The sequence below is a fragment of the Bacillus sp. bc15 genome (genome assembly GCF_900142585.1).
Classification (GTDB): domain Bacteria; phylum Bacillota; class Bacilli; order Bacillales; family Bacillaceae_G; genus Bacillus_A; species Bacillus_A cereus.
Window position 1 is genome coordinate 1,480,612 of the sequence record NZ_FRBJ01000001.1, and the last position, 110,851, is coordinate 1,591,462.

Genomic DNA, 110,851 nt, shown 5'->3' on the forward strand with positions numbered 1-110,851 from the left:
CATATAACAAATATCCAATCATAATACCTGGAAGAATGAAAATCGTATAGCTTATTAAACAATATCCTAAGTAAGAAAATTTAGTGATAATTTTATCTAACCCCCATATCATAAAAATCATGGGAACAAGGAACATTTTAGATAAATTAATTGGTCTTTCTTGAGAAATAGCAATACCCCTTTTTATTAAAATGAATAATAATATCCATACCCATAATGGAGTTCTTATAAATACTTCTTTAATCATAGTATACATTGTATATCCTCCTTTGTTTTTATTAATATTTACATCAAAGGAGATATAAAGAAATGCTTTTAAACATAAGTGGTAAAAATCAATACATAAGTGGTTATCGGGAATGGTTTTTTAGCTGTTTTTTTAATGAAGAAACATATTTTCTTGATACAATTACTTTTTCTCTGTTTGAAAGCAGTGCTTCCAAATTTCCGTTTGCTTTAGCGGAGAATTTGTTTAAAAAATGAATATTGATAATTATAGTTTTTGAAATTCTAGTGAAATTATCTGGAAGTTCAGATTGTAATTTATATAAAGGACTTTTTATCTCAAATATATTTTCTTTTGTATAAACAAAAATTTTCCTTTCAAGATATTCCAAATAAATAACAGTTGAGCAAGAAATTTTTTCTTGTTCACCTTTGTGAGTAGAATTAACTATTAAATAGTTATCAGAACTATTCTCTAGTGTTGATACCATATCTAGAATAAAAGATGTTACTTTGTGAATGTAGAAGGTACAAGATTCTTCTTTAAGCTTTTCAATAATTTTAATATTTGCTTTCATTTTCTACCATATTTCCCTTTCTTTAAAATAAATTTTAATGTTTGTTTGAAACAAAGTTTAATCTAAGTCAAAATAGTATTTTATATGAATATTATTAAAAAATCTATTAACATATTTCTTCGCATATTTTTTATAAACATCGTAACATTATTTTTACCCCTCCATAATTGCCATCAATTTGAGAAATGTATTCTTCTCAAAAATGAAAATCACCCTAAGATCCTATGGACAACTATGAAAGGATGAAATTTTCGTTTTGGGGATATTTCAGAAGTTTAGCTTGATAGCGATGTGGCGGTACCCCATTGCCATCAACCTAAGCTTTTGTGATCCCCCTCATAACGAAATTTTCACCTTTTTACAATTATTTATGAGAATTCAGCTCATTTTTTCGTTTTGGGGAACAATCAATTTCTTAAGTTGATGGGTATGTGATAATGCTTCCATTTGAACAAATTTTCCTTTTCCATACCGATCACACATCTTTTGTAGAGTAATAGTATCAGCATATCCCAGTTTAAGAGGTTACTTACAAAATATTTAAAATTTTTCCGCGAGAATCCTCCGAAATGTAATACGGACTTTAAATATTTTCATTTATAATTCTTTATTTGTCTATACTTTTCATACCGCTGTTGTATAAGCTCTTCTGAGGATAATAGTATCAATTTTTTTAGAGATAATTCGATTACAGATTCAATCATTTTTGCCTGTGATTTTATATCATTTTGTGCTCCACCTTTAATTTCAGGAATGATTTCATCAATAATTCCTAAATGTTTTAAATCTTTTGCTGAAATTTTCATATGTTCAGCAGCTTCTGGAGCATACTTAGCGTCCTTCCATAGGATAGATGCTGCTCCTTCTGGCGAAATCACCGAGTACCATGAATACTCTAACATATGGATATGGTTACCGACACTAATGCCAAGAGCTCCACCACTTGATGCCTCTCCAATTACAATACAAACAATTGGCACTTTAAGTGTAGTCATTTCAAATAGATTTCGAGCTATCGCTTCAGAAATTCCACGTTCTTCAGACCCTATCCCTGGATAGGCGCCTATTGTATCAATAAATGTAATAATAGGGCGATTAAATTTATCAGCTTGTTTCATAAGTCTTAGCGCTTTTCTATAACCTTCTGGATGTGCCATTCCAAAATTTCTTTCTATACTTTCCTTTGTATTTCTACCTCTTTGATGACCAATAACCGTAACGGGCATTCCTTTAAATTTTGCAATACCACCTATCATTGCTTTATCATCACCATATAATCGATCACCATGAAGTTCGAGAAAGTTTGTAAACAATAAAGGTATATAGTCCAATGTCGTGGGTCGGTTACGTAGCCTTGCAATTTGAACTCGTTGAAAAGGTGTAATATTAGAATAAATTTTATCTTGCATTTTATTTAAACGTTTTTCTAATTCATGAATTTCTGACGATAAATCTACATTATTTTCTTTCATAATTTTCTTTAATTCATCAAATTTCTCTTTTAATTCAATAATAGGACGTTCAAAATGCAAACTCATTTTATCCTCCAAATGTTATGACTTACCTCACTCTAATCAAAAGACTTAGAAATAGAATCAATAAATAATTCAAAACCATCCACAACTATTTTTTGTTCTGATTCTGATAAATTATTGAGAATACTTTGATAAAATGTAATGGATTGCTCTCTTAAGCAATTAACAGTTATGTGACCTTTTTCTGTGAGGTGCAGAAAAAGTTCTCTTCTATTTTTTTCATTTACTTCACGATAAACAAGCCCCTTTTTTACTAACTTATCTACCAATCTACTTACAGTTGAAGTCTCTAATCTAAGTTTATTGGATAGTTGCCAAACAGTTAATTTTTCCACCTCTAGTTCCTCTAACGCCATCATTTGAGAAGTTGGTAAAGGTTTTTCAAATGGTCCATTGGGCAAATTTTGAGATTCAAAAACCCCAGTTATTATAATCATTTTCTTAATATCCGTTCTTAGTTTTAAGGCATCTTCTCTTTTCAAATAGGTCACCCTCCTACAACTAATGCATCATACATCAATTGTATTATACATGAATATGTTTTTTTCACAAGCTTAACGTAAGCCAATATTACAACATGGACGAGATATTTCTTCTTGTTAAAATGGTATAAGTGGATTGTTTTCTACAAATGGCAGAACATCAATTATGTATCAGGGGCCTTTATGGGGTACCGCTCATCGCCATCAAGCTAAGAAAATAAAACTACCCAAAAACGAAATTTTGTGATAACTTGTAACAAAAAACTCATAATTTTTTTGGGGAGTTCTACATTCTTAAGTTGATGGGCATGGGGTAGCACCACATGCCCATCAACTTAAGGTATATTTTTATACAAAATGCGGTCTTTCCATATAGCTTTTTATTATCTTTTATAGATTTTATAAAAGTGGGCATATCAAATAAACCCTGACAGGCTTCAATTTTTTACTATGCTACATGATGAGTAGAAGTGGTATAATCATACACAACACCCAAAATATCAAAGACTGTCTTTTTCTCATATCGATGAGATTTTCGTCCGTTGTGCTGTAGGAGGTTAAACAGACGAAGGAGAACCTTTGATAATTCTTGGGTGTTTTTGTGTAATGCTTGGTAAAAAAGTGAAAAATAATCCTTAATTATGTACATCGCTTTATATTCACTTAGCTCTTTCTGTTTCTTCCGTAACAGGAGTTCTCGCATTTTAAACATGGTAGAAGAACATAATAGAATACTAATGAGTTGCCCATAAAGGTGACATTCTAATCGTTCTTGTTTAATAGATTTACAACGATGAATTTGAAACCAAGATTTCCATATTTTAAATAACAGTTCAATTTGCCAACGTAGTGAATATAAATCATAGATTTTCTCTTTTGGTACCCATTCCGTAGGAATGTTTGTCATATATACCGTAATACCTTGTAAAAGCTTCGTACGCTCTGTATAAGTAATTCCTTTTTTCTTTTCGCGAATAGCTCGGTCACGTAGGCGTTTCTGTTTTTGCTCCTCGGTACATCTATAAACCACAATGCGAGTAGGTAGTTTGTCTTTACTCCCTACATAAACATCATGTAATTCATACACTTGGCCAGGTTGTAATTGTGTCATGATGTCTTCCAAATGAATTTGTATATATACCGGTCTCAATTGAGTGGGCTTTGTTTTAAATACAACTGTTTCGAACTTTTTTCTGTATATTTTAGTTGGTAACTTAAGACGTGATAAATAATATCCTTGCTTGTCTTGAATAGACTTAAAGTCTTGTAAACGAAAATATCCTAAGTCACGAATATATAGTTCATTCTTTTGTGCCATACCTGTTCGAGTCGCACTATATGCCTGATCACTTCGTTTTCCTGGTTCAATTTCCACATCAGAAAATTCCCCACTCAACAAGTCATACTCTAGTTGAATTTTCACACCAGCTTTATGACTGCATCCTCCGGCACCAGGATAAGTAGCTGCGAATCGATCTGGAACTTGGAAGGTTGTAGAATCAAGGATGCGAATGCGCTCAAAGTAAGCTGAAAGAGAATGAGAAATCTTAGATAAACCTCCAATTTTAGCTTGTAGAAGTGTAGTAAATGCAGTTCGAAAGAAAGCTACAGAGGCTGAGTTAAAGCGTCGATTAAGTCCCTCCGGACTTAATAAAATTCCTGTTGAGGTTTCTAACTGACTACAAAGTTGAGTAAGAGAGGTAGTAGCGACTTGTTGATTTAACCATACACACAAAGATAAGAAATGGTGCCCATGGCACTTACGTTTTCGTTTCATCCCGCCTGCTTCTATAGCTAATTGATTAAGTGTAGCGGGAGACATATATCGATATAACTCTTCGGCAAATAAAGATAACTCTTGTTTTTGGTGGATATTCATAAAAAGTACGTCACCCTTTCTCATTAATATAAGAGAATAGTAACGTGCTTTTAACTCCAAAAATAGTCTATATACGGATTTGGAATAAAGTCACGAAGTTTAAAAAAGACGTGTTGTTTTAATAAGGTGCAACGCTTTTGCTCGAGATTACTTATCTAGAGCTTGTTTTATTGAACTAACAGGGCAGGTTACTTCAATAAAAAGAGGGGTTTTAGTGACAAAAGCTAATTCTTATTGCTATAAACAATTATATAGGGGAGTATTTACATTGATAAATTTTTTTAAATATAACTGGCAAGTAAGAGACGAATGGTTTGAATGGTGTAATCAACTATCAAATGAAGAGTTGATAAAAGAGCGAACTGGAGGAGTAGGAAGTATTTTATATACCCTTTTTCACATTATTGATGTTGAATATAGTTGGGTTCGTGGTATTCAAGGCAAAGAAGACATAGTAGTTGAATTTGCTGATTATGATACACTTGAAAGGGTTAAATCTCTTTCAGATAGATTCCGGAATGAAATAGCTGAATTTCTCAAAAAAAATTTAGATGAATTAAAAGAGAAAGCTGTATGTGTTGCTTGGGATGAAGATAAATATACTGTTGAGGAAATATTACATCATATAATTGCTCATGAGATTCACCACATTGGTCAACTCTCTGTTTGGTCAAGAGAAATAGAACTCAACCCTGTACCTGCTAACTTTATTGGAAGAAAGTTTAAATCCATTCATTCTTATTAAACTAAATGGTGCGTTAGTGGTATAAGGAAAATTAAATTAATCAGACTTTTTTATGAAAAACAGTTCTGGAAAATAAAAGAGAGCCATCGTTTTGTTCAATTACTGTTTAAAACAATGGCTTTTTATATGCATTGAAATTATGGGTTTAGAATGATTTTTTAACCAAACTTTATTTTAAACCAGCACAAAATCCTTAAGTTGATGGATGTGGGGTAGCACCACATCGCCATCAAGCTAAAATTTTATAGCATCCCCAGAACGAAATTTTGTACTATCTTGTAATAAAATGCTCATTTTTTCGTTTTGAGGTATTTGCGTTTCTTAGTCTGATAGTGATGGGGTGGGCCCCCACACAGTACGATTTTATTTCAAAAACACAACGATTTTACTACACACTTTTTATTTATCCCAAACTCTCATCTGCTAGTATTACTATTTTTCATTACTAATGTTGCCGTTTCACTCGGATGGCTAAGAGGAAAATGATGGCCATATGGAACAAAATCAACCTTACCAAGATGCGATGGAGCAGAATAACCTCTGTCATAATCCCCCCAAATAATGTGAAGATTATACTTTGTTACTTCATTGAAATCACCTTGATCGTTTTTCAGTAGTAAACTGTTAAGCTGAACCGTAGTATTTAAAATTCTAGGAGAAGTAAAACTGCTCCTTATTTTTTCAATATAATGTTCAGGGATACTCTCTATACTTTCAAACAAACCATTACTTAATAAATATCGCTCTATGAAATTAGTAGTTGCCAGTTTTAATGTCCATTTGTTCATAAATTGAGGAACATTTAGCGATTTAGCATTTTTTTTAACAACAGGTGGCTGAAGTAAAGTGATTGAATACTTCTTATCTATGTACTCTTGTACCAATGCTTCCAGAAGAATAAATGCACCGAATGAATGACCAATTAGATGTGCACCATTCGTAGCTTTCTCCAATAACTTTTTCACTACATTCAAATAGATATCTAGAAGATTTTTCTCTCGTTTAAAAGGAGAACGTCCCAAACCTGGAAGATCCAAGATCCATACAGGTTGACCAGTTTTTTCATGAAGCTCTTGTGCTAAAGGAAATAAATCCTCTCCATCACTCAATAAACCATGTAATAAAATAAACGGTTTACCCTCTCCTTGTAATTGGTAAAGGGTAGTGTTATCGCATAATGTTCGTTTAAATAAATGATTATGCTGGCCATTTTGATCTATCATTCGATAATCCAGATCAGCTACTACGGCAGGGAGAAATTTCATTACACTCGTCTTCTTAAACCAATCCCCTCCCATAATTTTTTTCGCTGAAACATTTGAAAATTTTCGTTTTGTAATAAAATTCAGTCCATCAGAAGGAATTTTTGTTATTTTACTTACTCCACTATTCATAATTGCTTTCATAAGTGGCATTGGGACAGAGATTTTTGGTGCCCTCATATTCATACTTTCTGACATAATACTTAATAACTCAGCAATGTTCTGATCGTGCTGTTTGTCTTCAACAAGTGTATATGTTTGAATAGTCGGTTGCTCTAATCTGAAAACCTGCACAATAAACTTCGCAAGCTCATCGTTTGAAATAAGTGGTAACCTATATCCCTTACCTCCAGGAATCATTGGCATGAGCCCTCTTCGCATACTCATCACAAGCAAACCTAATCCTGCTATCTGCTCTGTACTCCCTGTTTTACTACTACCGACTACAGTTGGCGGATTAATTACAGAAAGCGGATAACCTACTGCTGATGCCTGCTGACGGATATAAAGATCTGCTAAAAATTTTGTTCTCTCATATGGATTTTTTATTTTCAAATAATTATTTCCTTCTTGAAACACATCAATTGCAATCTTGCTATTTTTATCATTAAAGGGACTCATATAACCTACAACATGAATAAATTGTTGCAAGCCCTTCAATTGATGAATACTTTTAGCTAAGTCACTAATATGTTTGGCACCATGTAAAAATACGGAAGCTGCCTCTTTACTTGTCGCTTGTATATCCATGGGGCCTCCTGCGTGAATAATCACATCCGTTTTCAATACCCTCTCCTTATCTTCAGCACTTAGATCTAAATCTATTTTCGTCAAATCACCTTCAATAAAGTGCATAACTTCCTTTTTTAAGTTTCCTCTTTCTTGAAAAAGGCGTATTGCTTTACTTTTCGACCTTACTAAAAGAAGAATTTTAACATCCTCTTTGGCTAATTCTTTCACTAATTGCTGTCCAATAAAGCCTGTTCCACCAGTTAAAAATACTGTTCTCATATAAAATCCCCCTTTTAGTACTAATCAGTACTAATTTGATTTAAAAAAAATGCTTCTTTTATCGAAGCAATTTTAAAAAATGATCTGCTGTTTTCGTGATTACAGTTGCATCCTTCAATGTTTCTGAAATAAATAACGCTCCTTCAAGATTTGTAATAAAAAGTGATGCAACCTCATCAATATGAATCGTATTTCTAAATTCTCCATTCTCTACCCCTTGTTTAAGTAATAGAGAAACTTTCTTTTGTAATCCTGTAAAAAAAAGACCTATTTTTTCTTTTATTTGCGTGGCCTGTTTAGGACTTTGAATATAAAGAGTAATAAATGGACAGCTCCCCTTATACTCTCTCGACTGAACTCCTTGTGATAATTGCTTTAAAAACAGTTGGATACGATCTTCAACTAAAAATTGGTTCTGAGAAAGTACGTCATCAATTGCAGATTGATACATTTCAATCCAATAATCAACGACCGCTTCTAATAATACTTCCTTATTAGAAAAGTGATAATACACATTAGACTTTGAAACTTTGCTTACACGTACTAATTCATCCATACTTGTATAAGCAAACCCTTTTTCTAAAAATAATGTTGCAGCTACTTCAATCACACGTTTTTGATTCATTAATTTTACCTTTGTCATAACTAGAACTATATAGTACTAATTTAAATATTACAAGTATTTATGTTAATTTAGAAAAAAGTTTGTTTAAAAAAGTTCCACTAACATTGATTTTACTGCAAAAAAAATCTTATTTTGAATAAAGTTGAACTGAACCCCGAAATTGTTAATTCACTATCGTCTAATAGAGGTCACCATACATACCCATCAACTTAAGAAAAAGAAATGCCCCCTTATTCAAGTTGCCTAGCCAAAAAATCACGTTTTAATAGACTTCTTTAGCATGCCTATCTTTCTATAAATTACCAGATATGAAACAAGGATCGTTTCATATCTAGTAATTTACTTGATTAGCTTGATGGGTATGGAGCAGTGCCCCTATAAACAAAACCCTCCAGAAACATCTAAAATCTGCCCTGTTATCCAGCGGCTATCAGCAGAAGCAAGGAATGCTACTGCATCTGCAATATCTTCAACTTGCCCTATTCGTTCGAACACAGATGAATTCGTAGCAAAACTTCGTATTTCCGGATCATCTAGCAATTTTGCATTAATATCTGTCTTCGTATATCCAGGCATAATTGTATTCACTGTTATACCTCTTTCTCCGAGATGTTTAGCTAGAGGAAGTGTCATCGTATTTAATGCACCTTTACTTAAGCCGTATGCAATTGAGCCTGTAAAACCAAGTCGTACTTCAGCTGATGAAATGTTAATAATACGCCCCTCTGCTCGTAGTAACGGCAATGTTTGCTGAATTAAGAAGAACGGTGCCTTAATATTTACAGACATAATTTCATCAAAAACTTCTTCTGTCGTATTTTCAATCGTTCCTTGTGTACCTATCCCTGCATTGTTTACTAAAATATCAATCTCTGATGTACCAACCCTTACTTGTAATTCATTCTTCAATTGTTCTACTAGCTTCTTGACACCATCAATTGAATTGAGTTCTGCTTCAATTAAGAATGCTTTTCCTCCATTAGATTCAATCTCACTAATTGTTTCATCTGCAGCTGCCTTATTTCGTCCGTAGTGAATCACAACTAATGCACCGTCGTTTGCCAATCTCATCGCAATCGCACGACCAATACCGCGACTCGCCCCTGTTACTAACGCTACTTTCCCATCAAGATTCTTCATTTTTTCCATCCTTTCTAAATTTCCGTTTAAAAAATCCAACACTTATATTTTCATGCAAACACCGATAATTTTAAATATAGATTTATAAGTAATTCAATTCGTTTACTTATGATATTATAGTTATAACTTACGTTTTACTTTAGAAAATAAAATAAGGAGGCTACACAATGCAAAACACAGTAAAACTGGATGAAATCGATCATAAGATTATGAACTTGTTGTATGAAAATGCGAGAATTTCTGTTTCAGAAATAGGACGAATTATATCCATGACGCAACCTGCTGTAAAAGAGCGTATTAATAAACTTGAAGATCAAGGAGTTATAGCGGCTTACCGAACGAAATTTGAGCCTTCCAAAATTAATAAAAGCATTCAAGCATTCATCATGTTTAAAACGAGCCAATGCTCTGATTTCATCCAATATTGTAATGCCGCTCCTGAAGTAACTGATTTATATCGAATTAGCGGGGAATTTAATTATATGATGAAGGTCATGAGCGATTCGATGGATTCCCTCGCTGCGTTTTTAGACTCGTTAATGCAATTCGGATTATCATCTCCTTTAATTGTTTTAAAGAGTGAGTTCGAGGAGAAATTGTCATTCTAATAAAGGGATACGTATTATTATCCTCACTAACAGTAAAATTTTCTCTTTCTTGAGAAAAACCAACAAAATCAATGACTAGCAAACAAAAAAGAACATTGATTTTTCAATGTTCTTTTTATATCTCTACTTATTAATTCGATTGCTATTCGAAAAAAGCACCTTAATCCCTTACCCTTGATTCCTCTGTGTCTCCCTAAACTCCTCCTTCACCTTCTCTAACAACCCTTCTTCTGTAATTAATCGATACGCTGTATTCGCTAATGCTTTTGCCGATGTAATTAATGCTTTATCTCCTAGTTCTGAACGTGCTGCTTCTCTAAATTCATTCGTATGCGCAATTAAGTCATCTGGACCAATTTTAATGTACGGATGAATTGTCGGCACAACTTGGCTGACGTTTCCTGCGTCGGTTGAACCAATCCCTACTCTTTCTTTACGATTTACATCTTCACCTAATAGTTCTAGTTCTTCCGCTACGATATCGTTATATGTTTTTGTTACGAGTAATTCATCGATTTCATTTTGGAATTGATGGATTTTTACTTTTGCACCTGTTGCTAACGCTGCTCCCTCAGCAATGTTTCTTACTTTTTCTGTTACTTCCGCGCATCTTTTTCGCGTTGCTGCACGGATGAAGAACCTAGCCGCGGCATAGTCAGGAATAATGTTAGGTGCTTTTCCGCCTTCTGTAATGACGCCATGAATTCTCACGTCTGCCGGAAGTTGTTGGCGAAGTGCGTTTATACCGTTATAGAGCTGAATAACCGCATCTAATGCATTAATCCCTTCTTCCGGCGAAGCTGCAGCGTGAGCTGTTTTTCCGTAAAAATGAAAATCAAGTGGATCGACTGCTAGTGAAGGACTCGTTGTTGCTGTTTTTCCGCTCGGATGAATCATAAGCGCCGCATCAATGTCTTTAAATAAACCTGCCTTTACATAACTTGATTTCGCGCTACCATTTGGCCCACCTTCTTCTGCTGGTGTACCAAACACGACAACTTCCCCGCCAATTTCTTCAAGTGTTTCTGATAATGCAATTGCTGCTGCAACGCTAATTGTGCCAATTAAATTGTGACCACACGCATGACCGAGTCCTGGTAAAGCGTCGTACTCCGCTAAAAATGCAATTGCCGGTCCTTGCTTTCCAGAACTTTTTCGCGCAATAAACCCCGTTTCATGTCCAGCTATATTGTGCTGCAACTGAAATCCTGCACTGCCTAGCAATAAACTTAACGTCCTAGATGCGTAAAACTCTTGGTTACCAATCTCTGGATTCGCATGAATATCATGACTTGTTTCTATGTACTTTTCCTTATTTCTTTCGATACTCTCTTCAATTGTTTTTCTTTGTGACGTTACTCCTGTCGCTCCCATTGTTCTTCCTCCTTTTATTTTCACGTAAAAAAGCCTCTTTCTAAAAGATAGAAAGAGGCTTCTGTATATACAGTCAAAATGAGCTTCTTTCTTATCTTTCAAGTTACCTTGCTGGAATTGGCACAGTATTCATAACGAATCCGCTGCCGAGGTATCATAGGGCCAGTCCCTCCACCTCTCGTGATAAGAATTTTCATAAAATTATATTAAATTATTTTTTATTCTAAGTTCATTCCAAGTAAAAGTCAAGGAATTCCTATCCGAATTTACCGAATATCTAAAAATCCTTTTAATACACCAATTGTCTCAGGTGCTTGCAGTCTTGCACATACGTACGGAAATTCCGTACTACCTTCAAATATCATTTGAGATGTAAGCGGTGCGCCTGCCCAGAAGATTTCATCATCAATTACTAAGAATGGGAATGCTTTATTTTGTCTTTGTAACTTTACATTTTTCAGCGGAACTGGTCCATCACTATAAACTGTTATTTGTGCATTTGTACGCATTAACGCTTGCCATACTCGTTTATCTACTTGTTTCGTACTTGGCAGTGAAATAATAATTTTTCGTTTTGCGGCTAAAATATCTTTTAATAGCCCTTTCGGCTCTTCAAGATTCATTTCCATAAACCAGCGTAAACGTTTCGAAATTTTCCGTTCCCACAATTGTCTTGATGTCGTGCGATCATACACATCTCCGTGACGTTCTATATGAGCTGTTAATTGTGATAACGCTTGTTTTCTAGAAAGATTTTTACGCATATAATGGCAATCTGATAATTGAATGAACTTCCCTCTCGCCCTTGTCACTGCTACATTGACGAGGCGATGATTTTTATGGTCAAAGAATAACACGCCAGGTCGTTCTTGCGGATAACTGTCAACCGTATCAAAGATCATCATATCTCTTTCAGAACCTTGAAACTTATGAACTGTCGCCGCTAAAACTGGTATGTTTTGATATTTCGTTCTCTGCAACATTTCTCTAATATACGTCGATAAAAAGCGTGACTGCGCCCTGTAAGGTGTCACAACACCAATCGACTGAACACCGTCTAACAATCCGATTAACATCATTTGCATCGCTACTAAACCAGACATAATGTTAAAACGGGAACCAGAAGCAGCATCTTTTAACGAAAAAGCTCCCATTTGGCTCGTATCAAATAAAACACTCGCTTCATTTGCGAACGGCTGCAATTGCGCAAGTTCTTTACGCTCTGAAACAGACGGATGATCGTATACTCTATTTTTATAAATAAACGAATTCGTAAACTTCGATATATCCGCATGCATACGTCTTTGTTCCTGCAACATAAATAGGTTTGGGTGTGCTTCTGATTTATTAACAGACTCAACAATCCCAGCATGGTAAAACATATCTTCCCCAAGCCATTTGCGAACGAGTTCATGGTTCGCCATCGCAATTGGAGGTAACTGTAAAAAGTCACCGCAAACGACGATACGTTTCCCAAGTGAAGCAGCTAATGCGATTTGCGGAACGAACGCCATACTCACTTCATCTACGACAACTAAATCGAATGTACGCTCATAAATAAGTGAATCAATGGCACATTTCGATAAAGTTGCACCAATTACTTTCGCATTTTCAATATATTCTTTTTCTACTTCTTTAATTTTCGCCTTTTGCTTTCGAAGCTCACTTTCAATCTCTTGTATACGCTTCTTATCAGCAGATGTTGCTTTATACGATAAGATTTTTTCACGAAGATCTTGGCGTGTCTCTTCTAAGTAGAGTCTTTCCTCACCCCATGATCCGTTCGTCGTTTCAACTAATTTCGATGCAAGTAACGTTTCATGATTTCGTATATGTTCATGCTGACTATAACCGTAACGAACAATTTCGCCAGGCGTCCATTTCTTTTTCTTTTCAATTTGCTTCGTTACTTCACTCATTAATACGTCTACTGCCGCGTTACTATGAGCTAACACAAGTACCGATTTTCCTTTTTGATAATGAGCCGAAATAATACGTGATAAATTGTAAGACTTCCCTGTTCCAGGTGGTCCCCATACGTACGTTGTCGGATTGTAAAATGCGCGATATGCCAGTTCATTTTTCGGATTTTTCATCTTCTCAATATGTTTCGGACTGCTCGTCCCATCAACGAGACGCTTTATACGATTACGTTTTAGCTTATCTTTACGTGCTTCTTTCAATCGCTCTTGCAGTTGCTCTAAAAGTTGCCACGGTTCACTGTATAAAACCGCTTCTCTTATTTCACCTTGTATATAATCATTTAATTTCAGTTCTATTTCTAATCCATGTACAGATAATACTTCTCCTGTCGCTTCCTCACCATCGAACTCAATTCGAATTGGTGAACCTTCAGGTAAGCTTACTTCCGAAATAAGCTGAAATACATACACTGTATTCTCATAATCTGTATATAAAAAACGACCGTTCATGATAGAAATTTTACTACCACCTATCGTTTTCCAATGTTTAATTTCATATGCTAATGCATAATGCCACTCTTTCATCGTTTCTGATAATGAAGGAGTTTGAGTAGGTGTATTCATCGTATAATCTCCTTCCTTCTCCCCAAACATACTTTCTCACTATACCATACAACACGCTAAAATTTGTAAGGTTTTTATCTTGCTTATTTTCTTAATTTTCAATAATATATTGTATATAATTTTCAGAAAGAAGGAATCTACATGCCAGTTAGAAGAATTGAACACGTAGGACTTATGGTTGCAAACTTAGAAGCATCTATCTCATTTTATGAAGAAGTAGTCGGCTTACAGCTCCTTCAACGTATGGGGCACCCGAATCCAGACTTAAAACTCGCTTTTTTAGGTGTGGAAGAATCGAAAGAAACGATACTCGAATTAATTGAAGGCTACAATTCTTCCTTGCCAGCAGAAGGAAAAGTACATCACATTTGCTTTAAGGTAGATTCATTAGAAGATGAAATCGAGAGACTAAAGAAACACGCAGTAACCTTTTTACTAGGAGAAGAAATCGAAACATTACCAGATGGAACACGTTACATATTCTTCGCTGGTCCTGATGGGGAGTGGATTGAGTTTTTTGAAACGGAGAGATAATCTGAAGAGACTTTTTACTTCAATAAAGTATAATAAAAGCCGTAGGAGTTTAATGCCTACAACTTTGTAAAAGGATCTTGATTCACTATAAAATATCCTCTATAGGTTTATTCTTAAAATTTACTTTTAACTTGATATTGATGTGACGTAACCTTAAATATGTAGAAATTTAAAAAGCCCCCTAATATTGTTAAAGGGGCTTTACTCATACGAATGATAATTTTTATAAATAATTGCTAAATAGTGAATTTACATAAATGCTTTTAGAAGCTCTTGAACTAATGGGATTGCTCCACCTATAAATTTTAAAACTGCCATTGCGATTTCCATATTATTTCCTCCTCTTTTGTTAGTACTGGGATGTGATTAAACTTTATACACTTATTATAGTAAACGCTTACATTTGTAACAATACATTTCTGTATGCAATATTGCATATTTATACGTTTTGACAATATTTGACCTCTATTAGCCATTCTTTAATGGTACCATAACGAAGTGAGAGTCTTTAAGGGTTCGCCTTAATAGGAGGAAATATGGAAAAAGTTCAAGATATTTACAGTAATATAAAATTTAAGAGTTGGTTTAAACAAGTATTAGCTGTAGGAGGAATATTAGGATTCTGCTACTTGGTGTTATATGGTTTCTGTTTTTTAGTTGATATGTAAATATTATACAGCTACACTAGTGGAGTCTTGCCTACAGAGGTAAGACTCTTTTATTGTACTTGAGATGAACAAACTACATACAATAGTTTTCAGGTTCTTCAGATTTCTCTATATGTTTCCTTGTTCCTCTATGTTCTAGCCCCACTATTTCCTATCATTGAAAATAAATAAACTTCCGTTTATATTGAAAATACAATTTTATTGATGAAAAATGTCTTTTTACTAGATACATATTAAAAAGAAAAGTATAAGTTTTATTCCATTTCGGTACAATCTTTTTATCTTTGAAAAGGACTTAAATCTTATTAATAAATTTGAGTCTTTTTGTATACGTCCATTTCTATATAACCATATAAATATAATATATTAAAAATAATTTAAATGCAAGAATACTTGTAGAGGAACCGCCAGCACTTCGAAAAAAAACAAGCTAAACCAAAAAATACAATAAGCTGCCCATATGGACAGCTTATTTACATAATTTTCTTTATGGGAAATATACTTAAGGCCATTTTTAACTTAATAGGAGTCTAATATCTCAAGTTTCTTAGCTAATACCCAGCTATTTAGACCTAAATATGCATAAATATTGTAATAAAAATAATTCCGGTTTCTCAGTGTTTCCTATAATCTTTTAATATCTTCATAGAATATAGGCCAACCTTGCATTAAGATATTATATATATATTTCTTACTACAAATATGGACGGTATTATCCTTGTTGCAGTTTTAATTTTAATCAAGTCTATTGTAATTACACAGATTGAAATATCTATTCAATTTCAAAAATAGCAAAGGAAATGTATATAAAAAGATCACTTGTCTTAGAAACAAGTGATCTTTTCATTAGATATACTGCAACTTGCTAACAGCAGGTAATTGTTATCCTATTCATATGTTCAATAGATATTATAATACATTTTTTAGTTATATAGACGGAATTGTTTCTAATGAAATGAGACCAAAAATATTTCAAAAGGTAGCATTAATTATTTAGTGCTTTAAAAATGCAATTTTGAACCTCTCGAAGCACTAAATCAGGTAAATTTTAATAAACTTCAAACTTTGTCTGCATCTGGATCTCACAATTGAGCCTGAGTAATTAATCCTGTCAACATAACAAAAAGAGTCCTGATTGAAACAAACTCTTTTATGAGTTTTTACAAGAGTAAACTTTTAAGCACATAATTACATTTCTATTATTTATTTTACCACTTGTACAGATGCTGGTTTCCACCCCTGATTCTCTACCCAATCAATATTAACCTTATATTTTTTATTACTTTGTTTATCTCGTACATTACCGTAGGCTTTATTATTACCATTATTTCCAATAAAATCGAAAATCAATTGGCTCTCTGGAACATCAACAGCATAAGAGATTGCTTTTTTCATCTCACTCCAATCTACTGTTCCTTCTTTAAATTTCATATCAGGTTTTGCTCCTTGCTCTGTACCAATTGGCTTCCATGAAGGATTAGTTTGAGAATCCTTTTCTTGAGATACCGTTTTTTCTTCCTCTTTATTTTCATTTCCGCTCGTTTTTACCGATTTTTCTACTTTTTGTTTCCCTTCTAACTGTGCTGCTTCTTTATCTTCAGTTTTCTTCTCTTCTATCTTTGCTGTTTCTTTATCTTCAGTTTTCTTCTCTTCTATCTTTGCCATTTCTTTATCTTCAGTTTTCTTCTCTTCTATCTTTGCTGTTTCTTTATCTTCAGTTTTCTTCTCTTCTATCTTTGTTACTTTCTTTTCTTGAGCAATTGCTTTCTTTGATGTATTAGAAGGGGTAAACAACTGGTATGTCACTATACCAACTGTCACTAATACCAAAGTAAATGCAATATTAAAAATTGCCTTTTGACGACGATTCTGTTGTTTTTCTTGAAATCTGCTTACTTGTCCCATTCTTCAAACCTCCGTTTTTACTTTCTCCTCTACTCTTTATGTATTATCCCTAAAATTCTTAATATTTTTATTAAACAATAGAAATAAACTACACTTTCCATACAGGATTTCATATCATAATATAATTTGTGTTTTTTCAAGTATCTGACATATGTTATTCAAAATAGTTTAATACATTAAAAATTGATAAGCTTCTGCACTTAAGAAACCTTCAATTTTATTCAAAGGTGATTCCAATTACGTCCACATTAGATCTCCTGTAGAAAGCTTTTTAACAATTAAGCCTCTTCTTCCCTTATTTATAATTTTTAAATTAAATTTCCCTCTATAGTATAATAAAGATGTTTCGTTTTCTAATGGGGTATGTCGTAAAATCAAAAGAGATTTTATCTCTTTTACCTTCTTTTCAGAGTAAATTTCACCACTAGGAAATTCTATTATTCCTAATGTAATCTTTAATTCGCTCTCATCAAAAGTCCACTCTTTATTAAGTTCTCTTATCTTTTGTATAAAGCTTCTTTTGGTTTGTCCTATATAGAGCAATGTTACATTCTTAGCATATACTCTAGAGATTGCAAATATCCCCTTCTTAGAAGCTTCTTCCCTATTATAAAAGTCATTTATACTATACATGCCATACCACTTAATATGTACTGTTTCTATGAATCTCACCTCGTTTTTAGACAATATTATAATTTCTGAATGTTCAAATTATTATAGGTACATATGCTTGATTACTTGAATTATAAATTGTGCTTTTCAATAATACATTTTATTATTACTAATTTCAATAATGAAGAAAAAATATAATACTATAGTTTAATTACAAAGCTATATAAAAAACAAAGTGATGTCGTGCCACATATTTTCTTTTTTTACAATATCAAACTATCGTGAACAAAATTTTAAAAGTTATGGAATGAAAATACAATGTGTATGTACATACATTTCTATTAATTGAAGAAACCTTCTTAATTGAGGTCGTACCCCAATTAAGAAGAAAAAGAGTAGAAATTTAATCTCTCTACGCTGTTAAAATTATTCAACTCCCAAAAAACTGTACATCTTCTAGAGATACTAATTTTCTAGTTTTGATGTTTTTATAGTGCTTGAGAGTGATATTATTCAAGTTTTTTCATTGAGAATGCATAAATACAAACAAAACCAGTAATACATCTTTTCTGTACCGTACTGGTTTTGTTTAAGATCATCTTAAATTATAGCTAGTTCACCGAGATTGCAAATTCCGATTTCGGTGCCCCAGCGAATACGATTGTTCCGTTCTTCGGAAGTTCCACCTTGTTATTGCCACTCACAATGGTGAAGTTGACGCAAACTCCCTTCTCATCATACACCGCAAATGAACCATTTGATGGCAGCGTTACGGTCATCCTTTTGTCTGTTGCCGCTTGTGGAATTGTAAACCATTTCGCATGTCCATTTGCATCCAACGTAACTTTGGATGATTGGCCTACATCAATTGGTTTTACATTAGATTCACTTACGTATAACAATCCAGCCATCTCCATATATTCATTGCCGCCTTCTGTATAGAAATGCGTTTCCGTCGTATCACGACCATTCATCACGGGTACTTGGATCTGATGCACCGCGGTGTTCGAACCTGTAATTTTTCTGCCATCCCAATAGCCTGCTGGGCCTTCCTTGCGAGTAATTTGAGTACTAAGAAGTTTCGGTTGAACGAGATATTGAATAGAACTAAATTTCTCGTTCACAAGATAAAACTTGACACCTTCCCTCTTTGCCCATGCAGCAGCGGTTTTCTTCGAAAGCACGTTGTCTTCTAGTTTCTCAGCTAAATAGTGGGTCATCACACTTTGCCCTAAACCTGGATGCGATTTATATGCGCTCTCCTTCAAATAAGTTCTTCCATTCTTCTCGGTTACGAAGTTGAGCTTGGAAGTACCCCCCTCATTAATAAAGCTTCCATCAGCAGTATATACATATTTTTCTTGTGGATTAGATGGTAAGAATAGTTCACCGTTCTTCGTAATTTCAATCTTAAAATGAGTTTCGCTATTACCATAAAATCCAGCTTTCTTTGCTACGCCTTGAGGCATTTTGACTTTGACCGGCTTGCCAAAGGATTTGTTCGGCTTGATGTCCTTAATAGTACCTTTTTCTTTAAGCGTGGCGAGTAGCAATTCAGTTGCCATTAGTTGATTTGTAGAGCTCCGTCCACCAGATGACAATACAGCCGCTGCTATTTTCTGTTCCGGAAGCACGACTAATATAGCATGTTGCAGTGCCGTATCGCCGCCCTTAGTCAAAGCTTTGATCCCATATTCACTGAATGGGTATAGTTTCACACTATCCCAGCCAAGACCATAGTTAAAAATATTATCACCATCCCCCGGCCACATTCCTTTTTTATATTCATCTTGCTCCATCGCCTTGACTACCTTATCAGAGAGGATTCCTTTTCCCTGTCCCATAAATAGTTGTGAGAATCGCACCATATCTTCTGCCGTAGAAGATATGCCTCCCGTACCAATAACATTCACCGATTCAATTGGAAGTTGTCCTTGGTACGCCGGGAAATATAGTCCAGCCCGATTTTCATCCCTCCATTTGTCCTGCGGCGTTTTCGTATAATTCATCTTTAAGGGTCCTGTAAAGCTTTGATGTAGATATTCGGTAAAGCCCATACCACTAACTCTTTCCACCAAAATTTCGGCCAGCGTAAAGCCATCGTTACAGTATACCGAGAAAGCACCAGGGTCCGCCTTCAAGTTTTGATTTGACAATTGTTGTAACAAGGTATCATGGGCATAGGTATCATTATCGTTAAATAAAAATGCATTACCTAACGTAGAACCTTGCAATCCAGAGGAGTGGTTCAATAACATACGTGGTGTAATACGTTTATATCGACCGTCTTTCATCTTAAAATCAGGAACATAGCGGACAACAGGAGCATCTAAATCGACTTTTCCTTCATCGACCAATTTCATTACAGCCGCTGTTGCATACATTTTACTGACTGAACCAATCCCATATTGAGTATCTTTGGTTAGCGGCTTTTCCCCTTCCAAATCATTCTTGCCAGCCTGACCCGACAAAATAAGTTTTCCATTATCAATTAGCGCATACTGCACGCTATTCGCTTCATAAGACTTTGTAAGTAGCTCCGCCTTCTCTGCTGCAATCTTCTTCAGTTCCTGACTAGCTACTTCTTCACCAGTTACAACTGTAGTCTCACTTTCAGAAAATGCTTTCACTCCTGTTGGTAGAATCATAGTTACCGCTAATGCAGTGGCTAACACACCAGTTAGCTTATTTTTCATCACGGAATTACCTCCTTAGATAAGTGACCGTTTTCATCATTTGTTTGTTCCACTATGAAAATATGATAAAATTTATCCGTTCTCCTCTTTGACCTACTTGCTAAATTCAGCAAGTAAAATATTTTTAAAAGGATCAGGACTATCAGCTTTAATACTGTTTAAATTGACGGCCAATGTATGCTTGCCTCCAAGTGTGCCCCCAGCAAAAGTTAAAAAGCCAGGAATGGTTCCTCCATGCCCCCATATCGATTCACCGTTTGAAAGCTTCATTTTGAAAATTCCAAGCCCGGAATCGCCAAGCTCATCTACTCCTGTAGGGACTGTTGTAAGCATTTGCTTTAGTTGCTGTTCTTTCAATAATTTGCCCCCAAGTAAATAAGAAAAGAATTTGTTTAAATCATCAGCTGTAGAAATCATATCTCCGGCCGAGCTCCCCATACTTGGGTTATAATAAGTAACATCTTTCGGCTCACTTGCTCCGTCTAATTGGATATATCCACGGGCATGCTTGGTTCCTGGAATGACGCTTGAATTTCCAGGTAAGAATGTATTCGCTAATTCAAGTGGTTCAATAATTCGATTTTCAATCTCTTCCGCATAGCTGTTCCCAGTTACTTTTTCAATAAGAATTCCTAGTAATACATATCCTGTATTTGAATACGACCAGCTCTTTCCTGGAGCAAAATCTGGAGGCATGGATATTCCCATCTTTACTAATCCTTCAGCAGTATAGGATTTTTTTGTATCCATCATATTAAAATCCTTTGACCTTGTGTAATTAGCGATACCACTTGTGTGATTCAATAATTGCCGGATAGTAATTTGTTTATCATCATATCCATTCCCTTGAATGACACCAGGCAACCATTTTTCAATAGAATCGTCTAGATTTAGGCGGTTTTCTCCTGCTAATTGAAGCACAACTGTTGCAGTGAACGTCTTTGTCACGCTGCCAATCCGAAAACGAAAATCTGTTTTCATTGCTTTCTTGTTACTCAGATCAGCTACACCAGCCGCATAACTCCATGTTTTTCCACCCTCAGAAGTTTTAGCAAGTATCCCTGGATATCCAAGTTTCAATGTATCCCGCATGGCCTCTTTGACGGAATTTCGATTTCTTTGGTTGCTTGTTTGTAACGAACTAGATACATTTTGAATGGACTCCGCTTTTACACTTGAGGTTGGAGTTGTATAAAACAGGGAACCTCCAGTTATTAAAAGGGCTAAACCTGTACATGTAATTTGACGATGCTTTTTCATCAAAATAATCCTCTCCCCTATTCATATTGTATAAATGGTTATTTGCTGTTTGGAACTAATCACACAGCTTTCTTCTTAACCCACTGCAAAAGGACGACATTGAATCTGTAATGTCTCTTTTCCTCCAAACAAGTCTTATTAATTGATTTGTTTTTTATAGAAATATATAGTATTTTTCTCCTCTCACTCTTCTTTCCATTTTCATCTTACACAAGGAAAATCTCTTTTTTCTTACCTCTTCCTTACAAATTCCTTACGTTCAAAATCACTTTTATAATTGATTATTTTTTATGTGAGCCCCCTTACCATCAATTTAAGAATTAAAAAAAGAGGGGATTATCCCCCTCCTTTTTACGCTTGCTCCAACTGTCGAAATTATTTAATATACCCACGATTCAGTTCCGTTAATTTTTCATTGATGTTAAAAATTCTTACTCTAATATCTTTAACACCAGCTGCTTCAAGTCTGCTCTTGTGCATTTCCGCGTATTTTTCAGCATCTTGTTTTTCTTCAAATATATAAATGCCTCCAGCTTCTTTTGTTTCTTCATTCTCAGTCCATATTTTCCAGTGGAATCCTTCTTCTTCGTTAATACTATTTGCTAAATCCCAAAATCCTTTTTCCATTTCTTCACCAAAAGGACCTTCAAACGGAAAATCAACTTGTAATAAATATGCCATTTTCACTCACTCCTATTTTTAATATAAAATTCATCGGGAATTCCTTTGTATAAAAATTCTTCCCATTCTTTTACTGATTATGATCCGAATGATCGTAATGTCTAAATTCGTATTGCTATTATTATTCAAGCACTAATTGGAGAATCCCCCTATTTGTAACATAATCACAAAACGATAGTAACTTGAACGCATAAAGTGAAAGTTTAATAGTTTTCAGTTATGTTTAAAAAATGTGATACAAACTTATCCCTAAACTAAGGACAAACAAAACAAGTGCAGGTATTGCTTTCTTAAAGGGATCTCTCGCTAATACAATTAGAGTTAATGCGGCTGCAAGCATCGTACCGCCTAATAACAATCCTGCTAATAAAGCTACTGTTGGAATCCAAATTCCTATCAACATTCCAATCGCTCCTACAATCTCAAAAGCTCCAGTTAAGAAATTAAAAAACGAAGGTAAACCAAATCGTTTGAATTCATCTGCCATTTTCCCGGATATAATTTTCGTTCCTGTCATTAAAAAGAACAGAAACAACACTACTTTTACAATATTGATGAAAATTAAAATAGTAATCACACCTTTCTTATTATTTGATAAAAACTCAGTATTGTTCAGGTAGTAGTCACTACCTTTACCCTATTTCCTGAGATTACCCGTATGGAAGTCGCTTCAATTTACATTACCCTTCTCAATATTAAAGGGCCGAAAATTATATGCTATAGCATATATAATACAAAAATTTGACTGGTACTAGGCAAAAAAGTGACCCTGAATCAGATATCATACAAAATAAAGTTATCTTCCCATTCGTCCAAACAAAAATTATATGCTATAGCATATGTAATACCTAAAACAAAGTTTGTTCCTTATGAATAGCGTAGCATCAATAAGGAACAAATATTAATAGTGTGTATCATACAATTTGTTTAATAACGATTGTAATACTTTAATTTCTTCCTCGCTCAAATTACTCGTAACGAAATGGTGAGCGTCTTTCACTACAGGCAAGATTGTTTTCTTTAACTCGTCACCTTTTTCAGTTAAAAATAGGTTATGTGAACGCCTATCTTGGTCATTCAAAGCCTTCTTTACAATCCCTTTTCTCTCCATTGACTGTATCATTCTAACAACAGTAGTTTGATCTTTATCAATAGCTTCCGCCAACTCTTTTTGAGTAGTGCTCCTTTGGCTACAAAGAACACTAATAATCCCCCACTGCTCTGGCGTAACTCCATAAGGCTTTAATTTCTTCGTAAAATAGTTGGTCATTTTCACATCAGTACGATGAACAAGATAGCCTATTAAATCATGTAAGTTCATATATCACCTCTATAAATTAAGATATAAAAGGATATAGCATACCAGTCAATCATTCACAATGAATGTATTTGTTTCACCATATATATGCTATGGCATATATATTAAAGTAGATTATTTTAATTGTCAAATGATTTACCTATTATTTTTCGAAAACAAAAACGTCCCCTTAGATTATAGAAGGAATGACTAATTTGACGTATTTCTCTGGCGATTTCTCCCCTGTCGTTTTATGATATGCTAATAACATTTGATAAAATATGGTATATACGGACAGTCAAAAACTTTTAAAGATACCTCGTCCAGTTTTTGCTGTTGCAAGATAAACAGCATATAATCCGTTAACCACCCACATTAGTAACGAAAACATAAAGAAAAGGCATTCCAAATATGAAACACCTTCTTTCGTTTTATAAAACCATCCAACACGCTGAACTTTTCAATTTAATATAATCACTCGTTTAACTAAAGAAATTGATTACGTGCATAACGCTCTTCTCACTTTTCTTGCAAAATTTAGTGGATCATCAACGTCTTCGATATTAACGTAAATCAAATTTGGATCATCACATAACCACTCATTGTGTATAGACGAAACGATTATTCCTTGTTTAATAATTGTCGCCACAAATTCAGTGACTTCTTTTTGTAAGAGTGCTACTCGGCCTAGGCATAATGCCCGTCCAGTTTTATTGTCTCGTGATTCGAATGAAAAGGAAGTTGTTACTCTAAAACGTTTTCCTAAGATTGTTGCTCGTATTTCATCCCTGTTTATTGTTGCCACGCATTTCCCACCGGCGAATCCTTCTTGCCCGCCGATAATTCTTGCAAACTGTTGACAAATTAATTCATCATTAAACGCCATACCTTTAATCATCCCCCCTTTTACTGTTAAGTTATGAATGAATACATAGGTCTGAAACGGTAATGAATCTAATCTATTAAAAAAATGATGGCAATCTACCGAGAGCTATTAGCTCAATTATTCTTGATTATTTAAATTAACTCGGCTATATATGTTAAGACATTTTTAAAGAGCGTAAAAAAAGACACCCTAAGGTGCCATCCTCCGACTTGAGAATCGTATCTATGTATGGAGAAATTTAGAAAAGACAAATACAAAAGGGAAGATTCTAACTATAATTTATAGAGCTCTTATGCCATGAATTACTTGCATATTTCCTTATTTACCAGAAGAAGAATCTCAATTACTTTATTTTCTGATCAGTCTCGTTAAAGCCATCCCAAGAAATCCAGCGCCCATTCCTATTAGCCATCCAGTTTGGGCATTACCTAACATAGATCCTACTCCTCCACCAAGGAACATACAGCCAACGAATACTAATCCTCCAATTCCCCAATTCGGCCGTTCCATAATTCAATCACATCCTTTCAATAAAATATATGCGATTAGCTCCCTCAACTTTCTTCCATAGGATAGTTCATTATTTTACTTAGGTTTAGCACTTCAGGGCATTCAAAAGATGCGAAGCTTGAGTCATTTATATAGATTGTAGAAGTATGGAGATTTTCCACATTTTAAAATAGTAAAGTATAAACATGAAAAAACTCCTAACAAATTTTGTTAGGAGTTTTTTCAAATAAGCGATATTTATTTAATCTTCATTATTGAGCTCTATTGTACCTGTTCTAGCACTAACTTTTAAAATATTTAACAGATTATCAGGTGTCTTGATTTCCACTTCATATTCAAATTTTGATTGTGCTAAGTTGTCATCTTCTAATTCAAATTCTTTTTTCACATTAATAATTTCTCCATTTGTATGAGCTAAAGAAATTTCACGAACTTGTTTCTCTGTGTAGTTTTCATTCTTTTTTGCATAATTGTAACCCATACCATAATATCCACCAACAATAGCAATACCACTTACTAAAATAGTAATTACACTTATAATTATTTTCTTTTTATGTTTTAACATTTTCATCCACTCCTTAATGATTAATCCTCTATTCCAAATCTTGCTTCAAGTGCATTTTCTGCTTGCTCTAATTGATCTTCCAGTATATCGTGTTCTTTTTCTTGCGTTTGATATTGCTCAACAGTTATCGTTCCAGCGTGATAATCTGCTTCTAGCTGATTATCAGATAGATCTATCTTGTCATCCAATTGGTCAATTTCTTTTTTTGCTGCTAAGTACGTATTTAAGTTATCTTCTTTTGCTCCAACTGGTTTCGTGTTATTTGCTTTTTCTAAAATAGATGTGACTTCGTTTTTGAAATCTTGTGTTTGCTTCGTATCATTCGTAGCAGGCCCTATTTTGTTTGGTTCTTGTTGTAGTTGAGCAACTTCTTTTTGTAATTTATCATTTTCCACTTTCAGTTGTTGTACTTCTGTATTGTTATCAGCTTGAGTAGAACAAGCTGTTAAGAATAAACAGGACATTGCTCCAATCAGCATCCATTTTCCCATTCTGTTTTCCTCCCTTTACAGGTGCACCTTATCCTTGCCTTTATATTACTGAACAAACATTAAAGGAAGATTAATGTACAAAAAAATAAAGTGAAGGCTTTTACAGGCAGTTAATCCCTACCTACCTCGCATTCACCGAATTTTGAGGGAGTAGTCGTACTGCCCGTTAATGCGGGATAAAATGATATAATTAACTAGTTTCTAATCTTTCTTTAATGTTTTGAAATTATAGTGATACATATTAATAAGAAGAAAAGGAGAATGTTAATGCGAGTTCTTATCGTCGAAGATGAACAAGACTTACAAAATATATTGGTGAAACGATTAAATGCAGAACATTATAGTGTCGATGCATGTGGGAATGGAGAAGATGCCTTGGATTATATAAACATGGCTACCTACGATTTGATTGTGCTTGACATTATGATTCCCGGAATAGATGGTTTACGCGTATTACAAAGATTACGCGCGGACAATAATGCAACTCCTGTCTTGCTTCTTACAGCTAAAGATACAATTGATGATCGTGTAACAGGACTCGACTTAGGTGCAGATGATTATTTAGTAAAGCCGTTTGCTTTTGATGAACTGTTAGCAAGAATTCGAGTGTTAATGCGAAGAAAAACAGGAAATACATCTAATGTGTTTGAAATCGCTGACCTAGTGGTAGATTGCAATATGCATAAAGTAACAAGAGGAGACCAAGTTATCACTCTTTCCAGTAAAGAATTTGCTATTTTAGAATATATGATTCGTAATAAAGAAGTTGTGCTGACACGAGATAAAATTGAGCAACATGTGTGGAATTACGACTATGAAGGCGGATCGAATATTATTGATGTTTACGTCCGCTATCTTCGTAAAAAAATTGATAGCCAGTTTGAAACGAAGTTAATTCATACAGTGCGCGGAACTGGTTACGTATTGCGAGTAGAATCATGAAAAGACTATCAATAAAAATGAGAGTGACCCTGTGGTATACGGGGCTAATTGTAATTATTATGGCACTCGTGTTAGCTTTTATTTTAACTTCTTCAGATAAAGTTTTGCTTTTTAATATGAAAGATCAATTGAAGAGCACAGTAAAAGAAAGCATGGAAGATATCAAATATAAGCATGGGCAGTTAAAGATTGACGATGATTTTGAAACCTTAGAAGATGGAGTAAATATTAGTATTTATAGTAAACAAGGTGAGCTGTTGGTAGGACATAGTCCAACAAGCTTTAATAAAAAGATATCGCTTAAATCCGATGAAATACAAACCATTAAAGACGGCAATAAAGAATGGATAGTATATGATTTTCTCCATAATGCAGGCGGCGATGAGCAAGTCTGGGTTCGTGGAATAATGACTATGAACCAATTATCCTCAACGATGAATACGCTTATTGTGGTAACAATCATCTCATTCCCATTACTTATTCTCATTGCGGCAGTCGGGGGATATTTTATTACGCAAAGAGCGTTTCGACCTGTGCAACAAATGAGTGATTCAGCCAGTAAAATTGGTGATGGTAAAGACCTTTCGAAGAGAATTAATTTACAAGGTTCACCGAAAGACGAAATGTATCATTTAGCACAAACCTTTGACAAAATGTTTGAGCGATTGGAGACATCATTCGAAAGTGAAAAACAATTTACATCTGACGCATCTCATGAATTAAGAACACCAACATCTGTTATTATTTCGCAATGCGAATACGCTTTATCGCAGAGAAATAATCCGAAAGAAATGGAAGAATCGTTAGAAGTAATTTTAAAACAATCACGTAAAATGTCCGCTTTAATCTCACAACTCTTATTATTAGCACGAGCTGACCAAGGAAACCATAATACTTTCCAATTTGAATGTATCAATATGAGTGAATTAACGGAAATCGTTGTAGAAGAGCTTTCATTAATGGTTCAAGAAGCTTCGATTGATATAACAACTAATATAGAGGAAGACCTATTTATTAAAGCAGATCAAACATTGATGATGCGTTTATTAATGAATTTACTAACGAATGCGATTGCTTATAGTAAAGCGAGCGGAACTGTGCATATGCAACTATTCCGTGATGAAACCAACATAATAGGTAAAGTCTCCGATAATGGCATCGGCATCAGCGAGCAACATATTACAAAAATATGGGACCGCTTCTATCGAGTTGACGCAGCACGAACATCTTCAAACATCGGAAACACAGGTTTAGGATTGTCGATGGTAAAATGGATTGTCGAACTACATGGAGGAGAAATTACGGTTGAAAGTAAATTAGGAGAAGGCAGTACTTTTACATTTAAACTACCAATTGAAAAAAGAGCATAATTTATACGTGTCTGTCGCTTCAGAATAAAGATTGATTCAAAGGCTCTCTACAATCCTTATGTAAAAATAACTGACGCATTTTAAACATCATCGATTTTATCATTTTGGACAACCTATTCTGTTAAATTAATATACATGCGAAAAAACTATCAAAATAAAACCCCAGAAATCCAATGGTCTCTGGGGCTTCATTATATATTTAGCTCTTTTTGCTTTTTGTTTTGTTTATGTCTATACAGTAACTTTCGACTTATTAGAGAAATCACTAATAAGGTCAGAATTAATAAGATAAGTTGCATAAATGATAAATCAAAATATTTAGCACCTGTAACGATTAAAAGTGTAGAAATCGTGCCTTTTACAACGAAAAAAATAATAACCCATAACCCGCCTTTTTTCCAGTTCATTTTATATTACCCTTTCCTACGTTTAAATTCTTAAAATATTTAATAATAGTTCGTAAATATGACAACTTAATAGAAATCTATTATATTAACAAAAAATTCATGTCTAATTAAATGCGACGATTCTATATTAAGTGAAAATGATATTCATTGTCAATTTTATTGATTATTTGAATACTTATTCTTAATCTCTTTCTACTTTGTTTCTTATAAGCAATACACTCTTGTATTCAAACAAAAACACCTCCATTGCATTTGCACACTTAGTATGCGAATGCAAGAGGTGTTTTTTCATATACCATCAGATAAGATTTCCTGCTTTGTTTATTTCTTGATACGTAGCTATTTTCTAGTACACGATAACTGGATCATACGTGTTCAAACTATCATATACAGTTTTTGCAACATTAGGAAGAAGGTTCACACACCCACCTGATCCACCTGTTAAATAAGCATTATTTGCCCAGTCTTTTCGCCAGCCGGCATCGTGGAATCCTTGACCGCTATTTGTGAATGGAACCCAGTAATCTACTTTAACCGCATAATCAGCTTTCCCTACTGCGCTACCTCTTAGCGTGTATGGTGTTCGTTTGTATAGGACGTACCAAACACCTGGTGATGTATCTTCACCCGTGCTATGTTTACCCGTTACTACATTTGTTGTAACGACTAATTTTCCATCTTTATAAATCCAAATTTGTTGCTCTGCAATTGAAACTTCCGCATACGTGTCTCCGATGCCATTATTCGCTGTTGTTTTATAACCGATACCTTCCTTCTCCCAACCATTTCCGTGAATATTAGAAGCAGAAAGCGACTTTTCGCCTTTCTCAAAGGCTTGTTGAACTTGTTTAGTTTCTTTTTCAACATCTAGTGCCCAGCCGTATCCTTGCCCTTTTACTGATATGACTGAACCGGAATGCGTTTTAAATGAGAAATCTTTATTTAATGTTGATTTGGCATTATTAATTTCAGTAATTTTCTTCTTAATGTCACTCGCATCAATTGTAACTTTCATATCCTTTGACATAGAGGCATTTTGAATTAAATCTTTCGCTTTTAAAGGATAAACTTCATCCTGCACTTTATACTCAACAGACTGCCCAAGAAGATTCTGTAGTGCTTTCTCCTCTTTTTTGACAATCGGATCGTCTTCTTTAATAGGTTTTATGTATGCAGACTTCAGATGAATTTCGCTTTTATATTTTTGCTTATCGTAATCTTTCAGTAGACTAGTAACATCATACTGTTTTCCTTCAACACTTTTCGAGATAACAATTTTCCCTTGTTCTAGCTTCGCCATAGCATCTTGAGGCGCTTTTAATTTTTCATTCATAGAGATGAGCGTTTCTTCTACAAGTTTCTTCATCGTTTCACTACGATACTGATCTGCCTTCTCTGGTAGCAATGAATAATTTTCTCCCTTTGAGGAAGGGAAAAATGTCCACTGACTTTTTAATAGTTTCTTAACTTGAGGCAAATCTTTTTCCGTAAGTTCCGTTTTTGTATCTTTTTCATCTAAAATTTGTTGTTGATCAACATAGACTTTGTTTGCTAGTCCAGATGTCTTTAATTTCTGTATTGCCTGATCAGCGCTCAGACCACCAACTTTTGTGTCATTAATTGTAACATTCGAATTGAAGTGAGTTGCCTGATAATAACTCATTCCCCCAATAAGAAGTGCAATTACACCAATACCCGCTGCGATAAACTTCCAATTTGTATAACGTTTTTTTGATCTTACTCGTTTTTGATCAATTTCTTCAACTGATTCATTTGTTGTATTGTTGTTCATCAATCTTTCCCCCGTATGCATTAACGTCAAACGATTTTTAACTAAAATCATAGACTAGTGTACCTTATTTTTCCTAAAATTTCATTATTTCCGACCACATTTTATCGCAATTTAATGATTTAATTTAGATTTTTTAATAGTACGATGCATTGAACAGCCCTTTACAAGTCATAAAGTGAAACTTAAATTAACCGTCACACCAAGAAATTTAGCTTAATATTCTAGGGGAAAATTTTTCTCTTTACGTAAAATACGAATTATATTATCCATTTTTATGAACATCAACCCCTAATTTTGTCAAAAAAATAAACGATAGTCCTTCTACATTTTTGATAAAAGGACTATCGTTTTTTCAGTTAGAGTATTTGTATAATCGTTTAACTTTTTATTTCCTGAAGGTCAAACTTGATGAAGATGATGAAATTTCATCTCATAGCCTTTAAATGAAAACATTATGTTTTTTATGGCAACCAAGTTTATTTTTATAAATTAAACCCTTAGCTTGATGCCTCCCATATATCCAGCAGCCTAAGATTAAGTAAGAGTCCATTCAACTAGATTTTTTCTAATATTTTTAGGTGCATCTTATTTCGCCTCGTCATATTTCACTAATTGAATTTAAAACACATCCGTATGCTATTTAGTAAAATTTACGATTCGAGACGTAATTATTGCAGTAACCAAGATAATAATAGCGGTTATCAAGCCAGATTCTCCAATCCAAATCTCAGTTTGATATCCTGTACTTGCACGTGCGAAAGGTCCTTGAATAATGGCATTCCAAGTAGTATGGATGATAACCGAAGGCCAAACGCTACCTGTGATAAGTCGTAAATAGGCTGTAATATAACTGAAGGGCACAATACAAAAATAGATGCCAAGTACTGAAAGTAGGACAGATGATCCCTCTACATATAGACCAGCAATAACAATTGGAACATGCCACGTTGCCCAAATCAATCCACTAATAAGGATAGGCCGTGAAAACTCTGCATCGACTAGCCTTGTAAGCATATAACCTCGCCAACCCATTTCTTCTCCTAAAACTGGGATTAAGTTAAGCAAACTTCCTAAAACGCCGCTCAATACTACTAGATAAATAAAACTGAATGGTTCCGGTACATACTGAAGTCCAAGTATATTGTAGATTGGTTCTAACATACCACCTTCGGGATGCTGAAACCCCGCAATTCCGCTCAACCAGGCGATAGAATAAGTAATTCCACAAATAATCATAGGTATTAGCAGAGCAAACCCAATCCCCTTCCATATCTTTAAGTTACCGAGACTAAAAGATACATCTTTAAACCCTTCTTTCAGTATTATGCGAGTCAAAATAGAAGAAAATGCTGGGGTAAACATATATACCACAATAAGCGGCATACTTTTCGTAATTATTACTACTACATTTAGGATAATAGAAGTAATGATTAAGACACTCAAAAAGAGTTGAAGTCCTATTTTAGCACGTTGGATTTTATCTTTATTGTGGAACGATTTTGCGTGTAATATCATTTTAATCCGCCCTTCCCCTTTCATTCACTTGTTTATCGAATTTACTTCTTGTCATTTCCACAGACACAACTTAGAATAAAAATGTTTTTGTATACAGATTCATTCATCTTTAAAATCCCTCCCCAATTTATAGTCTAGTCTTACTTACGACTCATCAATGTAATTATTATTTATAAGTTGTCATAACCGATAGTACAAAAGTGTAATGATTAGTCTATGACCTGTGTCAATTAACCTTATGACAATATGTAACTAGAAAATATGATATGGAATAGATAACAATTGAATTAAGGCAATTGATTCATGCAAGTACAATGAATCAATCTTGCTTTACAAATAATTCAATTGAGGTGGAAAAAATGAATAAGAAAAGCATAATTGCAATGGTTAGTACAGCTTTATTAGTCACAGGATGCGCGGAAGTAGGAAAGGCTCAAACAGTAGCAGTCGAAAATTCAGGTCAATCAATACAAAAAAATATAGTTAAATCCATACAATCACAAGCTTACCCATTAAAAACGATAGAGCCGTCAAAATCATTTGAGGATTTAAAACCACTTAAGAAAATGATTGGGAGCGCACAATATGTAGGATTAGGAGAGAATACTCATGGAAGCTCTGAAATTTTCACTATGAAGTTTCGCCTTGTGAAATATTTGGTTACTGAGATGGGTTTTACAAATTTCACAATGGAAGAAGATTGGGGAAACGGCTTAAAACTAAATGAATATATCCAAACAGGAAAAGGAAACCCTAGGGAATTTTTAAACTTGTTATATCCTACTGATGAAATTATAGCCATGATTGAGTGGATGAAAGATTATAATGCTGATCCATCCAATAAAAAAAAGATCCAATTTATTGGGCTCGACTTAAAGGAGTTGGACCAAGGTTGCTTTAATAAAGTGATTGATTATGTAAGACTACATCGACCAGATTTGCTGGCAGAAGTAGAAGGAAATTATAAAGAATTGTCGGCTTTTAATGGAAGTACAAAGGAATATATGGACCTTGCTCCTGAAATAAAAGAAAAGTTCAAAGCAAACGCTGAGAGAGTAGCCCAATTACTAAAAGATGAGAATGGGCAAGCCAACACAGAAATAGCTTCACCCGAGTACATCTGGGCGCAAGCAACGGCAAGTGCAATAGAGAAATTTACCACAATGCTAATTCCTAACGACTATCCAAGTATGTTAAAGCTACATGAGCAATACTTGGCCGATCATGCAATGTGGGCACAAGAAACATTTGGTGGTAAAACGATGGTATGGGCACACAATATTCATATAGCTAAAGGAATTATCGATGAGAAATTATACCCTTATGTTGCGGGGCAATTTTTGAAGGAACGTTTAGACAATAATTATGTCACAATTGGTAGTACAACTACGGAGGGGAATTTTACCTTATACAGCGAATATGATCCTTCCACTGGAGGTAAGATTACAACCGACACTATTCCACAAGATGTAAAAAGTTTCAATTATACTCTCGGAAAAGTACCATATAACATGTTTTTATTGGATAACCGTCACCTTAAAGGACAAGCTGAAAAATGGGTTAAAGCAAAAAGACCATTACTAAGTATAGGGGGACAAATCTTCCCGAACGAATCGGCATACTTTGATACGTCATTGCTTGAGCAATTTGATATTATGTTTCATATTCGAAAAACAAGTCCATCTCATATTAAATAAAAGTATAAAACAATCCCGTTCTTGCATCTGCAAGAACGGGATTGTTTTATGGTGATTGATATAAGCATCTTTTTTAACCAGAAGTAGGTTACTCTCCCCCTTTTTATCATCATTTAGAAATGTCATATGACACTTTTACACTAGTGAGAATGACAAAAAAAGCAGTACAATTCGGTTATTACATAGATAGGAGCGAGAACTTTATGAAATCAAGATTCATCCAGAATGGTTATTTTTTATTGCTAACTTTCGTTACAGGATTTTTTTATTTTTGTTTTTATCTAATAGCTCTGCTATTCAGCTTCACCCTTTCATTTACGGTAATTGGAATTCCACTAGTTATACGCGTACTACAGACTACTACACCTTTTATCCAATTCGAGCGCATACAGACGAAAATTTATACAGATATTTCAACAGACTCTTATGATAGAAGTATAACAATAGATACATCAAACTGGGCTCAGGTGAAATTAGTGCTTACAGATCGTCGTACTTGGTGTGCTATCTTTTGGTTAATGCAGAAATTAGTGATTGGCATTTTCAGTCTCATTAGCGCAATCATTTTTTATGTAATGCCACTTATGTTGCTATTGGCACCACTACTGTATCAATACATCGAAATGAATATTATATTCATACAGATAGATACCTTTACTAAGTCACTCTTTGTAATGTTTATGGGTATAGTATTTACCGCCATAAGTATTAGAATAGTAGATCGTTTGACAAAGAAAATCGGTGGCTATACACGTAGCATGATTCGGCAACTAAATCGATAGAAGTTTGCAATCTGTGAGTAGTATCGCAGTTTTAAATTTAAAAGTATAATAGGCATGAAGGATTAAATTATAATATATGAAGTAAAAAGGTAGGCTACTTAGGGGGTAAATGACTTGTTAGATATGGTTAAGTATTGGTTTTGGTACGATTGGATTATGTTAGGAGTCCGTATACTTGTTAGTGTCTCTATCGCCATAACCACATTCGATTTTCAGGATAGTTTAACATTGCCACTTTGGATTGTTATTTTTTGGGAGGTTGTTGCCTTCTCGATTCCATGGGTAGCCTTACTGTTCAATTACAAATATTATTTGTTCACAGAAATACTGCTATATGGTGGACTGTGTATATATTTAACCTCTTTATTTCCGGAAGCTAACGTTACATTTCTGATATCGGCTTTTCTAATTGCTGCGAATAGTAAGCATTTGTCCTATTATTGGACAGCTCCAACAACAGTTTTTATAACAACTGGAATTCTCTATGCGGTTGCGCCAAGTAATAGCTATTGGATTTTAGTTACCTACTATGGACTTGCTTATGTAATGGGCTTCGCTTTCCATTTATTAATCGTCAATCATAAGCAAAATGAAGCGATTCGTAAACAAAACGCGGTACTTGAGCAATATATGTCTCAGATTGAACGCATTACACTGGCGGAAGAACGAAACAGACTGTCGAGTGAGCTTCATGATACAGTTGGTCACGCTTATACTTCTATTATTATGGGGATGGAAACGTTGCGTACCGAAATTGCTACTGAAATGGGTATACAGAGGCTAGATTCTCTGCTTGAAATGGGACGTAAAAGCATCGAGGATGTGAGAGGTTACTTACATCAAATGGAGTCTCCGTGTCAATCGCCTTCCTTAATTCAATCTCTACAAAATCTTGGAGTCGAATTTCAGGAGCACGCTCAGGTAAATGTAAGTTTTAGGACATTCGGAGAGGAATATCCACTGTCTCGGCAAGCGAAGATCGCATTCATTCGTTGTTTACAAGAGTCCCTTACGAATGCAGTACGTCATGGTCAGGGAACTGAAATTATAGTTTCATTGCAGTTTGAACAACAATATACGAGATTAGAAGTTCAAGATAATGGAAAAGGAAATGTAGAATGGCAGGAAGGCTTCGGTCTGAATGCGATGAAAGAACGAGCAATGAATTTACAAGGGCAATTGTCTGTATATACAAAGCCAGAGGAAGGAATGCTTGTTACATGTACCATACCGCGACAAACTGAAATAAAAGATGGACTTATTCGTTTGTTAATTGTAGACGATCAACCATTTGTTCGGGAAAGTTTGAGGACACTACTCGATAGATATGAAGATTTAAATGTAGTCGGTTTAGCTGAGGATGGCAATCAAGCCATCGATTTGTGTGGACGTCTTCAACCCCATGTTATACTTATGGATTTAGATATGCAGCACATGGATGGAGTTGAAGCAACCAAAAAGATTAAGCAACAATGGCCACATATCCGCGTATTGATTTTCACAACTTTTCAGGATACCGAACAGGCGTTGGAATCGCTTCGCAACGGTGCGGATGGCTTTTTACTCAAATCCATTGAAACATTGGAGCTAGCTAATACGATCCGACTTATTCACAAAGGTGGGACACTGATTGATCAAGGAATGTCTCACAAAATATTTGAGAAATTTGATGAGCAAAAAGAGACACCACAATCAAAAGCAACCGCTTATGAGCTAACAGCTAGGGAGATAGAAATATTGCAACTAGTAGCAAAGGGACTTCGATACACTACCATAGCATCAAGGTTATATTTATCAAATGGTACGGTCAGAAATTATGCTTCCACAGCTTATACAAAGCTAGGAGTCCGCAACAAAGAAGAAGCTGTGCAAAAGGCTCTAGAAATTGGAATTATTGAATAAAAAAACGTTTTTTGTTTCTTTACAGCAAGGTAAAATGTAGTTACAAGGTACAGTAAAAGATAAAGTGAAACTTTAATCAGTGGGGTTTGTTCATCCCCCACTGATTATCTGCCCTCACCAATCGTGCTGCCCGTTAATGCGGGATAAACAACATCATTACATCAATCTTTTTTAGGGAGTACAATTCCTTTAAATAATTGAACAGTAATCCAGTAATACATCGAATAAATTACTACAAAAATAACAAGTGGTAACCAAATGCGAGAGTACGGATCGATTACAAGAGGGCTAAACATGTTCATACCAACTAATATATGAGTAATCCCTACAATTGCTGGGAATAAGAATATGAAGAATAACTCTTTATAGATTGATTTTGTTAATAATTCTCGGCGAACACCAATTTTACGAAGCATTTGATAACGTGCTACATCTTTTGATGCTCCCGACAGAACTTTAAACATTAAGCAACTTGCCATCATTGCTAAAAATGCAACTCCAACGAAAAAGCCCATAAACATTAGTCCGCTGGAAAAATCATGACTCACAATATTGTGACGCAAAACCGGGAAAATAATAATAACTAGTTACTATTATTATTTATTTGTCACTTTTAAAGCATCTAACACTATTTTGGTTGCTTCTGCAATAAGCTTATCATCGTATTTAGCATCCTCTTTATCATGATTAGAAAGTATCGCAAGAACAATTGGCTTTTTATTTGGTGGCCAAATAATTGCGATATCATTTCTGGTTCCATAAGATCCCGATCCCGTCTTATCAGCTACTTCCCATCCTCCTGGAACTCCAGCACGAATTAAGTTGTCTCCCGTAGTATTCCTTTTCATCCAATCTATTAATAAATCCCGTTTCTCAGTTGAAAGTACATCTCCTAGCGCAAAAGCCTGAAGACTAGTAGCTAATGCCTTTGGGGTACTAGTATCATGTACGTCTCCTGGATGCACTTCGTTTAACTCTGGTTCAAAACGTTCAGGATTTGTAACGGTATCTCCTATTTCTCTCAGTGATTTTTTGAATTCACTAGGTCCACCTAATTGTTTAAGAATAAGATTTTGCGCAGTATTATCACTATATCGAAGGGAAGCATCTGCAAGCTCTTTCAGAGTCATACCCCTATCAATATACTTTTCTGTAATTGGATTGTAATTAACAAGATCTTCACGAGTATACAAAACTCTTTGATTTAGATCTTCTATTGATTTCTTTTGTAAAAGTACTCCCACAGCTAAAGCTTTGTGGGTAGATGCGTATGCAAACCGTTTATCTGATTGATACGTAACGGTTTGATTCGTATCAGTGTCCAATGCATAAATACCGAGTTTAGCATCAAATTCTTTTTCAAGTTTAGCAAAAGAATCATTACCGTTAGTTTCTTGTTTGGTTTGATTTGTTTGTTTCGTTTGTTTAGGTAATTCAGATTGAGTATTGCCATCGGAACAGCCTATAAGCGTTGCACATGAAAGAAATACTACAGGTACCATCTTTTTGTAATGTAAAATGTTAAAAAACTTGTTTAAGACTATCATACATTTTCAACCTCTTTCAAGAATATATGTTTTTTTAGGTGTTATACATATCGATACAATTAAAGAGTGTATCGGATATCACTCTTCTTGCATCTCACTTTTCATAAAATGATTGAACTATCATGAACACCTGTTTTATACGTATACTTAATAGACAACCTAAGTAACAAGTTTGTTCCATTTTTATCAGTAGTCGTATCTAGAAACCTAAAAAAGTCCATTTAGAAGATTTAAATGGACTTTTTCACTCATATAATACTATCTATAGTTAAACAAATAAGATTAAATACATTTAAATTTTCTTGTTTTATCTAATAAACTGTTTAGGCATTTCTTTAACGTGCTTATCATCATCACGCCAATCATAGGTTTCTTTCTGCGAAACATCTAAAGTTTGATCTCCAATTCTAACAATATTCTTATTTACCCATTCAATATATGGATCGGTATCTGGATAATTCCAATATATATTTTTCTCTGAATCTGTATCAAGGTTAACTAATTCACCCCTAACAGCATCCGCACTTAATGATCCTGCATTATGAAAATAAGTCTTGATGAGATATTTTCCATCTGGAGATTTCACTGTTCGAATGAATTCCCCTTTTGGAACACCTTGCAAACTAAAAAGTTTCCAATATCCAAATCCAATTATAATTACTAACATAGTAAGTATAGTTAGTAATACTTTTCTTTTTGTTTTTTTTATTTCACCTTTTGTATTTATAATACTCATTCAACTCCATTCCACAGAACACATACCATATTATACCATTAAATAAATGGTATAATATATCAAAAATAAAAATCCTCCCGTAATAGTATTATAAAAAGAGCATGTGATGGTCTCCCTATTTATAAAGTGAAACTTTAATCACCCTCACCAATCTGGCTACCCGTTAATGCGGGATAATCATGAAAATTCCCCTTTAAGAAAAATATAAAAAATCAGACAGTATACTTGAATTGCTCTTCGCAAGAGAATATACTAATAAAGCAGGCTATGACGTTCCTTCCTTCTAACTTCTTTGGCGAAATAGGGATGTTACTTTCCTGCTAAACACATAGGCTATGACAATTCTTCCTTCTTTGTAGAAATTTCAAATTGTTTTAGAGTTGTCAATTTCCTATGAAAATAATTAGACTATAAAACCTCTTTCTTCTTTGGGATTGAATAAACTTTAGTTTATCAACCATTGATGTAGAGGTTTTCTTTTCTTAATTAACAAATTACCACTTAACAACTAAATGTTATACCTCTAATTTTTCACTAAAAAATAACTATGTATCCTCTGTGCATTTCTCTACAATTAGTGTCTTTATGCATGTAAAAATAAAAATCTACCACTGAAAGGAGGACAGTCGGACTATTCCCCCTCTTTTATAAGGAGTGAATAGCTGGCGTTCTCATGAAAAATTCTATTTACATAAGAAGAAGTTTGAAAGTAATTATAAAAAGAGAAGAAAATAAACTACCGAACATGTATTTAGCCACTGTTTTAAAAAACTTGGAAAGTTTAGGATTTACTTTTTCCGAGCCTTTAATAGAAGAGTTGCAAACACTTTCGGTTGATGCATTCACATCGTTTTACAAAGAATTGGTAAAACATTTAAAAGAAATGGTTGGTGCACATATTCAGTTTACTCCTATGTATCCAAACTTTCCGCAACAAATGATGGATTTAAGTGACGCTGATTTATACATCAATGCCGTTATTCATTATGTGACGTTGTGCCTACCTGTATCAAAAGTAGAAGAACGACTTCCTCTTTTAGATAGCGTTGATTTGAAAGTTATTGACTTAGGAAGTGAAGAAGATTTCAATCAAATGATTTCTCAATTGATTAGTGCAAACAGCTCTATTTCCTCAACTGATAAGACAGATGTAGAATGGGCTATTACACACACTGAAGATGTTTCCTGTTTTCTACCTAATGTAATTCCTCATAAGGAAAATATGTCTTTTATACTTGGGGTTTTATTAATAAACAGAAAAATATCAGCCGATGCTGCTGCAAAGTATTTTAAAACAGCAACTGATGTTCTTCGCCTTGCAGTTGCTTTATCTGAAGGTGATGTGAGTTTAGCATCCTCCGTTCGATTCAAGAAGTTTAACCGAGTAGAAAGACGCTTCCTTTTAGGATTGTTAGAGCAATGCGGAAACATTACCGAAGATATGATTCGATACAAAAAACGTTGGATTCGTTTAGGTGAAATTCTTCATCCAGCAGAATATCATACTCGTTTCCCAAAAACCCACCGAGCATTTGAGATGCTTCGCAACAACATTAAAGTTGAAACATTTAATGGAAAAATAGAAGCAGCTTTGTTGAATCGTGATATCATGACAGCAAAAAATCTTTTAAAAACTCGCCCGGGGGAATTTGCCAGACGCTTGGATCATTTAATCCGTTTATGTAGTGATAAGTCAACAGATGTTTTCAATATTCTCGAAGATTTTCTAAGTATAATAGGAAACGTTTCTACTCCTGTATTACTTCAACTCACAGCTCATTTTAAGCATCGAAATGATAAAAATGAATTTCGTACCTTTTTTCCAAAGGGAAATGTAGCAAAAGCTATAGGTATCGAAAATACACTTCCATTTATCTCAGAGGATATTTGTTTAATGATTGTAAAAATGTGTGAAGATACTTTAAAAAATCGCTTCGCAGAACTTCCAAGTCTCGGAAAAGTATTTTTGGATGAACAGTTAAAAAATCACTTAGTTCCCTTCTCTCAACGTTCAGCCAGCAAAGCGCTTCGCACATTATCTCGAGGAAGTAAAGTAGATTTGCCAGAAGGAGATACGATTCGTTTTTTCCTATGGTGGAAAGAAGGCTATGTGAATGGACAACATACAGGACGTGTTGACATTGATTTGTCTGCTGCAATGTACGACGAAGATTGGCAATACAAAGAACATGTATCCTTCACGAACTTACGTTCAAAAAATTTCAAAGCCTACCATAGCGGAGATATTACTTCTGCACCAAAGGGAGCATCTGAATTCATTGATTTCGATATTCCGTCTGTGCTGAAATATGGTGGACGCTATGTAGTTATGACTTTGCTTTCTTACACAGACCAACCATATAAAGATTTACCAGAATGCTTTACTGGTTGGATGGTTCGTCAATATCCTGGTTCAGGTGAAGTATTTGAACCTTCTACTGTTCAAGATAAAGTGGATATTACTGCCGACACCCAAATCTCTATTCCAGTTATTTTAGACTTAAAGGAACGAAAATTGATTTGGACAGATTTGTCTCTTACAAGAGATCTAACTTATGATAATACCATCGAGGCTAATCAAAAAGGTATGATACTAGTTGGAAAGGCTTTAACTAATTTAGTTAAACCGAATTTATATGACTTGTTCCGATTACATATTGAAGCTAGAGGTGAACTCGTTCAAGAAATCGAAGAAGCAGAAAGCATTTTTTCTTTGGATAAAGGGATTACTCCTTTCGATATCGAAAAAATAATATCTGATTTTATTGCTGACCCACAAGACTAACTACATTACAAACATTGATAATGTGTGGAAAATATCCATGTATAATGTCTATGTGAAACAGGACCTGATAGATGAATATCAGGTCCTGTTTTTTATTTAGTAGATACTAAATAGTCCGGTTAATCACTATTCATCTAAATACACTATACTAATAAAGTGAAATTTATTCGAAAAAAATTCATTAGTTAATACGTAACTAATTAAGAAACATTCATATACCAGCCCAAACATCTTTTCCATATCGCCCTTCATCTTGCACACGCTCCAACCAATTTCTTGCTTCTTGTTCACTGACTTCATGAATTTCTTGATACGCTTGACAAAGGGTATCTTCTACATCCGGAGCCATTTTACTTCCATCACCACATATATAAAGATGAGCTCCATTATCTAATAACGAAATTAAATTGATTCTATCTTGTTTTATTAAATGCTGTACATATGTTTTTGGATGTCCCTCTAGACGAGAAAAAGCTGTGTGTAAAGAGATTAATCCATCTCTTTCATCATTTTCTAGTTCTGTACGATAGAGATAATCTTTTTCAGGATGACGACAACCAAAATATAGATGCGCTTGTCCTAAGTTAATACCTTTTTGCTTTTGAACACGACGCGCTTGCAAGAATCCACGGAATGGTGCAATTCCAGTACCTGGCCCAACCATAATAATTGGTGTTTCTGGATCTTTAGGCAATTCAAAGTTTGATTGTGGCGTTCGAATGAAACAGATAATCTCATCTTTACTATGACGCTGAGCTAAGTAATTAGAAGCGACGCCTTCATATGTCCCTTCTCCACTCCATGCAGGCGCATTAACAACACCGACCGTAATGCTCAGACGATTGTGTGCAACGAGTGGAGAGCTTGAAATAGAATAGTAACGCGGTTTGAGCGCAGGAAGAAGTTCTAAAAAGCGTTCAAATCGGATTTCACAAGCCTCATACTTTTCAAGAAGGTCCAACATTGAAATCCGTTTCTTTAGTATTTGTTCATGGTAAACTCCTTCTTCTAATAATGCTTCCAATTCTTTTTTATGAGGAGGACATGCTGTGAATGTTACCATTTCTCGTATTTGTGCTCGAGTGGCAGCTTCTTGAACTTCAACACTATAACTAAGAAGGTCCAATAAACTAACAGGACTGTCTAAAGGTATGTGATTTATACTTCGTCCACTTGCACTCAGTATAACTTGATCCTTCCCATTTAATCCAAAACGTTTTAAAATTCGGTTGATATTTTTCTCGCTATTAACTGGCAACACTCCAAGGTGGTCTCCTTCTTTATATGTAGCGCCTTCTGGCAAAGATACCTCGATATGTCGTGTACTTCTATCACTGCTGGGTGATTGGAGTTCACGATTTTCTAGTATAGATGCATAAACTGCTTCATATGTTCGTGCAAGAGGAGATCCTCCAAGACGACTAACAAATTGCAGACTCAAAGTACTGCGCTCTTTTTCCATATTTTTGTTGAGCTCCAATCCAAATGCCTTCATCGCATCAGACCACATGTTTTGTTTCCATTGCTCAAGCTGTTCCTCGAAATCACCACTTGCATCTGCTTCTCCGCGTTTAGAAAATCTTGTTGCTCCTTTTTGAGCCATCTGCTCATCAATGTATCTTGGAATCCGTTGGTAGGTACTAGCCCAATTATGATCTCCACAACCAAAAACTGCGTATTGAACCCCTTTTAGCTCATCTGGTTTTAGTTCCTCCAACCATTGCACAAACTGCCCTGCATTACTTGGCGGTTTTCCATTATAAGAAGAAGTCACAATAAGTACCGCTCCTTCTTTTGGCAAATTTCCAATTCGATCGTTAAGAGCTACCACTTCCGTTTGAACTCCTTCTAAACTAGCTGTATCTGCTAATTCTCTTGCAATACCTTCTGCTACACCTGTATCCGAGCCATACAGAACAAGAAGTGAAAGATTATCGGCCCCAATAATAGAAGGTGTCTTCTGGACGTGCTGCTTAATTTCATCGTTTTTCAGCTTGTCCTCTGTAGGTGCAAGAACAGTAGGATGACTAATAGTTTGTTTTCGGGGTAGAATCCTAATCTTAAAATCACCGGGCTTTAGCGTTAATGTTTGTTTTACGTCCAGCTGATAGTTTTGATAATCGATTAATTCAAAATGTTGAAGAAGCATTCCCATTACAAGAGTCGCTTCATGAAGTGCAAATTGCATACCGATACATGCTCTCTGGCCATTTCCAAATGGCTTATAAGCATGATGAGGAACCTTATCCAGCTCTTCAAATCGTTCAGGTTGGAATTCTTCTACATTGTCTCCCCATGCATCTTTATCCCTATGTAGCTGTGGAATAAGAACAGAAATACGATCTTCTCCTTTCTTAATTGGGTATTTCCCGCCAATCACTGTATCTTCTTTTGCATAGAGACTGAATGCTGGAGCGGTAGGCCATAGACGTAGCGATTCATTTAAAATCATCCGTATATACTTCAGTTTCATAACTTGTTGGTATGTTGGAGTAGGATCCGTCAAAACACGGTCTACTTCTTCATAGGCTTTTTTCAACTTATCCGGATTCTTTAATAAAAAGTAAATTGCAAAAGATAACAATCCACTTGTTGTCTCATGTCCAGCTATTAAAAAAGTGATAATTTGGAAACGAATGTTTTCATCATCTAATTTTTCACCAGTTTCCGGATCCTGTACATTTAACATACGGGAAAGTAAATCATTTTCTTCCTGATTTCCACTACTTTTACGTTCAGCAATAATATTATCTACTAAAGAAAACATAGATTGGATATCATGTTGAAATTGACGTTTCGTTCTCCACATGAGTTTGTCTTCTATATCTAGCCGCTGCAATTGGTGCATCGCCTCATCTAGAGCACGGCTCATGCTAGTGATAAAAGGATGAGGGGTCTCACGATAAAAGCTATTAAATCGGTAATTAAAACCACATAGACCAATTGTATCTAACGTAAGACGAGTCATATCCTCCGGAACATCTACGTTTTCATTCGGATTAAGCCGTGCCCATTTTTGAACGAGTTGTACAGCAAGATCGACCATCATGGCATGGTAATCTTTCATTGCCCGTTGGCTAAATGTAGGCATCAAAATATTATGAGCTTTTTTCCAGTTAGGCTCGTGAGTCTCGCTAGTAAATAATCCGTCCCCAGCAAAGGCACGAACTTTTGCTAAAGCACCCTCTATACTTTTATCGAACCGTGTTTCATCACAAACTTCTGCTACCAATTCATGTCCAGAAACGACAATGATGGTATCACTTAAAGTTTGAATTTGAAAAATGGGACCATACTCTTCCGCTATCTTGATAAAGGATAGCGTCGGTTTATCTTTATCGATTAATGGGAGATTACCCAGCGGTCCATATGTTTTCGGCTGAGGAATGGCAGATACTTTTTTTTCCATTTAAAACACCCTTTCAAAAAAGCATGAAATAAAGTGAAACTTTAATCAGTGGGGGTTTTGTTCATCCCCCACTGATTATTAGTTGAACCAATCGGGCTTTTACGGGCAGTTGGTCCCCCACCTAACTTCTTTGCTTCCGCTAAATTTTGAGGTGGGGGTCTTACTGCCCGTTAATGCGGGATAACATATCCCATTTAATAAAGAAGAAATAGCAACTAATCGCCTGGGATAAAGATATGTAATTGATTACCTTATTTTATCTTTTCCCTAACTATTCATGATTATGATATTGAGTATAAGCTTGGCAATTAGATTTATAACTTGTAGAAAAATACTAAATTAAAATGAAGCGAATAAATATAATTGGAGCCTTTTAATGTTGGTGTTAAAAGATAATCTAAACTTGTAATGTTTATGAGAAATTGCAAACGGATCTCATCTCTTGTATTTGTTTATAAAAAAGATTATTTTGATTCATTTTCTTCTAAAACACCCAAAAATAGAGAAGTTGACGAGCTTAAGATTGTAGTATTCGAAAAATCAGTAGTTTAGTTAAACCAATACGATAAGCAAGTATACCTTGTTATTAATGAAAGAGGACCTGATATGAACATCAGGTCCTCTTTTACTATATAATTATTTCCCTGCTTCTTTTAGTTTTTTCTAGCTTTAAATACCGGCGCCTTAGCAGCAAAAAAACTTGTAGGAATCTTTATCTAGCGTTTTATTCTTCTCTACCGATTTAACTTCTCGACAGCCTCCGCACTTGTATCTACACGTTTAACGAAAAAAACTAATAGTAGTGCAACAACATTCATGCCAAGCGCTACATAAAATGAATATTGAATTCCAGATAATAAAGCCTTCTGAGTTACTATTGCCTTCGTAGTTTCTGTAAAGGTTGTTGGATCTATATCAGACATTAAACTTTCAGCTTTTGTTTTTGTTACAGAGTTCATAATCGTAACAAGGATAGCAGTACCAATCGAACCGGACACTTGTTGAGCTGTATTATTAACAGCTGTACCGTGCGGATTTAAACGAGTTGGTAATTGATTAAGACCATTTGTCATAAGTGGCATCATCACCATCGCCATCCCAAACATCCGCAGTGTGTAAATAAGAATAATATGTGTGTGACTAGAGTCGAGTTGCAGGTTTGCTAGCATATAAGTTGAAACAGCTGTAATGGAAAGCCCCACTATGCCAAGAATCCGAGGACCATATTTATCAAATAGTTTACCTGTAATTGGTGACATAATCCCCATTATAACCGCACCTGGAAGCATCATCAGCCCAGAGCTCAGCGGCGAAATACCACGGACGTTTTGTACATAAGCTGGTGTTAAAATCATACCCGAAAACATGGCCACCGCGTTAACAATTGCAATTACAGACGCAAGTGCAAACATTGGGTACTTGTAAACACGTAAATCCAATAACGGCTCATCCATTTTTAATTGACGAATAATGAAAGCAATTAGGGCAATAGCACCTATGATTAAGGTTGTTAAGACAACTTTATTTGTCCAACCATCGGAGCTTGCAGAACTGAATCCATATAACAAACCGCCAAAACCGACAGAAGATAATAGTAATGAGAGATAATCAAGTTTTGCATTTTTGTTTTGTTTCATGACATTCTCAGATTTCCAAATCCCTAACAGTAAGCTAATGATTGCTAACGGTAAAATCATTTCAAAAAGCAAACGCCAGTCATAATACTCTACAATATAACCTGATAGTGTCGGTCCAATTGCTGGAGCTGTAATCATAACTAGTCCAAAAATCCCCATTGCTGTTCCCCTTTTTTCTCTCGGAAAGCTTACTAGCATAATATTCATTAACAAAGGCCCCATAACTGAAGAGCCTGCCGCTTGAACCATCCGACCAGTAAGTAATAAACCAAAATTCGGCGCTACAGCCGCTAAGGCAGTACCAAGAATAAAAATCACCATAGAGGTAATAAATAGGCTTCTATTCGAGAAACGCGTTATTAAAAATGCTGATGCCGGAATTAATATACCACTTACAAGCATATACCCTGTAGAAAGCCACTGGATCGTTGAATAATCTTGAATGTCTAAATCTTTCATTATTGATGGCAAGGCTACATTTAAAAGCGAGTTATTTAGAAATGAAACAAATGCCCCAATAAAAAGAATTACAAGCATTAAATATGGTGGTTTTCTTTTATGTAATGTTTCACTCATATATTTAATTGCCCCTTCATTATAAATTTCATTGATTCGTTTAAATCGTTTACATATTTGCACAAGAAAACATTACCCTTGCAGTATTTTGCCAAACTCTTCGAATGGATATTCTCTTTTTAGCAATTCCACTTGCTCAACATACCATTTTAAAATCTTTTTGTTGATGAAACCTTTATAAAAACGTTTGTTAACGGAATTTAAATTAGGCTGAAATACACAAAATAAGCAACTGAAAATCCCCTTCTAAAATAAAGTGAAACTTTAAATCAATGGGTACTTTACGGGCAGCGAGAAAAATCAAAAAGACCACGCAACCATTCCTTTAAATACAGGCTTGTAGATCTAGTTATGTAACCATCCATAAAAAGGAATATTACATAGGCTAAGTCTAACATTACATTTTTAAAGTGAGGAGAATAAGCGTATGGACCAATATTGGTATTTGAATTCAAAGGGAAACGGGGAACAATATACTAACCAAATTTCATTATATTCACAGCCCGAAATAACTAAATCTGAGGTAATGAATGATTTGAAGCTTCCTGAGAATTGGAGTTACCGAGTCTATCCAGTTAGTTGGGATTCACCAGCCAATTATACGGGGTTCAGTCCCCAACCCCCTCCCTTCTCTTGGGGGCAGCCAATCAATTATGCAGGGATGATGCCCCAAGGACATCCCGATAATTGGACTCCACTACCAGGTCATGCAGGTTTTAATTTTCAAAAACCTTCCTTCCCCTGGGCCCAACCATTCAATCATACAGGGATGTTCGCACAAGGGCATCTTGCCGCTTTACTATCGCCGCCAACTAAGCCTTTTCATTTCAATACCAATAACTCGGGTGTTTTTGGAAACCCTCCAGGATGGGGTAGTCCGTGGGCCCCAATGGGATGGGGAAATAACGGAGGTAACGGTCAGCCAGGAATGCTTGGAAACTTACTTACAGCAGGAAAAGGCACCATGAGTGGAATAGGAATGATCAGTAGTCTAATCGGGATGGGGAAGTTCTTCTTTTAGTTAATTAAAGTGATAGAATTGGTCCGCAGCTCAGACATTCCAACAAAATATTTCATTTTCCATTGATTTAATGTTTTCAAACATGTACTCCTCAATATATTTATTGCGTGCTTCCAATACTCCATCCAAGTTCGTCTCCTTGTCTTTCAATTTATAAAAAAATCTTTTGCAACTCTTTAGACAACAATTCCAGTTCATACAAAATCAATAAGTTCACAACAAAAACGCTATCCTTTCCTATGATTCTAGGGAAAGAATAGCGTTTTTGTTACGTAACGATTAAGTTGTTTCATTCTTATTTATTCAATAATTTCATTGTCATTTCTCTGCATTTTTAGCCTGATAGCGATATGATTATACCCCGTAAAATGCCATTTCTTTTACTTATGCTTTGCTAAAAATTCTGTTATGCGACGATATACATATATTTCATTTTCTTTTTTTGAAAATCCATGCCCTTCATCGTCTAATACTAGGTATTCTACATCTACTCCTTGTTCTTGCAACGCGTGAAAAATTTGATCCGATTCTTCCTTTACAACTCGTGGATCATTTGCCCCTTGGATGATAAGGAGTGGTTTATTCATTTGATTTAAGTAAGTAATTGGTGAATCTTGTATAAGCTTATCTTTATCATTATTAATATCACCTATTAAATTAACTGCGAGCGGTTTCCAATTTTCAGGCATAGATTCGATAAAACTAAATAAATTGCTAGGTCCAAAAATGTCAATGGCTGCACGGAAATACTCTGAATGACGCCCGTGAAGCAATAAGGTCATATATCCTCCATAACTACCGCCCATAACAAATAATTTATCAGGAGTTGATATCCCCTGTTCAAATAACCATTCGATCCCTGCTACACAATCTAAACGCGGTGCTTCTCCCCAATCACCTTCAATCATTTTTGTAAACGTTGAACCATATCTTGTACTACCTCTAAAGTTTGGCGCAAAAATATTATATCCCTGCCTTAATAAATATTGAAATAATGCTCTGAAATCTTTCGTCTCAGCACTTTGTGGACCACCATGAGGCCAAAATATTGTATATCCGTTTTGTACTTCTCCTTTCGCCCGGAATAATAATGCTTCTATGTTTAACCCATCAAAAGAGGTATATGTTATAACATCCGGTTCAACAAAAGAAGATTCAGATAGACCAATAACATAGTTTTTTGTTAATGCTTCCCATTCTGTATCTCTATTCTTCTTGTAATAGATGTTTGCTGTTTTCGTCGCACTTTCACCTAGCAAATATAAATTTTCCGATTTTGTAATTTCAATTTGACTTATCGTATCTACCGGAGAATTCAATAGAATTAACTCTTTTTTATCCCATACAAATTTATATAATCTATCTGTAACACCTATCGACGAAACAATGTAGCCATTTTTTGTTTCAGCATGCCATTTTATATCGGATATATCTTCCTTCTCTATTTTACAGATTGGTTTGAATTCCTGTTTATTTAAATCAAAAGAAGCTACATAGGAAAACTCTTCTTCATAATTTGTAACGAAAATCACTGTATTTTCATCAATATAAGAAATGGAGCCTACAGTATGTTCTTTCTCACTGGAAGGTACTAAACAAATAAGTTCTTCTCCTTTTTTTACATATCCTACATTATGTGTATTACCATATGACTTTAAAACAATGTAACTTGATTCATTCGGACTTACTGCCTCTACATATGTAGGTGTCTCCACACCAGTTAACAACAGCGTATCTTCTTTTGTGCGTATATTATAACAACGAGAGTTTAAGAACATTGGGTTATCTTTACTTGTGACATAGTATAATCGTTCCCCATCCTCTGTTAAATGCACAAAGTAATCCTTTTCTGTCTCTCCTGCTGGAATCAATTCAAGCAATCCACCACCCTCTGGTTTTAATGCATAAATATGATAATTTTCATCCCCATCTTTATCAAATCCAGCTAAAATAAATCGATTTAAAGAATCCATTTTAATAAAATTGCTTGATTGATTACAATATGTTAAGGGATAAGGGGATAAATTGGGTAAATCCATCGCCCATAAATTAGAATGACCATTTAAGTTTGTACTAAAAATTAATTTTCCTTCATCTTCACTAACTGTAAACCTACCAATACTATAGGATCTAAAAAATTGTTCAGCATCTTCCATAGGAAATTGAATCATCTTTCTTCCTCCACTCTACCTTATATCTAAAAATTCAGAACATATTATATATAAAGATTCTACATTTTCCTATTTATCCCTTTTGGGTTTTATTTAGATTTACTTCTACCTTCTACTTCTTCTTATTAACATTACATAACGATGCGGAGAGTTTTTTAAACAACTCTTCTTTTAGCAGTGAATATATTCTTTACTATTTCACGATTACTTCTCATTCGATATTTCTCACTAATTATCCCTCAAAGCGAAAAATAAGCGGGGAATTAGAGAGCAAAATCTACCATATACTTTTATTCAGCTAACTTCTCACCAGTAACAATCTTCATAAAAGCAGCTGCGTCTTTCTCTGCTAATTGAGCGTACTGATTATCCCCCGCCATTATTTCTACTTTATCCTTATTAGGACTAATCCACATTTGATATAAAACAGCTTTCACTTCTATTTTCGGATTTTTAAACTGAAAAACAAACTGATAATCAGCTGAACGAGACATTTCCACCTTTTTATTTTCAAAGTTAGTATCATTTAATATTTTCTTTACTTGCAATACTTTATTCTTGTCTGTAATTACCTTCAAATCCTCATAATGATTATCACCAGCATATTTTTGCACTTCGATTGTTTGATTATGATTTCCTATATTATTTGAACAGCTGGTTACTACAAATAAACAAATCACGCTGAAGACTAAATACAAATTTCTCATTTGCATAGCGCTCTCCGCCTTTAGTGTATATAATAGTTCACTTCCATTACGCTTTTAAAATGTAAAATAAGAATACACCCCATAAGCCACAAATAAGATTAATAGAATAGAAATGCCGAGTACCGTATATATAATCCATTTTAAATTTGAATTCATATCATCCTCCTACCTCTCGATAATTCCAGTATATAACAAAAAAGCATTGGATACCCAATGCTTTTTACACTTACGCAAATAGAGACGTATTCGCATATAAAGCTGGTGAACCACCTGAATGTACGAATAAAATATTGTCTTCCTTATTAAAATTACCTTTTCTAATTAAGTCGATTAATCCCGCTACTGCCTTACCTGTATACACTGGATCAAGTAAAATACCTTCTGTTTTCGCAAGTAACTGAACTGCCTCTACCATTTCCGGCGTTGGTAACGCATAGCCTGGCCCTACATATTCATCAAAGCACATAACAGCGTCGCGCGGGATAAAGTTTGGAATACCAACGTGTGCTGAAGTTTCATCTACAAGTTTTGCTACTTTCTCTTCTTGCTCAGCTTTTCCTCTACTTACATTAATCCCGATTACAGGAATATGGCTTTGTGTTCCAGAAAAACCAGTAATTAAACCAGCATGCATACCGCCGCTACCACTTACACAAACAACTGAACTGAAATCAATTCCTTGCTCAAATGATTGCGCCATAATTTCTTGCGCACAAGCAACGTATCCCATTGCGCCCGTAGGGTTTGATCCACCAACTGGAATTACATATGGTGTACTACCTTTTTCACTTACTTCTTTCGCTACTTTATTCATCTCTTCCATCAGGTCTGCTCCGTTCGGTACAACAATGACGTTTTCAGCACCTAATAAGTGATATAAGAAATAGTTTCCGTTAAAGTCTCTCTTCTCTTCTGGCTCAAGCCCTTCCTCTAATACAAGAATACATTTCATTTTTTCTTTTACCGCAGCAGCAAGTGTCAGGCGGCAATGATTTGACTGAATACCACCAGCTGTAATTAACGTATCTGCACCCTTTTCCTGTGCATCCGCAACTAAAAATTCTAACTTTCTCGTCTTATTACCACCGGCTGTTAAACCAAGTAAATCATCTCGTTTAAAATAAATAGTCGGGCCACCAAGTGCTTCTGAAAAATTGTTTAACTTTTCAATTGGTGTATATGATTCTGTATATTTTTTTCTCGGGAATTTAGCTAAATTCATTGTAACGCTCCTTTTGTACTTCTTTCACAATATATGTAACGTTACTATTATTACATGTAAAAATGGTGAAGTCACCTTTCTGGGTTAAAAATGTATTAGAATTTCATTTTGATAAGTAAAACCGTATTAATGATTTTAACTTAATTACGGTACATGAAATTTACATCAACGATTTTTTTAATATATCGTTCATTACTTACAATATATCAACGATTTTTCAAATATATCGATCGTAACTTGCAGTATATCAACGATTTTCTTAATATATCGATCTATCGACAAAAAACGACAGACAGGCAACCCCTTTCTCATCAACAAAAAAAGAGCCCACACATTCAAATGCAGACTCCCTCCAATCACTTATTTACCGAAAAACGAAGTAACTGCGTTAATCCCGGCTCTAAATTCATTTCACCTTTATGACGTACGTATACAGTTTTATCTCCATCAAATTTCGGAGGATTTGCTTGACTATACGTATGCCACTCATTCGTTCCTTCTATAGAATACTCCATATATTCATTTGCACCGACAATTATATTTTTACGATCATCTGCCGTTACATTTGGTGCCATCTGCGCAATTTTTGAATCACTAATTAATAACTTCTTTATATCCTTATCACGTTTGTAATCGTAAGCTGTCACAATTACATCGTTACCATATGCTTTCACTTGTAACCCTTGTTTAAATGAATAGCCATCTGGAGCAGTTTTCTCTCCTCCATTTGGCCCTGCTGACATCCAGCCTGTTTCAATCCCGCCCGTATTTACAACAGTGAAACCTTTTTCATCTCCGCCTGTAATTTTCTTTTTACCAGCCCAGTCAGGTAAGTTTAAATCCCAATGTGTATGACTCGTGAAGAAAACAACCTGCGGATAGTCTTTTAATATATCGTACAATTTATCCACGTTTAAATAATCTTGTAAATATGGTGATTGTCTTGATCCAGATACTGTATCAGGTAAAACGTGATGAGAGAAAATAAAGATTGGCTTATTTTTATCTTTTTGACTATACTCTTCTAAATTTTGTTTTAACCAACCTAATTGCTCATCACTCATATATACTTCGTCCCACATTTTTGAATCGTGGTATTTCATATATTTTTCAGTTCCTAAAAATAAAAGTGGATAGCCATCTAATTCTTTTTTATGATATACCTTTTCTTGTCCACTAAATTGTAAGTAGCGACCAAATAGTGTTTCTTCCGTTACACCATTTGGCCATGTACTTTGAGAGAGTTTCCCATCCGCTGTCCATTTACCAGCATAAAACTCATGATTCCCAACAGTAGACCATACATTTTCTGGATGCTTATTTTTATTTAACACACGCTTTACATCCTCATATTGTGACTGTTGTCCAGTCGGCGTTATATCCCCATTCATAATAAGCGCTCTAGAAAGTGGCGTCACTTTGTTCATATCTTTTAGCACATGATCAAAATCCCCTAAATCACCTTGAATATCACTAATAACATTAAAAGTTGTAGCTGATTTTCGCGCTTGCTCTTTCCCTTCCGCATGCACTGAAAACGTCGGTAATAATGCCGCCATAACTGCTAACGAAGCAACTGTCTTTTTCATACAAATTCTCCCCCTAATAATAGAATGTACAAACTGACATGTTCTGCTTTCTCTTAGGTGCTTGTCCAATTCACATTATAAGGAGGGATTGTAAAGATAGATGGAATAAAAAATTAAGTGTTTTTTAAGAGATTTTGTCTTTTTTTCACACTCCACAATTAGTAATTCGCGCCAATCTAGCTTTCTAGTCTTTAACATTACATAAATGTAAATGAATATGATGAATCTCTTCGTTTGATATGTTGTCTTTTTAATCTTTGTTATATAACCGCCACAAAATACGCTCTCTTTTCAAGTTCTCTTCATTTAATAAACGTTACTCCCCTTCTAGTTCGCTTTAAAATTATAAATCGGCTTAATAATATGTTTAATATCAATTGTTTCTTTTGTATTCTTAATAATTTCATCCATTGGCTTATATACCATTGGTGCTTCATCTAAAGTACTTTCTGCAACAGATGTAGTCCAAACCTCTGTCATTGTATTTTGAAAATCCTCTAAGTTAAGTACTTCTTTCGCCTTCTTACGGCTCATAATACGTCCTGCTCCATGAGGGCCAGAAAAGTTCCAATCTGGATTTCCTTTACCAAATGCAATGATAGAACCGTCTCTCATATTAATTGGAATGATTACTCGTTCATCTTTCTGAGCTGAAATAGCACCTTTTCGTAGAATCATATTTTCCATATCGATGTAGTTATGAATTGTAGTGAATTGATCGGTTACATTCCAATCCATTTTAGTGACGATTTCATCAATCATTGCTTTACGATTTAACTCCGCATATTTTTGAGCAATTTTCATATCATTCATGTAATCTTTAAATCCTTGTCCTTCTAAATAAGCTAATTCTTTGCGAATCACCGGTTTCTTAATTTCACGTAAAGCTTCATGTATTTCTTGTTGTCTACCTTCTTTCGTTAAACGTTCAATGATTTCTTCTTTAATAGATTTAACGTTTATAAGTTGCTCGTAAGCAAAGTTTTGATAATACTCTGCTACCTGTTTCCCTAAATTACGCGAACCACTATGAATGACAATGTATACATTCCCTTTATCATCCTCATTCAGTTCGACAAAATGATTGCCCCCGCCAAGTGTACCAATACTTTTTTGAGCACGTTGCAATGTAAACGGGGCTCTTACACTATCAAAATCAATCATTTTTGAAAATCTATGTTCCTTATCTCGAATACGAAAACCACTTGGGACAAATTTACGTATCGTTTCGTCTAAGTGATCGAAGTTGATTTCCTCTTTTTTCTTATTAATCATAACAACTTCCATGCCACAACCAATATCGTACTTACCTCTCAGTTTCCTGAAAGAGTGGACTATACCTTCTCTACAGTCATCGAGATATGCAGTCTCTACTGTAGGCTCACCGTATTAATTATTCCTCTTCAATTCAAAATGGATGAGGAATAATTCTGTACCTTAGTCTGCTAACATGGTACAAGTCTCTGAACCATTCGATTATGTCACCATAACCACTGGCTGCTGATTGCCCTCGCCTTTTATCGTTAGGGTTCCCAGTCAATTGAGTGAGTAGTTTAAAGTCTGAGCCGATTAGTTAACCCCGACTAAATTAGGAACAATCTTATCTTGAATTGTCATTGTTGTCCCAATCGTACAACCTGCGCCCGCATGTGTATCTGGCATAATACGGATCTTGCTATCCTTTACGAATTGTTGGTTACAAAGATCAATAATTTGACCTGCTGCAGTTTTTTCTACATTCGTAGTAAACACTTTTGCTTCATTGTATTTCCCTTGTAATTTCAACATCTTCTATTTCCCCTTTCCTTTAGTTTCTACAAAACATTAATTTATAGATATTATATATTTATAATTATATTTTCCACCACTACAGCTCATTTCCTTTTTTATAAAGAAAGACACAGAGATTCCTCCCCATGCCTACTAATTTCCTACCTTTTTACCGCATGTACATAATGTACTGTCTCAAAAGCTTCTAAATAATCGTTTCGTCCTTCAAAATATAATACATCAATATCCTCTGGTGATAAATGCTCATAAATGAGTAAGCCCGCCTTCTCTAACAGTGCTTCCATTTCAGCATAAGAATAACATGATTTCATCGGTTCTCCGCCTACCGCAGCCATTTTCACCATATTTTCAACTCGATTGGACAGTCCTTTTTTCGTAAATAAGTTTTCATCGGGATAATCGAAAACGATAGAACTCCCTTCTGGAACCATAGCGAATAAACATTCTATTAAACTAGAAAACTCTTCTTTTGTTAAATAATACGAAACACCTAAAAGACTAAAGAAAGTCTTTTTATTTTCAAATCCTTCATTGCGTAACTGTTCATAGGAAAATCCTTTCGTAAAATCCATTGAAACAAAATGAAGGTTATTTGGAACTTCAAGTTCTACTTCTTTTATTCTTTCCTTCTTAAACGCCTGCGTAGAAGGATGATCCACTTCAAATGTTTCTATTTTATTTTCTAATTCTCGGTGTCTAAAACTGAACGTATCTAAGCCTGCACCGAGTATGACGTATTGTTTCGCTCCTAATGTAATTTCATGTAGTAATACTCTTTCACAATATGCAGCACGTGCTAAAGGTGTTGGTGATAACTGAACTTGCGTAATCCATTTTAATATTTCTTTTGGATTGTCTTGAAACTGCTCTGCAATGTCTTTATTGAAAAAGTGAATCCCTTGAACCATGTTCGTTTCAATATTGTTACGTTCTTTTTGTGAAATGAAATCTTTAGCTACATAATCATCAAAGATTTTAGGATTATCAAATTCACTATGATACGCCCTTCCGAAAGCTGATACTAACGACGTTACACTTGCTTCACCTTGTTTCACGCACATACACTCTCCTTCATTTTCACAACAAAAATAGGGTTCCCCTGGCCAGGAGAACCCTATTATACACCTTATTTTTATATTGGTAAATTATATCATAAATAAGTTTTTTTGTCAAGTTTTCAACCTACTAACGCTCCAACAATTTGTGTAATCTCTAGCAGGAAGACTTCGATCTACACCGAATATTCCAGTTTATAACAACACAAATGGAGGGCGTCATGAAAAGATTAGTCATCATTACAGTAGGGAAAACACACAGTGGAAAAACTACATTTGCAAAAGAGCTAGAAAAAGAGTTACCTAATTCTTTTATTATGGACCAGGACAACCAAGCTGAATTTATTAACACACATTATGAAAAATTACAGCCGACAGAAGGTTCAAATATACTAAAGCACGGTCTTTCAAAATTCATTGTTGATTATGCGAAAGAACATACAAATTTACACCTTATTATTTGTAACTCCAATCGCAGTAAAAACGGAAGATTCTATTTACTAAACGAAGTATTTCCACAAAATGAATATATACGCATACTCGTTCATTTTGCCATTCCAGATGATGTACTTTATGAAAGAGTAGGCCTTAGTAAACGAAGTACAAATATTTTTAGGGGAAACTATTCCAGTTTCAAAGAAGTCCTCCACCGCCAACAAGTTAAATCACTACATGAAGACGTAGTAGATCCTATAGAAAATGGAGCTGATTATTTGTTTGTTATTCGTAACAGTAAGGATGTAAACTCTACTATATTAAAAATTGTCCATCTTGCTAAAGAGTTCTCCCCTACTCCAAAATAAGAGACTATAAAAATTACATAATCATAGATTATTATGCAAATACTTCCTCTAGACGGCGCAGATGGTATATAATGATGGAAGAATCTACTTCTATATGCTCATTTTTACACAAAACAGCTCATGCATATGAAAGAAAAGAGGTACAAAAATATGAAAACAAAACAAACAATCGCTGCGTCTACACTAGCTTTAGCAATGATTGCTGGCGCAAACTCTGCTCATGCAGAAGTAAATGATGCTACTCCTCAGCAAAGTACGGGAGATCGATTAGCTGAAATTAAGCAACATAAACAAGAGTTAGATGCGAAATTACAGCAACACAAAGAAAACGTGGATCAAACATTAAATGAACTTAACAAAGTTAAGGAAAATGTTGATACTAAGGTGAATGAACTACATGAACGTAAACAAGTTGCTGATGAAAAGATTAACGAAGTTAAACAGCATAAACAAGAACTAGATGCAAAACTTCAGCAAGACAAACAAATCGCCGAAGATAAAATTGCTGAAATTAAAGAGCATAAAAAACAAGTAGAAGATAAAGTTGCTGAAGTAAAAGAGCATAAGCAAAATATCGATAACAAAGTTAATGAGATTAAAGAACATAAACAAACTGTCGATGAAAAAGTGAATGAAATGAAGCAACATAAAGAGAACATTGATCAAAAGGTTAATGAACTTAAGGAAGTTAAAAAACAAGTAGATGAAAAATTAGCTGAGTTAAAGAAAGCGAAACAAACTGCTGAAGACAAACTCGCTGAACTAAAAGAAAACAAGCCGAATACTGGTAACACGTTAGAGGAACTTAAGAAAATTAAAGGCAATTTAGACAGTCTTTCCGCTAACTTAGAACTAGCTAAACAAGATGTAAAAAACAAACTAGCTGAATTACAAAAGGCTAGAGAAGATTTACTAAATAAAATTAACGAAATTAAACAATCGAAACAAACTGTTTCAGACGATTTAACAAAGAAAAAACAAGACTTAGATATTAAAATCAACGACTTTAAGCATACTGAGAAAAAAATTGACGACAAATTAGCTGAGTTACATACAACGAAGCAAAATGTTGATAACAAGATTAATGAAGTATCACAGTCTAAACAAACGCAAACAGATAATGGTACTAAAAGCAATAACGCTAAAGAACTTCCTAACGCTGGTAGCGAGCAATCAAACAATATGGCTCTAGGAATGCTATCTGTATTAGGCGGGATTTTATTACTTACTCGTAATAAAATTAAAACGTTATTCTCTAAATAAATCCATTAAAAAAAGGAAAACCGCACATACAGGTACGGTTTTCCTTTTTTTATATTAACTGTCCATCTCGAAGCGTCAATATACGATCACATACATCAAGCATTCTTTCATCATGTGTAATCATAATTGCTGCTTTTTGGCTCTCTTTCACTTCACGTTTCATCATTTCAACAACTTCACGTGCGCGTTTTGAGTCTAAGCTTGCCGTTGGCTCATCCGCTAATATTAAATCTGGGTTGTTCATGAACGCACGAGCAATTGCTACCCTTTGTTTTTCCCCGCCAGATAGTTGATTTGGATAATGATTCTTTCTTTCTCCTAATCCAAATGCCGCTAATAAATGATCTGCACGCTTTTCGGATTCTTGTTTACTTTCTTTTTTTAGCTTTGCAATGTAAAGTAACTGTTCTTTCACATTTAAATATGGAACAAGGTTTGCAAACTGGAAAATGAATCCAATTTTTTTCAAACGAATGTCTGTCATTTCCTTTTCTGATAGCTTCGTAATATTTTGCTCACGAATGTAAATATCTCCTTTTGACGGTGATAATAAAGCACCCGCGATCGATAATAACGTACTTTTCCCTGATCCAGAAGGGCCAACGATTCCGATAAATTCTCCAGCTTTCACATCAAGCGACATCGGATGAAGGGCTGTTACTTCCGTATTTCCTTCTCCATACACTTTACTTACTTTGTCTAATTTTAATAATGAAGTCATTACATCCCGCCTCCAATTGCTTCTAATGCATCAACTTTTAATACTTGGTATAACGAAATAAGTGTTCCTAAAATACTAATTACGATAAAGATTGCTGCGTATTGTGCAATCATCGGTGTTGTTAATAAGAACGGCATACCCGCTGGTAAAATTTGTTCTAACCCTTGTACAAGAACGATACTAATTACCATCGCAACGACTGATAAGAATAACGCCTGTACGACTAAGCTATTTGCTAAATACGAGTTCTTCGTACCAATTGCTTTTAATACACCTAGTTGCTGTGTTTTTTGCAGTGTAATGACGTAGAAGAATACACCAATTAGTAATGCAGCGATTACAAGTAAGAACGCAATAATCATCGTTAACGTTCCTTGCTCTTCTTTAAATCCTGGAATACTTTGCAGTACTTCTTTTTTATCGATAACGTGAGCATTTTTAATTTCTTTATCTGTGTTAAGTGCGATTGCACTATAATCTTTTTGGTTTGGTTGTGAAATAGCGCCCCATACGTCTTCATTTACATAAACGACTGGTGTATGGCTAAACATTTGATCTTTCGTAAATCCGACGATTTTAAATTCTTTCTTTGAAACAGGATCGATAATTGTATCCCCAATATCGATTCCTTTTTCTTTAATTGATTCATCAGCAACCATTTCGTTGTTTGCTGTACCTAACTTCTCACCTTTTACAATGTTCGGTTCTAAAAATGTATCGCGTTCACTTGAGAAAATAGCGATATCAACCTTTTTCGAACTATCTTTCTTTTCATATGTTGAAACTTTCACACGAAACGGAACTGCCTCTTTCTCGCCTACTTGACTTACTACATTATCTACATCGTCTTTCTTAATTTGTGAACGAAGTAATTTATTTTCCGCATCATCTGCTAAAACGAACTTATTTGCCTCCATATTTTGAATCGATGAAGCATTATCATATGATAATCCATTTGCTAATCCTGAAATAACAAGGACTAAAAATGATAGTAACACCATAATGAGTCCGATTAATCCGTATCTTAATTTTGATTGTTTCAATTCGCGCAGAGCTAAAAACATTTCGCTCGCTCCTTCCTCTTTCTTTCTATGCACTAATCATAAAAAAGAAATATGAACGGAATATGAACAGAAGATTACAGAGTAAAAAAATAAATTTTCTGAAAGTATTGAAAATAAATAGAATCCTTGATACAATTCAGTCAAATAATATTGACCGAGTAATTTAATTCAAGGAGTTGATCATGTTGAAGCCCGTATTAACACTAACTACTTATAGCCAACTAAAAGCATTAAGCGATCCATTACGTGCCGAAATGATGATACGTCTATGCGAACGTCCTTATACTGGACAATTACTATCTGAGAAATTCGGCATTTCAAGGGCGAAAATTCATTATCATTTAAAAGAATTAGAAAAGAATGGTCTTATAGAGATCGTTTATACAGAAGAAAAGAATGGGATTGTTCAAAAGTTTTATCAATCTGTCGCTAAAGGCTTCACCCCTGCTACAGATCTATTACCTCATTTAGAAATATTAAGCGAATCAGGTCGCCAAATCTTTTTACAAATGATAGAAAGAACGAAAAGCCAAATTCTCGCTGCACCAGAAGAAGCTTTTACATTACGAAATGCAAGTGAAGATCCAGCTAAGTGGAATTACGTTTCATCCTGCTGGGAATTTGATGCTACGCCAGAACAATTTCAAGTGTGGGTGAAAAAGTTTCATCAATTGATGGCTGAATTAAACGAAATTACAAAAGGTGCAGATAAAGATCCGAATAGTAAACCTTATTATATTTCTACTACTGCACTTCAAATCGCTGAGAGAACAATGCAGCAATTTATTAAAAAAGAAGAAAAATCGTAATACGATTTTTTTTACATAAACGGTCAAATTTATTTTACCGAATAAATTTATTATAAAGGAGTAGATAAAGTGGACATATTAAAAAACCGGAATTTCCTCTTATTATTTTTAGGAAGAATTTTCACCAACATAGGAGATAGTTTGTATTATGTAGCCGCAATGTGGCTCGTATACAAATTAAGTGGTAATCCTTTTTATTCTGGATTGGCTGGTTCCCTTACGTTATTACCTTCTGCATTACAATTTCTTACTGGTCCATTCGTTGATAGATGGTCAATAAAAAACACCCTCGTCATCACACAAGTTTTGCAATGCATTCTTATTTTAATCATTCCTATTACACACTACTTCGACCTACTAACAGTCCACCTACTACTCATCATCATGCCAATCGTAGCCTTTATTGAACAATTCGCCTATCCCGCACAATCAAAAGCTTTACCACTTCTACTGCATAAAACACAATTATTAAAAGGAAATTCACTCTTCTCATTTGCATATCAAGGCATTGATTTAATTTGTACGACTCTTTCTGGAATATTAGTAGCACTATTTGGCACCATTACTTTATATGTAATCGACTCCTTTACATTCGCGATTACTGCCCTTTTGTTCTTTTCATTAAAAATGCCAAAACAAACTGAAGCAGACACAACACTTTCAACTAAACAATATTTTACTGATTTAAAAGAAGGGTTTTCAATCGTATTTCGTTCCTTAATGGGCGTCTTCTTAATCGGTTCCGTTGTCGCTAATTTTTCAATCGGTATGACGATGGCAATACTCCCTTCTTTCGCTGATTCTTTAGGTGGTGTAAAATTATATGGTTTCTTTTTAGCCGCTATATCCGCCGGTTGTTTAATTGGAGCACTATTCAGTTCATGGGTTGGTAAACATAATGTTGGCCGTGTCTCCATTATTAGCTTTGCGACTGGCGCTTTCTTTTGGTTTCTCTCAACGGTTGTACCATTTCAATGGCTATCCATTTTTTTATTCGGCTTAGCTTGGATACCAATTGGTGCGACCAACATATTATTTGCGACTATTGGTCAAATTGTAATTCCAAACCAATATCTTGGGCGTATCAATTCAGTCACACGAAGCATGGGCACAATTGCTATGCCACTCGGCTCTTTAATTGGCGGATACACTGCGAATGTATATAGTAGCCAACTCATTTTCGCGCTTGCTAGCATTGGGATTTTATTCATTTCCCTCGTATGGCTACTTCATCCGAAATTACGGGCTTTTCCAAAAGCTGATGAAATTACAGCGGATACTTTTGAGCTTCGATTTAAGGAAGAACACGGGGAAGGTGCGGCTTTATAGCAAACCAAACATAACCCCGTTCTAAATTAGGGACGGGGTTAAAAATATAATTATTTCATTTTGGATGTAAAATACTTCACTAAAAATATAACAATAAAGTCGTTTGAATATCTAAAATTTATTCAACAATAGCACCAACTAAAAGGTTCCGTTAACGCTTTGATGGCCATGCCCCCTGCATTTTCCTTAATTGAATAATTTGGCCTGTATGATAAGCATCATGAAGCATGATGTCCAGTAATTTACCTTCAAGTGAATTTTGTTCAAGCTCTCTTTCAGAAATTGCACTTAACACCTGTCTTAAATTACGCTGAGCATTTTCAGAGCGTTCAACGACTTCCTTCCATTCCGTATCATTATTAGATTGCTTAGTAAGATAAAAGGTGTCATTACCGTCAAGATTATGTGTCCATTCACGTCCTTCCAAGTTTGCAGCAAGTCTTTCTTTGTAATAAGTGAGATGATTAACATTCTCCCAAATGGTATTTGTTGTCTCTCCAGCTGGTTTCCACATAGCCTGTTCGGCTGTAAGTCCTTCTATAGCATGTTTAAACGGTGCATACCAACTCTCTTTATCGAATGTTGAATCTAGTACGTTTAATAACAAGTCAATTCGTTTCAAAGTAATTTCCTCCCTACACAGTTCAAGTTTTAATACACTCCCTCTAACTCTGTAGAGATTCTACATTTTTAAATAAACTTCCTCCTAATCCCACTCCATAAACTCATCCGATTATGCAATTAAAATGACTCATATTTTTTCATTTTACACGTATACTAGCGACAAAAAAAGAAGAGGCTGTTCCCAAACAGCCTCTTCTATCTATTTAGGAAGCTCCACCCGAACAGTCGTCCCTTCCCCTTTCGTGCTATATACCGAAACGGTCCCTTTATGCAGTTCAACAATCTTCTGCACGATTGATAATCCTAAACCGCTACCTTCTACGTTTCTTGCCCTTGCTGTATCTACTTTGTAAAAACGATCAAAAATACGTTCCATCTCTTCTTTTTCCATTCCGATTCCGTTATCGGATATAGAGATAATGACACTAGACTCTAACTCTTCCACGAAAAACTCAATCGTTCCAGCATCGTTTGAAAACTTAATACTATTCGTAAAAATATTACTCCACACTTGATGAAGCAAGTTTTCATCACCTTTAATTGTAATGTCCGGCACATCAAACTCAACAGCGATATCTTTCTCACGCCATTTCCACTCAAGCATAAAAATGACGTCTTTAATTTGCTTCTGCAAATTGAATTCTTTTATTTGTAGAACTTTCTCTTCTTTATCTAGTGATGCAAGCGTGAGTAACTGTTTACATAAACTAGACATTCGCTTACTTTCACCCTCAATAATTTGTAAGTAATGGTTTCTTTCTTCCACGCTCATCTTTTCTGTTTGCAACGTCTTCGAAAAACCTTGTATAGAAGAAAGCGGCGACTGAAATTCATGTGAAACGTTCGAAACGAATTCTTGTCTCATTTCATCTAGTTCTTTAATACTTTTCGTCATCTTTTGGAAGCTCGTAGATAACGTTCCTATTTCATCTTTTCGTTTTACGTCTAATTCAATTTTATATTCCCCACTCGCAATTTTTTGCGTAGCCTTCGTAAATTTACGGATTGGGCGAACGATATAACCTGCTGCAATCGCTATAAAAATAATACTTAATAGTACGATAAACCCAAGTAATACCGCTAAGAAAATTCGCATTTCGCCAAATTGGTTCTGAATGTCAGGACGAATAAATAAAGCGTACTGTTTATCACCGTGTTGCACTGGTACACCGACGCTATTAATTAATTCATTATCGAAAAACCCTGTAATAAAGAGACGAGTTGGATAGGTGGAAACACCATTAAACGTTTCTCCTTGCAATACTTTATGAACAGTAGCATCGCTAATAGACGTCTTACGAAACGCATTGCCAATACGCTTTCCATTCTTTTGATCATCGACAATATAAATTTCATACCCTAACTTTGCGATAGAATGTAAGTACGCCTCTTGATTTTCTTCACTTTGCTTTTCATATAACGATTTAACTTCTTCAGCATACTTTAAAATCTTTTCACTGTTATACGGTTTTAACTTCACTTGATAATATACGTTCGTTAATAAAAAGCCGATAATACTACTAAGTAGCATAATGCCGACCGTCATAAATACAAATCTAGAATATAGTGATTTCATCTTATTTCAACTCCAACTTATACCCAAGGCCGCGCACTGTCGTAATTTGAAAATCATCCGTTCGTCTTGAGAAACGATCTCGTAGTCGCTTCACATGAACATCAACTGTTCGTTCATCTCCCTCAAAATCCATTCCCCATACTAATTCAATTAATTCTTCTCTTGAAAATGTTCTTCCAGGATAACTAGCAAGTTGTGATAATAGCTCAAATTCCTTTAAAGGAAGCAAAATTGTTTGACCGTTACACTTTACTTCCACACCTTTTCGATCAATTGTCGTTCCGTGCAACGTAATAATATCTGCACTCAGCATTTGATAACGACGTAATAAAGCTTTCATACGAAAAATCACTTCAGCTGGTTCAAATGGTTTCACAATATAATCGTCTGTACCAGAAATGAAGCCTTTTTCTTTATCCACTAACTGGTCTTTCGCAGTTAATAAAATAACAGGAATATCATGATACTTCCGTATTTCTTCACATAACGTATAGCCATCAACAAATGGCATCATAATGTCTACGATCGCAAGATGAATATTTTCCTTCTCTAATACGTCTTGCGCTACCTTTCCATCTTCCGCCTCAAAAACTTGAAATCCCTCTTTTTGTAAATGATAATGCAACAACTCTCTAATATGTTTATCGTCATCAGCTAATAAAATATGTATCATCTTCATTAAACCCTCTCTCGTTCATCCTTCTACATCACTACATTAAGAAACAATTGAATTTTTTGCAAGAAAAAGAAAAAGAATCTATTTTGAAAAAAGATTATTCAAAATAGATTCTTACGTTTTAGTATTAAGATTATTTTAATGAAAAATAATTTCTATGCTTTAGAAATATCAACGAATCCTTCTCCAAATACGTCACGAACATCGTGTATAGCGATGAACGCAGCCGGATCTGTAGTTTGAACAATCCGTTTTAGCTTCACTACTTCTTGCTTATTAATAACAACATAAAGAATTTCCTTCGGAGTTTTCGTGTAATAGCCATGACCTGAGTACACAGTAACCCCTCTGCCCATTAAGGTAGTTACCTTCCCGGCTATTTCATTCGGATTATCAGAAATAATCGTAATGGCTTTCTTCGGATTTAAACCTTCAATTACAAACTCCATCACTTTCGTTGCTACATATAACATAATAATTGTTATCATCAGTTTTTCTGCACCAATGATGAAATACGATGAAAACGCAACAATTAAATCGAAGAACAGTAGACCGTAGCTAATGCTCCATCCTAAATATTTATGTGTCATCCTTGCTAAGATGGTAGTACCTGCAGTTGTTCCGCCAACACGAATGATTAGACCAATCCCGCATCCAATAAATATTCCTCCGAAAATGGCATTTACGAGCATTTCATCCGAAGCGATCGTCCAACCTTCTGTCAAATGAAGAAATAGTGAGTTTGTAACTACAGCAATGATTGTATAAATTGTTGTAATCTTATTTAAAAATTTATAACCGGCTATTAACAAAATCGCATTTAAAATTAAGTTAACTAAACCCGGTGACCATTCAAATAAATAGTACGTAATAATCGTGATACCTGTTACCCCGCCCTCACCAAACTCATTCGGGATAACAAACAAATTGACACCTAACGCAAAAAGAAATGCACCGATAATAATAAAAATAATGTCTGTCGTTCTTTTTTTCATACAGTACCTCACTTCTTATGTAAATATTTATTCTGTCATAAACTCTCACCATTATATCGTGGAATATTCAAATCGAACAGTGGTTTGTTTTTATTTTAATATAAGATAAAAAATCAACATTATTTATTATGTACTGCAAATAAAGTTTTGATTTCACCCGTAATTTACTCTTAAAAAGAAATGCTGAACATTGACTTGCACAAATTTCAAATAAAAAAGTACCCACCTAATTGTCATACGCAATGATAATTAGATGGGTACTGCATGATACATTTAGTTTTTACATGTATTGTTTGGAGAAAATTGCAAATAACGACTTATACTCGCCTTATTAAGACCAAATCCATACATCATCATTATTTTCAACGTTCGTCTTTGCTTCATGAACTTTTTCAATATGGTCAACTGTGTTCCAGTTAATAGAACTTCCGCCCCACCCTACATACTTCATATCAATTTTCACTTTCTCACCCACATTAAATACTTGTCCCTTTGTTAAGAAAACATCAATAATATCTTTCTTCCCGTTTAGCGATGGATACTCAACTACAACATATTTAGTAGCACCGTCTCCCTCATCTTCCATCGTTCCTACTTTTGATACTTCTCCAATTACATAATCGGGCGAGCCATCTTCTTTCATGTGCATACCTAACTTGTTTGTTGTATTTTCAACTGCAGTTGCAACCATGTATTCTGTAAAATTACGCATCATAGATCCAGTAGCTTTTACTTCATCTCCTACTTTCACGTTTGAAAGTGAATCAATATACACACTAACAGGTTCCTCATATTGCTTAGATTTTACAACAATCACACCGTTATCTACTTCTACTACTCGTCCTTCTAACGTCGAGAAATTCGATTCAATAGAAGCTGCACTCGCTTTTGTTAGTTCTAATCCTGGTACATTTGTTCCTGATAATGCTGCGATCCCTAAAGCACCTGCTAAAATTATTTTTTTCATACCCATATGTAACATCTCCATTCATGATAATTTTATTTTTTTTGATTGGTATCGACCAACCTGTAATCATTATAGTTACAGGTTGTAAAAATAACAACCGTTTTCCTCATGCAATGATGCATACTGTGATTTTCAAATATAAATTTTAGCAAAAAATATTTGTAAATTATTCCTATATTCAGCACTAATACTAAATTCTCAAATTACAGCAGGTGAACTTATTGAAGGCGGAGAAACTAATGTCATGTACAATGTTCTTCAACTCTACGGTTTGTATAGCCGTAGTTCATTAAATTATATAGGAGCGGGATTCATATGTTAATAAAGCCAAAGAGATTACAGCCAGGAGATATCGTAGCAACAGTAAGTCCTTCATGGGGCGGTGCAGGTGATTCTGAAATAAGATGGCGATATGAACAAGGAGTAAAAAGATTAGAAGAAGTTTTTAGTCTTACGGTTATCCCAATGCCAAATAGCTTAAAAGGTAGCGAATACCTTTATAACAATCCAGAGGATCGTGCGGAAGATATAATGACAGCATTTAAAGATACACGCGTGAAAGCAATTATCGCGAATATTGGCGGTGAAGATAGCATCCGGTTACTTCCCTATATAGATTTTAATGTGATACGCGAAAACCCGAAAATTTTTATGGGGTACTCTGACGTTACTATTTCACATTTATTTTGCCATAAAGCAGGGCTTTCCTCTTTATACGGTCCAGCAATTTTGACCGACTTTGCCGAAAATGTAGAGATGGATCCATATACAATTGAAATGGTAAATCGTACTCTCTTTTCAAATGAAACGATTGGAGAGATTCAACCAGCTTATGAATGGACAAGTGAGCATTTAGAATGGATTGAAATAAATAAGGATACAAGACGTACGATGCAGCAAAACAATGGATATGAGCTACTTCAAGGCTCTACCACTGTACAGGGGCGCTTAATTGGTGGTTGTATTGAAGTATTGGAATTTGCAAAAGGAACGGAACTTTGGCCTGAGAAAAAACATTGGGAGAATAGTATTCTCTTCTTTGAAACTTCTGAAGATCATCCAGAACCAAGTTATATAAAATATTGGTTACGAAATTATGCAGCACAAGGTATTCTGCAAAAAGCAAAAGGAATCATTTTTGGTAAACCGAAAGATGAACAATACTATGAAGAATATAAACAGGAAATATTGCAGGTTATGAAGGAACATAACTTAGAAGATTTGCCGATTCTTTATAATTTAAATTTTGGCCATACTGAACCGAAGTTTATTTTACCTTACGGTGCAATGGCAGAAATTAATTGTGAAAATGAATCTTTCTCTATTTTGGAAAGTGGCGTGGAATGAATAAAAACACTCCTATGAGATATGTCTGTGAATTGGTACTTTTTAAAAGTATATAATTGGAGGGAGATTACGTGTATGGAAGTAACATTTACAGTAAGTAAGTGGGATGAAAAACCAATCGATGATAATAAAAAAGATTTCCCTATTAATATTGCTCATGTCGAATATGATATTGATGGGGAATTAAAAGGAAAGGCTTTTGTTGAATACTTATTATATTATTTAGACTCAAATATAAATGATGGTCACTTAGCTACTGCTAAAATTTCTGGATTTTTACACTTTGAAGGGATTTATAAGGGGCAACAAGGAACATTTACAGCTCTAGAGCAAGGAATATTTGATAAAGGAAATTTAGATTCCCCAGGAACAATTATTAAAGCTACCGGTAACTTAGAAAACCTGAGAGGATCCTATAATTATCAGTTTACAGGTCAAACTAGTAAACTAATTTTAGAGTTTGAATTTCAGCAAAATACCTTATAATTTAGTGGAAAGGACATTTCTTGTAATACTAGGAATGTCCTTTTTGTTGACGAGTTTATTCAAGTTAAAAATGAACAGAGTATATTATCAGTATTCAGCAATGCATAAAATTTTCTTCATGGGGGAATTAAAAATCTACGCCCTAGAGACATCATGCCCCACCTATTCATTTCTTTTTTTACTAATTAAAGAATAATCCCCGAAAAACTCCCCTTCATAACTTCCTTTTCAAGTTGATTCCTACATATAAACGTCGCAATAATTTTTGTACGATTTTTTTCATCAGGCTCAAATTGTTCAATAGTTACGTCACAACGAATCGTATCGCCGCTAAAAACAGGACGTAAAAATTCAAAATCCATTTTGCGAGCTAGTACGTTATAATCACCGCCAATTTTTGTAGGCAATGTTGATGTTAACAGCCCTTGTACAACAAATCTTCCCTGCTCATCTGGTGTAACATGATGAACGCCTTCATCTTTCGATACTTCTGTAAATAACGCAACATCCTCTTTCGTAAAAGTTCGTTCAAAGTTGATTTTTTCGCCTACTTGCAATTTCATTCATACCCCTCCTCAAAAACACTTGTAAAATAAGAAAAACCGAAACTAAAAATCATTTCGGTTTTTCTAACTAAAGAAGTCTATTTATTTTAAAGAATGTACAAACAACCCGCTACGCAGTTTCGGTTCAAACCACGTTGATTTTGGCGGCATGACTTCTCCGGCATCTGCGATTGCTAATAAAGCTTCCATTGATGTCGGATATAGTGAAAACGCCACTTTATATTCACCGCTATTTACAAGACGTTCTAGTTCTTCTAATCCACGGATTCCTCCGACAAAGTCGATGCGTGAATCAGATCGCGGATCATGTATTTCAAGCACTTGGCTTAATAAATGATCTTGCAGGATAGATACATCTAAACCTCTAACAAGATCATTCGCATCAAACGTTTCCTCTTTCACAGTAAGCTTATACCACTTCTCATTTACATACATACCAAATGATTTGGGCTCATTTGGTTTATACGGAGAAACAGTTGCTTCTTCTACATAAAAGTACTGCGTAATTTGATTTAAAAACTGTTCCTCTGATAAGCCATTTAAATCTTTCACAACTCGGTTATAATCCCAAATCGATAATTCATCATGAGGGAATAGAACCGATAAGAAGAAATTAAATTCCTCTTCTCCTGTGTAATTTGGATATTGTTCTCTTCGCATAAGTCCTACTTTTGCAGCTGATGCAGAACGGTGATGCCCGTCTGCAATATAAAGATTAGGAATATCTTCAAATGCGTTTACTAAAGTCGTAATTACATCTTCATCTACAATCTTCCACACAACATGCTTAACACCGTCTTCTGCTGTAAATGTATAAATTGGCGTATGTTCTTCTTTCCAGCTCCTAATTAAATGCTTTACTTCATCTTTTGTACGGTACGTTAAAAAAATCGGACCTGTATTTGCGTCACACACATCTACGTGGCGAATACGATCTAGCTCTTTTTCATGACGTGTTCTTTCATGTTTTTTAATTGTATCATCTTCATACTCATCAATAGATGTACAAACGACAAGGCCTGACTGCGTTCTTCCTTGCATCGTCAGTTCATAAATATATAGCGCTGGCTCTTCATCTTGTATGAACACTTCTTCTCGTATAAATTGCTTTAAATTGTCGCCCGCTTTTTCATACACGCGATCATCATACGGTGACAGTTCAGGATCTAAATCAATTTCTGCTTTATCAACATGCAAGAAAGAATATGGATTCCCTTTTACAACTTCCCTTGCCTCTTCACTATTTAATACGTCATACGGTAAAGCTGCCACTTGTGCCGCTTTTTCCTCTACTGGACGAATGGCCCGAAACGGTCGTATTTTTGCCACATTCCTCTCTCCTTTACACAATCATTCGAACGGCTACAACACCTGTAATTTTGCTTATATTTTCTACAATATTCTCTTTTATTATATCATCAATTCCGTTATCGATATCAATCATTGTGTATGCCCAAGAATGTTTACTACGATTAATCATATCGGCAATATTAATATGATGTTCTGCTAAACATCCTGTAATTTGTCCTACCATGTTTGGAACGTTTTGATGCATAATTGTAATTCGTTTCTTTCCGATATACGGCAATTCTACGTTTGGATAGTTTACTGAATTACGAATATTTCCTGTCTCTAAATATTCACGTAATTGACGTGCTGCCATTACTGCACAATTTTCTTCTGATTCAGACGTAGATGCACCAAGGTGAGGCGTCGCTGTTACATTTTTCATCTTTATTACATTTTCATTTGGGAAGTCCGTTACGTAATGTGTAATAATATCTTCTTCTAATGCTTTTTGAAGAACCTTTTCATCTACAAGTTCTCCTCTAGAGAAATTAAATAGACGCATCCCTCTTTTCATCTTCTCTACAGCGTGTTCCCCAATAATCCCCTTCGTTTGATTCGTAAGAGGAATATGCAGTGTAATATAATCACACGTTGCAAAAATTTCATCAAGGCTAAATGCTCTTTGCACATGTGTAGAAAGACGCCAAGCTGTTTCAACTGAAATATAAGGATCATATCCGATAACATCCATCCCTAATGCTAACGCATCGTTCGCAACTAAAGCACCAATTGCGCCAAGTCCGATAACACCTAGACGTTTCCCTGCAATTTCTGATCCAACAAATTGTTTTTTTCCTGATTCAACAAGCTGTGGTACTTCTTCACCCTCTAAGTTTTTCGTCCAACTTACACCATTAATAATGTTACGTGAAGACATAATAAGACTGGCAATAATGAGTTCCTTTACAGCGTTTGCATTTGCCCCCGGCGTGTTAAATACTACAATTCCTTTTTCTGTACATCGCTCGACAGGAATATTATTTACACCAGCGCCAGCTCTTGCAATCGCCTTTAAGTCTTTTGAAAACTCTTCTTGATGTAAAGAGTAGCTACGAAGCAAAATCCCATCTGGGTGATTGATTTTATCCCCTACTTCATAACGTTCTTCAGTAAAAACTTGTAAACCTTTTTCTGCAATTTGATTTAACGTTTGAACACGAAACATATCCCCATCTCCCTATCTATTCTCAAGCTCAAATTCCTTCATATAATCTACTAATTGTTTTACACCTTCCACTGGCATCGCATTGTAAATACTTGCACGCATACCGCCGACTGAGCGATGTCCTTTTAGCGTAACGAAACCGCGTTCCTTCGCCTTTTGTAAAAACTCATTATTAAGTTCTTCTGACGGTGTTGTAAATGGAATGTTCATAAGTGATCGATACGCAGGGTCAACTGGTGAAGTAAACAATTTAGATTCATCTAAAAAATGATAAATAAGTGAAGATTTCATTTTATTTTGTTCTTCAATCGCAGATACTCCGCCTTGCTCTTTCAACCACTCTAGTACAAGTTTTGTTACGTAAATACTAAAGGATGGCGGTGTATTATATAAGGAGTTATTTTTACTGTAAGTTTCATAATTTAACATTGTCGGACAAGAGCGATCTGCTCCCCCAATTAAATCTCTTTTTATAATAGCAATCGTTAAACCCGCAGGTCCTAAATTCTTTTGCGCCCCCGCATATATAAGACCAAACTTCGAAACATCATATCTCTCTGATAAAATATTTGAGGACATATCCGCAACGAGCGGCACTCTTTCTACATGTGGAATTTCCACATATTTTGTCCCCTCAATTGTATTATTCGTTGTAATATGTACATAATCTAGTTTTTCATCACTTAATAAACCGTCCAGTTTAGGAATCGTAGTAAACTTCTCTTGCTCGGAAGAAGCAATCACTTGTACTTCCCCAACTTTTTCGGCTTCTTGCAATGCCTTTTTAGACCATGAGCCAGTTAGTACGTATCCAGCTTTTTTATACGTATTCATTAAGTTCAACGGTATCATAGAGAATTGTAATGACGCACCGCCTTGTAAAAATAAAATATCATACTCATCAGGGATGCTCATTAATTCACGAAGTAAGTTACTCGCTTCCTCTATAATACTTTGAAAATAAGAAGATCGATGACTCATTTCCATAATAGACATGCCTGTCCCGTTATAATTTAATAGCTCCTTTTGCACTTTCTCTAAAACTGGCAAAGGGAGTATTGATGGTCCTGCTGAAAAATTATAGACTCTCTCCATTACCCTCATAACCTCCCTATTTCTCATCGGATTATTTTTTAAACTTTCTGAATTATAACCCGAAATATAATATGTGGTCAATTTGTTTTCTATTATTACGGCGCAAGACGCGATGGAATCGCTTGCAAGTGCAGACTTTTTTATGAACATATAAAAAAGTGTTAAGTACATAATCGTACTTAACACTCTAATAATGAAAGAATAATAGCTAATCGTTCGTAAAGAACCGATCAAAAATTTGATAAATAGCAGAGAGACCAATGAGCCAATAAATAGTGTCCACAAGCGCCGGCATAGAACCAAACCATTTCTCAACTACATTGTAATCTAACGCTACAAATAACCAATTCAAACCGCCAAGAATCACCAAAATTACTGTAAGGTAAGACAAAAATTTCATTATGATTGCCCCCTAGGTGATAAGATGGTGAAAGGCCTTTCACTAGAAATATATGTAGTAAACTTTAAAACTTACCTATTTTATAAAATTTATTTTCGGTACCACCCGTTAATAACTGCCTCTGCTTCTTTACTATGTATTTGATACGGATGTGTACTATCATTAGAGCCAATAAACCAAATTGAAAAACCTTTAAAATATGGTTTCGGTTCTAATACATCGCGGTAAGCACGCCATCCATTTAATTGTACATCTTTCGAAAACACATTTGAAACATCTGGATTCCATGGATTTTGTAATCCAAGTTCACGTGCTGGAACGTTAAATCCACCGAAGTAAACTGGCTTTCCTGTTGCATTATGTAATTGTTCCAATTGCTGAACAACATTTTGCCCACGATTATATACTGTTGTCGCAAATAAACTTTGTTTCACTTCTTCATATGTTGGATTCCTTTTTCCTGAAACTTCAAACCAACTATCTATGCTAACAATATCCACCTTTTTTAAATACGGGCGATTGATTTTTTCTTTAAACTTCGCTTCATAAGAAGAGTCCCAACTTGCTGTTAACCACCAGTTCATTTGATACAAAACATTTCCTTTATACTGATTACGAACAAAATTAATTGTATCGCTCCAGTATCCTTCTGCATACTCCATATTCACGAAATTAGAAGCAATCTTTAGTCCATACACATTGTATTTACTTGTAATGGAATTAAAAATATCTTGCAGAATAACCGTCTTCCAATTCCAGAAGAAATCATTAATGTTACTTGGGTTCCATTCTGTCTCTCCAACATTCCCCTGCTGAATATACGGGAACGGTTCCACTATAACTTGAATATTACGCTTTAATAATTCTTGAATTAAAATAATAGCTTGTTGCTTTTGCGCTTGATTAATTACCATATTCGTAGAAGTCACATTCGGGATATCCACTTGAATCGGTACATTTACTGTATTTAAATTTAAGCGCTCCACATCCGCTAATACTTTCGCTACATTTCCAACTTCCCATACTGTTACGTTTCCTGATTTGATTTTTCCAGATTGAACAGTATTTACATCTGCCTGTACATTTCCTTGAAAACAAAAAGAAAACAACATAATAAACACTCCTAAAAAACTTATTAAACTCTTATTTTTCTTCACAACTTTCCCCCTATAATTTTTGGCTTTCTTGATTATTTTATACAACGTTTCATATATATTCCACAAAAAATCCAATAAATTTTTATTGATAAAAATGCTATTCATCCTTTATTCACATCTTACTCATACTAAGCTCCTAAAAATAGTAAGATAAATAAAAAAGGAACGGATTTCTGCTCCTTTTTTATCTTTTTACGATTATCAATCCATTTCCCTTTTAGGCTCTACCAACATGATGTGGGATTCCTTTTCAGTGAAAGGTTTATGCTCAACGCCTCTCGGGACAATAAACATCTCGCCCTTAGAAATTTTCACCTGTCCATCACGGAAATCGATGAACATCTCCCCTTCAAGCACAATAAATAGCTTATCCGTATTAGGATGCTCATGCCATATAAAATCTCCATTAGCTTTAAAAAGCTGAATTTGATCATCATTCATTTCACCAATCACTCGTGGATACCAATAATCGTTAATTTTAGATAACTCGTCATTTAGTTTAATAGGTTGGTAATGGATAATAATCCCTCCTCATTTTTAACTTCCACTATATTACAATAATCTAAGTAAAAAAGTCGTCATTACGCTTAAAAAGAAAATGCTCCGGCCAGAACTTTTCATTCAGATAGTACAAAGGAGTGATTTCAATGAAAGTTCTTTCAATCCAATGTTTCCTTTAACTCTCCATAAGTATAGAACAGTGATTTTCAAATAAGAATGGACCCCTGTTGACATTAGTATGGATTATTGATGAACTTCTCGCGATATTTAGTAGGCGAAATGCCAACTCGCTTCTTGAAAACTCTACTAAAATAAAAAGGGTCTGCGATTCCAACAGCCTGCGCAATTTGTTGTACAGGCACACCACTTGTACATAACATTTTTTGAGCCATCTTTATACGATAGTTCAATACATATTCTGCTGGCCCCATACCTGCATGCTTTCTAAACACGTAAGAAAGACGATTTCGATTAACATTATTTTGTTCTGTAAGCGTATGTATTGTAATATCTTTATAATAGTATTTACGAACGTAACTAGATATTCGTTCGAATAAAGTATGCGACTCATAGTTGTTTTCTCTATTGACAACACTTAATAAAGCTTCATTCAACGCTTCGCGAAACAGCATTTCGGTCTGAAGCATCGAAATGCCTCCACGCTGATTATACACATCCCAAAGACGCATAAGTAATTCGACAAGACGAGGAGATTGTCCTGTTAATAATTCAAAATGCTGATGAGTAAAGCCAGAGTCTTCTCGTTCTGAATTGCTTATCTGATATAAAACAAGAATATATTCCCAGTTTATTTCACCAAGCATTTTATGGGCTAATGTCATTTTTGCACCCCCATGTATAACTTTTCCTGGGGAAAGGATATACGGCGTACCATTAAATTGAAATTGCGTCTTCCCTGTAAGTGGAAATACAAATCCTGGGAAAGAATCTGTAGACTCAGCACAAGGCACACCTGGATTTTTAGCATAACGATATACTCCTTCTACTCGGAAAGGATTATTGGCAAGATACTCTGCTAACTCATTCACGTCCAACTTCACAATGCACGCCTCATTTCAATAATAGTTTTCTTGTAATTCGCGAGATTAATTGGTGTACATTCTGGGCAACGCTAAACTAAAAATAGTACATACGACTTAACAAGATCTGGTTATTAACCTATAAATATATTGTTTTTCATTTATTGACAAAAGTATCCTCCCTATATTATTGATAATGATTTTCATTGTAGTTTGATAAAAAAACATTTGTCAAGTTGGATGGCGTAGAAAAATGACGAAACAAGGGGTACAGAGGGACCGTTCTGTTGCAAATAATACCTGGTCTTTGTTAACTAATTCCCCTCAAAACTGGAATAATCATGTTAATAGTTGTAATGGCTTTATTTGTTACAGCACTTGCAGCATGTGGAAATAATCGTAATCCTGAAGAAGTTGCTACAGCGTATTTCGAAGATGGAAACAGCCTACTATCAAATTAAATGATAGTAGGCTGGCTGTTAAAATTATTTAAGAACTGGGTTATGTTCTAAATGATAAGCTTTCATTATCAAAAAGATTATTACTAGTCCCTCCACAAACAAAAACACCCTATCACTTCGGTTCTAAATTTAGCACCTTCCCCTCTATTCCCTCCGTATTCAATGTAGTCGTATGATACGTTCCACTTACCCAATCATCTATTTGATCATGATACCAATCGCTTCTAAAATGTCCCGATTGTCCTGGCCCTACGATATGATAACCGTTTGACATATCTTTCGTATCAATAACAAATCGCCAAGAAGCCCCGTGATTTACAATGCCGTTATCGCCGTAACTCGCTGCTTGAACGGTAACTTGACTTCCGCCAATTGGAACTGGTTTCTCACGATTAAAAGCGAGTAACGCTAACATACTAGATGATTTCGAAATTGGATGTGTAAAAGCGAGTTGATGATAATCGCCCCACTTCCAGGCCCCAACATCGGGTCCATATTCCTTCTGCAATTTCTTCATTACATTCTCGTACGATGTATGCACAACTTTTGTGAAACCTCCGTACTTAGAAAACCATGCACTATTTTCTCCTGCTACTTGTTTCCGGATTAATTCATCCACAACTTGTGACTTCCCTTTAAATAACTCCATTACATCTTTCGGTATTTCTTTTGAAAATAACGTATTTGAAATCTCTTTCATTAATAAATGGAATATTAATGGTGCCGCTTCATCTTTACTATCGTAAAAATTCCACTTTGTTAATTGGTTTACACCTTCTTTCTCTACCTCATTTAAAGATGCTTTATTTAACTCTTTTAAAAATATAGGAGTAAACTCTTTCCCGTATAAATTCTTTTGATCCATCTGTAACTCTTCTAAATCTTTCACCGTATACTTTTCCTTCTCTTGCAAAAATTCTTGAATACGCATTTGCCTATATGGCTGTGCCCACGTATTGCTAATATGGTACGGATAATCATCATCAACAATTTTATTATTCGCAGTTGAAATAAAACCTTCTTTCGGATTTATAACTTTCGGCAGCTGATCAAATGGAATATATCCTTCCCATTCATATTCATCTGTCCATCCTGGAACAGGCAAGCTACCATCGCCTTTTTTACGCACTGGTATATTTCCATTCGCTTTATAAGCAATCGTGCCATCGTTTGATGCAAACACAAAGTTTTGCGTTGGTGTATGGAAATCTTGAAGAGCGGTTTCAAACTCCGTCCAGTCTTTTGCTTTGTTCATATTTAATACAGCTTTTAACTCAGCTGACGGTTCTAAAGCTGTCCACTTTAAAGAGAATACGGTTTTCGTTTTCTCCTTCCCCTTATTCGCAAACTCTGAAATTACTGGTCCATGCCTCGTAATTGTAACGTTATAAGGAATTGTCTTCCCGCCTTTTACTTTAATAGACTCGTCTACAACGGTAGCTTTCTCCCATTTATCGTTATACAGAAATTCATTTTCATTATTAGGATTTCTCTTCTCAATATATAAATCTTGCACATCAGGCCCTGTATTCGTAACGCCCCACGCTATTTTGTCATTGTGTCCTAATATAACACCTGGTACTCCAGCGAAAATAACGCCACTCACATTTAAACCTTGCATTTCAAGTCTCGTTTGATACCAAATAGAAGGCGTCGCAAGAGATAAATGAGGATCATCTGCTAAAATTGGCTTACCTGATGCACTCTTCTCACCGCTCACAACCCAGTTATTACTACCGTTAAACTCCGGCGGAATTATCGTTTTTGAAAAACTTTGCGCTACGTCCACATTTGTATTTTTCAGTTCAGCTAGCAATCTAGGAGCATCTTTCGGATATTTAGGAAATAGCTCATTTGCTTGCTCTTTCGGAAGGTTTTTCAGCGCCCAATATCGAAACGCCTGTCCATGCCAATGTCCTCCTAAGTCAAACGCCATATACTTCCCGATCGTTAAAGTATCAACAATTGACCACTCAGCAGGTTCATAACCTAATATAGTAAACTCAACTGGTAATTTCTTTTCCTTTTTCGCCTCACGTATAAAAGCGTTCACCCCATCAGCAAATGACTGCAGGGCATATTTTGCTTCTCCATCATATTGACTAACTGAAGCTTCTGCCGCTCGCCGTAAACCGAGTGTTCGAAACAATTTATCTCGGTCAACAGCTGCTTCCCCAACAACTTCACTTAACATACCAGAAGCTTGTCTTCTACTTAAATCCATTTGAAACAACCGATCTTGCGCTTGTACATACCCTTGTGAAAAATATAAATCATGTGCATTTTCCGATTTAATATGCGGGACACCTTTACTATCCCGCTTCACCGTAACAGCGTGTTGTAAATCCTCTAGCTTTATCGTTCCATCTATCTTTGGCATAGATTTCAGCGTATATATATTCAAAAAAATCGCAGCGGAAATAACTAACAAGAGAACGATACTACTAGCCCAAATAAAAATTCTTCTTCCCCTTTTTCGTTTCTTCTTTATAACTACCTCCATATAACCACCCCTTTCTCACACTATTCGCTTCTTTTTGAGAATGAACCTTTTAAAAACATTAAAAAACCCCCTTCATTTTCCTACCAATGAAGGGGGTCTTTCTTATCGTTTGCTACGCCAACTTTCATTATGCCCAAGATTTGCACCTGTCGCTACTTGCACATCATATAACATTTCACTAAAGAAGCGTTTATCTACTTCTTTTGGTACAATGCGTCTTTCATCATCAATTTCATCGTATTCATATGAACCACGATTCACTGTACCTGCTTTATAAAATTGAATGTCAAATACACATACATCTTCTTCATCTTCATAACCAATCGGCGCTCCGCTAAATGACAATTGCACTCCTAATCCGTTACAAGTATCTTCTTTGTAAAATGTATAATACAAACCGCCATCTTGAACAGATCCACGGATCCATCCAAGCTTCGTCATCTTACCGAATAACGAACGACCATTTAGTAAAATACCACCAAATCTCTCAATAGCACTCTCATCATTCTCTTCTACTACAAACACTGGACGCTCAATTTGTAGGAACGGCTGAACAATTCCCGCACTTTCTAATTGCTCTTTCCATAATTCCTTCTCCGCCCCAGACAATTCTAACGGATGAACGAAACCAATAACAGTGCCAAATGAAAGTTCATAACTCTTCCCTTCAATTGTACAGAACACGCCACCTTCTGCATAACTGAATGCGTTCAGCAACTTCCCTTCCTTATACTCACCCCAAATGAGTGAAATAGAAAATTGCTTCATAATTGAATTATCCATAAATACAGACTTCCATGCATTATGTGACCAATAACGCTTTAACGAAAGTGCCGCTTCTAATCGTTGTTTTTGCATTGAAAGAGTAGTTCGGAGCTCCTTCTTTAAAGAGGCTAATTCTTTTTTAGCCTCTTCAGCCTTTTCTACATCATCTTTTGCATTCGGCTTTGGAAGTGACTTCATACGTTTTCCTTCCTCTGTCTCTAATTCAATTTTTGACTCTGTAGTTAAAATGGCAGTAAAACTTCGATTCCCGAAATCAATTATCTTTTCACCATGTATAGTAAAGCCAAGGTCCGGCACCAATTGATCTTCCAGCTCTTCCTCTGTTATACCACGTGTTTTCGCAGCAAGACTTAGGGCTTCTTTTGCTGCATTACGTACTTGCTTATGTTTATATTTAAATGCTATTGCATGAATAGACATAAGTGCAAGCTTAGATGAAGACAAACCTAAAGCACGAACGGCATCCGCTGCTATCTTTCCTCTCATTTGAAGCACCCATTCATCAATTTGCTTTATAAGTATGTCGACCATTTTGTCGTCACTATACATTCCGTATAACGAAAGAATTCCACGCTTCTTCACATCTGCGTCTTGAGAAATCCATATTTGATATATTGTTTGCACATATTCTTTTAAGTCCTCTTCATTTAAAGCTCTACCAATTACTTCTGCCGTTTCTTTCTTCTCAATAACAGCATCTGAAATATACTGTTGTAAATAGGCTAACGGAATTGCAGCATCAGCAATTTCATTAGAGTCACGTAAACGGATTTGTTGCTCATCCCCAATCAATTGCAGAAGTGAATTTCTTGTTTGTTCCGTTAAAATACGTGCACATAGTTCTTCGATCTTTTCTTCCTCCGTTTGAAATAAAAACGACAATTTTCCTGCGAAAGATGCATTTTTACTTTCTTGCAAAGCTTCCTGTACAAGTTTCGTATATTTTTCAAGCTTATACTCTATTAGTATTTTCATCACATTTTCACGAACAATCTTCTTTTTATTATGAAGTTCAACTGCTACATCTGCTGCAGCTTCTATATCTTTTGAAAGCAGTTTAACTACAGACTCACGCATTTTTTTAGATGAATCTCCTAAGCTTTTAATTAAAATCGGACGCATTTTAACCATGTTATCCTTTGCTAACTCTTCTAAAATATATGCTTTTGCCATAGCAGAATACTCATCAAACCGTTCAATTATATATGCTTGTTCTTTTACAATTACACAAACAAGCGCTTCCTTCGCCTTATTTCTCTCTTCACTGTAGCATGCAGCTTCTTCAACTGCATAAGCGATAAGTTTTTCCTTACTTAACCCATACGAAAGCAGATCTTCTAATACTTGTTTCGGCTCTACTCCTCTGACAGAACATTCGTAAAGAAGTTCGTATAAATTAACACTATCATCATCTCCAAACTGTAGTGTAAGTACAGCTTCCCTTTTCGCTACATCATCTATATCCCAAAGAAGCGCAACCTCTAACACCGGCATACCCCAATACATACTTCTATATTTCGGATTTTTAAGTATTTGCTCCATATCCTCAAGTGACAACTTCCCTAGTAAATAATCACAATATGTATCCCGCACTGTAGACAATTTAATTTGCAAAGCAGCAACAAAAAATTCTTCTCGCATTTTCCCTCTATTTAGCTCATATCCTTTTTCGGCTAGCGTTCGTGCGATGATGAGATAATTCATTTTACTTACATATTGCAAAGTTTGTTGAATAAATTCAGGGTTTTCCTCCAACATAAAGCATAGCAATTCATATTCATACGTCTTACAAAAATCCTCACTATTCAAATCATGTTGCCTTAGACGATGCGCAAAAAATCTTTCCTTAGAAATCCAAAACTGTGTACAAAAACTTTGAATTTCTTCATACGTTTCTCTATTTACACTACCAGTTTTTTTGTGGTTTTGAGACTGACCGAGAGTGTGACACATATAACGTGTTGCATAGTTTATAAAACCCCAAACATTTTTCTTCGCCAATATCTCAATATATCGCCTCGCAACATTCGAATGTTTATGAACACAAAATAATAGCCGCCAAATATGTTCCGGTAAATTCCCACCTATAAATACTTCACTATCATCTTCACCTTTTAAATACCGTTTAACTGCTTCAACCTTTTCCTTTTCCTTTTCCCCTAGCAGTTTCAATATAAATTCTGTATGTTCTTCTAACCTCTCATTCAATAAAGAACTATATGTACGAAACTTTTCATACTCTACATCAAACATTACGAGAAGTAATGTTAATTGCTGTTTAGTTGGTAAAGTATGTAATTGTTCCTCTATATAGTTCGGTTTCTCTTTTGTTAACTCTCTAAGAAAAACATCTGCTTCATTGACGTAACTTGAAATACTAGATAAATACCTACATGCAATTGCTACAAGTTTGTCCAAAGGTAGTGCACTTTTTTCTAAATAAACCTTCATTTTAGAAAAACTGACATGCGCAAAACGGACTACAAGAACATTTAATAATTGCTCCTCGAGTATATGATAAAATAACCGAAAGAAACCCGGATCTTGTTTATGTACTTTCCTAAAATCGTTTATAAATCGCTCCGCAAAATCGCTTCTTTTTTGATCACGAATCGTCGTTAGTTCAATATCTTTTAAAATCTCTTCTTCTTTTGTCTGTAAATATCGTAGTGATAATTGTTCCTGTTCTTCTGTCATATTAATATATTGAAACAACTCAGATGTACTAGTAGTCAAACTTTGTACCCCCCGCATCTTTTTATCTATTATAAAAATACCCTTATTTAATGGTAGTATAGCATAAAACCCACAAAAAACGAACGTACATTCTACATTAAATTAATGTAAATTAAAATACACTACTCAACATACATTTCCTTCTCTCTAAACTTCCCATTACACACTTCTCCCCACTAAAACCCTTTAACTTTTTGCTACACCAATTCCTCAAAATCCCCTTCACATAAGCTAACGTTTTCTTATTATTTTCAAACGCAATTTTAAGTGCCTCTAACACTTTCTCTCCAGAAAGTCTTTGTATCCAATTCTTCAATTCTTTCACAATATATGGGGATAAACTACTAATATTTTGTTCATAAAACTTATAAACTTCACTATTTGGAACGTTCTCTTCTATACTTTCTACCTCTTCCGCTTCTTCTTTCTCTTCAATAACTACTTGTGAACTACTATTATCCTCTTCTTTTGGCATACCAAAATGCTGCAATAATAATGGAATCGTGTATTCTTCTTCAAGGCATTTACGTAAAAAGATATGTATGAACTCATTACTTTTTACAGTCTTTAACTCACGTAATACGCACTTTTCTACATTCGTATTTGAAATAGGGTTATAGTGTAACCAGTTTATTATGAATACCTCTTTCGTTTCCGTATCATATAAAATCTTTCCATACTCAACAAACCTGTTTAGCAACTTCTCAACAGTCTCCATACTATAACCTGTTTCAAGCTCTGCCACACGCTTCGGTAATATGTAAATACCACATTGCTTCGTTTTCGTACCAGTTAACAAATATATGTAAAAATAACGCTCCTCTGGCGTTAAATCTAATATGAATTCATCTTGCCAAAAGTTCACCTGCACATTACGGTATACCGCCATATGTTTCCCTCCACTCTTTGCTAGTAAATAGGAAGATTTTAATCCTTCATTATAAAAATAGGAATGCGGGAATGGTTTTGGCATTCGAATTACAATTTTTTTTACTACTACAACGCCGGTTTCATTTTTTCGTGCTTGTTTTGTTCTTGTAGTTGTTTTTGTTTTTGTTTTTTCTTAGTGATTTATTACTTGGTAGGGACTTATGAGGGGCTTGGAAGGGCATTCTGCATTACAATCTATGAAATACAATTTGTTCTTCCTACTAAATAGGAGCTATTCCAAATTATTATTTTGGATAGCTCCTTTCAAATTCTTCTTATTTTTTACTTCTACCAATGTCAGCTTCTACATACAATTTATTCTGCTATTTGCAGGCAGTAAAACCCTCATTTCAAAATTCGGTGAATAAACTGCTCGATTGCAACGCGAGTGGCCCCACTGATTAAAGTTTTATTTTTGCATTGAATCTAACATCTTCACAATAAAAGCAGCTGCCTGACCACGAGTCGCTGTACCTCGGGGATCAAACTCATTATTTCCAACACCATTAACTACCTTTAAGCTGTATAATCGTTGAACCGATTCTTTATATGTTATTAAATGCTTATCTGTAAATGGTAATGCTACTAACTCACCTGGAATTCCTTTGTATCGTAATGCTTTGTCAATCATAATAGATACTTCTTCACGAGTAATTGGTGAGTTAGGATCAAAAACCCCTTCACCACGACCATTAATAATTCCTGCACTTGCACAACGTTTAATACCGTCATGAAGTGATGGATGTGCCTCATTAATATCTACAAATGACTTATTTCCCTCTGGTAGTTTAAGAGCATTCGAGATTAATTTCGCAAACTCCGCTCTCGTTACATTTCGATATGGCGCAAATACACCATTGCCTTCGCCTTGCATAATACCTAGACTGTTTAATTTACGAATATGCCCTTCAAACCAGCCACCTGTAATATCATCTTTTGGTTTTTGTACTTCTTCCTTAGGCTTTTGTACCTCTTCCTTTGGTACATTGTAGTTAATTTTAATCCAACTTGGGTCATAGAAAATCCATTCTCCATTACCTACTTTATACCAACCATTTTTAACCGCTAATACTTTGTAACGATCTCCGTTTGAAGCTTTACGTACAACACGATGTTCAATACCCGCATCACTACGTACATTGATGCCACTACCATTTACCACTAGTTCCATGCTAGGTTCAGCTGGATTATTTTCATTTGGATTAAATGAGTCATTTTTATCTTGTAAAGGAGTATCAATCTGCGCATTTATATTTGCATACCACTGAATTCCTTGTACGAAACCAGCCCAATTACCACGTGAAATTAAAATGTCAGGACATTTTTTCCCGCTCCATTGTTGATGCTTGTAAATATGATCTGCACCAATTCCTTCTTTGTTCATTAAATAACCCGCAAGTCGTTTTGCATTTTCTAAAGCTTTATTGTAATCACCGTCTTGGTTAACCGCGATCTCGATACCGATAGACTCCCTGTTTCCTGATCCATCTCCATCTCCTGCATGCCAACCGTTTTCGTTTGTTGGTAAGTGTTGATAAATTTGTTTATCGTCTACTGTAAAATGCCATGAAGCTGTTCGGAACGTCCCCTCTGTTGCTTGTTTATACAAATATTTCGCATGATTTTCAGCATTAGCACCAGCGGCCGTATTTGCCGTCTCATGGATTGTAATGTAACGTGCTTTCATCGGATTTGCAGGACGAATATCAGAGTTTCCTGCTGGAACAATCCACTCTACAAATAGAACTCCTGCAAGTGTTCCATATTTCTTCGTACTCGGTGCACTATATTGAATACCTCTTGGCTTTGCAACAGGTTTCATTTGACGATCAGATCCATCATTTCGACCATCTACAGATTCAAATGCCTTTTCAATATTTAAAATAGCTTCCTTTTCTGCTACTTGCCCCTTCTTTGCATCTTTCATTTTGTTTAATTCTTCTGTTTCATCATGTTTATGCTTATATTCTTCTAAAAGCATTTTTTCATTTTCAGATACTTCTGCTTCGTTAACTTGTACATAATCAGGAACTTCCAACTTGAAATTAGAATAATTTAATCCGCTCGTTCCATGTTCTCCTTGGGCAATATTTAGTTGATCAGTTTGAGCTTTGTTTATCTCTTCTGCTGATGCTGATAAAGGTACACTCCCTAAAATCACTAGACTTGTTGATAGTGCGATTACTTGTTGTTTGATTGTCTTATTCATTATTATAAATAGATATACACACATTTTCGCCGTGTATATATCTCAACCTCCTTTTGTTGTCACATTAATTTTAAAAATACAAATCTATTATGTACTTCTAATATATTTTCTTTTTATTTATATATTTAAATTATATTATTTTATGCCCGTTAAGAAAATATTTATATGTCATCCCTACAAATGAATTTCATCTAACATACTTTTTACAAAATCCGTCAACAAAAATTATTTTACAACTAATTACCAATACCGTCAAAAGCATTTTCAACAATCCATACTTTAATAGCTATAGTAAATGCTATTTCTTTCACATTATATACTATTACAAATTACCTTTAACTTGTCCGACAATTTCGTTTATCGTATTTCGATCAAACTTATCACTAATTTCGTATGGCTCACGATCTCCTACGAATTGCACGCCTACAATATCATTGCGATCCTTACCGTATTGCACTTCAATAATAGATCCACGCTCTATTTGTTTCCAAATGAGACCTACTTCATCTTTATTATCTAAAATAATGCAGTCTTCAATATTTTCATCAATCCCAATTAACTTGTTATCATCTATATATCCAATCTCGTATTGTTGCCGTTCTTTCGCTTTTCCGCTTACTAGTATACCTTTGCTACCATATGAGTAATCCGTATAGTCCTTTTTCTCCTTTTGTACCCCTTTCGGCTTTTGTGCTTCAGTTTTTTCAGCAGCTCCACAACCTGTAATAAGACTGATTGGCATAACCATAGTTAATACTACTCTAGTAAATTTCTTTATCATTTATAACTAACCTCACATACTTAATTTAAAATGCTATTTATTTCCTTATTATAAAATAACATGATAATACAGAGAAAGAGCCAAAGATAAAATATTATTTACATCCGTATTGTCCCTCCCTTTACATTAATATAGTACCCTCATAAGTATGAATAGCTAGGCTTTCAAAATTAATACGGGAATATTATAGAAAGTAGACATCCTACTCACATACGATTAGTATTAGAATTGAAAATATATAAACTAGATGATTACTTATATTAAGGAAGGAAGTGCACAGCTATGGATTTTAAAACAGTCATGCAAGAGCTTGAAGCCCTTGGTAAGGAAAGAACGAAAAAAACATACATCTCTAACGGTGCACACGAGCCGGTTTTTGGCGTAGCTACAGGTGCTATGAAACCAATCGCTAAGAAAATAAAAGTAAATCAAGAGTTAGCTGAGGAACTTTATGCTACAGGTAACTACGATGCTATGTACTTTGCAGGCATTATTGCAGATCCAAAAGCTATGAATGAGTCTGATTTTGATCGCTGGATGGACGGGGCATATTTTTATATGCTATCTGATTATGTGGTAGCAGTAACTTTATCGGAGTCAACTATCGCCCAAGACGTTGCGGATAAATGGATTGCAAGTGGGGATGAGCTACGAATGTCAGCGGGCTGGAGTTGCTACTGCTGGCTTTTAGGAAATCGCAAAGACAATGAATTTGCCGAAAGCAAAATTTCCGATATGCTTGAAATTGTAAAAAATACAATTCATGCTGCGCCAGAACGAACAAAATCTGCTATGAATAATTTTATAAATACTGTAGCAATTTCATATGTGCCACTACACGAAAAAGCAGTCGAGACTGCAAAAGAAGTTGGTATAGTTGAAGTAAAACGTGATAATAAAAAAAGCAGTTTGTTAAATGCTTCCGAAAGTATTCAGAAAGAAGTCGATAGAGGAAGAGTTGGTTTCAAACGTAAATACGTTAGATGTTAGATTATTAAAAAAGGTGTCAATCAAGAAAGATTGGCACCTTTTTTTAATGTAGAAGTAGAAAATGGACTACCTCCCTAAAAATCATTCATTTCCCTCTTTACAACTTATATGTTAGAAATTTCTTCTTTCACTTTATACACCCTATCTCTTTTCTCATCGTTTTTAACAAAAGTAAGCTTTCCTTCTGTAACAAAACCTTCCAATGCTAAGCATACTTTTCCATATGCTTTTGGCTTATTCGTTGTAAATCTTTCATCTGATATTTTACCAGATCGTATTAATTGTTCGCATAGCTCCAGTGCACTTATTTCTTCAGAATCCATTAATTCCAATATATCTTTTTGCAATGCTGATAAAGGTGCAGGTATTTCGGCTACCTCTACCTTTTCTTTTTTATCTTCTTTTTCGTCTTCAAATAAATCTTCAAATGAAATTTGATTCATTACATCTTTTCCTTTCTCATAACGAATTTGCTTAACATGAACTGAATCCTATATGTACTAGAACTTTTACATTTAGTTATTGTTATGTAGTCCTTACCTCTTTACATAGATTTTATAACTCATGTACATTATTTTAAGTAGTATATTTCCATTATACCAAATATACGTTCTGTCATCTATTGTAGAATTCGTTATTACTGAACTGAAATCAATAGTGAATATCCGGTGCACAAATCATGCAAACAAAAAAATGCTAATCGCATTGTTTGAACTACTTCCACATGTCTATCAAGCTAAGAAAAACGAACATCCAAAATAAAAAAGCGAGGTTACTATTATAGTACCTGAAAAGCAGGCAGTCTTTAAAGCTTAGTTAAGTAAGTATTCTATGTTGTGAATGAAAAAGGATCTGATATGAATATCAGATCCTTTTTCATTGCTTCTTTTATAAATGTAACTTTTTTATACATACATCGTTTCACACGATAACTGGTTCATACGTGCTTACATTATCATACACAGTTTTCGTAATTCTAGGAGGAAGATTAACACACCCTCCAAATCTGACTTTTTAATAGAATCAAAGTGTATTTTTACTTACCAGACTTAATTTTTTCGTTATATTCTTCTAAAGTTAACCCTTTTTCTTTTAGATAAACAGCAACTTCTTTTCCTACATAACGATAGTGCCATGGCTCATACTTAATGCCAGTAATATTCTCTTTATCTTTTGGATAGCGGAGAGTAAATCCATACTCTGCAGCATTCTTATCTAACCATTTGAATGCATCGGTAGTTTCAAATTTTGCATTTAAATCTTCTACAGTATTCTGCCATTCAACTGAAATAATGTCTAACGCTAATCCAGTATGATGTTCACTTGCACCAGGATACTGAAGATATTCCAATGCTTTAGCACTAGCCTCTTTATCCGACAAACCTTGCGATTTATAGCTTTTAACTGAAGCATCATAATACGTTTGTTGTAATTTTATAGCTCGATAACCTGATCTTAAATAAAGATTGATTCCCTCTTTTTTTGCAGCCGCTACCATATCCTGATAGGAAGTTGCAATTCTACTATCTATTTTCATATTCGGCTTAGCATTTTGGGTAATACTTGTTAATTCAATTCCTAGTTCCTTTGATAACATATGCTCTCTATTTACAAGAATAATTCTCCAATCATTAGGATCAGAGATAGGTAAAACATCTTTTTTATTCGCATGTATCTCTTTTTTATTTTTATCGTTATTATTAGTAGTTTCCTGAGATGTTTGCTTTCCACTACAAGCAGCAAGACTCCATCCCATTGCCAATACCAATGCTAAAATTATAAATTTTTTAATTGTATCTCATTCCCTTTTTGTTTATTAGTCTTTATACCAATTTCCCAACACGTCTCTAGGAATCTCCTTGAAATCCTTCAAAGAAACGGGGCCGACAAATTTTTTAATTCCATGTTTTTTAGACTCTTCATCCGAATAATCTTTTAAAAATTGAATTTTAAATTGTTTCTTACCATCAGCGTAGTCGGTTACTGTCGGTACGATTGCCGCTTGTCGTATACCAAAAGTTTTATCTTCATACTTGACGAATTGTATATAAGATAGTCCTCCAACCAATGTTTCTAATTTTTCTTGCGCAGAAATAAGATTTCCAAGAGAATAATAGATTAGCGTTTCATGTCCATCTTTATTTTGTTTCCACTCAATTGGTTGAATTACATGTGGATGATTTCCAATTACTACATCTACACCTAAATCTGTTAAATATTGAGCAACTTCTTTTTGTTGCTTTGAAGGTGTTGAGGTATATTCTACTCCCCAATGCACCATAACAATCACCATATCAGAGCTACTCTTTGCCTTTTCCACATCATTTTGTATCGCTTTTTTATCAATTAAATTTAAAGCCCAAGACTTATCAGCTGGAATTTTAATTCCATTCGTACCATATGTATAATTTAGTAACGCAAAGCGAATACCATTTTTTGTAATCGTTTTTATTTCATTACGCTCGTTTTGACTCCCATTAATGCCTACTGGGATAACATCCGGATATTTCTTCCAGTATTCTCTTGTATTCGCAACACCTTTAATACCCATATCCATAGCATGATTTGTCGCTTGAGTCACTATATTGAATCCAGTGTCCACTAAAGATTGGCCTACTTCTTCAGGTGTATTGAAAGTCGGATATCCCTGTACTTTTAGATTATTTCCTGCAATTGGAGTCTCCTGGTTCACGATAGCAAGATCACTTGATTTAACAGCTTTTTTGATATTTTCATAAATATAGTTATAATCATATGAACCGTCTTTTTGTTTGCCATCTTTAATTACTGCGTCATGATATAAATTATCACCCGTTGCTATTAAATTCACAACCGATTTTACTTTTTTATCTTCCGTAAAATTAGGAGACTGTTGGATAGGACTCTTCTCTACCCAATTTGGTGCTTTTAATGATGTATCTATATTAGATTCAGCCGGTGGTAATGAAGCTTTAGATGTCTTAACATCTGTATTACCACAAGCAGTTAAAAGCACTAAAAAAATAAGGCATAATAAAAAAAACTTTTTACTTCTCTGTAAAGTATCTAACATGTGATCCTCTTTTCTGTTTTATTACTTATAACCAGTTCTAACAAATCATTCTTTAAAACAACGTATTTTGGTTTTACCCTTAATTATGGAAGGACACTCTGTTACATCTGCTTCGGAATATACAGATAATCATTTTCCATTCTCTAGCAATCTATCAATTCCATCAGGATGTCGACTAGTTTCATATACCTGTTCCAATTGCAGTAACTCGTTTAATCTAAACAAGATAGAAGAATAGTTCATATAGCCTCTTCTCTTGCTTTACGTTTGTGAGTGGCTCCAAAAAGAGGGGATCGTTGCTGTACCCCCTTTAAATATTATGGAATCTTTGTAACTAATTTCTTTACGTTAAGCGACAAACATTATACCGATAACAATAAGTAAGACCCAAGAACTTATTTTACCAATATACGAAAAAAGTAGCAATCTTTTGACCCATATAATGAAGCCAATTAGGAGAAATGAAAGGGAGATTCATTTTAATTAATTCCTTCCTTCATTGATTAATAAAAAAACAAGCCACCCAGCTATTGGATGGCTCTATACGATAAAGAGAATTTGTTATTGGATTACTTCAATTTCCCTTCAAAAACAATCTTCCTACCGCACGGCTCAACTACTGTTTTGCCGTCTTTCTTTACTTCATGAAAGATCGGCTCTTCCATACGACGAGACGGAGCGTAGCCTTCTTGTTCCATACGTGCTAAGCAGTCTGTAATTGTTTCATTTTCAAGTACTTCAAATTTCTTTTTATTAGGTTGTTTTGTCATGCCCTAACCTACTTTCTATTTTTCTTGATGCGAATTGATTCTTCATGTAGACCATGTATAACATTGCTAGAATTCCCATTATAATCATAACCGCAATAAAAAAGCTTGTATACTGTATTTTTTCTATAAATACGCCGCCTAATACAGGCCCCATAATACTTCCTAAACTAAAAGCGATTCCGGATAATATATTACCTGCCGGTAGTAAGTGTCTCGGTAATAAATCAGTCATAAATCCAAGCCCTAAAGAGAAACACGATCCAATAACCATACCCGCTAAAAGCATGCAGGCAAAGACGATCCAGTAATATTGATCAAATACGGCGGCAAGTAGAAAAATGCCCGTACTTATGCTAAACGTCCAGGTTAATATACGATCCTTTCCGTATTTATCACTCAATATACCGAGCGGAATCTGTGTAATAATACCCCCAACTGCAAATGCTGGTAATAAGAAGGATACATCTGAAACAGACCACCCTTTACGAAGTGCGTATACTGGTAAGTTACTATTTAACATCGCCTCAAGTACACCGTATGCAAGTGGTCCTAGTAACGCAATCCATCCTAATCCAACAACTTGTTTATAACGAGAAAATGATGATTCACTCTTCACTTCTCTTTCATCTTGCGCTGGGAATGCATTTTTTGTTGGTAATAGTAACAGCCAACCTATTAGACAAAGTATAGTAGATATAATAAATGGCGTTGCAAGACCGTACTGTACAGTGCTTGCTAAATACGGACCAACGGCAAAACCAATTCCGAAGAATACACCGTATATCGATACTTGTCTCCCTATTTTACTTGGGTCCGATGTTGTCGTAATCCATGTTTGTGTTCCGACATGAAGCATATGATCTCCGACTCCAACTAGAAATCTAAGGATAAACCATACCCAAAATGAAAATGTTTGTGTAAAAAAGAATAATGAAATAATAACGAGAAACCCACCTATAACAATAATTGGCTTCATTCCAAACCTTTGCATCGGTTTTTCAAGAAACGGCGAAATAACTAATATCCCGATGTACAATGCCGTCGCATGAATACCGTTAATACTTGAACTAACCCCTTCTTGTTCAAAAATCATTGCAATGGCAGGTAAGAGCATTCCTTGTGATAAACCAGAAATTGCTACAATCCCAACCATAATCCAAAATGTAAAACGCATTGACATCCTTTGTCCCTCTCCTTCTCACGCTTCCACTTTTCATTATAAACTGTTTTTTCAAATGCGTGTACGAATATTCACAATAAAAAAGAAGCTAAAAGAATGAACCTTTTAGCTTCCTACCCTTCCCAAACTTGCGCTTTCACATTGTAATGAAAGTGTTTAAAATATGGATTTTCATAAAATGAAGATCCATATAAGTAATGTTGCATATGAGCTGTTAGTGGCTGCTGCATTTGTAAAGGGACTACAGCTGGTGAAACTTGCATATACATCGGATCTATCATTATTTTTGTATAGATATGATGATCATATGGCGAATAAGCGATTAAGGATGGTTTATGCATTGATAATCTCCCCTTATACATACAAATGTTATAGTATATGCAAAACTTTTCATTTTGGGGATTCTTTCTATTCTAGCCAATCTTCTACATGTTTTATAAATACATCTAAACAATCAATAAACGGTGAGTGTCCGCAATCTTCTAACACCTTCAACTCTGCATTTGGCAAATGTTTCGCTAATTCCTCACCGACTACTTGCGGTACGACATAATCTCTATCACCTTGTATGACAAGCGTTGGAGCTTTAATATGATGAATTTGCTTACTTCCCTCTACAACCCCATTATGTTCATCTGAAATATTAAATGTAATGAGCGCATAATTCACATCTACGAAATTACGTTGCGTTAACATATCATCTAAATACTTTTCATAACGGTCCGGTTCAGGTTGATTATGTGTATATATTAATAGATTCCATACTGTACGGTAATATAGTTTGTTCATATTTTTTATCGCGTCTAATACTGGAGCGATTTGTACTGGATCTTGCGCAATTTCTTCTTTCGTCTTTACTAAACTTGATACGATTGGCTGCCCATTCGTATCTTTTTTAAAGATTGGGTATCCTTTCATTCCTACTGATTCTACTAAAATTAACTTTTCTACAAAAGTTGGGTGATTCGCTGTAAATTGCATCGCAACACCACCGCCCATTGACCAGCCCATTAATGAGAATTTCTCTAGCTTTAACTCGTCGATAAATAATTTTACATCTTCTGCAAAATCTTGTAATGAATCTATCGACTTATTATATGTTGATTGTCCAAATCCTCTTAAATCAAGAGCGTAAATATGATATTGATCTTGCAACTTTTCAATGACTAAATCCCAGTGTTGTGACGATGTCATGTTCCCGTGAATGAGTACAAGAATATCTGTATTTCGCCTTCCAACTTCCTGATATGCAATCGTTTCTCCGTTCGATAGTGAAACAAACTCCATTGTTGCAGGCTTAATCATCACAAGTTCCCCCATTCTATTTAATAGAAAGAAAATTCTTTACTTAATTAAAGAATAGCACGTAGAATATACGTTCGCAACATAAAACCTATAAGAATTTTTTACATAAATCAACATGTCTATTACTAGACAATTATTATAAAAAAGTATATAGTTAGCTAGGTAACTAATTTGAAAGGATCAAAATACATGGACGAAAAACAACATTTTTTTCATATCGTCAGCCAGACTTCTCGAAAGTTTACGAAGAAATTTAATGAACGTGTATCTCCAACTGGGTTATTTAGTGCGCAGTGGGCTGTTATTTTCCGCATTAATCAAACTGGTTCTTGTACGCAAACAGAATTATGCCAATATTTAAATGTTGAATCACCAACGATGACTCGTACGTTAACACGTATGGAAACGATGGGATGGATTATTCGTACAGAAGGTAAAGATCGCCGCGAGAAGCTCATTTCTTTATCCGAAACAGCGATAAAGATGATTCCAGTATGGCAAGAAGAAGTTGATACTTTCGAAGAAAAAACGCTAGAAGGTATTAATGAAGATGATTTACATCAAGCATTTCAAGTGTTACAACAAATTATTAAAAATTTAGATTAAATTGGAGGGATGACGATGCAAAGTGAGAAACTTTGGACGAAGGATTTCCTCGGAACTTGTTTTAGTAGTCTATTTCTCTTCTTAACATTTTACATGCTTATGACTACTCTGCCTGTCTATGTAATAGACGGCCTAAAAGGAAAACCTGAGGAAATTGGTTTAGTTGCAACTGTGTTTCTTATTTCTTCTGTTTTATGTAGACCATTCACAGGAAAATGGCTCGATGATTTAGGAAGAAAGAAAATATTATTTATTTCACTTTCATTATTTTTAGCCGCTACTGTTATGTATTTCGGTGCGCAAAGTTTATTCTTATTACTTGCCCTTCGCTTCTTGCACGGTATTGGGTTCGGGATGGCAACGACAGCTACCGGTACGATTGTAACTGATGTTGCGCCAGCTCATCGACGAGGCGAAGCACTTGCATATTTCGGCGTATTTATGAGTCTGCCGATGGTAATTGGTCCTTTTTTAGGTTTAACAATTATTTCTCATTTTTCGTTTACTGTTTTATTTATCGTTTGTTCCGTATTTTCATTACTTGCATTTTTATTAGGACTACTTGTAGATATTCCGCATGAAGCACCTGTGAGCAAACAAAAACGTGAAAAAATGAAATGGAAAGACTTAATCGAACCATCTTCTATTCCGATTGCACTTACAGGATTTGTTTTAGCCTTTTCTTATAGTGGTATTTTATCCTTTATTCCTATTTATGCGAAAGAACTCGGTTTAAGTGAAATTGCAAGTTATTTCTTTATTGTATACGCACTTGTTGTTGTCATTTCTCGTCCATTTACAGGAAAGATTTTTGATCGCTTCGGTGAAAATGTACTCGTTTACCCCGCTATCATTATTTTCACAATCGGAATGTTCATATTAAGCCAAGCACAAACTTCATTTTGGTTCCTTGGCGCAGGTATGCTAATCGGTTTAGGTTACGGAACATTAATTCCGAGTTTCCAAACGATTGCGATTTCTGCTGCTCCAAACCATAGACGTGGTTCTGCGACAGCTACGTATTTCTCATTCTTTGATAGTGGTATTGGCTTTGGTTCTTTCATTTTAGGTATTGTCGCAGCGAAATCTAGTTATCATAATATGTATTTTATCGCAGCTATTATCGTTGCTTTCACTTTACTTTTATATTATGGATTACACGGACGAAAACAAAAATTCAAGAAACAATCTACAGACGGAAAAATTTCCGCTTAACGTTAATAAGGAAAGTAAACTTCCCCGTTTACTTTCCTTATTTTGTATTTCTTTCAAGACGAGCGTATACTTATAGTAGAAATAAAAAGGAGGGCCATATATGAAACTAAAAAAATCTCCCCTACTCTTACTTATACTAACATTCATATTTGTAATTACAGGACTTGGGTTTACTTACTTCAAACAAAATAAAACGACCCCATCAAAACATAATGTGACAAAAGAAAACTGGTTAAATGACCCTTACTTACGTTGGTCGTATATACATATGAAAGAATTCACTTTAGTTAATGACGTAAAAATCAATCCTGACCAAACTGCTCACTTCCCTTCCGCATTGCAAAACTTAGACGATTTTGCTGTGGAGCGTAGATTCGGAAATACAACTCCTCTAAAAAAACTTTTAGACGATAACAAAACAGATGCTTTTGTCGTTGTACATAATGGACAACTTGTTTATGAACGATATTTCAATGGGTATAAACAGAATGAACCTCATGGTATGGCATCATTAGCAAAAGTCTTTACCGGGGCAATTATACAATCTCTCGCTGAAGAAAATCGTATTGATTTAGAGAAAACAGCTGACACTTACATAAAAGAATTAAAAAATACACCGTTCGGAAAAGCGACACTTCAGCAATTAATGGACATGCAAGTTTCAGCAGAATACCCGACCCACGGATATGAGCAGCCTGGGCTAGAAAATCAAGATGCACAATTATATTTAGCTAGCAATATTTTACCCCGCGGCAAAAATTACGACGGTCCGATGAAAATTTATGATATGTTACGAGAAGCCGAAGAAACTGCACCGCCTGGTTCTTCCTTTTCTTACAATAACGGATCAACAGAAACGCTCGCTTGGATTATTAGAACTATTACTGGTAAATCACTAGCTGAAAATGTAAGCGAACGAATTTGGTCTCAAATTGGTATGGAAGAAAACGCGTATTACGTTACAGATGAAACAAAAATAGAACAAGCAAGCGCTGGCTTAAATGCAACTGCTAGAGATATGGCGAGATTCGGGCAATTACTATTAAACAACGGGGAATATAACGGAAAACAAATTCTCCCTTCTTCTATTACTGAAGATATAAAAAATGTCCAAGAAGGTGAACTTGCAATTGGCCCTGGAGCTTCCATTTCTTATCATAATCAATGGTGGATTCCCCACAATGAACAGGGTGCTTTTGAAGTGTTAGGTAGTTACGGACAAACACTTTACATTGATCCGAAAGCAAATATGGTAATTGTCCACTTCTCTTCTAACGCTACGCCAAGTAATGAAATACATTCAGTTTACTCAAATATGTATATTGATATTGCACATCATTTGGAGAAGCTTCCACGGTAGTGGAAGCTTCTTCTTATTGCGTTGTTTTATTTGAAACCACTACCCTCATCACGGTTATTCATAATGAAACTTTTTATTAGCAATCCAATAATACGTTACGAAGAGTGTCAATAAAATCCACACTATAGTTAGTAATCCAGTAATTATTGCGTTTGAATTTACTACCCCCGTGACTAACGTTTCCATTGCATACTTACTCATACCGGCTGGATTAAGCTGATCCATTATTGGATTCAAACCGACGATTACTCTGCAGGCTAAAAGGAATACAATTGAAATTAATGCAATAATACCTTGACTGTGAAAAATAGCACTTATCATTGTTGTGAAAGATACGATAAAAAGAACCCAAATTAGATAAAATAGTAATCCAGTAATTAGGTGTGCAAATGGAACGGCAGTAAAAAGAAAATTTACATATAGATAAGAAGCTACGTATCCAATTGTTACACTAAACGCTACCATTAAATAGTTTGACACTATTTTCCCACCTACATATGAAGTAACAGTAACGGGCCTTGTTAAAATAAAGGCCAACATACCATTAGCTTTATCTGTTTGAATTGCACCCATCATAGAAATCACTAGAATCATAAGTCCAAGCTGATCAAACTGGGATCCCAAAGTACTCGCTAATACTTCGCCCCCTTTTTGCGTTGCCATACTCGGATCAATGGTAATTCCCTGTCCTCCACCTAACGCTTCTAAAATTGATGGCAAATAATGAATTACTATCGGTTGTGTTGCGCCTAAAAATATAAAAACAATTGGTAGCCAAATAATCTTGAAATCACGTAACATTTGAACACATTCTTTTTTTATCAATACAATTGAGTTATTCATTTTTGCACCACCAAATTCAAGAAGATTTCTTCTAAAGTATCGTTGCTCATTTCAAATTTAACGATGTTCACTTTCTGTTCGAGTGCATTTTGCAATAACATATTTTTATTTATTTCAATACTTTCAACCTTCACTTTGATTTTAAGCCCAACCACTTCAACGTCCTTCACATACGGTAATTTTTTTACAATTTCAATCCACTTTTGATCTTTTGCTGTTATTTCAATCATTAATTTATTTTCACTATTACGATGTAAAAGTTCCGTAATCGTTGTATCTTCTATTTTTGTTCCATCTTTTATAATGACAAATCGTTCACAGATTTCTTCTGCATCGCTTAAGATGTGGGTTGATAATAAAATGGTTGTATCTTTTTTTATTTCTTTAATCAGATTCAATACTTCCCGCCGGCCGATCGGATCTAATGCGGATACTGGTTCATCCATGACAATAAGCGAAGGTTTATGCAATAATGCTTGTGCAATACCAAGTCGTTGTTTCATTCCACCAGAAAATGTACTAACCTTTGCATTTTCTTCTTCCTTTAGTCCAACTTTCTCCAACATTTTTGGAATCGACTTTGACAATTCTTCTTTTTTCAACCCCGAAAGTTGGCCCATAAAGGTAAGTGTTTCTCTCGCTGTCATCCAATGAAAAAAATTAGGATATTGCGGTAAATAACCAATTTCACTTTTCATTTTTGATATTTTTATCCCATTCAATAAAACTTCACCAGCAGTTGGATGAATAATATCCGAAATTACTTTTATTAATGTGGATTTCCCTGCTCCGTTCGGTCCAATTAATCCGACGCATTCCCCCGCTTGCAGTTCCATCGAGAAATTATTCACAGCAATTTTTCCTTTAAATGATTTTATTACATTTTTAATCTCTAATTTCATAATTTCTCACTGTCCTTTCTCCCTATAACAAAGTACAAGATAGGTCCCAATATATTAACGAAAAGAATAATTAACGTCCATACAAGTACATTTTTTCTTGTTTTCCTATGTCGATATAAATCAATGAATGCAATTAAAACTAAAAGTGCTCCCACTGCAATAACTGGTAATATAATGGGTAGAAAAGCCATAATATCAATGTCTTTAAGATCATTCAATCCATAATGTATTTTCATTGTCATCACTCCTTTTAAATCTCATTATCATTATTGATAATGATAAAATAAAAACGGATGGATTGCAATCATTATTCTCATTATTTATAATGAGAATAAAAAACAATACATAAGGTGATATAATGAGTAATAAAGTTGAAATTTTAATGCATCCGGTAAGAATGAAAATTTGCCAAGTGTTAATGAGAAATAAAGAAGATGGGTTAACACCATTAGAAATGGTAAAAATCATTAAAAATGTACCACAAGCAACACTATATAGACAGCTACAAACTATGGTTGATTCAGGTATCGTTCATGTAATTAAAGAAAAAAAGGTAAAATCTGTTTCTGAAAAATATTACGCAATCAATGAAGAAGATGCAAAAATTGAAGGAAGTGAATGGAAAGGATTATCTGATGATGAAAAGTTAAACTACATTTCCTATTATCAGTTATCACTTATGACACAATATCAAAGTTACCTTAAGAAATTAGAGGAACAAAACAGTCAAGAAGATAAGGCTACTTTTTCTGTAGTAGAATTAAAGCTAGATGAGGAACACTTTGAAAAATTTCAAAACGAACTTAACGAATTAATGATTAAATACTACAATAACCAAAGTAAAGATGACGAAATAGAGGCTCCGATTCGGACCGTTGCTATTACAATTATTCCAGAAACTTAAATTTAATCGATATAAAAATGCAAATCAATAATCTTAACTAAATCCTGAAAACAGGATACTTCTCAAAACATCTAAACCATCTGCTTCCTATATTCTCTTTAGGAGCTAGGTGGTTTAATTTTTCTTGAATTCGCACACAAATGTAGTAATGAATGTATTATTTTTGTTATCTTTTATAAGTAGAAAGCTTCATCTTTTTAATGAAGCTTTCTATCACTTTATTAAAAAGATAATAAATTAATCGTTTCCTTTAAAACACTTCCCTTACAAAGATTGTCTGTTCATATTGGTCGAAAATTTCTTCTATAGATGAAAATAAAGTTTCTTCCGGGATGATGAACTTTATTTTTTGACCATTTTGCAACAGTTGCTTTGAAGCAAGCTAGTAACCTTTCTCTATACTATCCCTATAAGTGCTACCCCATTTCCAACCGTTTTCTTCTAGTATATTAAAAGCAGAATCTGATACAAGGCTCTATATCAACCTATCAATAAATTACCACTCTATAAATATCTGAATTTTCTTTGCATTAAAGGTTATCTCCCAAACAACCTCGAATAATTTTAATACATATACATAAGGAGGTTGATCTATTTTGTTTCGTTCCTTTACAAATGGTTGCGTCGCCTTAGTGCAACGCTTCTTGCCAGAACCGTTTATTTTATCATGTTTACTAACTGTTTTCGTTATCTTCTTTGGTATGTTTGCGACTCACCAAACACCTGTAGAAATGATTAATCACTGGGGTAATGGAATTTGGGGACTCCTTGCCTTTTCTATGCAAATGGCACTTGTACTCGTGACTGGATCTGCTTTAGCAAATGCTCCTCTTATTAAAAAAGGATTAACGAAAGCTGCCAGACTACCAAAAACGAATGGCCAAGGCATTATTGCCATTTCAATTGTAAGTTTACTTGGTGCATACATAAACTGGGGCTTTGGAATTATTGTATCTGTTTTATACGCAAAAGAAGTGGCAAGGCAACTGGACGGATTAGATTATAGACTAGCAATTGCCTCTTCTTACTCTGGATTTCTCATTTGGCATGCCGGTCTTTCTGCCTCTATCCCTCTTACGTTAGCAACAGGCGGTGAAACGTTAATTAAAACGACTGCTGGAAGTATTAAAGAGGCGATTCCGATAACAGAAACGTTATTCTCACCATACGCTCTCGTTCCAGTTATTATTTTTCTCGTTACGATGCCTCTCATTAATAAAGCGATGCATCCAGATGAAAAACATACGATAACTGTAGATCCTAGCGTGTTCCATGAAGAAGCTACTGCTCAAGAAGTAGAAAATAATACGTTCGCTGAAAAGATGGAAAATAGCATTATTATTACACTTTGCGTTGGATTGTTAGGTCTCATTTATATTTTCAATTACTTTTATACGAAAGGTTTTAACCTTACTCTCGATATCGTGATTTTTATGTTATTAATTGCAGGTCTTATTTTCCACCGTACTCCGATTCAGTATATTCGCGCTTTTTCAGACTCTACGAAAAGTGCTTCTGGCATTTTACTTCAATTTCCGTTTTACGCAGGAATTATGGGCATGATGATTGGAGTAAATAGTGAAGGACTTTCACTTGGAGGAGCTATTTCTAATTTCTTTATTAGCATTTCAAATGAAACGACTTTTCCGCTCTTTACATTTTTAAGTGCTGGCATCGTTAATATTTTCGTTCCATCTGGTGGCGGTCAATGGGCCGTGCAAGCACCAATTATGATTCCAGCTGGCGCTGAACTTGGTGTACCTGCTGCAAAAACTGCAATGGCCATTGCGTGGGGCGATGCTTGGACGAATTTAATTCAACCTTTCTGGGCATTACCAGCATTAGCGATAGCTGGTTTAGGTGCTCGTGATATTATGGGATTTTGCGTTGTGAACTTAATATATGCAGGTTTTATCATTAGTCTATGCTTCTTATTTATTTAAACGAAAAGCTAGTTTTATACTAGCTTTTTTACATAATAAATCATTTATTTCCCATGCAATTTATAACTGTATTCCACTCTATGTCCTTAAGATGTAATGACTCAAATGCAAAAAAATCTTCGCAAATTTTTCCAATCAGGTGTGGATGTTCCCTCAAAAAATTCCACTGTAATACTTTAGGAAGAAAATGCATTTCATATTCTTTACTTCCCCGTACTACCTCATCAACTTCTCTTTCACAAATTCCCCTTATTAAATAATCATTTCTTAACTCTATTTGAATTTGTTGAAATGTATCGCTGCATTTTTTCAATTGAAGTAAACACGTAATATACTTCCGAAAAAGTTCGTTATCATACTGACAACAGTTTATAATACGATCGACTTCATTCATAATGTACGAGCCTTTTCTTCTATTTGTAATAACCATTTTTCGCGCTTTGATACTTTACTCGTTTTCACAGATTGAAAAACTGACCGTTTTATATCACGAATGCCACAAAAACGTAAAACACCTCTCTTCATCATAATCCAATCTGCTGATCGATATAACAATGCGACGTACCATAGAGGCGAGTCTAACGTATTAATAACCCACGTTTTTTTCCTTTGCAATAATCCTTTCGGCAGAGCCCCTTCATATTTATAAGCAAATCCAGCTACGAAAATACGGTCAATAAAACCTTTTAAAATAGCTGGCATCCCCCACCACCATATCGGATATATAAAGAGAAGTGTATCTGCTTCTTCCACTAATTTTCTATACCGCGCTGTCTCTTCTTCATTTATTAAATCACGTCTTTTCTTCTCTTCATTGAATACAAGTACCGGATCAAATTGTTCCTTGTATAAATCAAGCAACGTAACCGAATGATTTGTTTCCTGTAGCCCTTTTTGCACATGCTCTAAAATTGCCCCGTTAAAACTTGAAGGATTAGGATGAGCGTATATAATCAGTACGTTCACTACAAAACAACTCCCTCTATCGTTAAAGTTACCCCTTCTTTAATAACTTCTCTACAATTTGTACGTTTTTCGAACTTTGCAACAGTCGATTTAATACAGTAAGTAACTCTTCTTTTTCTAAATCTTTCAGTTTCTCTTTAACTGCACTCTCACCAGCACCTTGAATATCATAAACAACTGCCGCCATATGTTTACAATAATTTTCATACGGACATTCGCAACTACTTTTTGAAAAATCTTCGAGATCGATAACTACTTCATAATTCCCTGCATTTCCAGTAACGAAAGCAAACACTTTTTTATCTTGTATTTCAACATCTTCTACATGTCCATCTTCATAATATTCATATCCCTTATCTACAATGTACTTTGGGATCCATTTCGTTATATCTTTTAATAAGTAAGCGTACATAATTGTACCCCTTCCTTTAATTCCCTTTTGACTTCAAAAATCCTGCATGTTATTCTAATTACTGTTAAGTAGCAAGTCTACGTGACAAAACGACTGACACCTATTCGGCGAAGGTGTCTCTTTTCATTTGCAGCCGATACGAATTGCCTCTTTCAGGCACATTCAATTTTTGACACTACACACTCAACACCATTCCCTGTATCAGGCTGCTTAAGCAGTCTTTTACTCTACATACTCCGTTATTTTAAAAAAAAGAGAGCTTAGCTCCCTTTTCTCGCCTTATAAAATACCCCTTTTTCAGTATAGAGATATTCATCAGCTAATGTAATTTTCCCATCCAGTTTCAGTTCATCTAATAGTCTTGATAAATAAAATTGATGTAACATCTTTTTCGTGAATTTTCCTTCATGATGCGAAACGATATGTTCTTGAATATCTAACAATGATATTGGCTTATCTTGCTCTATCATATATTCATAAACTGTACTACGCAGTTTTACGTATTTTTCGAGTGTCACAGCAATGCGCAACCCCTTTCTTCTTAATATAAATTTTCGTAATCGGTTTTTTTGCAACAAAAAAACCTCTCCGATAAGAAGAAGTTACGTATATATCTTCGTCTTATCTCCCAGAACAAATATGTTCTGCTGGAATTAGCACCTGCATCGCGGTTGCTGGGTTTCATCGGGCCAGTCCCTCCACCTCTCTGGATAAGAAAATATTCACTTAATTCTTACTATACGTAATTTCATTTTAATTGTCAAACAAATATAACAAATAATATTTTCTTCTTTACTGTTCATACTATACATATATGAATATGCAAGGAGGATTATGAAATGCATCAAAATGCTCGCGGATATGTACAAGATTCTTTTCAATCATTACAAGAAGCAAAACATTGTTTAGAAGAAGCACTACAGACTGTTGAAAAAGATTTTAATCGCGCTCGTATTGAGCAATCCCTTTATGCGATCGAACAAGCTATTCAACGCAGCGATTACACCGTTCACATTTTAGAACAAGATTGAAAAAACTTCCCATCATAAGGTGGGAAGTTTTTTCAAATGGCATACTTCATAATTATTGCCGTTATGATTAAAAAATATACAGAATTCACAATTTCTAAAATCCCTACTTTTATAATAGAAATTTTTTTGCCATACAATATAATGGCTCGAATGACACTTGGTATAAAAATAAGGGAGCACCACGGATTAATTGCAAATACAATGATTGTTAATAGAATATGATAACCCCAAGATATAAAACGATACTTCGGATTATTTTTCTCACGTATCATCGTTTTCACATAAAACGTACTACCTAAAAAGTATAAGAATGAAATAAGTGCAATGAATAATGCTGTATGATCGATTTGTTTCATTGAAAAATAATAACTAATTAACCCACCAACACAAAACACAATGATCGCACAAATATCATTTAATAGTGCTCTTTCATTTTTTTGACGAGCGTAATACATATTCACTATAAATAATGGAATCATTACTATTACGAATAAAAGAATTCGCCACTCATATAATAAAGAAATCATCCCAAATAGGAACGCGATAGTAAAGTAAACAATAGCAGCATGTAAAAATTCTTTTTTTCTTCTTTGCTTTATGTACGTAAGAAATGGATACGTGGCTAAATAGATAAAGAACCATGCTATAAACAATGGAATATGATAAATAGTAGGTTTCCCAAGTATGATACTTAATAGAAAAGGTATAACAAGCATAGCCCATGCACCATGTTGCTTCGGAATAACTAACTTCATTAACTATACACCTCCCTTTTGAAAAGAGTTCTCACGTACTATTATACAAATAATTTTATATAATAGCGGATGCATATTGAATCTATTTTTTGACAAAAAAATGCTCCTTACAATATGTAAGAAGCATGAAAGAGGCAAACGAATATGTAAGTCGCGACCCTACCTTATATGAGTATGCTTTTCTATGCTATGTTATGCTTATCTAATATACCGTATTTCTTTTTAAATCTTGTGAGAATCGTAATCCAAGACGTACTAAATAGTAGTAAGAAAATAACATTCGAAATCGCATGACTTAAATCAAAGTAAAAACTTGCGATGTAATACGAAATGACAGTTTCCCACGTTGCTTCTCGTATAAAACCGAGAAGGCCCCAGAAATTCATAATCCAACCAAATAAAAAACCAACAATTACTCCGTAAAGAAGTCTCCCCCATAGCTTTTTCATTAAAAATGTATTACGCAATAATCCAGCTATAAAACCAATCATACCCCATGAAAACATTTGCCACGGCGTCCACGGACCTTGCCCTAAAAAGATGTTAGACACAATCGCTGCTGTTGCACCGATCATAAAACCCGCTTCACTTCCAAACACAATTGCAGAAACGATAATAACAAAAGAAGTTGGTTGTACACTCGGTAAAATAGAAAATGGTACGCGGCTAACTGCTGCAATTGCCGCTAATACAGCGACGAGAACAATTTCACGTGAAACAAACGCCTTCCTTTCAAAACGAATATAGAAAGGTAACATAATAACAACTAATAAAAACAAACTACTTAACATGTAATAACCGTCCATAATAAGTGTAGTAAAGAGTAATGTGCCTATTATTACTGCAAAAATACCTATTATGAATGCAACATATCGTTTGGACACGCTTCGTACACATCCTCCCACGTTAATGCATATGGCAATTCTTTTCGAATGAATCGATTAATAGATGTTGTATAAAAGAAGTTACCACTAAAAAATTCTTTCGGTGCATCATTCATAATAACTGCTCCATCAAATAACATCATACATTGATCCACGTATTTCGCTGCAAACTCAATGTCATGCGTTGCCATTACAATTGTTGTACCTTCTTTTTGCAGCTCCCTAAATAGTTCTCCTACTCTTTCTTTCTTCCATGGATCTAACCCCTTTGTCGGTTCATCAAGTAATAATAAAGTTGGCTTTGATAATAATGTCGTACATAACGCAAGTAATTGTTGCTCTCCTCCGCTACAATCGTGCGGATGGCGTTCTTTAAGCGAGTACAACCAAAACTGTTTTAGCGTATCTTCTGCTATTTCTTTTCCTTGTTCTCCGTATAATTCACGTGCACGTTCATACACCTCATCCCACACTGTATCAAATGTAAAATGATAATATGGATGCTGCGATACATACCCAATACTTTTAAACCGTTCTTTCGAATCAATTTTATGTATCACTTTCCCATTCCACTTTACTTTCCCTCTTCTCACTTTTTGCAAACCAGCTAAAAGCGTTAACAGTGTAGACTTCCCTGTCCCATTCTTTCCAACGAGCGCTACCCATTTTCCTTTTTCAATCGAAACTGATAAATCACGTAAAATAAGCGGACTATTTTTTTCGTACTGGAACGAAATATGCTCTGCGCTTAAAATTACCTCTTGCTTTTCACTTTGTGCTATTAGCTCATTTACATATGATATCGCTGAAAAATTATTCATTTTCATTTGCGCCTCTCGCACCGTAAACGGAATATCTCTCACATTCCACTCTAAAAATAGCCTTGGAATTTGCGGAATAAATGGACGGAATGTTTCTACTCCCCACATATTCGTAATAACAGTTTTAGGACTACCATCATACATAATACAGCCATTATCCATACAAACAACGCGTGTTGCAAGCGGGATAACTTCATCTAAACGATGTTCACTTAAAATAATCGTAATTCCAAGTTCTTCATTAATCCGTTTTAATAATCCTAAAAACTCTTTTGCAGCAATTGGATCTAACTGCGCTGTCGGTTCATCTAATAATAGCAATTTCGGCTGCATAACTAATACCGCAGCTAAATTAACAAGTTGCTTTTGCCCACCAGATAACGTGTGAACAGATTGATGCAATAAATCTTGAAATCCTAAAAAGCTAATAAGCTCTGCTATTCGTTTTTGAATAATATGTGATGGTAACCCAATATTTTCTAAAGAAAATGCTAATTCTTGAATAACTGTATCCATTACGAGTTGATTTTCTGGATTTTGAAATACCATACCAATTTCTTGAGCAGATAACAAATCAGGTACATTTTCTAATAAAGTACCATCATAATATGTATCCCCAGTACGCTTACCAATTGGAAGTAATTCTTTTTTAAAATGTTTTAATAAAGTCGTCTTCCCGGATCCTGATCCGCCGGCAAGTGCAATAAACTCTCCTTTTTGAACAGAAAGAGAAATATGCTGTAACGCTTTTTCGTTTTCATCAGCATATACAAATGATAAATTGTTTATTTCTGCATGCGCCACCATAACCATTCCCTTCCTTCCATTATAATTGGTAAACTAATAAACATCGTAAATACGATAAACATCATCCCATCGTATTGCTGAAATAAAATAGATTCGACTTTCGGATAAATGATTAACTTTCCTCCGCCATACGTACTACATATGATAGCAATTATAAATAGAATACTTAAATAACTGAGCGTATACCAATCTCGTTTTTCCATTCTATAGCGAATATATGTCGTACGTTTCGTTACACCAAATCCACGAGCTTGCATAGAATCTGCCGTTTGCAGTGCATCTTCCAATGAACAAATTAATAATACTTGCAGCAATTGCATACCATTTTTGACGCGTTCAATTATCGAACCTGAATCTACCTGCACACCTTTCGTCTTTTGAACGAGTGTGATTTTCTTTAATCGCCTTATAAACAAAGGAACAAATCTCACTGTAATCATCGTTAACAATGCAACTTTCGGTGAAATTCTTGAAAACAAATATAAAAATTTATGACTGGAAATAATATCATTGTATGACGCAAACGTAAACATAACTGCAACTAGTAATAACCCCATTACTATTCCAAACATAATCGCCTCAAGCTTAATACGGCTATCACCTAACCAAAACAACGTAGTTCGACCTCTATGCGTTAATAACGAATTAAATAAAATTACCATAAAAAAGAAAACAATTGTGCTCGGTAGCATCTTTCTTATCTTTTCGCTATTTCCTTGCATCACATTTAACATAATAATTAATACTATTGCTCCAATTAAAAAAAGAGGGTGAAGACACATCATACATAGTATCATCACCCCGATATAATAGAAAAAATTCACAAAAGGATGTAAAGAAGAAAAACTTATTTTCATAGCCCTTTACCGAATGCCTTTCTTATTGTAATACGTATACCCACTCAATTGTATCTCCTGGTTTTACCGTAGCTACACCAGCACTATGGTTTGGAAAAGCACCGTTCACACGATATTTCCAACCACTAGTATCCGAAATATCTTTTTCATATAAATCATTAATACCTTTTACATAAATACTATCTCTAGATCCGCTTGCATCAACATCTAATCCTGTACGTTGCAATACTTTATACACTGTATCGCCTTCTTGTACATCCATCTTTTTCGCACCCATTATATATCCGTTATTTCCTTTTACCGAGATTGTTACTTGTTTTGCTTGTGGTTTCGGTACTGGTACTGGATCTGGTTTTGGTGGTTCAGGTTTTGGTACTGCCGGAGTCGGTATCGTTTTCTCCGCTTTATTCGGATCAACTTTTTGCTCCTGCTTCGGTGTTTCTTTCGGCTGATTCACAACCTTTGCTTCTTCTTTTACTTCTGGTGCTTTCGGTTGTTGTTTCTCTTCTTGTGCTTGTTGCTGCTCTGGTTGCTTATTTACAGCCGGCTGTTCTTTCGGTTGTTCCTGTTGTTTCTCTTCTTTCTTTACCTCTGGTTGTGCCTGCGGCTTTTCCTCTTTCGGCTTCTCTTCTACTTTTTGTTCTTGTTTCTCTTTCTGCTCTTCTTGCTGCTTTTGCTCTGATTCAGCTTGCTTTTCTTCTGTTTTTTCTTCCGGCTTCGCTTCATCTTTTTGTTCTTCTTGTTTCGCTACCTCTTCTTGCTTCGGTTCTACCTTCTTCTCAGGCTTTACAGCTGCCTCTTCACATCCGGCAAGTAGCCCGAGCGAAAGCAGTAAAGAAATGAACCATTTCACCTTACTCATCCTATCTCTCACCTTTCATACGAAAATTAGGAGCAAATAATTGCTCCTAATTTTTTGTTAAGCTGCTTTACGTCTCCATAATACATATGCAGAAGCAATACATAATACACCCATACCTACTTCTGTTGCTGCACTATGAGAAGATGCTCCTGTTTTTGGTAGACTGTTACCGTTTCCGATTTTTTTATTCTTAACCGGTTCGTTATCTACAACTACTTTTAGATTTTCATCTTTTGTTTCTTGTTGTACTTGGTTTTGTTCTTTCGGTTCTTCAGTAACTTCTTTTTCTACTACATTATTTTCTGGTTCAACGACCTTTTCTGGCTCTTCAATCGGTTTTGGCTTAATTACATCACCAGCGTCTACATTAGACCAATCATAAATAGATTTTCCCATTTCTTTAAATTGAAGTAATGCTAAAAGAGCCTGTTCTGTAGCCATTCCGTTACCATTTTGATCACTTGGTAACCATTTAAATTCACCATTTGAAAGTTGATATGATAATAGGTTTTGCATTGCCTTATGAAGACGATTTTGATCTACATCTTTAACAAGTGATAATCCAATAATTGCTTGCGCAGTACTATTTGAATTTTCTTGTCCATCAGCTGAAAAACCGCCATTTTGCAGCTGTTCGTTATATAAATACGCAACAGCTTTTTGTATAGCTGGTTTCACATCTGATCGCTCTTGATAAGGAGCTAATGCTGATAAAACCATACCTGTTACATCAACGCTACTAGCACTATCTTTACTACCTGAACTATTATAAGTCCATCCACCGTCTGTATGCTGATTATTTAACAGTGCTTCCACTAGAGCAACTCTGTTCCATTTTGATTCAACTGGAATCTCATACTTCTTCGTATCAAATGCAAGTAAAGCAAATGCATAACCTGTAACAGAATTCACTTTATCTGACTCATACAATTTTTGAACTAAATTATGTCCACCTACATTTTTAGGGTCTGCACTCATTGCATTCATCATAATAATTGTTCTAGCTAAATCTGTCGCTGAAAAACGATTAATGCGCTTTTCTACTTTTTCAGTTACTGACTTAACATAATTTAATTTTGCCTCAATTGGCACATTCTTTCCAGAACGAGAAAGCGCTACAGCTACCCAATCACTTTCAATTCCATCTTGTAACATCTTGTCAGATGTTTTTGAGATTGCTTCCTCTAATTGCTTCGCTGGAATTTGAACATTCTCTTGCTTTGGTTGTTCTGGTTTTTTACCATTTTCACCTTCTGGTTTTGGCTCGACTGTCGGTTT

At 34.9% G+C, this 110,851-nt stretch carries 98 protein-coding genes, 3 pseudogenes and 2 riboswitches; of the genes and pseudogenes, 24 read left to right on the forward strand and 77 right to left on the reverse strand.

Annotated elements, in window-relative coordinates; all coding sequences use genetic code 11:
• From BUA87_RS31530 to BUA87_RS07600, 5 genes and pseudogenes are all read right to left on the reverse strand, one after another.
• Positions 1-256: pseudogene (locus BUA87_RS31530) on the reverse strand (hypothetical protein); the annotation flags it as partial.
• Positions 257-350: 94 nt separating this feature from the next.
• On the reverse strand, positions 351-803 hold the full coding sequence (locus tag BUA87_RS07585) for a LytTR family DNA-binding domain-containing protein (RefSeq protein WP_061660782.1): 453 nt from the start codon (positions 801-803) through the stop codon (positions 351-353).
• A gap of 593 nt (positions 804-1,396) precedes the next feature.
• Complete coding sequence (locus BUA87_RS07590) at positions 1,397-2,341, reverse strand: acetyl-CoA carboxylase carboxyltransferase subunit alpha (RefSeq protein WP_000052084.1); 945 nt, start codon at positions 2,339-2,341, stop codon at positions 1,397-1,399.
• A gap of 32 nt (positions 2,342-2,373) precedes the next feature.
• Positions 2,374-2,820 (reverse strand): MarR family winged helix-turn-helix transcriptional regulator, encoded by a 447-nt coding sequence (locus BUA87_RS07595; RefSeq protein WP_002094076.1) that lies wholly within the window; start codon positions 2,818-2,820, stop codon positions 2,374-2,376.
• Between the two features lie 448 nt (positions 2,821-3,268).
• Positions 3,269-4,699, reverse strand: coding sequence for an IS4 family transposase (locus tag BUA87_RS07600; RefSeq protein WP_110497015.1), 1,431 nt, complete (start codon positions 4,697-4,699; stop codon positions 3,269-3,271).
• A 268-nt stretch (positions 4,700-4,967) separates the two neighbouring features.
• On the opposite strand from BUA87_RS07600, the gene BUA87_RS07605 reads away from it, so the two are divergent.
• On the forward strand, positions 4,968-5,444 hold the full coding sequence (locus tag BUA87_RS07605) for a DinB family protein (RefSeq protein ID WP_033667686.1): 477 nt from the start codon (positions 4,968-4,970) through the stop codon (positions 5,442-5,444).
• 416 nt (positions 5,445-5,860) lie between these two features.
• Here BUA87_RS07605 and BUA87_RS07610 read toward each other — a convergent pair whose 3' ends face one another.
• The 3 genes from BUA87_RS07610 to BUA87_RS07620 form a co-directional block, all read right to left on the reverse strand.
• A complete protein-coding gene (locus tag BUA87_RS07610; protein ID WP_072938977.1) occupies positions 5,861-7,717 on the reverse strand; it encodes an alpha/beta fold hydrolase in 1,857 nt (618 codons plus the stop codon).
• Between the two features lie 58 nt (positions 7,718-7,775).
• Positions 7,776-8,342, reverse strand: coding sequence for a TetR/AcrR family transcriptional regulator (locus tag BUA87_RS07615; protein ID WP_001072309.1), 567 nt, complete (start codon positions 8,340-8,342; stop codon positions 7,776-7,778).
• Between the two features lie 375 nt (positions 8,343-8,717).
• Positions 8,718-9,482 carry an SDR family oxidoreductase gene (locus BUA87_RS07620; RefSeq protein WP_000792677.1) on the reverse strand — a complete coding sequence of 255 codons (765 nt, stop codon included), beginning with the start codon at positions 9,480-9,482 and terminating at the stop codon, positions 8,718-8,720.
• A gap of 167 nt (positions 9,483-9,649) precedes the next feature.
• Between BUA87_RS07620 and BUA87_RS07625 the strand changes: the two genes are divergently transcribed.
• Entirely contained in the window at positions 9,650-10,090 is a 441-nt protein-coding gene (locus tag BUA87_RS07625; protein ID WP_072938980.1) for an Lrp/AsnC family transcriptional regulator, read from the forward strand.
• A 168-nt stretch (positions 10,091-10,258) separates the two neighbouring features.
• Here BUA87_RS07625 and BUA87_RS07630 read toward each other — a convergent pair whose 3' ends face one another.
• Both BUA87_RS07630 and BUA87_RS07635 read right to left on the reverse strand, forming a co-directional pair.
• Entirely contained in the window at positions 10,259-11,464 is a 1,206-nt protein-coding gene (locus BUA87_RS07630; RefSeq protein WP_072938982.1) for a M20 family metallopeptidase, read from the reverse strand.
• An 88-nt stretch (positions 11,465-11,552) separates the two neighbouring features.
• A riboswitch (SAM riboswitch) is annotated at positions 11,553-11,654 on the reverse strand.
• 76 nt (positions 11,655-11,730) lie between these two features.
• Entirely contained in the window at positions 11,731-14,040 is a 2,310-nt protein-coding gene (locus tag BUA87_RS07635; RefSeq protein ID WP_002094077.1) for an AAA domain-containing protein, read from the reverse strand.
• Between the two features lie 111 nt (positions 14,041-14,151).
• Here BUA87_RS07635 and BUA87_RS07640 point away from each other — a divergent pair, with 111 nt between their 5' ends.
• Entirely contained in the window at positions 14,152-14,544 is a 393-nt protein-coding gene (locus BUA87_RS07640) for a VOC family protein (RefSeq protein WP_001145271.1), read from the forward strand.
• 249 nt (positions 14,545-14,793) lie between these two features.
• On the opposite strand, the pseudogene BUA87_RS32115 reads toward BUA87_RS07640, so the two are convergent.
• Positions 14,794-14,981 (reverse strand): annotated as a pseudogene (locus BUA87_RS32115) (hypothetical protein).
• A gap of 99 nt (positions 14,982-15,080) precedes the next feature.
• Here BUA87_RS32115 and BUA87_RS31695 point away from each other — a divergent pair.
• Positions 15,081-15,212 carry a hypothetical protein gene (locus tag BUA87_RS31695; RefSeq protein WP_000416932.1) on the forward strand — a complete coding sequence of 44 codons (132 nt, stop codon included), beginning with the start codon at positions 15,081-15,083 and terminating at the stop codon, positions 15,210-15,212.
• Between the two features lie 1,203 nt (positions 15,213-16,415).
• Here BUA87_RS31695 and BUA87_RS07650 read toward each other — a convergent pair.
• From BUA87_RS07650 to BUA87_RS07695, 11 genes are all read right to left on the reverse strand, one after another.
• Positions 16,416-17,117, reverse strand: a complete 702-nt coding sequence (locus tag BUA87_RS07650) for a YrrS family protein (RefSeq protein WP_072938984.1) — start codon at positions 17,115-17,117, stop codon at positions 16,416-16,418.
• Between the two features lie 237 nt (positions 17,118-17,354).
• The gene (locus BUA87_RS07655; RefSeq protein WP_002094078.1) at positions 17,355-17,789 is read right to left on the reverse strand and encodes a hypothetical protein; all 435 of its coding nucleotides are present in this window, start codon (positions 17,787-17,789) and stop codon (positions 17,355-17,357) included.
• A 551-nt stretch (positions 17,790-18,340) separates the two neighbouring features.
• Positions 18,341-20,425 (reverse strand): serine hydrolase domain-containing protein, encoded by a 2,085-nt coding sequence (locus tag BUA87_RS07660; protein ID WP_072938986.1) that lies wholly within the window; start codon positions 20,423-20,425, stop codon positions 18,341-18,343.
• 93 nt (positions 20,426-20,518) lie between these two features.
• Entirely contained in the window at positions 20,519-21,685 is a 1,167-nt protein-coding gene (locus tag BUA87_RS07665) for a serine hydrolase domain-containing protein (RefSeq protein ID WP_072939515.1), read from the reverse strand.
• A gap of 375 nt (positions 21,686-22,060) precedes the next feature.
• Positions 22,061-22,366 (reverse strand): monooxygenase, encoded by a 306-nt coding sequence (locus BUA87_RS07670; protein ID WP_016512594.1) that lies wholly within the window; start codon positions 22,364-22,366, stop codon positions 22,061-22,063.
• A 223-nt stretch (positions 22,367-22,589) separates the two neighbouring features.
• Complete coding sequence (locus BUA87_RS07675) at positions 22,590-22,940, reverse strand: DoxX family protein (protein ID WP_033657524.1); 351 nt, start codon at positions 22,938-22,940, stop codon at positions 22,590-22,592.
• Between the two features lie 327 nt (positions 22,941-23,267).
• On the reverse strand, positions 23,268-23,687 hold the full coding sequence (locus BUA87_RS07680; RefSeq protein WP_001048563.1) for a MarR family winged helix-turn-helix transcriptional regulator: 420 nt from the start codon (positions 23,685-23,687) through the stop codon (positions 23,268-23,270).
• A gap of 475 nt (positions 23,688-24,162) precedes the next feature.
• Positions 24,163-24,561, reverse strand: a complete 399-nt coding sequence (locus BUA87_RS07685) for a DUF1259 domain-containing protein (protein WP_000589730.1) — start codon at positions 24,559-24,561, stop codon at positions 24,163-24,165.
• Between the two features lie 336 nt (positions 24,562-24,897).
• Positions 24,898-25,059: a hypothetical protein gene (locus tag BUA87_RS31240; RefSeq protein WP_029442740.1), complete on the reverse strand. Its 162-nt coding sequence runs from the start codon at positions 25,057-25,059 to the stop codon at positions 24,898-24,900.
• Between the two features lie 241 nt (positions 25,060-25,300).
• Positions 25,301-25,624 carry a PepSY domain-containing protein gene (locus tag BUA87_RS07690; RefSeq protein ID WP_000912137.1) on the reverse strand — a complete coding sequence of 108 codons (324 nt, stop codon included), beginning with the start codon at positions 25,622-25,624 and terminating at the stop codon, positions 25,301-25,303.
• A gap of 20 nt (positions 25,625-25,644) precedes the next feature.
• Complete coding sequence (locus BUA87_RS07695; RefSeq protein WP_072938988.1) at positions 25,645-26,115, reverse strand: hypothetical protein; 471 nt, start codon at positions 26,113-26,115, stop codon at positions 25,645-25,647.
• A gap of 267 nt (positions 26,116-26,382) precedes the next feature.
• On the opposite strand from BUA87_RS07695, the gene BUA87_RS07700 reads away from it, so the two are divergent.
• Together BUA87_RS07700 and BUA87_RS07705 are read left to right on the forward strand one after the other, a co-directional pair.
• Positions 26,383-27,057, forward strand: coding sequence for a response regulator transcription factor (locus tag BUA87_RS07700; protein WP_001264528.1), 675 nt, complete (start codon positions 26,383-26,385; stop codon positions 27,055-27,057).
• Positions 27,054-28,427: a sensor histidine kinase gene (locus BUA87_RS07705; protein ID WP_072938990.1), complete on the forward strand. Its 1,374-nt coding sequence runs from the start codon at positions 27,054-27,056 to the stop codon at positions 28,425-28,427. The genes BUA87_RS07700 and BUA87_RS07705 overlap by 4 nt, the downstream gene beginning before the upstream one ends.
• Positions 28,428-28,618: 191 nt before the next feature.
• On the opposite strand, the gene BUA87_RS07710 is transcribed toward BUA87_RS07705, so the two are convergent.
• The 3 genes from BUA87_RS07710 to BUA87_RS07720 form a co-directional block, all read right to left on the reverse strand.
• Positions 28,619-28,834 carry a hypothetical protein gene (locus BUA87_RS07710; RefSeq protein ID WP_001104104.1) on the reverse strand — a complete coding sequence of 72 codons (216 nt, stop codon included), beginning with the start codon at positions 28,832-28,834 and terminating at the stop codon, positions 28,619-28,621.
• Between the two features lie 346 nt (positions 28,835-29,180).
• A complete protein-coding gene (locus BUA87_RS07715) occupies positions 29,181-30,626 on the reverse strand; it encodes a L,D-transpeptidase family protein (protein ID WP_001064063.1) in 1,446 nt (481 codons plus the stop codon).
• A 636-nt stretch (positions 30,627-31,262) separates the two neighbouring features.
• On the reverse strand, positions 31,263-32,141 hold the full coding sequence (locus BUA87_RS07720) for a CPBP family intramembrane glutamic endopeptidase (protein ID WP_072938992.1): 879 nt from the start codon (positions 32,139-32,141) through the stop codon (positions 31,263-31,265).
• A 359-nt stretch (positions 32,142-32,500) separates the two neighbouring features.
• On the opposite strand from BUA87_RS07720, the gene BUA87_RS07725 reads away from it, so the two are divergent.
• The 3 genes from BUA87_RS07725 to BUA87_RS07735 all read left to right on the forward strand — a co-directional run bounded on the left by BUA87_RS07725 (position 32,501) and on the right by BUA87_RS07735 (position 36,522).
• A complete protein-coding gene (locus BUA87_RS07725) occupies positions 32,501-33,838 on the forward strand; it encodes an erythromycin esterase family protein (RefSeq protein WP_016512591.1) in 1,338 nt (445 codons plus the stop codon).
• 203 nt (positions 33,839-34,041) lie between these two features.
• On the forward strand, positions 34,042-34,620 hold the full coding sequence (locus BUA87_RS07730) for a sensor domain-containing protein (RefSeq protein WP_072938994.1): 579 nt from the start codon (positions 34,042-34,044) through the stop codon (positions 34,618-34,620).
• 114 nt (positions 34,621-34,734) lie between these two features.
• Positions 34,735-36,522 (forward strand): helix-turn-helix transcriptional regulator, encoded by a 1,788-nt coding sequence (locus BUA87_RS07735; RefSeq protein ID WP_000886414.1) that lies wholly within the window; start codon positions 34,735-34,737, stop codon positions 36,520-36,522.
• A 161-nt stretch (positions 36,523-36,683) separates the two neighbouring features.
• On the opposite strand, the pseudogene BUA87_RS07740 reads toward BUA87_RS07735, so the two are convergent.
• From BUA87_RS07740 to BUA87_RS07750, 3 genes and pseudogenes are all read right to left on the reverse strand, one after another.
• A pseudogene (locus BUA87_RS07740) lies at positions 36,684-37,073 on the reverse strand (ABC transporter permease); the annotation flags it as partial.
• A gap of 45 nt (positions 37,074-37,118) precedes the next feature.
• Entirely contained in the window at positions 37,119-38,069 is a 951-nt protein-coding gene (bla, locus tag BUA87_RS07745; protein WP_072938996.1) for a class A beta-lactamase, read from the reverse strand.
• A gap of 307 nt (positions 38,070-38,376) precedes the next feature.
• Positions 38,377-38,805: a DUF5412 domain-containing protein gene (locus tag BUA87_RS07750; protein WP_000022538.1), complete on the reverse strand. Its 429-nt coding sequence runs from the start codon at positions 38,803-38,805 to the stop codon at positions 38,377-38,379.
• A gap of 673 nt (positions 38,806-39,478) precedes the next feature.
• Between BUA87_RS07750 and BUA87_RS30880 the strand changes: the two genes are divergently transcribed.
• The gene (locus BUA87_RS30880) at positions 39,479-41,590 is read left to right on the forward strand and encodes a TerD family protein (protein WP_072938998.1); all 2,112 of its coding nucleotides are present in this window, start codon (positions 39,479-39,481) and stop codon (positions 41,588-41,590) included.
• A gap of 211 nt (positions 41,591-41,801) precedes the next feature.
• On the opposite strand, the gene cypD is transcribed toward BUA87_RS30880, so the two are convergent.
• A complete protein-coding gene (gene cypD / locus BUA87_RS07760) occupies positions 41,802-44,999 on the reverse strand; it encodes a bifunctional P-450/NADPH--P450 reductase (RefSeq protein ID WP_072939002.1) in 3,198 nt (1,065 codons plus the stop codon).
• 734 nt (positions 45,000-45,733) lie between these two features.
• The gene (locus BUA87_RS07765) at positions 45,734-47,212 is read right to left on the reverse strand and encodes a DHA2 family efflux MFS transporter permease subunit (RefSeq protein WP_016098696.1); all 1,479 of its coding nucleotides are present in this window, start codon (positions 47,210-47,212) and stop codon (positions 45,734-45,736) included.
• A gap of 427 nt (positions 47,213-47,639) precedes the next feature.
• On the opposite strand from BUA87_RS07765, the gene BUA87_RS07770 reads away from it, so the two are divergent.
• Positions 47,640-48,233: a hypothetical protein gene (locus BUA87_RS07770; RefSeq protein ID WP_072939005.1), complete on the forward strand. Its 594-nt coding sequence runs from the start codon at positions 47,640-47,642 to the stop codon at positions 48,231-48,233.
• A gap of 380 nt (positions 48,234-48,613) precedes the next feature.
• On the opposite strand, the gene BUA87_RS07775 is transcribed toward BUA87_RS07770, so the two are convergent.
• The 7 genes from BUA87_RS07775 to BUA87_RS07810 form a co-directional block, all read right to left on the reverse strand.
• The gene (locus tag BUA87_RS07775; protein ID WP_072939008.1) at positions 48,614-50,404 is read right to left on the reverse strand and encodes a S9 family peptidase; all 1,791 of its coding nucleotides are present in this window, start codon (positions 50,402-50,404) and stop codon (positions 48,614-48,616) included.
• Between the two features lie 290 nt (positions 50,405-50,694).
• Positions 50,695-51,117 (reverse strand): YhfM domain-containing protein, encoded by a 423-nt coding sequence (locus BUA87_RS07780; protein ID WP_072939012.1) that lies wholly within the window; start codon positions 51,115-51,117, stop codon positions 50,695-50,697.
• A 220-nt stretch (positions 51,118-51,337) separates the two neighbouring features.
• Positions 51,338-52,333, reverse strand: coding sequence for a D-cysteate sulfo-lyase (locus BUA87_RS07785; protein WP_072939015.1), 996 nt, complete (start codon positions 52,331-52,333; stop codon positions 51,338-51,340).
• A 356-nt stretch (positions 52,334-52,689) separates the two neighbouring features.
• Complete coding sequence (locus BUA87_RS07795) at positions 52,690-53,922, reverse strand: DUF4073 domain-containing protein (RefSeq protein ID WP_072939020.1); 1,233 nt, start codon at positions 53,920-53,922, stop codon at positions 52,690-52,692.
• A 327-nt stretch (positions 53,923-54,249) separates the two neighbouring features.
• On the reverse strand, positions 54,250-55,209 hold the full coding sequence (locus tag BUA87_RS07800) for an RtcB family protein (protein WP_000454386.1): 960 nt from the start codon (positions 55,207-55,209) through the stop codon (positions 54,250-54,252).
• 282 nt (positions 55,210-55,491) lie between these two features.
• On the reverse strand, positions 55,492-55,710 hold the full coding sequence (locus tag BUA87_RS07805; protein WP_000916241.1) for an RtcB family protein: 219 nt from the start codon (positions 55,708-55,710) through the stop codon (positions 55,492-55,494).
• A gap of 143 nt (positions 55,711-55,853) precedes the next feature.
• A complete protein-coding gene (locus tag BUA87_RS07810) occupies positions 55,854-56,774 on the reverse strand; it encodes a class I SAM-dependent methyltransferase (protein WP_072939024.1) in 921 nt (306 codons plus the stop codon).
• Positions 56,775-56,989: 215 nt separating this feature from the next.
• Here BUA87_RS07810 and BUA87_RS07815 point away from each other — a divergent pair, with 215 nt between their 5' ends.
• A complete protein-coding gene (locus tag BUA87_RS07815) occupies positions 56,990-57,571 on the forward strand; it encodes an AAA family ATPase (protein WP_072939027.1) in 582 nt (193 codons plus the stop codon).
• Positions 57,572-57,721: 150 nt separating this feature from the next.
• Positions 57,722-58,834 (forward strand): LPXTG cell wall anchor domain-containing protein, encoded by a 1,113-nt coding sequence (locus tag BUA87_RS07820; RefSeq protein WP_072939030.1) that lies wholly within the window; start codon positions 57,722-57,724, stop codon positions 58,832-58,834.
• Positions 58,835-58,883: 49 nt separating this feature from the next.
• Here the strand turns inward: BUA87_RS07820 and BUA87_RS07825 are convergent, their stop codons facing one another.
• Positions 58,884-59,555, reverse strand: coding sequence for an ABC transporter ATP-binding protein (locus BUA87_RS07825; RefSeq protein ID WP_000202606.1), 672 nt, complete (start codon positions 59,553-59,555; stop codon positions 58,884-58,886).
• Positions 59,555-60,619 (reverse strand): ABC transporter permease, encoded by a 1,065-nt coding sequence (locus BUA87_RS07830; RefSeq protein WP_072939034.1) that lies wholly within the window; start codon positions 60,617-60,619, stop codon positions 59,555-59,557. The genes BUA87_RS07825 and BUA87_RS07830 overlap by 1 nt, the downstream gene beginning before the upstream one ends.
• A 185-nt stretch (positions 60,620-60,804) precedes the next feature.
• Between BUA87_RS07830 and BUA87_RS07835 the strand changes: the two genes are divergently transcribed.
• Together BUA87_RS07835 and BUA87_RS07840 are read left to right on the forward strand one after the other, a co-directional pair.
• Positions 60,805-61,428 carry an ArsR/SmtB family transcription factor gene (locus BUA87_RS07835; RefSeq protein ID WP_072939518.1) on the forward strand — a complete coding sequence of 208 codons (624 nt, stop codon included), beginning with the start codon at positions 60,805-60,807 and terminating at the stop codon, positions 61,426-61,428.
• A 69-nt stretch (positions 61,429-61,497) separates the two neighbouring features.
• A complete protein-coding gene (locus BUA87_RS07840; RefSeq protein WP_072939037.1) occupies positions 61,498-62,757 on the forward strand; it encodes an MFS transporter in 1,260 nt (419 codons plus the stop codon).
• A 151-nt stretch (positions 62,758-62,908) separates the two neighbouring features.
• On the opposite strand, the gene BUA87_RS07845 is transcribed toward BUA87_RS07840, so the two are convergent.
• The 5 genes from BUA87_RS07845 to BUA87_RS07865 form a co-directional block, all read right to left on the reverse strand.
• The gene (locus BUA87_RS07845; protein WP_000821001.1) at positions 62,909-63,379 is read right to left on the reverse strand and encodes a DinB family protein; all 471 of its coding nucleotides are present in this window, start codon (positions 63,377-63,379) and stop codon (positions 62,909-62,911) included.
• Between the two features lie 201 nt (positions 63,380-63,580).
• The gene (locus tag BUA87_RS07850; protein WP_072939041.1) at positions 63,581-64,957 is read right to left on the reverse strand and encodes a sensor histidine kinase; all 1,377 of its coding nucleotides are present in this window, start codon (positions 64,955-64,957) and stop codon (positions 63,581-63,583) included.
• A gap of 1 nt (position 64,958) precedes the next feature.
• A complete protein-coding gene (locus tag BUA87_RS07855; protein ID WP_016512569.1) occupies positions 64,959-65,636 on the reverse strand; it encodes a response regulator transcription factor in 678 nt (225 codons plus the stop codon).
• A gap of 152 nt (positions 65,637-65,788) precedes the next feature.
• The gene (locus BUA87_RS07860; protein WP_000747488.1) at positions 65,789-66,628 is read right to left on the reverse strand and encodes a YitT family protein; all 840 of its coding nucleotides are present in this window, start codon (positions 66,626-66,628) and stop codon (positions 65,789-65,791) included.
• A gap of 331 nt (positions 66,629-66,959) precedes the next feature.
• Entirely contained in the window at positions 66,960-67,601 is a 642-nt protein-coding gene (locus BUA87_RS07865; RefSeq protein ID WP_016512568.1) for a F0F1 ATP synthase subunit alpha, read from the reverse strand.
• A gap of 309 nt (positions 67,602-67,910) precedes the next feature.
• Here BUA87_RS07865 and BUA87_RS07870 point away from each other — a divergent pair, with 309 nt between their 5' ends.
• Entirely contained in the window at positions 67,911-68,942 is a 1,032-nt protein-coding gene (locus BUA87_RS07870; RefSeq protein WP_000905881.1) for a S66 family peptidase, read from the forward strand.
• A 75-nt stretch (positions 68,943-69,017) separates the two neighbouring features.
• Positions 69,018-69,428, forward strand: a complete 411-nt coding sequence (locus tag BUA87_RS07875; RefSeq protein WP_000454093.1) for a DUF3224 domain-containing protein — start codon at positions 69,018-69,020, stop codon at positions 69,426-69,428.
• 185 nt (positions 69,429-69,613) lie between these two features.
• On the opposite strand, the gene BUA87_RS07880 is transcribed toward BUA87_RS07875, so the two are convergent.
• The 13 genes from BUA87_RS07880 to BUA87_RS07950 form a co-directional block, all read right to left on the reverse strand.
• Positions 69,614-69,991, reverse strand: coding sequence for a MaoC family dehydratase (locus tag BUA87_RS07880; protein ID WP_000776354.1), 378 nt, complete (start codon positions 69,989-69,991; stop codon positions 69,614-69,616).
• An 84-nt stretch (positions 69,992-70,075) separates the two neighbouring features.
• Entirely contained in the window at positions 70,076-71,323 is a 1,248-nt protein-coding gene (locus BUA87_RS07885; RefSeq protein ID WP_001063081.1) for a DUF1015 domain-containing protein, read from the reverse strand.
• 13 nt (positions 71,324-71,336) lie between these two features.
• Positions 71,337-72,509 carry a 3-phosphoglycerate dehydrogenase family protein gene (locus BUA87_RS07890; protein WP_000490222.1) on the reverse strand — a complete coding sequence of 391 codons (1,173 nt, stop codon included), beginning with the start codon at positions 72,507-72,509 and terminating at the stop codon, positions 71,337-71,339.
• A gap of 12 nt (positions 72,510-72,521) precedes the next feature.
• Positions 72,522-73,604, reverse strand: coding sequence for a 3-phosphoserine/phosphohydroxythreonine transaminase (gene serC, locus BUA87_RS07895; protein ID WP_000442914.1), 1,083 nt, complete (start codon positions 73,602-73,604; stop codon positions 72,522-72,524).
• Positions 73,605-73,812: 208 nt separating this feature from the next.
• The gene (locus BUA87_RS07900; RefSeq protein WP_000670804.1) at positions 73,813-74,004 is read right to left on the reverse strand and encodes a DUF378 domain-containing protein; all 192 of its coding nucleotides are present in this window, start codon (positions 74,002-74,004) and stop codon (positions 73,813-73,815) included.
• Between the two features lie 89 nt (positions 74,005-74,093).
• Positions 74,094-75,161 (reverse strand): glycoside hydrolase family 113, encoded by a 1,068-nt coding sequence (locus BUA87_RS07905; RefSeq protein ID WP_000739781.1) that lies wholly within the window; start codon positions 75,159-75,161, stop codon positions 74,094-74,096.
• Between the two features lie 201 nt (positions 75,162-75,362).
• The gene (locus BUA87_RS07910) at positions 75,363-75,602 is read right to left on the reverse strand and encodes a cupin domain-containing protein (RefSeq protein WP_000997182.1); all 240 of its coding nucleotides are present in this window, start codon (positions 75,600-75,602) and stop codon (positions 75,363-75,365) included.
• Positions 75,603-75,895: 293 nt separating this feature from the next.
• Positions 75,896-76,723, reverse strand: coding sequence for a helix-turn-helix transcriptional regulator (locus BUA87_RS07920; protein WP_061660427.1), 828 nt, complete (start codon positions 76,721-76,723; stop codon positions 75,896-75,898).
• Between the two features lie 552 nt (positions 76,724-77,275).
• Positions 77,276-79,666, reverse strand: coding sequence for a penicillin acylase family protein (locus BUA87_RS07925; protein WP_065229095.1), 2,391 nt, complete (start codon positions 79,664-79,666; stop codon positions 77,276-77,278).
• Between the two features lie 102 nt (positions 79,667-79,768).
• Positions 79,769-83,188, reverse strand: coding sequence for a DUF4132 domain-containing protein (locus BUA87_RS07930; RefSeq protein WP_072939045.1), 3,420 nt, complete (start codon positions 83,186-83,188; stop codon positions 79,769-79,771).
• A gap of 112 nt (positions 83,189-83,300) precedes the next feature.
• Complete coding sequence (locus BUA87_RS07935) at positions 83,301-84,077, reverse strand: DnaD domain-containing protein (protein ID WP_071714301.1); 777 nt, start codon at positions 84,075-84,077, stop codon at positions 83,301-83,303.
• A gap of 450 nt (positions 84,078-84,527) precedes the next feature.
• On the reverse strand, positions 84,528-86,327 hold the full coding sequence (locus BUA87_RS07945) for an S-layer homology domain-containing protein (protein ID WP_072939521.1): 1,800 nt from the start codon (positions 86,325-86,327) through the stop codon (positions 84,528-84,530).
• Positions 86,328-86,649: 322 nt separating this feature from the next.
• Positions 86,650-87,108 (reverse strand): hypothetical protein, encoded by a 459-nt coding sequence (locus BUA87_RS07950; RefSeq protein WP_000591650.1) that lies wholly within the window; start codon positions 87,106-87,108, stop codon positions 86,650-86,652.
• A gap of 282 nt (positions 87,109-87,390) precedes the next feature.
• On the opposite strand from BUA87_RS07950, the gene BUA87_RS07955 reads away from it, so the two are divergent.
• Positions 87,391-88,098: a DNA alkylation repair protein gene (locus BUA87_RS07955; protein ID WP_000346347.1), complete on the forward strand. Its 708-nt coding sequence runs from the start codon at positions 87,391-87,393 to the stop codon at positions 88,096-88,098.
• Positions 88,099-88,202: 104 nt separating this feature from the next.
• On the opposite strand, the gene BUA87_RS07960 is transcribed toward BUA87_RS07955, so the two are convergent.
• The 7 genes from BUA87_RS07960 to BUA87_RS07990 form a co-directional block, all read right to left on the reverse strand.
• Positions 88,203-88,541 carry a DUF3895 domain-containing protein gene (locus BUA87_RS07960; protein WP_072939051.1) on the reverse strand — a complete coding sequence of 113 codons (339 nt, stop codon included), beginning with the start codon at positions 88,539-88,541 and terminating at the stop codon, positions 88,203-88,205.
• A gap of 593 nt (positions 88,542-89,134) precedes the next feature.
• The gene (locus BUA87_RS07965) at positions 89,135-89,866 is read right to left on the reverse strand and encodes a M15 family metallopeptidase (RefSeq protein ID WP_000241993.1); all 732 of its coding nucleotides are present in this window, start codon (positions 89,864-89,866) and stop codon (positions 89,135-89,137) included.
• Between the two features lie 48 nt (positions 89,867-89,914).
• Entirely contained in the window at positions 89,915-91,150 is a 1,236-nt protein-coding gene (locus BUA87_RS07970) for a CapA family protein (protein WP_072939055.1), read from the reverse strand.
• A 569-nt stretch (positions 91,151-91,719) separates the two neighbouring features.
• Entirely contained in the window at positions 91,720-91,920 is a 201-nt protein-coding gene (locus BUA87_RS07975) for an NETI motif-containing protein (protein ID WP_000166303.1), read from the reverse strand.
• Positions 91,904-93,100, reverse strand: a complete 1,197-nt coding sequence (locus tag BUA87_RS07980) for an MFS transporter (protein WP_072939058.1) — start codon at positions 93,098-93,100, stop codon at positions 91,904-91,906. The genes BUA87_RS07975 and BUA87_RS07980 overlap by 17 nt, the downstream gene beginning before the upstream one ends.
• Before the next feature lie 113 nt (positions 93,101-93,213).
• On the reverse strand, positions 93,214-93,441 hold the full coding sequence (locus tag BUA87_RS07985; RefSeq protein ID WP_000549497.1) for a hypothetical protein: 228 nt from the start codon (positions 93,439-93,441) through the stop codon (positions 93,214-93,216).
• A 67-nt stretch (positions 93,442-93,508) separates the two neighbouring features.
• Positions 93,509-94,405 carry an intracellular short-chain-length polyhydroxyalkanoate depolymerase gene (locus BUA87_RS07990; protein ID WP_000594875.1) on the reverse strand — a complete coding sequence of 299 codons (897 nt, stop codon included), beginning with the start codon at positions 94,403-94,405 and terminating at the stop codon, positions 93,509-93,511.
• Positions 94,406-94,594: 189 nt separating this feature from the next.
• Here BUA87_RS07990 and BUA87_RS07995 point away from each other — a divergent pair, with 189 nt between their 5' ends.
• The 3 genes from BUA87_RS07995 (at position 94,595) to BUA87_RS08005 (ending at position 97,586) form a co-directional block, all read left to right on the forward strand.
• A complete protein-coding gene (locus tag BUA87_RS07995) occupies positions 94,595-95,011 on the forward strand; it encodes a MarR family winged helix-turn-helix transcriptional regulator (RefSeq protein WP_000343680.1) in 417 nt (138 codons plus the stop codon).
• 15 nt (positions 95,012-95,026) lie between these two features.
• Positions 95,027-96,226, forward strand: coding sequence for an MFS transporter (locus BUA87_RS08000; RefSeq protein WP_001190321.1), 1,200 nt, complete (start codon positions 95,027-95,029; stop codon positions 96,224-96,226).
• A gap of 100 nt (positions 96,227-96,326) precedes the next feature.
• Positions 96,327-97,586: a serine hydrolase domain-containing protein gene (locus BUA87_RS08005; RefSeq protein WP_072939062.1), complete on the forward strand. Its 1,260-nt coding sequence runs from the start codon at positions 96,327-96,329 to the stop codon at positions 97,584-97,586.
• 54 nt (positions 97,587-97,640) lie between these two features.
• On the opposite strand, the gene BUA87_RS08010 is transcribed toward BUA87_RS08005, so the two are convergent.
• From BUA87_RS08010 to BUA87_RS08020, 3 genes are read right to left on the reverse strand one after another with little or no spacing between them, the layout of a single operon-like run.
• The gene (locus BUA87_RS08010) at positions 97,641-98,429 is read right to left on the reverse strand and encodes an ABC transporter permease subunit (RefSeq protein WP_061660432.1); all 789 of its coding nucleotides are present in this window, start codon (positions 98,427-98,429) and stop codon (positions 97,641-97,643) included.
• A complete protein-coding gene (locus tag BUA87_RS08015) occupies positions 98,426-99,331 on the reverse strand; it encodes an ABC transporter ATP-binding protein (RefSeq protein WP_000763099.1) in 906 nt (301 codons plus the stop codon). The genes BUA87_RS08010 and BUA87_RS08015 overlap by 4 nt, the downstream gene beginning before the upstream one ends.
• Positions 99,328-99,567, reverse strand: coding sequence for a PLD nuclease N-terminal domain-containing protein (locus BUA87_RS08020; RefSeq protein WP_000690914.1), 240 nt, complete (start codon positions 99,565-99,567; stop codon positions 99,328-99,330). The genes BUA87_RS08015 and BUA87_RS08020 overlap by 4 nt, the downstream gene beginning before the upstream one ends.
• Positions 99,568-99,689: 122 nt before the next feature.
• On the opposite strand from BUA87_RS08020, the gene BUA87_RS08025 reads away from it, so the two are divergent.
• Both BUA87_RS08025 and BUA87_RS08030 read left to right on the forward strand, forming a co-directional pair.
• The gene (locus BUA87_RS08025; RefSeq protein ID WP_000066851.1) at positions 99,690-100,235 is read left to right on the forward strand and encodes a transcriptional regulator; all 546 of its coding nucleotides are present in this window, start codon (positions 99,690-99,692) and stop codon (positions 100,233-100,235) included.
• A 596-nt stretch (positions 100,236-100,831) separates the two neighbouring features.
• The gene (locus tag BUA87_RS08030) at positions 100,832-102,178 is read left to right on the forward strand and encodes a short-chain fatty acid transporter (RefSeq protein ID WP_072939065.1); all 1,347 of its coding nucleotides are present in this window, start codon (positions 100,832-100,834) and stop codon (positions 102,176-102,178) included.
• Positions 102,179-102,218: 40 nt separating this feature from the next.
• Here the strand turns inward: BUA87_RS08030 and BUA87_RS31700 are convergent, their stop codons facing one another.
• The 4 genes from BUA87_RS31700 to BUA87_RS08050 form a co-directional block, all read right to left on the reverse strand.
• Positions 102,219-102,572 (reverse strand): hypothetical protein, encoded by a 354-nt coding sequence (locus BUA87_RS31700; RefSeq protein WP_001006466.1) that lies wholly within the window; start codon positions 102,570-102,572, stop codon positions 102,219-102,221.
• Positions 102,569-103,144 carry an NAD(P)H-dependent oxidoreductase gene (locus BUA87_RS08040; protein WP_072939069.1) on the reverse strand — a complete coding sequence of 192 codons (576 nt, stop codon included), beginning with the start codon at positions 103,142-103,144 and terminating at the stop codon, positions 102,569-102,571. Before BUA87_RS08040 ends, BUA87_RS31700 begins: the two co-directional genes overlap by 4 nt.
• Before the next feature lie 28 nt (positions 103,145-103,172).
• On the reverse strand, positions 103,173-103,556 hold the full coding sequence (locus tag BUA87_RS08045) for an SWIM zinc finger family protein (RefSeq protein ID WP_000271532.1): 384 nt from the start codon (positions 103,554-103,556) through the stop codon (positions 103,173-103,175).
• A 260-nt stretch (positions 103,557-103,816) separates the two neighbouring features.
• Entirely contained in the window at positions 103,817-104,134 is a 318-nt protein-coding gene (locus tag BUA87_RS08050) for a hypothetical protein (protein ID WP_002094089.1), read from the reverse strand.
• Between the two features lie 40 nt (positions 104,135-104,174).
• Positions 104,175-104,273: riboswitch (SAM riboswitch) on the reverse strand.
• Between the two features lie 122 nt (positions 104,274-104,395).
• Between BUA87_RS08050 and BUA87_RS08055 the strand changes: the two genes are divergently transcribed.
• Complete coding sequence (locus tag BUA87_RS08055) at positions 104,396-104,587, forward strand: hypothetical protein (protein WP_072939072.1); 192 nt, start codon at positions 104,396-104,398, stop codon at positions 104,585-104,587.
• Positions 104,588-104,619: 32 nt separating this feature from the next.
• On the opposite strand, the gene BUA87_RS08060 is transcribed toward BUA87_RS08055, so the two are convergent.
• From BUA87_RS08060 to BUA87_RS08085, 6 genes are all read right to left on the reverse strand, one after another.
• The gene (locus tag BUA87_RS08060; RefSeq protein ID WP_072939075.1) at positions 104,620-105,342 is read right to left on the reverse strand and encodes a YwiC-like family protein; all 723 of its coding nucleotides are present in this window, start codon (positions 105,340-105,342) and stop codon (positions 104,620-104,622) included.
• 182 nt (positions 105,343-105,524) lie between these two features.
• Positions 105,525-106,226 carry an ECF transporter S component gene (locus BUA87_RS08065; protein WP_071714306.1) on the reverse strand — a complete coding sequence of 234 codons (702 nt, stop codon included), beginning with the start codon at positions 106,224-106,226 and terminating at the stop codon, positions 105,525-105,527.
• The gene (locus BUA87_RS08070) at positions 106,199-107,860 is read right to left on the reverse strand and encodes an ABC transporter ATP-binding protein (RefSeq protein WP_016512560.1); all 1,662 of its coding nucleotides are present in this window, start codon (positions 107,858-107,860) and stop codon (positions 106,199-106,201) included. Before BUA87_RS08070 ends, BUA87_RS08065 begins: the two co-directional genes overlap by 28 nt.
• Positions 107,833-108,711 carry an energy-coupling factor transporter transmembrane component T gene (locus BUA87_RS08075; RefSeq protein WP_015055161.1) on the reverse strand — a complete coding sequence of 293 codons (879 nt, stop codon included), beginning with the start codon at positions 108,709-108,711 and terminating at the stop codon, positions 107,833-107,835. The genes BUA87_RS08070 and BUA87_RS08075 overlap by 28 nt, the downstream gene beginning before the upstream one ends.
• Before the next feature lie 22 nt (positions 108,712-108,733).
• Entirely contained in the window at positions 108,734-109,573 is an 840-nt protein-coding gene (locus tag BUA87_RS08080; RefSeq protein WP_072939079.1) for a DUF4430 domain-containing protein, read from the reverse strand.
• 57 nt (positions 109,574-109,630) lie between these two features.
• Positions 109,631-110,851: prenyltransferase/squalene oxidase repeat-containing protein (locus tag BUA87_RS08085; protein WP_256678938.1), on the reverse strand; the 1,221-nt coding region annotated here is incomplete at its 5' end.

What these genes read in the sequence shown, in the direction of transcription:
- BUA87_RS07585 (WP_061660782.1), bottom strand. Translation starts at nt 803, where the DNA reads ATGAAAGCAAATATTAAAATTATTGAAAAGCTTAAAGAAGAATCTTGT.
- BUA87_RS07590 (WP_000052084.1), bottom strand. Translation starts at nt 2,341, where the DNA reads ATGAGTTTGCATTTTGAACGTCCTATTATTGAATTAAAAGAGAAATTT.
- BUA87_RS07600 (WP_110497015.1), bottom strand. Translation starts at nt 4,699, where the DNA reads ATGAATATCCACCAAAAACAAGAGTTATCTTTATTTGCCGAAGAGTTA.
- BUA87_RS07610 (WP_072938977.1), bottom strand. Translation starts at nt 7,717, where the DNA reads ATGAGAACAGTATTTTTAACTGGTGGAACAGGCTTTATTGGACAGCAA.
- BUA87_RS07615 (WP_001072309.1), bottom strand. Translation starts at nt 8,342, where the DNA reads ATGAATCAAAAACGTGTGATTGAAGTAGCTGCAACATTATTTTTAGAA.
- BUA87_RS07620 (WP_000792677.1), bottom strand. Translation starts at nt 9,482, where the DNA reads ATGAAGAATCTTGATGGGAAAGTAGCGTTAGTAACAGGGGCGAGTCGC.
- BUA87_RS07625 (WP_072938980.1), top strand. Translation starts at nt 9,650, where the DNA reads ATGCAAAACACAGTAAAACTGGATGAAATCGATCATAAGATTATGAAC.
- BUA87_RS07630 (WP_072938982.1), bottom strand. Translation starts at nt 11,464, where the DNA reads ATGGGAGCGACAGGAGTAACGTCACAAAGAAAAACAATTGAAGAGAGT.
- BUA87_RS07635 (WP_002094077.1), bottom strand. Translation starts at nt 14,040, where the DNA reads ATGTTTGGGGAGAAGGAAGGAGATTATACGATGAATACACCTACTCAA.
- BUA87_RS07640 (WP_001145271.1), top strand. Translation starts at nt 14,152, where the DNA reads ATGCCAGTTAGAAGAATTGAACACGTAGGACTTATGGTTGCAAACTTA.
- BUA87_RS31695 (WP_000416932.1), top strand. Translation starts at nt 15,081, where the DNA reads ATGGAAAAAGTTCAAGATATTTACAGTAATATAAAATTTAAGAGTTGG.
- BUA87_RS07650 (WP_072938984.1), bottom strand. Translation starts at nt 17,117, where the DNA reads ATGGGACAAGTAAGCAGATTTCAAGAAAAACAACAGAATCGTCGTCAA.
- BUA87_RS07660 (WP_072938986.1), bottom strand. Translation starts at nt 20,425, where the DNA reads ATGAAAAATAAGCTAACTGGTGTGTTAGCCACTGCATTAGCGGTAACT.
- BUA87_RS07665 (WP_072939515.1), bottom strand. Translation starts at nt 21,685, where the DNA reads ATGAAAAAGCATCGTCAAATTACATGTACAGGTTTAGCCCTTTTAATA.
- BUA87_RS07670 (WP_016512594.1), bottom strand. Translation starts at nt 22,366, where the DNA reads ATGGCATATTTATTACAAGTTGATTTTCCGTTTGAAGGTCCTTTTGGT.
- BUA87_RS07680 (WP_001048563.1), bottom strand. Translation starts at nt 23,687, where the DNA reads ATGAACTTACATGATTTAATAGGCTATCTTGTTCATCGTACTGATGTG.
- BUA87_RS07685 (WP_000589730.1), bottom strand. Translation starts at nt 24,561, where the DNA reads ATGATTAAAGGTATGGCGTTTAATGATGAATTAATTTGTCAACAGTTT.
- BUA87_RS31240 (WP_029442740.1), bottom strand. Translation starts at nt 25,059, where the DNA reads ATGGAACGGCCGAATTGGGGAATTGGAGGATTAGTATTCGTTGGCTGT.
- BUA87_RS07690 (WP_000912137.1), bottom strand. Translation starts at nt 25,624, where the DNA reads ATGTTAAAACATAAAAAGAAAATAATTATAAGTGTAATTACTATTTTA.
- BUA87_RS07695 (WP_072938988.1), bottom strand. Translation starts at nt 26,115, where the DNA reads ATGGGAAAATGGATGCTGATTGGAGCAATGTCCTGTTTATTCTTAACA.
- BUA87_RS07700 (WP_001264528.1), top strand. Translation starts at nt 26,383, where the DNA reads ATGCGAGTTCTTATCGTCGAAGATGAACAAGACTTACAAAATATATTG.
- BUA87_RS07705 (WP_072938990.1), top strand. Translation starts at nt 27,054, where the DNA reads ATGAAAAGACTATCAATAAAAATGAGAGTGACCCTGTGGTATACGGGG.
- BUA87_RS07710 (WP_001104104.1), bottom strand. Translation starts at nt 28,834, where the DNA reads ATGAACTGGAAAAAAGGCGGGTTATGGGTTATTATTTTTTTCGTTGTA.
- BUA87_RS07715 (WP_001064063.1), bottom strand. Translation starts at nt 30,626, where the DNA reads ATGAACAACAATACAACAAATGAATCAGTTGAAGAAATTGATCAAAAA.
- BUA87_RS07720 (WP_072938992.1), bottom strand. Translation starts at nt 32,141, where the DNA reads ATGATATTACACGCAAAATCGTTCCACAATAAAGATAAAATCCAACGT.
- BUA87_RS07725 (WP_016512591.1), top strand. Translation starts at nt 32,501, where the DNA reads ATGAATAAGAAAAGCATAATTGCAATGGTTAGTACAGCTTTATTAGTC.
- BUA87_RS07730 (WP_072938994.1), top strand. Translation starts at nt 34,042, where the DNA reads ATGAAATCAAGATTCATCCAGAATGGTTATTTTTTATTGCTAACTTTC.
- bla (WP_072938996.1), bottom strand. Translation starts at nt 38,069, where the DNA reads ATGATAGTCTTAAACAAGTTTTTTAACATTTTACATTACAAAAAGATG.
- BUA87_RS07750 (WP_000022538.1), bottom strand. Translation starts at nt 38,805, where the DNA reads ATGAGTATTATAAATACAAAAGGTGAAATAAAAAAAACAAAAAGAAAA.
- BUA87_RS30880 (WP_072938998.1), top strand. Translation starts at nt 39,479, where the DNA reads ATGAAAAATTCTATTTACATAAGAAGAAGTTTGAAAGTAATTATAAAA.
- cypD (WP_072939002.1), bottom strand. Translation starts at nt 44,999, where the DNA reads ATGGAAAAAAAAGTATCTGCCATTCCTCAGCCGAAAACATATGGACCG.
- BUA87_RS07765 (WP_016098696.1), bottom strand. Translation starts at nt 47,212, where the DNA reads ATGAGTGAAACATTACATAAAAGAAAACCACCATATTTAATGCTTGTA.
- BUA87_RS07770 (WP_072939005.1), top strand. Translation starts at nt 47,640, where the DNA reads ATGGACCAATATTGGTATTTGAATTCAAAGGGAAACGGGGAACAATAT.
- BUA87_RS07775 (WP_072939008.1), bottom strand. Translation starts at nt 50,404, where the DNA reads ATGATTCAATTTCCTATGGAAGATGCTGAACAATTTTTTAGATCCTAT.
- BUA87_RS07780 (WP_072939012.1), bottom strand. Translation starts at nt 51,117, where the DNA reads ATGCAAATGAGAAATTTGTATTTAGTCTTCAGCGTGATTTGTTTATTT.
- BUA87_RS07785 (WP_072939015.1), bottom strand. Translation starts at nt 52,333, where the DNA reads ATGAATTTAGCTAAATTCCCGAGAAAAAAATATACAGAATCATATACA.
- BUA87_RS07795 (WP_072939020.1), bottom strand. Translation starts at nt 53,922, where the DNA reads ATGAAAAAGACAGTTGCTTCGTTAGCAGTTATGGCGGCATTATTACCG.
- BUA87_RS07800 (WP_000454386.1), bottom strand. Translation starts at nt 55,209, where the DNA reads ATGGAAGTTGTTATGATTAATAAGAAAAAAGAGGAAATCAACTTCGAT.
- BUA87_RS07805 (WP_000916241.1), bottom strand. Translation starts at nt 55,710, where the DNA reads ATGTTGAAATTACAAGGGAAATACAATGAAGCAAAAGTGTTTACTACG.
- BUA87_RS07810 (WP_072939024.1), bottom strand. Translation starts at nt 56,774, where the DNA reads ATGTGCGTGAAACAAGGTGAAGCAAGTGTAACGTCGTTAGTATCAGCT.
- BUA87_RS07815 (WP_072939027.1), top strand. Translation starts at nt 56,990, where the DNA reads ATGAAAAGATTAGTCATCATTACAGTAGGGAAAACACACAGTGGAAAA.
- BUA87_RS07820 (WP_072939030.1), top strand. Translation starts at nt 57,722, where the DNA reads ATGAAAACAAAACAAACAATCGCTGCGTCTACACTAGCTTTAGCAATG.
- BUA87_RS07825 (WP_000202606.1), bottom strand. Translation starts at nt 59,555, where the DNA reads ATGACTTCATTATTAAAATTAGACAAAGTAAGTAAAGTGTATGGAGAA.
- BUA87_RS07830 (WP_072939034.1), bottom strand. Translation starts at nt 60,619, where the DNA reads ATGTTTTTAGCTCTGCGCGAATTGAAACAATCAAAATTAAGATACGGA.
- BUA87_RS07850 (WP_072939041.1), bottom strand. Translation starts at nt 64,957, where the DNA reads ATGAAATCACTATATTCTAGATTTGTATTTATGACGGTCGGCATTATG.
- BUA87_RS07855 (WP_016512569.1), bottom strand. Translation starts at nt 65,636, where the DNA reads ATGAAGATGATACATATTTTATTAGCTGATGACGATAAACATATTAGA.
- BUA87_RS07860 (WP_000747488.1), bottom strand. Translation starts at nt 66,628, where the DNA reads ATGAAAAAAAGAACGACAGACATTATTTTTATTATTATCGGTGCATTT.
- BUA87_RS07865 (WP_016512568.1), bottom strand. Translation starts at nt 67,601, where the DNA reads ATGGGTATGAAAAAAATAATTTTAGCAGGTGCTTTAGGGATCGCAGCA.
- BUA87_RS07870 (WP_000905881.1), top strand. Translation starts at nt 67,911, where the DNA reads ATGTTAATAAAGCCAAAGAGATTACAGCCAGGAGATATCGTAGCAACA.
- BUA87_RS07875 (WP_000454093.1), top strand. Translation starts at nt 69,018, where the DNA reads ATGGAAGTAACATTTACAGTAAGTAAGTGGGATGAAAAACCAATCGAT.
- BUA87_RS07880 (WP_000776354.1), bottom strand. Translation starts at nt 69,991, where the DNA reads ATGAAATTGCAAGTAGGCGAAAAAATCAACTTTGAACGAACTTTTACG.
- BUA87_RS07890 (WP_000490222.1), bottom strand. Translation starts at nt 72,509, where the DNA reads ATGTTTCGTGTTCAAACGTTAAATCAAATTGCAGAAAAAGGTTTACAA.
- serC (WP_000442914.1), bottom strand. Translation starts at nt 73,604, where the DNA reads ATGGAGAGAGTCTATAATTTTTCAGCAGGACCATCAATACTCCCTTTG.
- BUA87_RS07900 (WP_000670804.1), bottom strand. Translation starts at nt 74,004, where the DNA reads ATGAAATTTTTGTCTTACCTTACAGTAATTTTGGTGATTCTTGGCGGT.
- BUA87_RS07910 (WP_000997182.1), bottom strand. Translation starts at nt 75,602, where the DNA reads ATGAATGATGATCAAATTCAGCTTTTTAAAGCTAATGGAGATTTTATA.
- BUA87_RS07925 (WP_065229095.1), bottom strand. Translation starts at nt 79,666, where the DNA reads ATGGAGGTAGTTATAAAGAAGAAACGAAAAAGGGGAAGAAGAATTTTT.
- BUA87_RS07935 (WP_071714301.1), bottom strand. Translation starts at nt 84,077, where the DNA reads ATGGCGGTATACCGTAATGTGCAGGTGAACTTTTGGCAAGATGAATTC.
- BUA87_RS07945 (WP_072939521.1), bottom strand. Translation starts at nt 86,327, where the DNA reads ATGAATAAGACAATCAAACAACAAGTAATCGCACTATCAACAAGTCTA.
- BUA87_RS07950 (WP_000591650.1), bottom strand. Translation starts at nt 87,108, where the DNA reads ATGATAAAGAAATTTACTAGAGTAGTATTAACTATGGTTATGCCAATC.
- BUA87_RS07955 (WP_000346347.1), top strand. Translation starts at nt 87,391, where the DNA reads ATGGATTTTAAAACAGTCATGCAAGAGCTTGAAGCCCTTGGTAAGGAA.
- BUA87_RS07960 (WP_072939051.1), bottom strand. Translation starts at nt 88,541, where the DNA reads ATGAATCAAATTTCATTTGAAGATTTATTTGAAGACGAAAAAGAAGAT.
- BUA87_RS07970 (WP_072939055.1), bottom strand. Translation starts at nt 91,150, where the DNA reads ATGTTAGATACTTTACAGAGAAGTAAAAAGTTTTTTTTATTATGCCTT.
- BUA87_RS07975 (WP_000166303.1), bottom strand. Translation starts at nt 91,920, where the DNA reads ATGACAAAACAACCTAATAAAAAGAAATTTGAAGTACTTGAAAATGAA.
- BUA87_RS07980 (WP_072939058.1), bottom strand. Translation starts at nt 93,100, where the DNA reads ATGTCAATGCGTTTTACATTTTGGATTATGGTTGGGATTGTAGCAATT.
- BUA87_RS07985 (WP_000549497.1), bottom strand. Translation starts at nt 93,441, where the DNA reads ATGCATAAACCATCCTTAATCGCTTATTCGCCATATGATCATCATATC.
- BUA87_RS07990 (WP_000594875.1), bottom strand. Translation starts at nt 94,405, where the DNA reads ATGATTAAGCCTGCAACAATGGAGTTTGTTTCACTATCGAACGGAGAA.
- BUA87_RS07995 (WP_000343680.1), top strand. Translation starts at nt 94,595, where the DNA reads ATGGACGAAAAACAACATTTTTTTCATATCGTCAGCCAGACTTCTCGA.
- BUA87_RS08000 (WP_001190321.1), top strand. Translation starts at nt 95,027, where the DNA reads ATGCAAAGTGAGAAACTTTGGACGAAGGATTTCCTCGGAACTTGTTTT.
- BUA87_RS08005 (WP_072939062.1), top strand. Translation starts at nt 96,327, where the DNA reads ATGAAACTAAAAAAATCTCCCCTACTCTTACTTATACTAACATTCATA.
- BUA87_RS08010 (WP_061660432.1), bottom strand. Translation starts at nt 98,429, where the DNA reads ATGAATAACTCAATTGTATTGATAAAAAAAGAATGTGTTCAAATGTTA.
- BUA87_RS08015 (WP_000763099.1), bottom strand. Translation starts at nt 99,331, where the DNA reads ATGAAATTAGAGATTAAAAATGTAATAAAATCATTTAAAGGAAAAATT.
- BUA87_RS08020 (WP_000690914.1), bottom strand. Translation starts at nt 99,567, where the DNA reads ATGAAAATACATTATGGATTGAATGATCTTAAAGACATTGATATTATG.
- BUA87_RS08025 (WP_000066851.1), top strand. Translation starts at nt 99,690, where the DNA reads ATGAGTAATAAAGTTGAAATTTTAATGCATCCGGTAAGAATGAAAATT.
- BUA87_RS31700 (WP_001006466.1), bottom strand. Translation starts at nt 102,572, where the DNA reads ATGAATGAAGTCGATCGTATTATAAACTGTTGTCAGTATGATAACGAA.
- BUA87_RS08045 (WP_000271532.1), bottom strand. Translation starts at nt 103,556, where the DNA reads ATGTACGCTTACTTATTAAAAGATATAACGAAATGGATCCCAAAGTAC.
- BUA87_RS08055 (WP_072939072.1), top strand. Translation starts at nt 104,396, where the DNA reads ATGCATCAAAATGCTCGCGGATATGTACAAGATTCTTTTCAATCATTA.
- BUA87_RS08060 (WP_072939075.1), bottom strand. Translation starts at nt 105,342, where the DNA reads ATGAAGTTAGTTATTCCGAAGCAACATGGTGCATGGGCTATGCTTGTT.
- BUA87_RS08070 (WP_016512560.1), bottom strand. Translation starts at nt 107,860, where the DNA reads ATGGTTATGGTGGCGCATGCAGAAATAAACAATTTATCATTTGTATAT.
- BUA87_RS08075 (WP_015055161.1), bottom strand. Translation starts at nt 108,711, where the DNA reads ATGAAAATAAGTTTTTCTTCTTTACATCCTTTTGTGAATTTTTTCTAT.
- BUA87_RS08080 (WP_072939079.1), bottom strand. Translation starts at nt 109,573, where the DNA reads ATGAGTAAGGTGAAATGGTTCATTTCTTTACTGCTTTCGCTCGGGCTA.